This window comes from Roseibium sp. RKSG952, from assembly GCF_009711355.1.
Genome location: NZ_SMMF01000954.1, coordinates 7,638 through 94,275, shown reverse-complemented (window position 1 = coordinate 94,275; position 86,638 = coordinate 7,638). Strand labels below are relative to the sequence as shown.

Genomic DNA, 86,638 nt, shown 5'->3' with positions numbered 1-86,638 from the left:
ATACGGGGTCATGATGTGCCATGCCCGAATCCTCCCGATGAATTTTGCGAAAGGCTCCTGTTTATGGGCATGTAAAAAAGGCGTCAAGCGTGAACACTCGACGCCTTTCAGATGTGTTGTGGATCAGTTTCCGGCGGTCACCGACCCGATGGACCAGAACATCGTCTCGCCCGATGCATCGTCGACGCCGTCATTGTCGGTCATAACGAATGCCTCGCCCGAGGGCAGGATCGCCAGACCTTCGATCTTGTCCAGCACGTAGCCGCCCGTTGAGGTCAGGTCTGGCAGCAGGTCGCGGACCTCTTCCTTGGTGACCACTGGCAGCTCACCACCCAGCGGGGCAGGGGTCATTTCTGACAGCGGGATGCGATAGATCTTTTTGGTCACGGCGCGGTGGTCGTGCTGGTTGTCGCGTTCGATGACATAGACATGGTCACCAAAGGCCACGATCTCCGACAGACCGACCCAGCCCTTCTCCGGATCCGCCTTGGGATAATGCACGGCACCCCATTCCTTGGTGTCCAGATTGTAGGCCACCAGTTTCACATGGTTCTTGGGGTCTTCCTTCCATTCGCGCTGAACGGCCATCCACAGGGTGTTGCCGACCTTGGTGATGCCCTCAAAGCCAAAACGCTTTTCGACGGCCGTCAGTTCCGGCGACAGGCCGATTTCACCCTTGCGGTCTTTGATCAGGCCATCGGCCGAGACATGGTAGATCGCGTGCGGGATGACGCGATCGGTGCGGCCTTCGGAAGCGACGTAGAAGCCCCCCTTGCCATCCAGCGTGATGCCCTCAAGGTCCAGCTTTTGCGCGGGATTGCCGTCCTGACGGTGAATGCGGATCACGTCCACGATGCGGGCCGGTTGCTGGCTGGGGTCGATCTTGAAGATCGACGGCTGGAAGCCGTAGAAGCTGTCATTGACCGCATAGATCATGCCGTCCTCATCCGCGACCAGACCTGACAGAGCACCCCATCCGATCAGCTCATCCGCGCCTTCCGAGGTCAAATGCGGATAGTTGGCGGGGGCGTCCTGATACTCAAAAATCGAGACATGCGCACGCGGGCCTCCATCTTCGATCAGGTCTTTTTCGTTTGCCGAGACCAGCAGGTTGCGCTCGGGGATGGCAACATAACCTTCCGGCCCAACGCCTGAAGGCAGCAGCTGTTTCAGAACCGGGTTGGCCGGATCGGTTGCGTCATACACACCCACGACCGAAGCGCGTTCGGCGCCCACAAAGATCATCGGCGTACCCCCAAAGGTGGCAGCGGTCACGCTTTCAGGCTCTACGCCCTTAGCGTCCGAGCGTTTGTCGGGGTAGTGGCCGATCTGGATTATCGCTTTCTCGAAATCGGTGCCGTTTTCGTAAACAACGGTGCCGTCCTTGTGGAAAATCGTCCAACCGCGCGAGCCGCCTTTGTAGTCGCCTTCGTTGGCGGTGGCGAAGTGGTTGTCGTCGATCCATTTCACTGCGTCCGGCTCGCGCAGACGGCCTGGCTGGCTTTCGGTGAAGATCAGCGCGCCGCGCTCATCCGTGGCGTCGATGCCTTCCAGATCAACCGCGCCGGCCGAGAAATGGCTGACCACGTTGCCATCTTTATCGACAACCGCGATGTGGTTGTTTTCCTGCAAGGTGATGACGGTTTCACCCAGGCCGTTGATGTCAACGAATTCCGGCTCGGGATCGGTGGGTGCAACTTCGGCCAGACCGGTTAGCATGGCCATCTTCATGCCAGCGCAATCCAGCGCACCGTCTTTCAGCGGCACCAGCGCCAGCGATCCGGCGGGCAATTGTGGGATGATGCCGTCATTCAGGTCTTCGTCGCGCTCGTTCTCGATCGCAACAGCAATAAAGCTGCTATCGGGGGCGATGGCGACGCTGTCGGGCTGACCGCCCAGATCACAAGCGCCGGTTTCGGCCTTACCAGCGATATCGACCGAGATCAGCTTTCCCGAAGGGGCTGTATAGCTTTTCGATGTGTTCACGCCGACAAACGCCGTTGCACCAACGATCCCAACCGAGGTTGGTTCGCCGCCCACCTCCATCGCGCCCAGAGGCGCCGGTTTCGCAGGGTCGGTGATGTCGACCATGCCGATTACACCCAACGGGCTGTCGGTGTAGACCAGCGTCATACCGTCCGCGGTTGCCGCGATGATCTCGGGTGAGGTCTCACGTTCGGTATCAGCTCCCTCAGCCATGTTTTTGACGACGGGGAAAGACGCAATTCGGTTGAAGTTCATTTCTGCCGCAGCCTGACCGGCGGTCAGGGCAAGGGCAGATGTCAGGCAGACAAAGCGCAACGACATCGGGTGGTATCCTCTCTCACTTGGATGAGAGGGGGATGAACGCGGGTCATTGCAGGGATGTGACGGTTTGTTTGCAGTTTTGTGACAAACCGAATGGCCCCGGCGCGTTTACGCCGGGGCCTTGTTGGATCAGACCGACAGGCAGACGTATTTCATCTCAAGATAGTCTTCCATGCCGTGATGGCTGCCTTCGCGACCCAGGCCGGACTGTTTGACGCCGCCAAACGGGCCAAGCTCGGTCGAGATGATGCCGGTGTTCACACCGACGATGCCGTATTCCAGCGCCTCGGCCACCTTGTAGACGCGGCTCAGATCTTTGGCATAGAAGTATGAGGCCAGACCGAAGATCGTGTCATTGGCCATGGCGATCACGTCGTCTTCGTCTTCGAACTTGAACAGCGGTGCCAGCGGGCCAAAGGTCTCGTCCTGCGCAACCATCATGTCCTGAGTTACACCGGTCACGATCGTCGGCTGGAAGAAAGTACCGCCCAGATCATGTGGCAGACCGCCGGTCAGAACCGCGCCGCCCTTGTCGGTGACGTCCTTTATGTGTTCCTCGACCTTGGCGACCGCTTCTTCGTTGATCAGCGGACCGGTGGTTGTGCCCTCGGCCAGACCGTCGCCGATTTTCAACGCTTCAACAGCGGCTTTCAGCTTGGCTGCAAATTCATCGTAAACGCCGGCCTGCACGTAGATGCGGTTAGCGCAGACGCAGGTCTGGCCGTTATTGCGGAACTTGCACATCATCGCGCCTTCGACGGCTGCATCCAGATCAGCATCGTCAAACACGATGAACGGCGCGTTGCCGCCCAGCTCCATCGAGCATTTCATGACCTGATCGGCGGCCTGTTTCAGCAGGATGCGGCCCACTTCGGTCGAGCCGGTAAAGGTCAGTTTACGCACGCCGGGGTTTTCGCAGAATTCCTTGCCAATTTCGCTGGCGCTGGAGGATGGCAGTACGTTGAACACGCCCGCTGGGATGCCAGCCTGTTCCGCCAGAACACCCATTACAAGTGCGGACAACGGAGTTTCCTTGGCCGGGCGCGCAACAAAGGCGCAGCCAGCCGCCAGCGCCGGGGCGGCCTTGCGGGTAATCATCGCATTGGGGAAGTTCCACGGCGTGATCGAAGCTGCAACTCCGATCGGCTGTTTCAAAACCATGATCCGCTTGTCGCGCTGATGGCCGGGGATCGTCTCGCCGTAGACCCGCTTGGCCTCTTCGCCGAAAAACTCGATGAACGAGGCACCATAGCCGATCTCTCCAACGGCTTCGGCCAACGGTTTGCCCTGCTCGGCAGTCAGGATTTTGCCCAGATCTTCGGCGTTCTCCATCATCAGGTCATACCAACGGCGCAGGATCACGGCGCGTTCCTTGCCAGTCAACTTGGCCCATTCTTTTTGCGCCGCTTCGGCCTGTGCGATTGCGCCCGCAACCTGCGCGCGGCTCAGATCTGCGACTTCGGCGATGACGTCTCCGCGTGCCGGATTGGTGACGGCAAAGGTGCCATTGTCTCCGTCAACCCATTGACCACCGACATAGGCTTTGGTCACCAGCAAGTCGGGGTTTTTCAGAATAGATTTCAGGTCGGTTGTTGCGTCCAGCATGGGTCAGCCTCCGGCATCTGTTGATTTGTGGGCACACAAACAGGTGGCACAGGTCTTGTCTATGGCCATTCTGGGCGTTGGATCAATCCAGATTTGATCAAATTATCTTTCTATCTATGCGGCGGCAGGCGCTAAGCACGAAATCCAATCTCTCGGTTCTTCTTGCCTATCTTTTTTGATGCGTTTTTGCCAAAGTCCCTTTGATTTGGAGGCCCAAGGGGATGTAAATGATCATAACATTCCCTATCTTATTGGGTACATAAGAAAAATAGGGATAGGACAGATGTCGAACCAGCAATTCGAAGCGTTGATTCAGGAAACTCAGGCCAAAGTGCGGGAGTCGCAATCGCAGATCGAAGGGCTGACCTCACGTATCGAAGCGGCACGCTCCAAGATCGGTACCGCCGAAGCAGATATCGACATCGAAAATGCCACGCTGGAAGACGTGCATGCCCATACTGAGGTGATGAATGCCAATATCGCCGAGCTGATCATGGGTTTGGACGACGTCACCAGCGCCTTTTCCAAGGATTTTGACGAGATGCGTTCGAAATCGGGGTGGGAGACGTTTGTCGGCTTCTTCTCCAAGGGCAAATCCGAGTCGATGCGGCAGGAGCGCATGCGCACGGCCAATATCGACGACAAGCTTCAGGACCTGATCGCCAAATCCGATGTGATCGTGAAGCTACTCGAAGGACAGTTGGCAGTTCTGGAGGAGCAACGCGTCAAGGTTGAGGAAAACCTGACCGTCACGCTGGACGACCGCGAGGCCACAGTGGCCGAGCTGGAAGCCTTGCGGGCCGAGATTCAGGGTATGGATCCGACGATCATCACTTTGGAGAACAAGATCAGCGTGGAACAGGACGCCGCCGCGCGTACTCAACTGGAGACCGAACTGGCTGAGTTGAACAAGCAATACAACGCCAAGGTTCAGGAAGAGCAGGTCAAACTGGCCAAATCCCAAACGCTGGAGCGTTATATCGAAAAGGGCAAGACCTGGGTCGACTCGCTACAGAACCAGGCGGCGACGCAAATGGTGCTAATCAACAAGCTGCAGACAGACACGCAGCAGCGCGTCGTGCTGTATGATGCCCTGACCAAATCGCTGAAAACCGCACAGCAGCAGGACGTGGCCCACCGCATCAACGAGATCGGCGTGAAGACGGACCAAGAGGCGCAAACCGCCATGGCCGCCATCGGCACCGCAACCAACCAGAAAATGGCCGACATGCTTGAGGCACATGAGGACCACATGGTCTTTGCCCGCGACGTGCTGGAGAAAAAGGCCAAGGCAGATGAACGCTTTGCCCGCCGGTTTGCCTCGATTGTCGAGAAGCATGATAAGAATTTGTATGGGGGTTAAGGTTGTTGCGGTACACAACGCGAGAACTACTCAACACGATACCGCTCGTGCTTCTATCCGTTTTCATGGGCACCTTTGTCATCGGGTTGATGTCCGGGAAACCTGATCTGAGTGCGGTGTCAGTTTGGGCTTTTGTGGCTGTTTATTTGTACGTTTCTCTGTTTCTTAAGCCGAAGTGGGGGCCTTACGTCGAGCCGGAACATCAGATGAGCTTGTTGGAAGCCATAGGTTCTAAGCTACTTTGGCGTCAAATAAGGAACAGGTGGATACTTCCGTTTTTGGGGATGCTGTTCGGTAGCTCTTTGTTTTTTTCTATGGGTTTGCCGTGGAGCGGCGTGATTGGGCTCTACTGCCTCGTCTTTATCGGTGCTCTAGAAGACTGTAGAATGAGAATTGAGCACCCAGTAGCACCTAATGACTGACCCCACCCAAGACCATGTTGGCCTGACCGACACTTTCGCCTCGCGCCGTTATTTCCGTAAATTCGAGGTGATCACTGTCCACCTCCTGCGCGTGGCCGCGACGATGGAGGCCGAGGGCGCGATCAGCAAGCAAGAGGTGCGGATCGTGTCGCGCTACCTCTCGGGGCTGCTCTACACCTTTCGCGCGCTCAGCATGAAATACCTGTTGGTCGGGCGCGATACCGGGCGGTTCTTTGGCAGCCTCGCCATGGACAAGCGTGACAGCGGATTTCCGGTGGCGGCTGAGTTGCTGACCATGGCCAATGACGCACAGCAGGCGCAAGTGCATCTGGCGAACATGCCCTCGGAAGACGATCTGAAAACCGACATGGTGCGCACCATCATTAGCGACCGGGAAATCCCCACCAAGCTGCAATTTGCGCTGTCCCAGCGGCTCTATTACGAGGAATTGCTAAAGGGTGAGTTGTTTTGGGCCCGCAACGACCCCGAGTGTCACTGGATCGGGAATGAGGGAGACCGGCGCAAGTTTCTGATCCACTGGGCGGTTTATGACAGCCAGATCAACCTGCCGGTCATTTACCTGATGCAGCTTGAGGACAGCGGTAAAACCGCCCTGCCCAAGGACCAACGTCGCTGGCCCGAGGTGCAGGCGCATCTGATGGCGCAGTCTCTGGGCGGGTTGAAACTGGTGACCATCGCCAAAGGCTTCGATCAGGATTTTGACGACCTGCACCCCAAGCACCTGCGCCGCATCCATGTGGGTCCGATGTATTCCTCGGCCTATACTGAGCAATCCGGCCCCCTGCGGCAGGTGTTGGAAGACGCGCAAGCGCCCGAGGGGCAGGACTGGGCGCTGGCCTGGACCACCGAGGAACTGGAAAGCGAAGAGGTGATCGAAGAGCGCGCCGGGTGGTTCTCGACCGTTGAGCGCGAGGTGTTTGCGTTGGACCCGTTCGGCGGGCAAGGGGCTGAAACCGGCGCCACCCGTACCCAGCGGTCGATCATCCTGCCCCAGCGCCCGTTTCAGGTGCTGGCCGAACGCAACCCGCCGGGTTTTGCCGACGTACGCAAGTTCGTCGTCAGCAAGACCGGACAGGTGTTGAGATATTGAAGACAGCAAAGGCGATTTTGAAATGAGTTTGACGTCAGATCAGATGGAATTGCGCGAAGACGACATTCGCAAGCATTATCCCGCAGCGACCGCCTTGCTGAATGGGTTCGAACATGCACCGCGGATTGCCAAGGCGGTTGAGGTCGCCGTTGAACGGTCTCCGGGGGTTTCGACCGGGCGACGGTTTCGTTCCACCACGCCGGGGTTGGTGACACGCCGTACCGCGCGGGCGGATGGGGTGCATCTGGTTGAGAGGATCGAGGCCTCGGACGATGGCGATGCATTGGTCTCGCCGCCGCAGGCCACGACGCAGCAGGCTATTCGGCGGGCTATTGCCATTGCTCTGGCCGTAGCCGAGGCATATGCGGAGCAAACCCCACTGGCCGATCTGAAACGTGCTAACCTTGCAGGTGATCTACCTGCTGCGCGCAAGACCGAGTTTTCGGAACTGCTAACGGCTGAGGCTCTGATCACCTCTCACACGTTCGGCAACGCACTGGCCTATCTGATGTCCTCGCATCTGGGCGAAACCACCGTCGATATTGGCGAAATCGAAGAGATTCTGACCGACAATGGCCAACTCGCCCTGCATGGCGCTTTGTGGGAGCTGGACCAAACGCTGGCAAAACACGCCCCCGACGATGCCCACCTGATTGCGGCCACCAGCGCCTATGCCGAGCAATTGATGGAGAAAGCCGCCCTGCGCGCCCAATCCGCGGGTCATCTGGCCCCGTTCCAGAACGCCGCCTGGCATATCGAGGCCGACGATCTGACGATCCGAGGGTTCGAGCCGGCATCGAAGGCGAAATCCACCACGCTGACCATGACATTCAAGAAACCGAACGAGGTGGTCGGCAACCACATCGCCAAGTATCAGGCCATGAAGCTGGCCAAGATGCTGATGGCCTATGACTTCGACCGCCGCCTGAACCCGTTTGCGGAACTTGGCGGGTTCATCTTTACGTTCATGGGTGACGGCAAACCGGGCACCGGCAAGACCACCCTGATCCAGATGATGGCCGGGCTGATCAACGACTATTGCCAGAACGCGGGCTATCCGTTTCGCTATCAGAACCTGAGCACCGACAACATCGACAGCTATCAGGGCAAGTCGGGCCAGAACGCCAAGGCTTTTATCAACACGATCATCGACCCCTCAGTCATCGGGTTCGGCACCATCGACGACATCGACCAACTGGCGGGCAAACGCGGCGACCGGCAGTCCTCGGCCGGGCAACTGGAAATCACCGCCGTGTTGATGGAGAGCTTTGCCGGCGCTAACACCGTCGTGCGCGGCAACTGCACCTTTGGCATGTTCTCGAACTACCCCGAGAACGTGGACGACGCCCTGCGCCAGCGCGCGGGCGCGCGATTTCTGGTGGACGGGCCGCAAACGCGCGAGGATTACATTGACATCCTGCACCTGCTGATGGGCCGCAACCACGACATCCCCTTGGGCGAGCACGAAGCCTATGCCGCGCAAGAGATCAAAAAGGCCGTCGCCGCCAGTTTCGAAAGCCACTCCCGCCCGCATGAGGATGCTCTGCTGCAGGTCTATGACCGGGTGTCTGGCGATATCGGTCAGATGGATACGATCGCCAAGCTGGGCACTTATCTCAAGGCGATCCAACAGGCGGATGAGCGCTTCACCGGCCGCGCGATCAAGAACATCACCGACGCGGTCAAGGTCCGCGCGATGGATTTCGAACTGCCCGACGAGTGGATGGAAAACCCCGACCTGTTCCTGTTCCGCGACTACGACACCAAGAAGGCGATGATTGAGGACCTGCGCCAGCCGATCACGGTGGAAATGGTGGTTCAGGAGATCAACCGCTACGCCGACAGCGAGTTCCGCTATGCCGACAAGAGCGACGAGGTCGCCATCGAAAACGCCGTCCGCGAGATGGGCCGGATGGAAGAGGCCAAGCGGCGGTATCTGGAGGGGAAGGGAGAATGATGCTCCTTTTGTTTAGCTTGGCGGCAATAGCCTCCGTTTTGATCGGTTGGCGCCATGGCACGCCAATCGAGGCCACCGAGGAAGCGGGATTTTATCCTGAGAAGAACCACCGACTATTTGATGCTTTGTTGTGTTCTTTTGTGGTTAGCATGTTCGTTGTTCCTGCAATAGTTATTGGGTTACACCACGTTTTCGGTGGTGGAGATTTCTTTGAAGCAGCCGGGAAAACAATTCTCGTACAGTTTTTTTTATTTATCATTAACCCCGGATGGCTGTTGTTGCTCGCACCCTTTTCTTTGCTTCCTTGCGTGCTTTCCTTCGGATTGCGCAGAATCTGGGAGCCTTAGAGATGGCATTTTTAGACCGACAACGTCTGCGATCTAGCAAATGGATCGGTGACGTCTCATGATCCGCCTCATCGAAAAAGGCCTGATGTTTGGCAACCTCGTCCACATCTCCAGCCCGGCTCTGATCGAGCGGTATAACCGCGCGTTGCAGCATCTGGCGGGCAAGACCACGGCGCTGACGGATTTCCATGTGGATATCTCGGGCTATTCGCCGGAGGTTGGGATTGAGCTGGAGGATGAGCTCTACCTCAATCCCAACGGGGTCAACCGGCAGTTCATCCTGCTGACGACCGAGCAAAAACGCGCGCCTTTGCTGAACGTGAAATTCTCGACCTCGCGCGATATCCTGCGCGAATTCATCGAGATGAACGAGGCGCAGCTGTTTGCCCTCACCGCCACCGATGCGGTGGCCGGAGAGCTGGTGAACTCGGTTTTCAAACTCACCACACCGCGCGACCTGCTGAACCTGCGCAAGATCGAGATTGAGGCCGACACTGTCGGCGGCACCCTGCGTAAGGCCGAGCAACTGGCAGGGATGGTCGAACGGTTCAAAACCAAAGAGGATGCCTGGTTCGACGATGTGCTGATCGCGAAAATGATCGAGACAGCCAAGGAAACCGGCGACGTTACTCGCAACCCTGTTCGCCTGCATCACACCGCATTCGAGCAACGCAACTTTTGGACGGCGCATTTCGGTAGCTTGTACCTTTTCCCGGATCTGGATCACCCGGCGGCGATTTGCATGGGCGAAAAGCCCGACGATATGCCGATCAAATATGTCTTTGACCCGTCGCAGCGAAACCAGATAGCCAAATTCCTCAACTACAACGATCTTGTCGAACCCATCGTCAAGGCACGCGGCGTGGATGCCGCCGCGATCCTGCAACAGAAGATGGATTTCCTGACGATCGATGCTGCAGCAAACGCGGACGTGGATCTGACCGGACTTGACCGCAGTGATATGCGCCGTCTGGCCCGCAATCACGCGGATCGCCTGCCAGAAGCCTATCACGGGTTGGCGCAAATGCTGCGCTGGGCAACGGATGGTGGGCCATGGCCGCGCATTACATCCGATCACCCGGCCTATTTTTATACCTTGCGCGCCGCCAATACCCCACACCGCGATCTGGTAAACATGCTGCTGGCCGAGTTGGCCCCGTTGGACCCCCGCCAGTTGTTCATCTGCCACAAGCCCTTGTTCTACAGTACTTACGCCACGTGGCCCGAAACCAAAAAAGCCTTTGTTGCTGACTTCCTTGCACGCGAGTATCAGGTGGACAAAGCCGGTGCGCGCGACGCACTATTTGGTCATGAGCCCGATATGAGCGGCCAAGACCGCGCAAGCGAGGCCGTCATTGCCCGTGTCGGGCCTTGGGGTGCGATAAGGAAGGGTTGAGATGTTCGGAGCAATGCGCCTGTTTCTGATCTTGCTGGTGGTTCAGACGATTGCCTATTTCGCCCTGTCATTCTATTCGCGCGGAGTTCGGCGGCGCAAGCTGGAAACATGGTGGGATGAAAAGGGCAAAACAGGCGACAAGGACGCTTTTGTTGAACGGGGGTTGCATGTGTATGACAACTCGTTCCGGCGCAAACTGATCCTGGGTGTCTATATCGTGCCTTGGGTGGCGATTGGCGCGCTGATCTATATCGTGAATTACATGTGAGGGTTACGGCATGGCCTATGTGAAATGGGCGTTCATCATCATTTTCTGGGGTACGATAGCGGTGATACTGCAGTATTCGCTGCCGCAGCACGATATCGTGCGGATCGTGAATACCTACGAAGAGCGCCAGGACCTCAACGACTGGACCCGGATATTTTGGTCCGAACCTGAGGATCAGTCGACCAGCCTGTCGAACCGGGATGTTCAATTCATCCAGGCGGTCCGTGCTAACGGGAAACCCATCGTTTATCGCAATGAAGACACCGGCTGGGGCTGGCCGCCCTATTTCAAGTTCGATACTGCGAACCTTTACACCGAAGCCAATGATGCGAAATCGACCAAGGACAATCCGGACTGGGTGGTTGTCACGCATTACGGCTGGCGCAATGAGTTCATGTCGATCTTTCCCAACGCTGTGTTCATCAAACATGTCGACGGCCCCGATGTGCGGATAATACCTTGGTTCAACATCATTTTCCTGACCATTTTTGCTGCAGTTGTCTGGGCGATTTGGGTGCGCTGGCGCCGGTTTCGACAAGCGAAAATCGATCCGATGCTGGAGAGTGTCGAGGATGGGTTCTATGCCGCTGGTGACGCGATTGAAGAGAAACGCGGCAGGTTCCGTCGTTGGCTGGATAGTTGGAAGTCGAGGTAAGGTGACCACAAAGGCCTTTTAAGATGACGCAAACAAGGCGCCGCGCGACAGAGCGGCGCCGAGGTCATCTGACAATGAACTCGGCATGAAGTGCGCCTGCGGCCTTGATCGTTTTGAGTATGTCGATCATGTCCCGAGGTGAAACGCCCAGAGCGTTCAGGCCCGCGACAACTTCTGACAAGGTCGTCGCCTCCGGAATTTCCGCAAGGCCGGTCCCTTCATCTTCTTCTATGTCAGCGAATGTTCTGGGGACCACGACGGTTTCGCCTCTGGCAAAGGGGTTAGGCTGGACTGCGATTGGCGCTTCCTCGACTCTCAGAGTCAGGTTGCCCTGAGAGACGGCAACGCGAGAAATACGGACTTCCTGCCCCATAACAATGGTGCCGGATCTCTGATCAACCACAACCCGCGCTTTGGATTCAGGTTGGACGAGAATATTCTCGACGCGCCCGATAGCATGTGCTGTCGATAGCGCCTGGGTGGCGGCGATGTTCAACTCAACTGTGCCCGAATCCCGCATTATGGCCACGGAGCGATTAAACTCGGTATTGATTGCGGTTTCGATGCGCCCGGCCGTTGTGAAATCAGGCTCCCGTAGGGCTAGCCGCAACTGGGTCAGTGCGGACAATTCAAAGTCGATTTCTCGTTCAACCCGTGCACCAGAAGGAATGACCCCGGATGTCGGGACACCGCGCACAACTGTGGCTGCTTCACCCTCGGCCACAGCTCCGCCTGCCAGAACTGTACCCTGGGCCACCGCATAAATTTGCCCGTCCGCCGCGTTGAGTGGGGTCATGATGAGCGTGCCACCCAGCAAACTTTTGGAGTCTCCGATCGCTGAAACCGTCACATCAATCTGGCCGCCGACCCGCGAAAAAGGCGGCAGGCTGGCTGTCACCAAAACGGCGGCGACATTTTTGGGGCGAAAATCCTCACCGTTCACATTGACGCCCAGACGCTCCAGAATGTTGGACATGATCTCTTCGGTAAATGGCGAATTGCGCAAGCCATCACCGGTTCCGTTCAGCCCGACGACAAGGCCATAACCCACCAGATCGTTGCCGCGAACACCATCGAACTCCACAAGATCCTTGAGCCGGATCGCGCCAGCGCTGGCGATGCCCGGGATCATAACCAGAAGAAAAACAAGGATTCTCATCTCAGGAAGTTCACCAGTGACAGGTTCGCATTGCGAACAGTTACGGAATACAGGCTTTCCAGTTGAAACTGCACTGTTTTCAGCTTGGATGCAGTTTCGTAGGGGTCCGCCGCGATCAAAGCGTTTCGCGCGTATTCCATGCTGGATTTTGCGGCTGAATTGCGTGTTGCAGCCTGTTCTATTCGCGCCTCGGATGCTCCGACCTGCGCACGTAGCTTGATGGTCTCATCTTTGGTGTTGGCCAGTTCGACGCCCAGTTCTTTAAATAGCACCGTCCTTTGATCAGGCGTCAGGCCAAGGGCGCTATCCGTTGCCAATGCGGCAACCGCGACATCACGCAGGGCAGATCGGAGCGCAGGGTCATTTGCGGTTATCGGGACCGAGATGTTTTCATTCTCGGCAATTTCCATTGGCGCAAGTGCCTTGTCCGATCCCTGATAGATCACGGCCTCGAACCCGGTTGGGTCATTAAACCAATCTCTGGCTGCGTTGCGGATATCTGTTGGGGTGGTCAGACCGGTCAATTCGGCCTTCAATGCCGTCAGCAAAGTTTCAGCGGATGCCAGAGGTGAAACATCGGTCGCTGTTCCCGAATACAGGCTACGCCCGCCCGCCCGCGTGTTTAGCGCGGAAATCATCGTGTCCAGCTCATTGCGTGCCTGAACCGAAGCCTGATCGTGTGTGACGGCCTGATTTGCTGTTCCAAAGGAAAGCAGTGACGTGGATAAATTGCTGATCGAACTGTTGAAGGTTTCGAGACTCAATTGCATCGCATCCGTAAACAAACGCGCCTCGCTCGTGACAACTGAATAAGCGTTTAGCTGCGACAGCTTGTGATCCAGATCCAGTAGGTGAGAATAATCTCCGTCGAGCCGGCCAGAGACATCCTGCACCTTGCCGGTGGACATCTCATACGACAGCGTTTCAATCTGTGATTTGATTTCGGTGCTCCGCGTCCGCAGGGTCAGGCCGCGTGCGAGGTCACCAATAGAGGTCAGGGTCATGATCAAAGCCTCAGCAAAGTGTCCATCAGTTCGTCAACAACCGAAATGATCCGGGCATTTGCGGCGTAGACTTTTTCGATCTGCATCATCCGCTGTAGTTCCGCATCGCTGTCCACGCCCTGCTCGGCAACGAGCTTCTCCATCTCTAGTTGTGCACTGGCGGCAAATACCCTTCGCTCATATGCGGTATGCGCATTTGTCCCTGCTTTCGACAGCAGTGCCTCGGTGATTTCTGCCGCGCGCATGTCACCGGTCCCGAAAACTGCTCCTGAGACCGGGCGAGCATTGGTGAGAGCCGCGCGAAAGGCTTTGATTTGGGCTGCGTCACCCGGTTCTCCGGGTGCTGCTGCACCCAATCCAGTGCGAAGTTTCCAGCTATCGCCGTCCGCATCCGGATTCACAACAGTGTTCAAACCGATACGAGAGGCCAGGCCGGCTGGAGCGGTTGGATCGAACCGGTTGCCTTCATCCGTGAAAAGACCGGGATCTGTTGCGGTGGCCGTCGGATCCAGGCCCGCGGTTTCATACCGCTCGATAAGGTCACGCGCGACGATGTCGAGGTTCGTCTGAGCTTCAACAGCAAGCTCATCCCGGATTTCAAACTGAGCCATCAAGGCGCCGCCGCGTATCTGCGCAGAACTCCCACTGGTTCTGACAGGTTGCCCATTGGCCTCAAGGCCGGACAGCAGACCGTTCCCGATGGTCATGTGGGGTTTTGTTTCACCGGTGGTCGAAAAGGAAAACTCTACCGCCTGCCCTTCGAGCAGGATCAACCCGCCATCGGCATAAAGTGAGACGCGATCGTTTTCTCGTTCAACAACGTTGACCGGTACAAGATCGTTGACCTGACTGATCAGTTCCTGCCTCTGATCCAGCAGGGCACCTATGTCACCTCCTGAATTGCGTATCGACGGAATACGTGCATTCAGCGCCTCGATGTCTTTTAAGGTGGTGTTCAGTGTTTGAACCTGTTTGCCGATCGTTCTGTCTGCGTCTGACCTCATCTGTCGCAACCCTTCGGAGGCAGAATTCAGCTTGGCAGCCAGATCTCGAGCACTGCGCGCTGCCTGATCAAGCCGCTCAACTGATTCCGGAAGACTGGCGGCTGTGGTCAGGCTGCTTTCGAATTTTGCAAGGCGGGACGCGAGAGACGCGGCATCATCAGCGGTTCCAACAAGTTTCTCAAAGCGATTGTGAAAATCCGAGGTCGCAGAATTGGCAGCCAGTTCTGCATCAGCGGTTCGGAGATTGGCCATCAAAACCGGATTCTGATGTCGGGTCACGCCAACGACCCTTACCCCATTTCCGGAAATCGGGCTGGTTGCCAGTTCCAGCGATCTGCGGGCGTATCCCGGTGTCAGTGCATTGGCGATGTTTCCGGAAACGACTGCCGCGCCCCGGCTGGCCGCAGTCAGACCACCTAACGCGTTGTTCAGGGCCGTTGACATGCTCATGGAACAATTCCTTTCGGTTGATCGCTAAGCTGATCAGCGTTTGATGTTGGTGGTTTCCTGCAGCATTTCATCGACGGTCTGTATGACTTTGGCGCTTGAGGAATAGGCGCGCTGTGTCTGGATCATCGATGTCAGCTCAGTTGCTACGTCGGTCGTCGATTCCTCGCGTGCAAATGAAACAAGATCTCCGGTCGGGCCTTTGCCAGCGTCCCACAGGAAGAATTTGCCGCTGTTACGAGATGGGGAATACGTCTGACTGTCCAGAGCGTTCAGGCCGTTGGGATTGGGCACGTCCGCAAGCGGGATCTGGAACATACGCCGGCTTTCGCCTGTGTCATAAAGCGCATAAACATAGCCGCTTTCGTCGACCTTCACGCTTGTCATCGTTCCCACGGCAGAACCGTCACGGGTGATGGATACCGGGGCAAATGTGTCTGACAGTTGGGTAATGCCGTTGGAATCACCGATCTGACCAATGTTGATTTCCATCGGTCCGCCATCCACATTCACGACGAGACTGCCGGTGGCTGGATCATATGCGCCACCGGACACCGTGGTAACGCTTGCAAGGGTTCCTCCTGCCGTTCGGCTATCGGTGAAGGTCAGCGTGTATTCCCCGATGATCGTTCCGCCCGATGCTGAATCGCGCAGGGTCATGGTCCATTCGTTGCTCGACCCGGTCGCAGGGACTGTTGGGCTCAGCTCAATGTTCACACTTTCCGACTTACCAAGATTGTCAAAATACTCGACTGACAAAGGTTGGTTGTCACCTGGTGCACCCGCATCAGTTGCGGTTGCGGGCAGGTTAAAGCGCAGATCCATCTTGGTGGTGGGAGAGCCTGAGAGTTTGTTGCGGCTGAACTGAACGGGCTCCAACGCCGCCGGAGTGTCACGCGGGACACTTGGGAACGATCCGTCGGGGGCCGCAGGCCAGCCAAGCAGCACCAGCCCGGATTCGGTCACCAGATACCCTTCGGAATTGGCACGGAACGAGCCTGTGGTCGTCAGCAACATCTCTTTGGAACTTGAACCGATCTGAGAGCTGGACATAACCGGGAGCATACCGCGCCCGCGTACAGCCAGATCCGTTGAATTGTTGGTGGTAATCAGCGAGCCACGTTGATCTATCAGACGTTGGCTGGTGGCTCGAACCCCCCCAGCCGAATAGGCGCCGCCCTGACCGGAATTGACCATCGAGTGGAAATCCGTCTCGACCCGCTTGTAGCCAAATGTCGATGAGTTGGCGATGTTGTCGGAAATGGTAGCCAACCTGTTGGCGTTGGCTTTCAGAGCCGCCACACCAGCATTCAGCGAAGAGGAAATTGTCATCGGCACGCCCTTCTGTTGCGTCAATCGTCGTAGCAACAGGTAACGTGCCAGCCCTTAACACCGCGCTAACATGTAAAATGCGTCCTATCCTGATCGACTAAATGTTCCTCAGGAAGATGATTTCGATCCTGTTGTTTCGGGTTGCCATGGGATTCTCAGCCACGAGTTCCCGATCCGCATGGCCCGTGACGCGGTTTAATCGTTCTGTATCAACGCCTTTATCCTGCAGCAGCTGACGCACGACCTGTGCCCGTGATGTGGACAGATCCCATACCGGATTACGCGCCAAAACGATCGGGGATGAACGAACATGCCCATCCACGGCGACCGCGTTGGTCACAAGATCCGAGGACCGGGCAACCAATAGAGCCAGCGCTCGCATCATGTCGGTAGGATCATCCGTTCCCGATTCGAACAGCGGTTGATCGTCGGTATCGAATAACTCCACGACCAGCCCTTCATCAGTGACACGCGTAACTATGTGCTTGAGTACCTTATCTGACACCAAGCTTTCGCCCGTACGACCCAGCAATTGAGCCTCAAGCGAAGAGAAATCTTCGAATGCGCCTTTGCCGCCGCCTTTGGCATCAACGCCAGTAGACCCGCGTGCCTGTTTGGCCTCGGTCGGATTGCGATTGCTCGCGCCCGAGCCATCCATGACCATAGTCTTCTCAGAGAACATGTTGTTGCCGCCAAAGGCCCCGTCACCTCCACCTGAAACCGGATTGACAGGGATCGTCGGCGAGAAATAGTCCGCCAGCCCCTTGCGTTGTTTTTCAGTCGTTGCGTTCAGCAGCCACATCAACATGAAGAACGCCATCATGGCCGTGACAAAGTCGGCATATGCGACTTTCCACGCGCCACCATGGTGGCCATCGCCACCGGACACACGTTTCTTCTTGATGATGATTGGCGCCGCATTGGATTGCGCACCCATCTCCACCACCTTTTTATCACCCGCTTCCGGGGTAGCAGCGCAGGTCTTAAGGTGGACTTAACACTTAAAACTGTCTGGATTTGAGCCGACCCCTATCTGGGGAGACCTGCTGTGGCGCGCCGCAGGATCAGAGCCAGCCGATTAAAGCTGTTATTGATACCATCCGGATCGGTCTTTGCGAAAAAACCATCCAGTTCTTCATGAACCCGAACAGCCTGGTCCAACAGCGGGTCGGCGCCTTCGGCATAAAGACCTGCCTTGATCATAACCTCGGACTGTTCGTAGCTGCCAACAAGCTTCCGCGTTTCCGAGATGAGTTGGTTCTCCTCATCAGTCGCTGCTCTTGGCAGACTGCGCGAGACTGACCGACTGAGATCGATTGCGGGGAATCGGCCACGCTCGGCAATTTCGCGGCTGAGTACGACATGCCCATCCAGCACGCCGCGCAGAATATCGGCGATTGGTTCATCCATGTCCGACCCGGCGACCAGAACACTGAAGACCGCTGTGATATCACCCTGGTCCGACGTTCCAGGTCCGGCGCGCTCACACAGGTTGGCGATCAGAGGGGTTACGGATGGAGGGTATCCGCGCAGAGAAGGGGATTCGCCCATTGCGACTGCGATTTCACGGTGGGCTTCAGCGAATCGGGTAACCGAGTCTGCCAGAAACAGGACATTCAGCCCCTGATCGCGCAGAAACTCCGCGACAGACATCGCCGACCAGGCACAACGCCTGCGCGCCAAAGCCGACTGATCGGATGTGGCCGCGACGACAACTGACCGCTTCATCGCATCAGGCCCCAGAGCAGAACCTACAAATTCGTTGATTTCGCGCCCACGCTCGCCCACCAGCGCGATAACCACCGCATCTGCCTGCATCGAGCGGGCCAGCGTTGCCAGTAACGAAGACTTTCCAACGCCCGATCCCGCAAACAATCCGACTCGCTGACCCTGAACAATTGGAAGAACCGTGTTGAGTATCGCCAGCCCGGTCGCCATCCGTTCTCCAAGTGGTTTACGCGCGACAGCAGGTGGTGGTGATTGCATGATGTCGCGACTGTGCATCCCGGCCAGCAGCGGTTTTCCGTCCAGTGGCTTACCAAACGGGTCGATCACCCGGCCCTGCCAGTGCAGTCCCGGGGCAAAGGCTGGTGATTGCTCCAGACATACCCGGTCACCGAGGCTGACTCCATCGGGTGCGGCGCTCGGCAGCATATGAATATGGTCGGAATCGACGTGGAGAACCTCGCCAGAAAGATCTGGCCCCTCACGCCGCTGCAATGTCAGGCGATCTCCTGTCCGGGCCTGCTTGTTCAGGCCGGCGACCTCAATCACTCCGTTCGCAACGCCGGAGACGAGCCCGACATGTCGGACAGCTGTCATTCTGTCGAGTTCATGTTTCAGAAGTATCGGGTCGAGATCTGTCATCGTGGATTCTCCAACGTTTGTTGAAAACGGTTTCTAAAGGAATCGGAGTTAAGCCTTGGTTGAAATCGATCGAGGGAGAAGCCCCGATGTTCTATGACCTGAACGTCTTTAAGACAGCGTACGCTATGGCAACCCATGCAGGGCAACGGCAGGCTGTCATCTCACGCAACATGGCCAATGCGGATACGCCGGGCTACCAGCCGCGGGATATCGAGGCCTTTCAGACAGCTTTTGAAAACTCCGGTCGCGAAAGCGCAATGGCCGCAACCCGGCCCAGCCACCTGCACGGTGGTGGCATGGTCGGACAAACATGGGCCGAACACACGGCGAAGGCATCGTCTGATCCCAACGGCAACGGCGTTTCGTTGGAGGAAGAGATGCTGAAGGCGGTCGAGGTCAAACGGCAACATGATCGCGCCCTGGCCATATACCGTTCATCCATCGGCGTTCTGCGCACCAGTCTTGGCCGGGCCTGAGGGGTAGATCATGAGTGATTTTTCGCATTCCCTCACTGCTTCGGCCAGTGCCTTGCGTGCACAAGCCGCAAGGTTGCGGCACGTGTCCGAAAACATCTCTAACGCCGATACGCCCGGGTACCGCCGCAAGACGGTCCCCTTCGAAGCGATTGATCAGGATGGCAAGCAGTTGGTGCAGGCTGGGCGCGTCAAACTCGATCGCCGGGACCTGAGCCGCATCTATGACCCCAGCCATCCGATGGCAGATGATACCGGCCATTATCGTGGCTCGAATGTCGATCTGATGATCGAGATCGCGGACGCACGTGAGGCGCAGCGCAGCTACGAAGCCAATCTCAAGATGTTCGACCAGACCCGTCAGATGTCGGCGAGTCTGATGGATCTGTTACGTAAATAAAGGAAAGCCAGAATGGATATCCGATCACTGAATGCCGCGCAAAGCTATACATTTGCGCGCCCCGCTACGCAGGCCGACCCCGATCACGATGGCATGGCGCAGGGACTGCGATCCACGTTTCAAGATTTTGCAGCAACATTGAAGCACAGCGAACAAGTCGCACAGTCTTCGATGGTGGGTCAGGCAGATCCGCATGCGCTGGTGCAGGCCTTGGCGCAGACGGAGCTGGCAGTCGAAACAGCCGTCATTGTCCGCAACAAAGTGGTCGAGGCCTATCAGGAAATCCTGAGGATGCCGGTCTGATCAATGCTGAGCGAGGGTCTGTTCTATGACATCGTGCGCCAGGCGCTGTGGGTTGCGGTTATAACGTCGGTCCCGATCCTGGCGGTCGCACTGGTCTCGGGTTTGGTTGTGGGTCTGTTTCAGGCTCTGACTTCAGTTCAGGAAATGACGCTGACCTTTGTGCCAAAGCTGATCGCCATCGTGATCGTGTTCTGGATTTCGATGGGCTTCATGACCCAGACCCTCGTCACCTTCTTCACATCGACAATCATCCCACTCATCGCAGGAGGGCGCTGATGGACACCGCCTATGTAACCTTGTCCCGACAATCGGGTCTCATGAATGAAATGCGGCTGGTGGCGAACAACATCGCCAACGCAAACACGACCGGTTACCGGCAGCAGGGGCTGGTTTTCTCGGAATTCATCCGGGACATGCCTGGCAACCCTTCATTGTCCATGAGCCGAGCAGAGGCGCGCAATACTTCGTTTCAGCAGGGCGTTTTGACCGAGACGGGCGGACAATTCGATTTCGCGATCGAAGGAGATGGTTTCTTCATGATCGAAACGCCCTCTGGGAACCGCCTGTCGCGGGCCGGCAGCTTTTCCCCGAACGCTGAAGGCGATCTGGTGACAATGGACGGTCACCGTGTGCTGGACAGCAATGGAGCCCCGGTTTTCATTCCACCTGATGCGGCATCAATCGATGTCGGCAACGATGGGACGTTGAGTGTGGACGGCCAGTTGTTGGGCCAGATCGGTGTTTATCAGGTGGTTGATCTCAACGAACTGGTGCGCGAAGGCAGCACCCGGTTTCGGCCGCAGGGTGATGTGGAGCCTGTCGAGCAGCCGGTCGTTCTTCACCGGTTCCTCGAAGGATCGAATGTCAACGCCATCGTGCAAGTGACCCGCCTCGTCGAAATACAACGCGCCTACGAACTGGGGCAGAGCTTTCTGAAATCCGAAGACGACCGGGTTCGGGGTGCGTTCAAGGCCCTGATGCGCTGATCAGAAAACACAGGAGTACACCATATGCGTGCCTTGAAAATTGCCGCGACCGGCATGACCGCGCAGCAGATGCGGGTCGAAACCATCTCGAACAACCTCGCGAATATGAGCACCACAGGCTACAACGCCCGACGCGCTGAATTTGCCGATCTGCATTACCAGCAGATGTCCCGAGCCGGAACTGTCAACGCCAACGACGGGACGGTTTTGCCGACGGGCATTCAATTGGGGCTTGGCGTTCGGCCTGCTGCAGTAACGGTACAGCTGGCTCAGGGTGCTCTGACTGCGACCGGGAGCGATCTGGACATAGCGATCGAAGGCCGTGGATATCTGGAGGTTAGTATGCCCAATGGGCAGCCCGGCTATACCCGCGATGGCAGTCTGAAACGATCAGCCGAAGGGTTGATTGTGACGTCCGATGGATATGCTGTGGCACCGGAAATCACGATTCCGGATGACGCCCGATCCATCTCGATCAATGCCTCGGGTGAAGTCTACGCATATTTCGCCGATGCCGCTGAAGGACAGCTGTTGGGCGAGCTGACACTGGCCAGTTTCTCGAATGCCAAGGGTCTGGAGGCGGTCGGCAGCAATCTGTTCAAAGAGACCGAGGCATCCGGTGCGCCGGTGGTCGGTACTCCGGGTGAGGACGGGCTGGGTACGTTGCGTCAGGGTTACCTGGAAGGCAGTTCCGTTGATGCCGTGCGCGAGTTGACAGAGCTGATCGAAGCGCAGCGCGGTTATGAAATGAACTCAAAGATCATTTCAGCCGTCGACCAGATGATGGGCGCTACAACGCAGGTAAGATGATGCGAATCCTGTTCCTGATAGCCCTGCTTCTTGTGCCGATGATGGCTCACGCTGACATAGTCGTCTCGGTCCGCACCATTCGCGCCAAGGAAGTGATTTTGGCGTCTGATCTGGAAATCAAATCAATAGATGTAGAGGGGGCGGTGGCGGATCCGGGCATCTTGGTAGGGCAGGAGGCCCGGGTTGCTTTGTATCCCGGACGGCCCATTCGGGCAGCAGATGTCGGTCCGCCAGCAATCGTGGATCGCAACGATCTGGTCACTCTAGTCTTTGGCCGGGCTACGCTATCGATTACGGCCGAAGGCCGCGCCCTTGGTCGAGGTGCAGTGGGCGAGCGCATCCGGGTCATGAATCTTTCATCCCGAACCACAATCACAGGTCGCATTCGGCCTGACGGGCAAATTGAGGTTAACTGAAAATGAGATTTACCAAACTTACGATATGCGCCGTGCTTGCTGTCTCTGCTTGTGGTCGCCTGGATCACCTTGGCAAACCCCCCAGCCTGACGCCGAACACGGATTCACCCGAACATGTTGCAATGCTCTGGCCCGGGCTGCCATTGCACACGCAACCTCAGCGTACAGTCGACCGATCATCGCTATGGAGTGGGGGTCAACACTCGCTCCTTGGTGATCAGAGGGCAATCAAAAAAGGGGATATCATGACGGTCGTGATCGAGTTGGACGAAAAGGCTGAGATCACGAATGATACAAACCGGTCTCGTACCGGGTCAGAAAGCCTCGCTGTGCCTGAGCTGTTTGGGTTGCCGCAACGTGCGGCTGATCAGCTACCAAACGGGGCATCACTGGACGAGGCAGTTTCGATCGATTCTGCTTCGGTCAGCAAGGGCAAGGGATCAGTCAAACGCAAAGAAAAGCTGACGCTCAGAGTGGCAGCCACGGTGATCGATGTACTGCCCAATGGGGTCCTGTCGATCGCCGGATCGCAGGAGTTGCGAGTGAATTTCGAGCTTAGGGAGTTGTTGGTCTCGGGTTACGTCCGGCCCGAGGACATCTCGCGTCAAAATGAAATCACCTATGACAAGATCGCGTCTGCCCGGGTGTCCTATGGCGGTCGTGGACAGATCACAGATGTCCAGCAACCGCGATATGGGCAGCAGATACTTGATACAGTGTTGCCGTTCTGAGGTGCCGATGTGATCAAGAAACTAGTTCCCGTAGCTTTCCTTCTGGTTGGTTTGGCCGTTGGTGTTGGGGTCGGAGTGTTTTTAACGCCTGCCCAGAAAGCCGATGCTGAAAAAGGGTCACAAGATTCAGAGTACAAAGAGGCCAAGGGCGAAGATAAGTCCAACGCCAAAAAGCTAGATTCCGACCCCAAAAAATCGATGGAAAAGTCAAAGACTGAGGATTTTGAGTATCTGAAGCTTACCAAGCAGTTTGTTGTCCCGGTGGTGAACAGCGAAGAGATATCGGCTCTTGTGACAATGTCGGTCAGCCTGGAAACTCGTCCGGGTATTTCCGAAGCGTTTTATGCCGTGGAACCAAAATTGCGGGACAGCTTTCTTCAGGTGCTGTTTGATCATGCAAATACAGGCGGGTTTGACGGCAATTTTACCCATTCGGACAATCTGTCTGTTCTGAGAAAATCCCTGCTGGAAGTCGCGCAAAAGGATCTGGGCGATGACGTGTCACGTGTTCTGATCATGAGTGTTAGTCGGCAGGACACATGAAACTTTAGTCGGCGGATTATCATAATGCGCCGACTGGAGATTTCAGAAGTACAGTTGCTCCAATAGAGCCCTCTGTTGCAGGCTCTGGTGTTTCTTTCGAAGCCGCTGGGAAAGGCTGGCAACCGCCTGCTTCTTACCAAACGCCAGTTTCAGCTCCTCCATTGCTGTAATTTTTTGGGAACGGATTCGGGCCAATTCCATATTGAGCTGCCGTCTTGTAGCGGACTCCCAACTGCCCCAAAGAACATCTGTTCCTGTGACCCGGTAACCATCGGTGACAGAGCTGCCTGCGCGCACCTCTGCTACCTGAGCGTCCAGATTTGAGAGCTGTTTCTGTAGGTGGGCTTCGGCTTTCAAAAGCGGTCGAAGCTTCTGATATTCTCTCTGAAACGCAGCGTCTGTCACGGCTGCAAGATTCGTGATGTGCACCTGTGTCATCTGATTTGACCTTTGGCCCGTTTACGCATCGCTTCGGCAAACCGAATGGCGGCGGCGACCGGGCGATAGTGCTCCTCCGCGATCTCTTGCCCGATCTCGACGGTCGCGTGAATCGCCCGCGCGGTAGGGGGATCGGAATGGATCGGAACATCCGCTTCTCCGGCGGCAGCACGTATCGATGCCGCGACTTCGTCTACGCCCTTGGCGACACAAACAGGCGCGGACCCAGTCGCTCGCGACCATTTCAGCGCAACCGCGTAGTGAGTTGGATTGACGATAACCACATCGGCCTTTGGCACATCGGCCATCATCTGGTTCGTCGCGATGTCCTGGGCACGTTGGCGCCGTTGTTGCTTCATATGCGGATCACCTTCGGCATCCTTGGATTCATCCTGAAGCTCTTTTCGGGACATACGGTTCTTCCGCATGTGTTCCGAGTATTGCCAGAGATAATCTACCACACCGATAATCAGAGCGACTGCAATCACAATGAATAAGAACCGGAACAGCAGGTTCATCATCAGCAGGATCGAGGATTTTGCCGGGGCGGCAGAGGCAGACAATATGTCCGTAAGGTTGGATCGAAGAAAAAGCGTCAGGCAAGTGCCGTAGATAAGCAGTTTGACGAAACTCTTGGCGAATTCGAAAAGACCGCCGCGTCCAAATTTGTTTTTGGCATTCGAGGTGATTGATATGCGGGACAGACGTGGTTTGAGTTTGCTCGGCGCGAAGATCAGGGCGCGCTGTGCGATCAGGCTTAGTAAAACTGTGGAGGCCGGTAGGGCGAACAACATCGAAACCGGAAGCAGAGCTGCGGACAACAATCCGCCGACGGGCCCTGCTGCGGGACCAGTCGTGATGAGCGATGATATTTGATGTGATTGATCAAGTAAGACCACAAACACCGCGCCCAATTCCTGGGCTGCATATGATCCGGCGGCCAGCAGGGCAATCAGCAATCCAGCATAGCTGGCAACAACAGACAGGTCATTGGATTTAGCAACCTCACCCTTTTCGCGGGCTTTCTGCAGCTTTTGCGGGGTGGGTTCGAATGACTTGTCGCTGTCGTCGTCTGCATCGCTCATGGAACACCTATTGGGTTGCCAAAAAAGTCGAACAAGGCATCGGACCAGACTGAAAGGATCAGCGGTGTTCCGGCAAACAGCAAAAACAGTCCCGCGAACGTAATTGCTGGAGCACCGACAAAGGCGACCATGAGTTGTGGCATGGCCCGGTTAATCACGCCGAGCGCAAGATTGTAGATAAGCGAAGCGATCACAAATGGTGTTGCCAGAGCAAAGGCCAGTCCGAAGCTGCGCGAAACTTGCATCACTCCCCAACCAGACAGATCGGGTGCAAGTAGCACTGTGCCCATGGGGAACAGCGTATAGCTATGGATCAGGAACTGGGCTGCGCGAATATGTATGCCCAGCAAAGCTGCCAGCGCCAGTCCCGCGATCGTCAACAGATATCCCATGGCTGGTACGGGTTCGACCGCCGCCCCACCGAGAATTTGGGACAGAGATGTTGCCTGTGCTGCAATGGAGCCGGCGGTTTGCAGGGCCAGAACGAACAGCCGCAAACCCGTGCCCAATGCCAGACCGGTCAATATCTCGCTTCCGATCAAAGTGATCATGGACCTAAATGCGGGCGTGATCTCTGGGGTCTGCAGAGCAGGCGCAACGATAATGGTAAAAGCCGCAGCGATGCCGAGTTTGACGCGCACAGGGATGCTTCGTTCGCCAAATGTCGGCAGGAGCGAAACCAGAGCCGAGACGCGCAGAAAAACGGCAAACATCTGCCATAAACCTTCGCCCAAATGCGCAAGCAACTCAGGTGGTATGGCGATCATGCAGGAACGGTTCCAACCAGGGCGGGTCGCGCTTCGAGGCCGATCTCTTCAAATGAGAGAACCGGGTTTGAAACACCCCGTGCGTGCATGATTGTGCGCAGTAATCTGCGGCGTCGGGTTGATGTCACCAGCGCAGGAAACAGCCCGTTGTCAGCCGATTGAGCGACGCTGCTGACAACTCCATCTGCGAGTTTGTTAAACAAGTTCGGCGGCAGGGCTACGTCCAGCCCGGCATTTGGCGCATCGATCTGATAACTGGCAAATGTATCCTCCCATTCCGGGGCCAGCTGGATCAGGGGGATCGATCCATCTTCGCGCTTCATGTCAGACACCAGCTGAAAGCCCAGTCGTTGCCTTACCAATTCACAGATTGCTTCGGGTTGCGTTGCAGTCAGACGGGCTTCGGCGATGCTTTCCAGAATCAGCGCCATGTTTCGTATGGACACCCTCTCCTCGAGCAGCAGTCGCAGAACCGCGTGCAGGGTATCGATTGGAACCTTGTCCGGGATAAGCTCATCCAGCAGTTTGCGATTGGCCTCGGCGCGAATCGGGTCACTGAGACGTGTCATTTCCGACAAAAGCTTGCGCAACGATTTCAGGGTTAGCAGACGCGGGAAATTCTGTTTGATGATTTCAAGCAGGTGGGTCGCCAATATCTCGGGCGGGGTGACAATGGTTGCACCGCTCATTGCCGCCGCCTCTTGGTCTTTGGGCAGAATCCAGCGGGCGGGGGCGCCGTAGACCGGTTCAGTAACATCATTTCCTTCCGGCAACAGATCCAGATCATCCTGAACCAGCGCCAACACAAGATCAGGATTCAGAACTCCTCGCGCCTGTTCAACTCCCTGCACCCGGACCACATAAGTGCCCATTGGCAGATCCGCGCGATCCGTCAGGCGTATCTCAGGCAGGATCAGGCCAAAGCTCGAGGCAACATAGGTGCGCATATTCGCGATGCGTGCGTCCAGACCGGTGCCGGGATTCAGAACCATGCTGACCAGATCCGGTGCGAATTCCAGATGCACATCATCCAGATCCAGAATGTCACCTATCGCCTGAGAGACCGGCGCGTCCGCTTCCGGCGAGGGGGTCTCGGCCACAGCCTGTGCGGTTCTCTGTTTCTGATAGACGTTATAGGCCGCGTATCCCAATACGCTGGCGCCAAGGATGAACGGCAGAAACGGCAAACCGGGTACCAGTGCAAACAGCACCATCAGGACTGCAACAGTCCCCAGCGCAGCGGGATGTTTGCCCAGTTGCGAAAAGATTGCGTTGTCTGTTGCCCCCTGGGTTCCGCCCCGCGCCAGCAACAATGCAGAAGCAATCGAAATAATCACCGCCGGAATTTGAGAAACCAGACCGTCACCCACGGTTAGAATAGCGTAGGTTTCAAAGGCTGAAGTGACCGGCATTCCGTGCACGATCACACCCATCACCAGCCCCATCACCAGATTGAGCAGCGTGATCAACAGTCCCGCGATTGCATCACCTTTGACAAATTTCGATGCGCCATCCAATGAGCCGAAGAACGTGGTTTCCTGCTGCTCGCGTTCCCGACGTTCCTTGGCCTGTTGATGATCAATGGCGCCCGCAGACATATCGCTGTCGATGGCCAGCTGCTTGCCGGGCATACCATCCAGCGCAAAACGGGCACCAACCTCGGCCATACGGGCCGCGCCCTTGGTGATGACCATGAAATTCACGATCAGCAGCACGCCGAATACAACCAGACCCAGAAAGATGCTGCCGCTCATGACAAACTGAGCAAACCCCTCGATGACGTCGCCAGCAGCATTTGGTCCGGTATGCCCCTGACCGATGATCAGTTTGGTAGAAGAAACATTCAGCGACAGACGCAGCATCAGAGACGCCAACAGGATCGTCGGAAAGGAGGAAAAATCCAGTGGCCGTTCAATGAACAAGGTTAGCGTAAAGATCAGGATCGCCAGCGCGAATGAGGCCGCAAGGCCAACGTCCAGAACCCAGGCGGGCATCGGCAGAATCATCATGACGATGATCGTCATCAATGCCAGTGCCAATAAAACAGTGGGCGAGAACAGGGAACGGGCGTCGATGCGAAGCACGTAAAGCTCCTAGTTGAAAGCGATAAAGGCGGAGGCTGATCCGGCGGTCGGAACCAAAGACCCAAGCGGGCGCAGCTGTGATTGAGACTGTGCTGGGTGAAGAGGGATCAGGGGTGCAGCAGCAGCCGTGAACGGATCGCGACTGCTGCCCCTAACGTGCGTTGGCAACGTGCCATCCAATTGCGCCAGAATGGTCTGAAAACGGGCCGAATATGCATCGGCAAGTTCTGGTGTTCGGGAGTGATAGGCTCCTGCAGCGGCAGGCCAAGATCCAAGCTCGATATAAAGCTCCTTGAGGAACCGCGCTGCATAAGTTGCATTCTCATCCGGATCGAACATCGCATCAATCGAACGGAATGCTTTGCCATGCCAGCGGTAGTTGATCTGGAAGCAACCAACATCGAAACTGCGCGCACCGGATTTGAAGACCTCAAAGAGATAGGACTTGGCTTCGATCTCGGTGTTGAACCAGAAGCCCCTGCCGTTCAGATTGACTGTCCAGGGCCAGGGTTTCAGATGATCATCTCGCATACGCCCGGTTTCGACTCGGGTGATCGCCTGCAGGATTTCGAGTGGTACACCTTCTGAGCGTGCAGCGCGCTGGGCGGCCTGATCACAGATCCCGCCAGTTCGGGCATCTGGCATGGCAAAGGCCACATGCGCCACCAATGCTTGCGAGAAAATCAGGAGAAGTGGGAATTTGATATCTGGCATTCTGCCGGTCCGGGATTCTGATCGATCCCGGACAAACTAGCCAGCTATCGGTTTACAGACGGTTATCGCGTCTCAGCTTCGATCGATGCGACGACCGAATACGACGCTGGTATTCGTGCGCAGGACGCCTGGGATTTTGGCTAGGTCGTCAACCAGAATGTCCAGATCTTCGATCCGAGGCGCTTCTGCCGACAGCAGCAGGTCAAACTCGCCATTGATCGAGAGGCACAGCTTGACTTCCGGGTAGGCCTCAAGCCGTTTGATGATGCGAGTGGTTTCCTTCTGCTGAACTTCCAGCAAAACGATGACCTGAACCTTTGGTGTATCCTCGGCCTGACGCAGCTTTACCGAATAGCCCGCGATCACGCCGCGCTCTTCCATACGGCTGATGCGCTCATGAACGGTTGTTCGGGCAACCCCAAGCGTCGCGGCGATGCGGGTGGTCGAGTCGCGCGCGTTATGTTGCAGGGCGGCAATGATGCGACGGTCTAGCTGATCCATGAAAGCTCCGAGTCGGGCAGGGCGTAACCCGGTTTATGGCAGTTTGGCGCCCATGCTCAAGATTTGCGCGGATAGCTGGGGTGCAGATCATCGATAATGATAGGGTGTTCGTGGGTGGCTGAACCGGCCACATGTGGGTGATCCTTTGGAAGATCGGGGTGGTCATGCTGGACCGGACCATGATCAGTGCGCGGCCACGCGATCAGCGCGCCAAGAACCCCAAAGACTGCGGCGGTCGCCATCCAGGCCAAAGCAACAGTTGCGCCATAACTGGTCATGAGCCACCCGGCCAACGGATAGAGCACCAGCCAGCAGGCGTGAGACAAGGTGAACTGCGCGGCAAACACCGCCGGACGATCTTCTGCATGGGCCGAGCGGGTAAGCAAACGCCCGGATGGTGTCAGGGTTGTAGAGTATCCGAAGCCCACAAAGGCCCAGATCAACGTTAGCAGCATCAAAGAAACAGGAATTGCAGCCGCAAGCAGGGCCGCAATTGCCATCGCCGCAGTTCCCAGAGCTGCACCGGTCAGCATAACCTTGCGATCTTCGATTTTTTGCAGCAGTGGGGGCAGTGCAAAGGCCGCCAACATGGAACCTCCACCAAATCCGGCAAGTGCGACGGCGACGGCGCTTTCGGAGAGGCCCAGATCAGTGCGCACGATCACGACCGTGTTGACGATGACCATCGAACTCAGCGCTGCAGCGCTCCAGCTGAGGGCCAGCAAACCGCGCAGCCGCGGCGTTTTCAGATAAATGCGAATGCCGCGCGTCGTGCGGTCGTATATCCCACGACGCTCTTTTGGTTTTGGCGAGGGGAGTGTGACCGATACAACCAGCAGCGCCGAGGCGACAAAACCAATGCTGGTGCCCCAGAACAGGCTGTCAAAGCTGACCAGCAAGAGCAGCGCAGCGGCCAGCATTGGGCTGAGCAGGCTTTCCATATCAACGGCCAGCCGGGACAGGGACAGCGCTTTGGTATAATCCTGCTCATCCGGCAGAACATCGGGAATCGTCGCCTGAAAGGCGGGGGTAAATCCTGCAGAAGCGGATTGCAGTACAAAAATCAGAACATAGACCTGCCAGACCTCAGTGACGAACGGCAGGCAGACAGCAACCGCGGCACGCACAAGATCCAGCGCGACCAACATCTTACGTCGATCCAGTTGTTCTGCGAAAGCCGCCGCTAGTGGGGCGATTGTGACATATGCCACCATTTTGATGGTCAAAGCTGTCCCCAGAACCATACCCGCAGCATTTCCGGCCAGATCATAAGCCAGCAGGCCCAGCGCAATCGTGGCCAGTCCAGTTCCCGTCAGGGCGACAATCTGTGCCGCGAACAGATGGCGATAGGTGCGATTTCTGAGAATGCTCAGCATTGGTTACAGGTACTTTGTGATGGTTTTGAAATCGTCGATGCCGGAGCGGTCACTGTTGGTCTCGGGCGAGAGGCAGTGATCGATATGGTCATGGATCAGAACACGCTTGGCATTGGTTATGGCTTTTTCGACCGCAAACAGCTGCTGCGCAATGTCGGCACAGGGTGCGTGATCTTCGAGCATGGCAATAACCTTGGCCAGATGCCCATGTGCACGTTTCAGACGCGCAGTGATCTGTGGATGAGATTCGTGTGTGTGGTTCGTCATGGATTATCCTTATCCTCCCCATGGGGATATTGTCAATTCAGGTGCGCTCAGTCGGCGGGCTTGTACCGAGAGCGTTGAGTTTACGGGCCAAACCTCCTATCTCGGGGTCGATACCGCACAAAGGAATTTTTCGTGGCCAACCACCTGTACAAGAATGACCTGCCGGATGGGCTGGATCTGGGTCCCGTCGTAGCCATCGATTGTGAAACCATGGGGCTGAACCCGCATCGGGATCGCCTGTGTGTGATCCAGATGTCGGGCGGTGATGGCAACAGCCACATCGTTCAGGTCGAAAAGGGGCAAGCTGCAGCACCAAACCTGTGTGCCATGCTTGAAAACCCCAACGTGTTGAAATTGTTTCACTTCGGCCGTTTCGACATCGCTGCGATGTATCATGCGTTCGGCGCGTTGGCGGCCCCGGTTTATTGCACCAAGATCGCAAGCCGGCTTGTACGCACCTATACCGACCGTCACGGTTTGAAGAACCTGTGTCAGGAATTGCTGGGTATCGACATCTCGAAACAACAGCAGATGAGCGACTGGGGAGCTGAAACTCTGACAGATGCCCAGCTGGAATATGCTGCATCCGACGTTCTTTATCTGCACCGCCTGCGGGACGAGTTGAACAAACGTCTGGATCGCGAAGATCGGGCTGAGATGGCTCAGGCCTGTTTTGATTTTCTGCCGATGCGTGCGAAACTTGATCTCGCTGGCTGGCCCGAAACGGATATTTTTGCGCACTCATGACCGACAACGAGTCTTTTCTGAAAACCGCAAAGCAGGTCGTCACTGACGAGGCCCGCGCCCTTGATGCTCTTGCGGGCAGCCTCGATCAGGATTTTGCCGAAGCGGTGCAGATGATCCTGCAGGCTACGGGCCGTATCATCGTCAGCGGTATCGGCAAGTCTGGCCACATTGGTCACAAGATTGCTGCAACGCTGGCCAGCACCGGCACGCCCGCCTATTTCGTGCATCCAGCCGAGGCCAGTCATGGTGATTTGGGCATGTTGTCCAAGGGCGATGTTGTCCTCGCGATTTCGAATTCGGGAGAAGCGCCTGAACTGGCAAACCTGCTGGCTTTTACACGCCGTTTCGGAATTCCGTTGATCGGATTGTCCAGCAAGCCCGAAAGCACATTGATGAAACAGGCGGACGTGCATCTGCTGATCCCATCGATGGGCGAGGCCTGTGGGTTTGGCATGGTGCCATCCATATCGACAACACTGACGTTGGCTATGGGCGACGCCTTGGCCATCGCGTTGATGAAGTATCGTGACTTCAAGCCTGAGAATTTCCGAGATTTTCATCCGGGTGGCAAACTGGGCGCACAGCTCAGCAAGGTGCGTGATTTGATGCACACCGATATTCCTGTCGTTCCGTCTGGCACGCAGATGAGCGAAGCCCTGTTGGTTATGAGCCAGAAGGGGTTTGGTGTCGTTGGAGTAACCGGCGAGAATGACCGCTTGTTGGGCATTGTCACTGACGGGGACCTTCGCCGCCATATGCAGGGGCTTCTGGATTTGACTGTCGATGAGGTCATGACAATTGATCCCCGCACAATTGGTCCCGACGAGCTGGCCGAAGGTGCGGTGGCGTTGATGACCATGCAAAAACCGAAAATCACATGTCTGTTTGTTGTTGATCCCGCGTCCGGTGGTCGGGCCGAGGGCATCCTGCACATCCATGACTGTCTGCGGGTCGGTTTGGGCTGACGGGAGGCTGAGGTGGACCGTTATTCACGTATGGTGCAACTCCTCAAGGTTTTGCTGCCTCTGGCGGCAATCCTGTTGCTGTCGACTGTTTTTCTGCTGTCCAGAAGTATCGAGACTAATGTCTCTGTGCCCTTTACCCAGCAAGATATCGACGCGCGCCTCGCGGACCAGTTGGTGACACGCCCCCACTATCGGGGAACAACCCGCAAGGGCGAGGACATTCAGGTCGAGGCTATTCAGGCAACACAGGGCACCAACGGTGATGTTCCGACGGCAACCGAATTTACCGGCCGCTTTGGGTTACTGAATGGTGGAGTGATCACCCTGGATTCCAATACCGGCTCGATCCGTCCGGACAAAGGGACCGCCACTTTTGTCGGGGATGTGGTCATTACCACAACCGACGGTATCCGGGTGACGACTGATTTGCTGAACACGTCGCTTGATGAAATTCGCGGCGACACACCGGGTCAGGTCGATGGAACCGGTCCGATCGGCAATTTTACGGCAGGTCGCATGACCTTCGGGACAGAAAAAAAAGACGGTCCGGTCCATATTCTTTTTACAGATGGCGTTAAGTTGGTATATGAGCCGGAAAAAGCAGAAAGATAACCTGTGTTTGATTTACGTGTAGTCCCAGTTTGCATTGCCCTGGCCTTTGGCGCGGTATCAGCGATCGCCCAGGAAACGCAGGTTGCGTTCGGTTCGGCCAAGGCCGACCCTACACTGCCGGTCGAAGTCACCTCTGAGACGCTCAACGTAAACCAGGAAGACGGTTCAGCCGAATTCATCGGCGACGTCATCGTTATTCAGGGTGAAATGCGCCTCACGGCAGAGCGGGTGCTAGTAATCTACAACGAAGGCCGATCTGCGATCGAACGCATGGAGGCCACCGAGAATGTGGTTCTGGTCAGCCCACCAGATGCTGCTGAAGGTGACTGGGCCGAATACACCATCGATTCAGGTGTGATTGTGATGAAAGGCAACGTGTTGCTGACGCAGGGGCCGAGCGTAATCAGTGGCGATGAGATGGTTGCGAATCTGACGTCGGGAACCGCAACCATGTCTGGTCGCGTGAAGACAATTCTTCAACCGGGTGGGAATTGATGAACCAGCCGAAATTGTCTGTCGCCGAAGGATCGTCCGGTCTGCGCATTGAAAAGCTGCGCAAGTCCTATCGCAAAAAGACGGTAATCCGCGACGTGACCATGACTTTGGATCGGTCCGAAGTCGTCGCGCTACTTGGGCCGAATGGCTCCGGCAAGACAACGACCTTTTATTCCGTGGCTGGCCTTGTCTTTCCCGAGGCTGGCACCGTCACGATCGACGGACAGAATGTGACTACCCTGCCGATGTACCGTCGCGCCCGCATGGGAATCGGATATCTGCCGCAGGAAATGTCGATCTTTCGCGGCATGAGCGTCGAAGACAACATTGCAGCGGTTCTTGATATCACGGTCAATCATGCGCACCGGCGCAAAGAGCGTCTGGAAGAACTGCTTTCGGACTTTTCAATCGAACATCTGCGTCGCGCTCCGGCGCTGGCCTTGTCTGGTGGTGAACGCCGTCGCGTTGAAATTGCACGCTGTCTTGCGGCTGATCCTAAATATCTGCTTTTGGATGAACCTTTTGCCGGTGTTGATCCCATCAGTGTTGGCGACATCCGGCATCTGGTGGCTGATCTAAAAAAGCGCGGAATTGGTGTTCTGATTACGGATCATAACGTGCGGGAAACGCTGGAAATTGTGGATCGCGCCTACATTCTGCATGACGGTCAGGTTCTCATGTCCGGCACACCGGATGAGGTGGTCGAAAACGAGAATGTGCGCCGAGTTTATCTGGGTGAAAACTTCAGAATCTCATAGGCTTGCGCGGAATTGCGCCGGTTGCATGGCGGAAATCGCGTATATACACACCTGTTTTGATTGACTCTTCCCTCGCCTCTTGGCTCAATTGGTGCATGGCATTTTTTCGGTTCCAGTCTGGATCTCGATGTCCCTTCTTCGAAGGGCAGGTCCGGAGACTACCACAAAAAATGTCGCTACCCCCCACCCGATAAAAACAAGTTCGTCACGTAACGTGACGTCAGAATGGGTGTGAATTGTGAAGGAGATCACATGCGTTACCAAATCAGCGGAAAACAGATCGACATCGGCGCGGCCCTGCAGACCCACGTGCAGACCGAGCTGGGCGAGGTCGTAGGCAAGTATGCCCAGCGGCCAACAGACGCCAACGTCGTCTTTTCCCGTTCAGCGCATGAATATGTATGCGAAACCACAGTGCATCTTTCCACTGGCCTAACGGCTCAGGCCAAGGCTCACGCAACCGAAATCTACGCAGCTTTCGAAGGGTGCTGCGACAAGATGGAAACACAGCTTCGGCGCTACAAGCGTCGGCTGAAGGACCATCATAAGGATCGTTCTGAGCCTGTTGAACTCTTCGGGGCCTCGTCATATATCCTCGCCTCTGACGAATCGGAGACGGCCGACGAACCCGAATCCCTGCAGCCAATGATCGTGGCTGAGATGGAAACGAAGATTCCATCGCTGAGTGTGGGTGAGGCTGTCATGCAAATGGAACTTGCAGGTGCACCTGTACTTGTGTTCCGGAACGAGAATAAGGACGGATTGAATGTCGTGTACCGTCGGGAAGACGGAAACATCGGCTGGATCGATCCTTAAGAGGCAAGGATAGCGGCGAACCCCCGCATATCAGCGGGGGCGTCGCCATGGAGCGTTATCATGGAGCTTTCGAGCATTCTGAAGCCCGAGGCAGTGCGTGTTCTGTCGGCCGCTTCCAGCAAGAAGCGGTTGTTTCAGGAAATCGGCGATGTCGCAGCAAGCACGCTTGGGCTTGAGGCACAGGAAGTTGTGGACAATCTGCTCGAGCGCGAAAGCCTCGGCCCGACTGGTGTTGGGCATGGAGTGGCGTTGCCGCATGCCCGTTTGCCGGGTTTGGATTCTGTTGCCGGTGTCTTCGTGATGCTGGAAAAGCCAATCGATTTCGGCTCGGTCGATCGCCAGCCTGTTGATTTGGCATTTTCCCTGTTTGCTCCCGAAGATGCGGGTGTGGACCACCTGAAGGCGCTTGCATTGGTATCACGCACACTCAGAGATACTGCAGTTTGTGCAAAACTCAGGGCCAATCCCGATCCGGTGAAGCTCTACGCGATTCTGACGGCCGCGCAGTCTATGCAAGCCGCTTAATCACTGCCAAATAAAAAAGACCCCCTGTTTTATGGGGGTCTTTTTTGTTTCAGGATATGAATTCAGATCAGCCGCCGCTTCCCATTTCAAGCGTCCACCAGATTTTTCCGCCGCTTTCCTGATGCCATGCGAAACCCATCTGCGTGGCTTTGGGATCCATGATGACTGCACGCGGTCCGGGCTCCTGCATCCAGGCGGCCAGTGTTTCGGTTTCGGTCTCATAGGTTTCCGAAATCGCTTCACCCAGGAAGGTGCCATAATATCCGGCGCGGGCGGCGCGATCGATCGGGGATGAACCATCCGATCCAAAGTGCCAGGGCCGGTTTTGTCGTGACATATCTTTGGCATGGGTTGCTGCGGCGGCGTTCAGTTGTGAATTCAGCTGTACGGACTGCAGACCGGAGGCCTGACGTAACGCGTTGACCGAATCGAGCATGCGGAACTGGATTTTGTCCGGGTTGCCGCGAATCTTGTAGACGGTGGGCAGAGGACGACCATCTGCCCCCAATGCGGTGGTTCCGGTGTCCGTACATGCCGCCAGTGCGACAAAGCAAATAAACAGTAAAGAAACGATACGCGTCATGATGGGCCTGATAATTGTTTCGACAAGGGGAATAGCCTGCCTTAACGTTCTGAGCAAACGCGCAGTGCCTGAATCGTGCGTGATTCTGCCGGTTTGATTTGCGACTGAAGCATTCTGGCAATAAAATACATCAGATTTTATAACAAAGGACCGTTTGCCATGGTCAAAAAGAATATTCGTTCGACAACCCGCCGTGGTTTTCTCGCTGGCGCGTCTGCCGCCCTGGCGACGCCTGCCGTAGCCCAGTATATTCCCGGAGATCCTCTGCGACCTGCGCCTGAAGCAGAGCCCGCGGTTCGCCGTAATGTATCGGGGTTCAGGGCGCTGGATTGGCAGCCTTACTTCTCGAACACCAACAATGGTGCAATTCTGGTCGATACCGTGTCGCGGGCTCTGCACTATTGGTCAGCAGACCAATCGACCTACAAACTTTACCCTTCATCGGTGCCATTGACCGAGGAACTGACCCGCAGAGGGCGTACCAGCGTCATCCGCAAGGTCGAAGGTCCAAGCTGGTCACCAACGCCTTCGATGAAGAAGAGAAATCCGGAATGGCCCGACTATATTCCTCCGGGACCGGATAACCCCTTGGGAACACACGCTTTGTACCTGAGTTGGAAGTACTACCGCATCCATGGAACGCATGACACCCGCAAAATCGGGCGTCGGTCGTCCAATGGCTGCATAGGGTTGTTCAACGAAGACATCGCTGAGCTGTTTTCAATGGCGAAGGTCGGCACGCAAGTGTTGCTAATTTGACGACATTTTCGCGCACGAACCCGCTTGTGGCTCAAGTTGCAATTGCATTCCAACCGCATAGCTGATTAGAAAAAACCACGAGGTAAGTCTTGGGTGTGCGGTTCCGATTGTTGGAATCGCGCAAATTCTGGAGGTTAATATGAAGAAACTCGTTCTCGCCGCTGCACTGACCGCTGCTGCTTCGACCGCATCTGCTGGCAACCTGGAAGAGCCGGTTGTTGAGGCACCTGTTGTTGTTGAAGAAACTCAGGGCACATCGCAGGGCATCCTGCTGCCGCTGATCCTGCTGGTCGTAGTTGCCGCAGCTGTTGCAGCAAGCTAATTTGACGAGAGTCATCAAGAGAAAAGGCGGTGGAGTTTCCACCGCCTTTTCTTATTTCTGACATCTGGTTTGTTCAGTCCAGCCAGCCGCGCAGGTTATCTTCGATCACTTTGCCCAGTGCCGATATGTGGGCATCCTGATCGTTCAGGCACGGAATATAGGTGAATGTCTCGCCTCCGGCCTCTTCAAAGCTCTCGCGAATCTCTTCGTTGATCTCTTCCAGCGTTTCGATGCAATCGGCGGAAAAAGCGGGCGCAATCACCGCGATGTTCTTTTTCCCTTGCTTCGCAAGTTCAGCCACATGATCCACAGTGTAGGGTTTGAGCCATTCTTCCGGCCCGAATCGTGACTGGAACGTCGATACCAGCTGATCATCTGACCAACCCAGCCGTTCCTTCAGCAATCTGGAGGTTTTGACGCATTGGCAATGATACGGATCACCCTGTTGCAGGTATCGCTCGGGCATTCCGTGGTATGAACACACCAGAACATCGGGCCTTGTTTCCATCCCGGCATAGGCCGTTTCGACGGATTGCGCCAAAGCATCGATGTAAGCCGGTTCATCGAAATAAGCCGGAACCGTTCGGCTGGCAGGCTGCCAGGCCTCTTTCATCAAGGCGCGAAAGAACTCGTCATTTGCCGTTGCTGTCGTAGCCCCGGCGTACTGGGGGTACAGTGGGAAGAACAGAATGCGATCGCATCCTTCGGCAACCATTTGCCGAACCTTTGATTTAGTCGAAGGATTGCCGTAACGCATGCAGAAATCCACCAGCACCCGGTCCCCATACCGCTCCTGCATCGCTGATTTCAGCTTGGCGGTCTGATCTTTAGTGATGGTCATAAGCGGGCTTTCGCCCTTGTCGTGATTCCAGATCGATTTGTAGGCTTCGCCTGAACTGAATGGCCGCTTGGTCAGAATTATACCCTGCAGAATCGGCTGCCATTTCCAGGCCGGGTAGTCGATGACCCTCCTGTCTGAAAGGAACTCATTCAGGTATCGGCGCATGGGCCAATAGCTGTAGTCGTCGGGCGTTCCCAGATTTGCCAGCAGGACACCAACGCGGCCCATCTTGATTTTGGGGTGATCGGCTTTGGCGTGCGCGGGGCGGGTGGCATCAAGCATAAGAAGCTTCCTGAAAATTAGGTTCGCACCTGAGATAAATGGAATTGGCCGATCGTCAATCGGGCAGTTTGCCCTCATCGGTTCCCAGAGCTTCAGCCAACCGCATCTGAGCCGACCCGGGACGCAAGGGTTTCGGTTGACTTTCATCGGGTAACCAACCTGTCAGGCAGATCAGTTCGAATGTCGCGGATAGCCGACCATCAGGTGCCGGGAAGTGTGATCGGTATATTTCTTGGGCTTTACTGAAAACCGCCCGATGCGTCGGATGCCTGAGGCGCCCAGTCAGAGCGTTGTTTTCCCCCATCGCCCGCAGGTCGCGCATCAGGTGCCAGATATCACGGTATTGCGCAGTGAGTGGGAGTTTGTCTGCTACTGGCAGCGCGAAACCGGCGCGCTGCAGCAGACCTCCCAGATCGCGCAGTTCTGCCATGGGCGCGACACGAGGGCTGAGGCCACCTGTTACTTCGACTTCGGCTTGTCCGAGCGAAGCACGCAGTTCATGCAGGGTTTCGCCGCCCAGACAGATCACAAGCATCAGCCCGTCAGGTTGAAGGGCCCTGTTACATTGGATCAACTGGCCCACCGGATCATTCGCCCAATGCAAGGCCATGGCATGGATCACAAGATCATGAGACCCAGCTTGCAGGTCGAGCACTTCGTCATCTCTGATGATCCGGGCATCAGGAATGATGTCACTCCAGATATCAGCAAACGGGCTCACAATCGCTGGTGCTGTAAAGGTTTTGTTAACCAAGGAAAGACGATCCTTGATCTCATCAATGGCCGCTTCGTGAAGGAACAGCGCATCCTCGCGGACACGGGCGCGGTGCATAGCAAGGCTCTTGCGGTCAAACAGAGAGGGTGCATTGGACGCAGGCAATTTCATAGGCCGCAAGTATCGCATCTGGCAGCAGATTCAAACCGCTGTCGAGCTGATCTATCCTCCTCGATGCATGGGATGCGGGGAATTGACGGAGTCCGATTTCGGACTCTGCGGCTCTTGTTGGCGTGATACGCCTTTTATCGGCGGAGTGGTTTGCGAAAGCTGCGGAACCCCGTTGCCCGGGGATACGGACGATCATCGGATTGAATGCGATGATTGTATGGATGTGCCTCGGCCCTGGCGTGATGGGCGGGCGGCCTTGCTGTATGAGGGAAAGGCGAGGTCCTTGGTCTTGGCATTGAAGCACGGGGATCGGCCGGAGTTGGCTCGACCCGCTGCGCGTTGGATGGCGCATGCAGGGCGCGAAATTATTGTGCCAGATATGCTCATTGCACCTGTACCGCTCCATTGGACACGGCTGATTAAACGTCGCTACAACCAGTCAGCTCTGCTGGCGCAGAACCTCGGGCGCGAAACCGGTCTGCCTGTGTGTCCCGATCTGCTGGTTCGTAAACTGCGTACTCCAGTACTGGATGGCAAGACCGCAGCAGAGCGGGTTGAGGTGCTGATGAATGCCATATCCGTACATCCGAAACGTGGTCACCATCTGGCAGGGCGGGATGTATTGTTAGTGGATGACGTCATGACGTCGGGTGCGACATTGTCGGCCTGTGCGCGCGCCTGCCTTGCATCAGGCGCAAATCATATTTTCGTGTTGGTACTGGCACGCGTTGCCAAGGATGCCTAATTCGCTCAGGATTGCGCGAAACCCAAGGGAACGGAATATGAAACCGGTAGAAATCTATACCTCGCCTTTGTGCGGATACTGTCATGCGGCCAAGCGTCTGTTGAAACAGAAGGGTGTCGAGTTCAAAGAGATCGACGTGCTTTTGCATCCCAAACGCAAACCCGAAATGATCAAGCGTGCCGGTGGAAAGCGCACTGTTCCCCAGATTTTCGTGGGTGAGACACATGTAGGTGGCTGTGACGATCTGTATGATCTGGATCGTCAGGGTAGGCTGGACGGTCTTTTGGCGGCCTGATGAAAACAGCACTGCTGCAGATCACCTCGTCGGACGACCCGGCCGAAAATCTCGAAGCTGTGCGCGCCATGATGGCCGATGCCGCTGCTCAGGGCGCTCGGTTCATCCTGACGCCCGAGGTTACCAATTGCGTCTCGACCAGCACGACGCGGCAGCGTGAGGTTCTGCAACACGAAGAAGACGACATCTCTCTGACTGGCCTGCGTGAGCAGGCCGCCGCGCTGGGCGTCTGGCTGTTGATCGGCTCTTTGGGGATCAAAACTCATGACGCTGACGGCAGATTCGCTAACCGGTCTTTCATGATCAACCCGCAGGGTGAGATCGTGGCGCGGTATGACAAGATTCATATGTTTGATGTGCAGGTCACCGAATCTGAGACATTCCGCGAATCAGCAAACTATCGGCCCGGAACCAGGGCCGTTGTGGCTGATACGGACTTCGGCAAGGTCGGAATGACAATCTGCTACGACCTGCGCTTTCCGCATCTTCATTCGGCGCTGGCACGGGCTGGTGCACGCATTTTGACGGTTCCGGCGGCGTTTTCTCCGGTCACGGGTGCTGCGCATTGGGAATCACTACTGCGTGCCCGGGCCATAGAAAACGGGTGTTGGGTGATTGCGCCTGCGCAAACCGGCGAGCATCCCAATACGCGCGGAAAGACGCGTTATACCTATGGTCACAGCATGGTTGTTGCCCCTTGGGGAGAGGTGCTGATCGACGCAGGGACCGAGACCGGCATTCACTTTTTCGATTTGGATGATAGTTCTGTGACGGAGGCACGCCGACGCGTACCCTCGCAGACACATGTCCGTCCCTTTGACGGGCCCTGATCCAGAACCGGACCATGACTGACGAAACCAATGCCCTTGCGGTCGCGCTGTTCAGCGAGATCCTGACCGCAGATCAATTATTGCGGAATCGGCTGAGCCGAGTACTGCCCAAGGGCATGGAAATTTCGCATTTCTCGGTGCTCAATCATCTGGTTTTTGTTGGTGGTGAACGGAGCCCGGCGCAACTGGCAAACACGTTCCACGTGACACGCGGTGCCATGACCAACACTTTGGCCAAACTGGAATGGGCTGGTTACGTCCATATTCGCCCTGACTGGGACGACGCCCGCCGCAAGATGGTTGCGATCAGCCCGGCCGGGCGGCGTGCGCGCGATCAGGCCATTTCCTCGATCGCGCCTTTGATCAATCGTGTCGTTGGTGAGCTGGGGCTTGAGCGCGTTCGCGCCACCTTGCCAGTGTTGCGTGATCTACGCATCCAACTGGAAGACGAATAGGGTCAGCCGGGCTTCACACTCGCCGTCACATAATTCACGCTCAGATCCCGGTCCGAGATCGACCAACTCCACAGAATCGGGTTGAACACGAACCCCTTGCGGTCGACCGGATCCAATCCTGCCTGACGCAGCAGGTCGAACAGCTCATCCGGGGTGATGAACTTGTTCCATTCATGCGTGCCGCGTGGCAGCCAGCGCATGACGACCTCGGCCCCGAAAATGGCCATCGCATAGGATTTCGGGTTGCGGTTGATGGTGGAACAGATCTCAAGCCCGCCGGGTTTCAGCAATTGCTGCGTGGCGGTCAGGTATGACAGCGGATCGGCCACGTGCTCGACCACTTCCATGTTCAGAACCACGTCGAATTGTTCACCAGCGGCGGCCATGTCCTCGGCAGTGGTGTGGCGATAATCGATCTGCAGCCCCGATTGTTCGGCGTGGATACGGGCAACCGGCAGATTCCCTTCGGCGGCGTCCGCGCCGACAACCTCAGCTCCAAGGCGTGCCATGGGTTCGCTCAGCAGCCCGCCACCGCAACCAATGTCCAGCAGGCGAAGACCCTGAAACGGCCTTGCGTCTTTCAAATCGCGGTCGAATTCGGCTGCTATCTGCTGTGTGATATAATCAAGACGGCACGGGTTGAGCATGTGCAGCGGTTTGAATTTACCATGCGGATCCCACCATTCCGCAGCCATCGCCTCAAATTTTGCGATCTCGGATGGGTCCACAGTGTTCGGATGCGCTTGCATTCCTGTCTCCGTATGCTCTTTTACGCTTAAGGACTATATAGGGCCATAATGGACAAGTACCCGGACCAAAAGCGCGCAGTTCAATATCTCTATCCGCCGACCGATCCTTTTGATCAGCGTGTGGTGGATATGGGCGATGGACACCGCATCTATGTGGAACAATGCGGAAATCCCGATGGGATACCCGTTGTGGTGCTGCATGGGGGGCCCGGTGGCGGCTGCAGCCCTGCGATGCGGCGGTACTTTGATCCCAAGGCGTATCGGGTGATTCTGTTTGATCAGCGCGGGTGTGGACGGTCACGGCCGACGGCGTCGGTTGAAAACAACACGACCTGGCATCTGATCGCTGATATCGAGCGTTTGCGCAAAATCTTCGAAATCGATGAATGGATCGTCTTTGGGGGCAGCTGGGGCGCGACATTGGCGCTGATTTATGCTCAGACCCATCCGGATCGGGTCAGCCGGCTGGTTCTGCGTGGCGTATTCCTGATGACGCAGGCCGAACTGGACTGGTTCTACGGCGGCGGTGCCGGGAAATTCTGGCCCGAGCAATGGGCAAAATTCACCTCTCTTCTGCCAGCGAACGAGTTGTCCGACACAATTGGCGCGTATCACAAACGGTTGTTTTCGGGAGATCGCGCGACCGAGATCCTTTATGCCCGCGCCTGGTCGCATTGGGAAAACGCGCTAGCCTCAATCCATACGAATGGCTCGGTTGGCGAAAGCCCCGGCGAATATGCGCGCACATTTGCGCGGCTGGAGAATCACTATTTCATCAATGGTGGTTTCCTGGAGTTTGATGGGCAAATTCTGGATCAAATGGATCGTATCGCGCATATACCCGGACATATCGTGCAGGGTCGCTACGATATGATCTGCCCGCCTCAGGCCGCGTGGGAGCTTGCCGAGCGTTGGCCAAACGCGGATCTGAAGATGGTGCGTCAGGCCGGTCACGCGTTGTCCGAGCCCGGAATCAGTGCCGAACTGGTTCGCATCATGGATCGTGTGGCGGAGGGTTTGGTATGACGCGCATTGACCGTCGTGCCCTTTTTGCATCCGGTGCCGCTGCAGCGCTGCTGGCGGCTACTGGGGCATCACTTGCTGACACCCCCAAATCCGGTGGCGTTCTTCGGCTGGCGGTGCCGCGTGATGACAGCCTCGAACAGGTTGCGCGCGGTGCGGTCTTCGACAATCTGACGGAAATTGCCCCGGACGGAACCCTGCGCGGAGAATTGGCAACAGGATGGCAGACTGATGCGGATGCGCGTATCTGGACCTTTGATTTGCGCGATGACACGCGTTTTCATGATGGCGATGCGCTGAGGGTCGAGGATGTGCTTGCCGTTTTGGCGCAGGTTGGGCAGGTCGAAGCGCTGGACCCCAATCGCTTACGCCTTGAGCTGACTGAGGCCAATCCCGGATTACCCTTCCTGCTTGCCGACAGTCGTTTCGTTATCACCCGGGATGGGCAGGATGTGACGCCGCTCAAATCGGCGAATGGAACGGGCTGTTATCGGGTTGAGCGCGCGGAAGATGGTCGGCACTTTCTGGGGCGCCGCGTAGCCGGTCACTATAAGGATGGCCAGGCAGGCTGGCTGGACGCAGTAGAGATCGTCGTAATTCCGGATGCCACTGTTCGGGCCGAAGCCCTGCGCGACGGGTTTGTGGATGTTGCGGCAATGCCGGATGCTGATGGGATTCGCTCGGTACGCGGATTGCGGTTCCACCCGACCGAGGCGGAATTGGCACTTGCCGTTTCATCAAATGTGGGGCTGCCGCGCCAGATCGGGCGGCAAGGTCCGTTGGATGACGGGCGGGTCGCTGAACGCTGGTGGATGATCTGAGTTCGGCGGAATTCTGACCCTGTTTTGTCTGGCCGGCGACGTGGGGGTTGCAGATTCGGATTCTCCTGCGTATATGCATTTGCAACAGCGGCGTGTCGGACTTCTGGTCCGGGGCTCCACCGGAAAAGATCGACGGGCCGCGCGCCCGTTTTTTTGTGCCCGTATGACAGGGTAGAGAACCAGATGACAAACGACCTGATAGCCAAAGCAGCCATCGACCGGCGACTGGCCGAAATCATCACCCCCGTGATCGAGGATCTGGGGTATGAGCTGGTCCGCATCCGCCTGATGAGCGGCAAGCAGACCACGCTGCAGATCATGGCAGACAAGCCCGATGGCGGTATCGAAGTGGATGACTGCGCCGAAATCTCGAACGCGGTCAGCGCCACGCTGGATGTCGAGGACCCGATCCTCGACGCCTATACGCTTGAGGTATCGAGCCCCGGTATCGACCGCCCGCTGACCCGTCTCAAGGACTTTGAGATGTTCGAAGGCTATGAGGCCAAGCTGGAAACCTCGGAGCTGATCGATGGCCGCCGCCGCTTTAAGGGTGAGCTGGCCGGGATCGAGGGCGACGAGGTTCTGATAAACCTCCCCGAGGGGGACGAGACCATCACCATCGGTCTGCAATTCGACTGGCTGAGCGACGCCAAGCTGGTTCTGACCGACGACCTGATCAAGGAAATGCTGCGCCAGCGCAAAGATGCGGGTGCTCTGAACGAAAACGCCTTCGACGAGATTGAGACCGAAGGGTCCGAAGAGGAGACGAACTGATGGCAATTACCTCAGCCAACCAGCTGGAGCTTTTGCAAACCGCCGAGGCCGTGGCCCGCGAAAAGATGATCGACCCCGGTCTGGTCGTCGAAGCGATGGAGGAATCGCTCGCCCGCGCCGCCAAGAGCCGCTACGGCGCTGAGATGGACATTCGCGTGTCGATCGACCGCAAGACCGGCAAGGCGACCTTCACCCGCGTCCGCACCGTGGTCGAGGATGACGAGCTGGAGAACTACCAGGCTGAGATGACCGTCGAACAGGCGCGTCAGTACATGGAATCGCCCGAGGTTGGTGACGTTTTCGTCGAAGAAGTTCCGCCGGTCGAAATGGGTCGTATCGCGGCACAGTCGGCCAAGCAGGTTATCCTTCAGAAGGTTCGTGAAGCCGAGCGTGATCGTCAGTACGAAGAATTCAAGGACCGCGCAGGCACCATCATCAACGGTGCCGTCAAACGCGAAGAATTTGGTAATGTCATCATTGATCTCGGTGGTGCCGAGGCTGTTCTGCGCCGCAACGACAAGATCGGCCGCGAAAGCTATCGCCCGAATGATCGCGTGCGTGCGTATATCAAGGAAGTACGTCGCGAGGTTCGCGGCCACCAGATCTTCCTGTCGCGCACCGCACCGGAATTCATGGCCGAGCTGTTCAAGATGGAAGTGCCGGAAATCTACGACGGCATCATCGAAGTTAAGGCCGTGGCCCGTGACCCCGGTTCGCGTGCCAAGATTGCTGTGATCTCGTATGACGGCTCGATCGATCCTGTCGGTGCCTGCGTTGGTATGCGCGGTAGCCGTGTTCAGGCCGTTGTAAACGAGCTGCAGGGAGAAAAGATCGACATCATCCCGTGGAACGAAGATCAGCCGACCTTCCTTGTGAACGCGCTGCAGCCCGCCGAGGTCTCCAAGGTGGTTCTGGATGAAGAAGCAGGCAAGATCGAAGTTGTGGTTCCCGAGGAACAGCTGTCGCTTGCCATCGGTCGCCGCGGTCAGAACGTGCGTCTGGCCAGCCAGCTGACCGGTCTGGACATCGACATCATGACCGAAGCCGAAGAATCGGCGCGTCGTCAGAAAGAATTCGAAGCCCGCACCAAGCTGTTCATGGATAGCCTGGATCTGGACGAGTTCTTCGCTCAGCTGCTGGTTTCCGAAGGGTTCACCAACCTCGAAGAGGTTGCCTATGTCGAGATCGACGAACTGCTGGTCATTGACGGTGTGGACGAAGGCACCGCGCAGGAACTGCAAACACGTGCGCGCGAATTCCTTGAAGCACAGGCAAAGGCCGCTCTGGATGCGGCCCGTGCCTTGGGTGCCGAGGACAGCCTTATTGAATTCGAAGGCCTGACACCCCAGATGGTTGAGGCTCTGGCCAAGGACGACGTCAAAACTCTGGAAGACTTTGCAACCTGCGCAGACTGGGAGCTGGCCGGTGGCTGGACCACAGTCGATGGGGAGCGCACCAAGGACGATGGCGTTCTGGAGCCTTTCGGTGTGTCGCTGGAAGAGGCGCAGGATCTGGTTATGACCGCGCGTATCATGTTGGGCTGGGTTGATCCGGCTGAACTGGAACAGGCCGAAGAAGAGGTCGACGGCGAGACAACTGAAGAGGAGGCCGAGGCCTGATCGCAGGCCTCGGGTGGCGCAAATGGGTCGCGGTGGCGTCCATAAAGATCGGTCCGAAGGACCTGAGCGGAAATGCATCGCCACGGGCGAGATTCAGCCTAAATATGGGTTGATACGCTTTGTGACGGGGCCCGATGGTCAGGTCTTTCCGGATGTTGCAGCTAAACTGCCGGGGCGTGGTGTCTACGTATCGGCGGATCGCGCCGCTCTGGATCAGGCTGTGGGCAAAAAGCTGTTTGCCCGCGGGTTCAAGGCGCAGGTGACCGTGCCTAAAGACCTGACGGACGAAGTCGAAAGGCAGGTCTCGCGTCGTGTAATCGAACTGCTGAGCCTGGCACGCAAGTCGGGCGACGCGGTTGCTGGTTACGAAAAGGTCAAGACGTGGCTGGACCGGGAAGAGGCACAAGTGCTGATTCAGGCCGTCGATGGATCGGGGCGCGGCAAGTCGAAACTGAGCACGCCGCACTTCGGTAAATACATCGGATGGCTGACCGCAGACGAATTAGGACAGGCATTTGGGCGCCAAACCGTGATTCATGCGGCGCTGGCCTCTGGCGGACTCGCCAAACGTGTTGTAGAGGAAGCGCAGCGCCTGCGTGGCTTGCGCGAAACGGATGACGGCGGCAGGGGCCGCGCGGAAGGGTAAGAAGCTTTATGAGCGATAATGACGGCAAAAAGACATTGGGTCTTCGTGGCGGGGCACGCCCCGGAAATGTGAAACAGAGTTTCAGCCACGGACGCACCAAGAATGTCGTGGTGGAAACCAAACGCAAGCGCGTGGTGGTCCCCAAGCCGGGTGCGACCAAACCGGGCGGTGGTGCTGCGCCATCGGGTGATCCTTCGCGTCGTCCTGCAGGTATCTCCGACGCCGAAATGGCGCGCCGGATGAAGGCATTGCAGGCCGCCAAGGCCCGTGAAGCCGAAGAGGCCGCAGCCCGTGAGGCAGCCGAAAAGGCGCGCGAAGAAGAGCGCGCCCGCCGTCGTGCCGAGCAAGAGGCCAAGGAACGTGAGCAGCGTGAAGCTGAAGAACGTGCCCGTGCCAAGGCCGAAGAGGAAGAGCGCAAGCGCAAAGAGGCAGAAGAAGCTGCCAAACGTGCTGCAGCAGCGCCTGCACCGGAAGAGCCCAAAGCGGCGCGCAGCCCGGCAAGTAAACCAGCGCCAGCAGCCGCACCGCGCAAGCAGGAGCGCGAGCGCGAACAGCGTGGCCGTGGCAAAGGACGTGACGACAATCGTCGTTCGGGCAAGCTGACTCTGGGTCAGGCCACCGGTGGCGAAGGCAACCGTCAGCGTTCGATGGCCGCGATGAAGCGTAAGCAAGAGCGCGCGCGTCAGAAAGCCATGGGCGGCACGGTCGAGCGGGAAAAGGTGATCCGCGACGTTCAACTGCCCGAGGCGATCATGGTATCCGAGCTGGCCAACCGTATGGCCGAGCGCGTGGCCGACGTGGTCAAATCGCTGATGCAGATGGGTATGATGGTTACGCAAAACCAGACCATCGACGCCGACACTGCAGAGCTGATCATCGAAGAATTTGGCCACAAGGTGACCCGTGTCTCTGATTCGGATGTTGAAGACGTCATCAAAGAGGTCGAGGACGACGAAGGCGATCTGCAACCGCGTCCGCCCGTCATCACCATCATGGGTCACGTTGACCACGGTAAAACCTCGCTGCTGGACGCGATCCGTGATGCACGGGTTGTTGCGGGCGAGGCTGGTGGCATCACCCAGCATATCGGTGCCTATCAGGTGAAAACCGATGGTGGTACAACGCTGACCTTCCTGGATACGCCGGGCCACGCGGCCTTTACTTCGATGCGCTCACGCGGTGCTCAGGTAACGGATATCGTGGTTCTGGTGGTTGCAGCCGACGATGCGGTGATGCCGCAGACCATTGAGGCGATCAACCACGCCAAAGCGGCCGGAGTGCCGATGATCGTAGCGATCAACAAGGTCGACAAACCGGACGCCAACCCGGACAAGGTGCGCACCGATCTGCTGCAGCACGAAGTGATCGTCGAGAAGATGTCGGGTGAGGTTCAGGACGTCGAAGTGTCTGCCATCACCGGTCAGGGTCTGGACGAACTGCTCGAAGCCATCGCGCTGCAAGCCGAGATTCTGGAGCTGAAGGCCAACCCGGATCGCGCCGCTCAAGGTGCCGTGATCGAGGCGCAGCTGGATGTAGGTCGCGGCCCTGTGGCCACCGTTCTGGTTCAGAACGGCACGCTGCGTCAGGGCGATATCTTCGTTGTGGGTGAGCAGTACGGTAAGGTTCGTGCGCTGATCAACGACAAGGGTGACCGCGTCAAAGAAGCTGGCCCGTCGGTTCCGGTTGAGGTTCTGGGTCTGAACGGTACGCCCGAAGCGGGCGACGTTTTGAATGTGACCGAGACCGAAGCACAGGCCCGCGAGATCGCTGCCTATCGTGAGCAAGCCGCCAAGGACAAACGCGCTGCCGCTGGTGCCGCGACAACCCTTGAGCAGCTGATGCAGAAGGCCAAGGAAGACGAAAACGTCACCGAGCTGCCGATTCTGATGAAAGCGGACGTGCAAGGTTCTGCCGAAGCTATCGTTCAGGCGATGGAGAAGATCGGCAACGAAGAGGTGCGCGTACGCGTGCTGCACTCGGGCGTTGGCGCGATTACCGAAACGGATGTCGGTCTGGCCGAAGCCTCTGGTGCGCCAATCTTCGGGTTCAACGTGCGTGCCAACGCATCGGCGCGGAACACTGCGAACCAGAAGGGTGTCGAGATCCGCTATTACTCGGTGATCTATGACCTTGTGGATGACGTGAAAGCCGCTGCCTCTGGCCTGCTGAGCGCCGAGATCCGCGAGAAGTTCATCGGTTACGCCGAAATCCGCGAAGTCTTCAAGGTCACCGGCGTTGGCAAGGTTGCCGGCTGTCTGGTCACCGAAGGCGTTGCCCGCCGCTCCGCAGGTGTTCGCCTGTTGCGCGACAACGTGGTGATCCACGAAGGTACGCTGAAGACGCTCAAGCGCTTCAAGGACGAAGTGGCCGAGGTTCAGTCGGGTCAGGAATGCGGTATGGCGTTCGAAAACTACGACGATATCCGTGCCGGCGACGTGATCGAAATCTTCGAGCGCGAAGAGGTTACTCGTACACTGGATTAATTTCGGTCAAGTCAAAGTATTTAGAAACAGCGGTCCAATCGGGCCGCTGTTTTTTTTGTTCAAACCTTCAAGGCTCAATCGGTGTGGGTCGTTAAAAACGTTCCTGGATGCAGGATGATATCGAAATGATGCATCCCCATTTGCAGATCAAAGCTGACCGAGTGCCCGGCCCGACGCAGCAGTTCGGCATAATCCCGACTTTGGCGGATGAATTCAGGCGTGTCCCTCTCGGCAACGATCACTCGATAGCGTGGCCCCGGCGTTGGCAGATGCAAATTGGGTGAGAGGTCGTGAACCTCGACCGGGCTCAGCTGCAGCGGGTCGTTTACGGGTGTCAGAGAGATCGGTTCAAGATCGAACACTCCGCTGATCAGGATCACATCGCGGACGCGCAACCCTGATCGGGCCAGAACATCAGAAGAACTGGCCATCACCATTGATGCCAGATGCCCCCCGGCGCTGTGTCCGGACAAGGTGATCCTTGACGGATCAAAACCCAGTTCCTTTGCCCGACCAGCTAGCCATAGCAAAGCCTGGCGGCATTCATCGATCATCTGTCCCAGACGTGCCTTTGGAGCAATCGTATAGTTCAGCGTGGCAAAGGCGTGTCCACTTTCTATCAGGGCAGGGGCCATCATCGCCGATTCGCGCTGACTGAGCGCCTGCCAATACCCGCCGTGAATGAATACGTGCAGGGGTGCCCCGGGCTTTTGCGAGGGGAAGAAGTCCAGAACGTGTTCCGGACTGTCGCCATATCTGAGGTTTTCCTGAACTGTCAGATCGTCGCGTGCCTGCGCACTAAGTGCTTTGTAGCTGGCAAGATACGGTGTGATGTCACCGCCAACCATCGAGCTGGGGGAATACTCCTGATTGAGTTCGGTTTGACTAAATCCGCGATACAACATCAGCTTTGCTCGCTATACATCAGTTCTGTCCGCATGTCGTAGAGATCGTGAAAGAACCGCAACTCCAACGCTTTGCGCAAGAACGCAACACCGCTGGAACCCCCTGTGCCGGGTTGCATGCCGATCACACGCTCTACCGCAGTGGCATGATCAAAGCGCCAACGCTGGAACAGCGACTCGACGTCCATCAGCTTTTCGGCCAGCGCATAAAGGTCCCAATACTCGTCCGTATTGCGGAACACCTCGACCCAGATTTTAACAATACGCGGGTCACCTGAATAGGGTTGCGCGTAATCACGTTCGATCAAATCCTGTGGCACATCAAAACCCTGCCGGGCCAGCATATGCAAGACCTCATCATAGAGCGAAGGTTTGGTCAGCGCGGCGTTCAGCATTTCCATGACCTCAGTGTCATGTTCATGCACTTTCAGCGTAGATGGATCTTTATTGCCCAGAATGAACTCGATCTGACGGTAGCCATAGCTTTGAAACCCGGATGAGCTGCCCAGGGCCTGCCGGAACGTCATGTAGTCGGCTGGCGTCATGGTCAGCAGAGTTTCCCAAGCTGTAATCAATTGCCGCTGAATGGCTTTGATCCGGTCCAGATTCTTCATGGCCGGGCCAAATTCGTCCTGCTGCAGGAAACGGCGCACCTCGACCAATTGGTGGTGCATCAGTTTCAGCCACAGCTCGCTGACCTGATGGATGATGATGAACAACATCTCATCCGGCTGCGCTGGTTCCTGAAAGGTCTTCTGCAGATTCAGCAGGGTCTTGAGTTGCAGGAAATCGCCATAGCTTTTGCGATGAGTGTCCGCAAAATCGGTGACCAGAGAGTCTTCGATCCCCCGTTCCAACAGGCGGTCGTCTTTGTTTTTGTCACCCATATTGCCCCTCCCTTCGGTGATTTTTGCACCTGTTTAGGGGCTAGTTTTGCAACTTTCCAGTGTGTTAGCCCCAGTCCAGAACCACCTTGCCGGATTGACCTGATTTCATGGCAGCAAAACCCTTGGCGAAATCATCGACAGGAAACTCGTGCGTTATGACGCGGCTGACATCCAGGCCATTCTGCAACATCGCAATCATCTTATACCAGGTTTCAAACATTTCACGGCCATAAACGCCTTTGATGGTGATTGCCTTAAAGACGATGCGGCTCCAATCAACCGGCGATTTGCCGGGTGGAATGCCCAAAAGCGCAATTTTTCCACCCATCACCAGAGCTTCGACCATCTGATCAAGCGCGGCCTGAGAGCCTGACATTTCCAGCCCGACATCAAACCCTTCTTTCATCTCAAGCTCGTGAATGACGTCCTGCAGATCCTCTTTACTGACATCGACCGCGCGCAGTGTTGGTACAACATGTTCAGCCAGTTTTAGACGATCCGGGTTGATATCGGTGATCACCACGTGCCGTGCCCCGGCATGGCGGGCAACGGCCGCCGCCATGATGCCGATCGGCCCTGCGCCAGTGATCAGCACATCTTCCCCCAGCAGATCAAAACTCAGCGCCGTATGCACTGCATTCCCCAATGGGTCGAGAATGGCGCCGATTTCATCAGGGATATCATCGGGCAAAGGTACGACATTGAACGCGGGCAGCTTCAGGTACTCAGCGAACGCGCCCTGTTCGTTCACACCGATCCCTCGCGTGCCGGGGTCGAGGTGGAACTTGCCCGCCCGGCTTTGACGACTGTCGGTACCAATCAGGTGTCCTTCGCCCGAGCAGCGCTGACCAATCTCAAGCCCGGTCACATTGCGCCCGATCTCGACGATTTCGCCTGCGAACTCATGACCTGTGATCAGCGGTACCGGTACAGTGTGCGAGGCCCAGTCATCCCAGTTCCAGATGTGGATATCGGTCCCGCAAATCCCTGTTTTCCTGATGCGGATCAGCACCTCCTCCGGGCCGATCTCAGGGACCGGAGCCTGTACCTTCCACAGTCCTTCTTCCGGTTTGGATTTTTCCAATGCTTTCATCGTGTTTGCACGCATCAGATCACTCCCATAAGTCCGTTGAAAGATATTTCAGGCCGCTGTCGCACATGACAATTGCAACGCAGCCACCACGTTCGGGGCCTCGCAGTAATTGGATTGCAGCGGCGAGATTTGCCCCGGCGGAATACCCGGCAAATATCCCTTCGCGGCTTGCCAGCAGTCTGGCATTCTCGCGGGCTTCTTCACCCGTCACGGAAAGATAGTCTGCTATGGGCGCATCTCGCATATGAACAAGATCATTCATCGCATAACCACCACCCTGGATCGGATGATCTGGGGTAGATACCGCTTCCCCTGCCAGCGCACGTGCGCCTTGAGGCTCAACCGCGTAGCATCGGACACCAAGTGGTGACAGAAATCTTGCAGCACCCGCCAATGTGCCACCTGATCCGGCAAAATCGCAGAACGCTGTAATTTCGCCACCTGACTGATCCCAGATTTCAGGGCCGGTTCCGGTTTCGTGGGCAGCAGGATTACCCGCATGCCCAAACTGGTCTGCCCGGAATGCATCACGTTCAAGGGTGATGCGCGTCGCTTCCTGATCGACCAACGCCAGATCAGCGCCTGAAACTTCACCCGGTTTGCTGCCTGACGCCTGTGGAACAATGACAATTTCGGCCGCTAGCGCACGCATCATTCGGGCGCGTTCGACCGAGTTTCCTGCGCTCATGACTGCGACAAACGGATGCCCGAGAATTCCGCAAACAATCGCGAGGCCAGTGCCCATATTGCCCGAGGTCAGCTCAACAACGGTTTGCTCGGGCAGGAGTGAACCATTAGCCCGGGCGATTTCGATGATAGATCGCGCAGCCCGGTCTTTCTTGGAAAAACCTGGCATCAGATAATCCAGCTTGGCCAGAATGCGCCCCTCAAGCCCAAGCGAGCGTGTCACTCGCGAAAGCTCCACCAGCGGTGTGTTTCCGATAACGTCTATGACCGATGGCAGGATCAAGAGATAATCCCCAACTCTTTGCCGACTTTACCAAAGGCTGTAAGTGCCCGGTCCAGTTCATCCTTTGTCAGAGCCGCATTCATCTGCGTCCTGATACGGGCCTGCCCGCGCGGCACGACGGGGAAGAAGAAGCCCGAAACATAGACACCCTCATCGAACAGTCGCGACGCCATTTCTTGTGCCAAAGTGGCCTCACCCAGCATGACTGGAATGATTGGATGTTCTCCGGGCAGCAGATCAAACCCCAGTTTCTCCAGACCTGCACGCCAGTATTTCGCATTTCCGAACAGCTGAGCGCGCAACATGTCGCCCTCTTCGACCAGACGGATCGCCTCAAGCCCGGCGGCGACGATGGACGGCGGCAGCGAGTTTGAGAACAGATAGGGCCGCGCCCGCTGCCGTAGCAGATCGATCACTGGCTGCGGCCCGGCGATATAACCGCCGATTGCCCCCCCAAGTGCTTTGCCCAGAGTTCCCGTCAGAATGTCCACGTCGACGCCGAAATGATCCGGCGTCCCGGCGCCGTTCGGCCCCATAAAGCCAGTAGCGTGGCAATCATCGACCATGACGATAGCATCGTATTTGTCTGCCAGCTCCCGGATTTTCGGCAGGTTGGCCAGATAGCCGTCCATCGAAAATACGCCGTCGGTGGCGATCATGATGTGCCGTGCACCATCCTCGCGGGCCTGTTTGAGCCAGGCTTCGAGGTCGTTCATGTCGTTGTTCAGGTAGCGATAGCGCTTGGCTTTGCACAGCCGCACGCCGTCGATGATCGAGGCGTGGTTCAGACTGTCCGAGATGATAGCGTCTTCGGGCCCCAGCAGGGGCTCGAACAACCCGCCATTGGCGTCGAAACATGCAGCGAACAGGATCGAATCGTCCTTGTTCAGGAACTTTGCCAGTTTCTGCTCAAGCTCACGGTGTATGTCCTGCGTGCCGCAGATGAACCGGACCGAGGCCATGCCGAACCCCTTGGGCTCCATCGCGCCCTTGGCAGCGTCGATCAGCGCAGGGTGATCGGCCAGACCCAGATAATTGTTGGCGCACAGGTTGATCACCTGTTTGTCGCCCACCGTAATCTCACCGCCCTGAGGCGAGGTGATCATTCGCTCGCGTTTGTACAGACCTTCGGATTCGATCTGCGCGAGGGTGTCCGTGATATGGGACAGGAATGCGTCTGCCATGGCGATCTCCTTGTTCTGAGTCGCGTATCTAACATAACGGATGCATTTCCCAAATAGGGGAATGTCAAAATTGCGGAAAAGTTTCCGTGAAGGCGGATATTCGCCGGTGTCAGGCGTTTTTTACGATCAGGAAAACCCGGGCGGGACCATCAAGTGACGAAATCGAATGCAGTACATCAGCCGCATAACGCGCAGTGTCACCCTGCCTCAGATCCATCGTGGCTGTTCCGGAGGTGACCCGGACGGACCCTTCCAGAACGGTCAGTTGTTCCTGTGCTCCCCGAGTATGGGGCTGGCTGTTCAATGCACCGTCCCGATCAAAGGAGATATCATAGACTTCATGCCCGCCGGCTTCTTCGGGTGGAGATAGGATGCGGATACGGCAGGCCTGTCCCATATTGTCGATGCTGGGGACTTCGGAGTTTCTTAGAACTTCGATCTGATCCGTACCGTCGGCCTCTTCCAGCAATCCGGCAAAATCCACCTGCAGTGCACGGGTGAGGTTCCACAGCGTCGAAATTGTCGGGCTGCTTTCGCCCCGTTCGATCTGGCTGACCATGGATCGTGATACGCCGCTGAGATTGGCTACAGCTTCCAGTGACAATCCTTTTGCCCGACGTGCCTCTTTCAGGCGGGCGGGCAGACGTGTCAGGATATCGTTTGAGTCTTCCGTCATGACGGAATTTCATGCGCGCTTGACGATCCGTTGTCAATTCCGACAGTGACGGAACGTCCTGTGGGACAGCTCAATGCTGCAGATGCATACTGCGCCCAAATCCAAGAGGAGAGAGACATGACCGACATTGTGATACTGGACGGAGCCCGCACGGCTATCGGCACATTCGGCGGGGCGCTTGCCTCGACTGCACCCATCGATCTGGCAACGGTCGTCACCGAAGCGGCGATGGAACGTTCGGGCGTCGAAGGTGGTCAAATCGGTCATGTGGTGTTTGGCAATGTGATCAGTACCGAACCACGCGACATGTATCTTTCGCGTGTCGCTGCGATGCAGGCGGGCATTCCGAATGAAACGCCGGCAATGAACGTAAACCGTCTATGTGGGTCCGGCGCGCAGGCTGTTGTATCTGCGGTCCAGTCCCTGATGCTGGGGGATGCAGAGTTCGCGGTTGCAGGCGGGGCCGAAAGCATGTCGCGCAGTCCGTATATCGTGCCGCAGGCCCGCTGGGGTGCAAAAATGGGCGATGTAACCTCGATGGACATGATGCTGGGTGCGCTGAACTGCCCGTTTGGAACCGGGCACATGGGGGTGACAGCTGAAAACGTTGCCGACGAACATCAGATCACGCGTGAACAGATGGATGAGTTTGCTCTGTCCAGTCAGACCCGCGCTGCCTCGGCCATTGATGCGGGATACTTCGACGACCAGATCACTCCGGTCCAGGTGAAGGTCAAGCGTGACATGGTGGATTTCAAGGTTGACGAACATCCCAAAGCCACAACCGCCGAGGCGCTCGCCGGATTGCGGCCAGTGTTCAAAAAAGATGGCCGTGTTACTGCAGGCAACGCATCGGGCATCAATGATGGTGCGGCAGCGATGGTTCTGGCCACGGCAGATGCTGCCGACAAAGCAGGCCTTAAGCCAAAGGCCCGCATTCTGGGATATGGACATGCAGGTGTTCGTCCCGAGGTTATGGGGATCGGGCCTGTACCGGCAGTGCAGAACCTGATGGCAAAGACCGGCCTGTCGGTTGAAGATTTCGATGTGATCGAAAGCAACGAAGCGTTTGCGTCTCAGGCACTCGCCGTCAATCAGGAACTGGGGCTGGACGCCGCCAAGGTGAATCCGAATGGTGGAGCGATCGCTCTGGGTCATCCGGTTGGGGCAACCGGTGCGATCATCACCCTGAAGACGCTGTATGAACTGGAGCGTACCGGGGGATCGAAAGGTCTGATCACCATGTGCATTGGCGGTGGTCAGGGGATCGCAATCGCAATCGAGCGTCTCTGATACGAAACGGGGGCAGATTGCCCCCAAAACCATCTTGAAAACTCTGGGCTCTTTGGGTGTGTTTAGCCCAGAGAGCTCATCAGCATTACGGCCGCCGCACCTGCAATGGCACCAATGGCCGCCGGCAGGAGCATAGGCAAAACACCTGAGCTCTTTGGCTCATCTTTGTGAGTCTGCGCAATCAAAGCGTTTTCGACCAGATCAGGCAGGCGCGGTCCAAAACGTGCGAGAACCAGTGCGGTCTTGCCAAAATCGCGCAGAGCCGCACGCGGACCGATCGACTTTTTGATGTAGTCTTCGACAACGGGGCGCGCGACTTCCCAGATATTGATGTGCGGATCCAGTGAACGTGCGACGCCTTCAACCACTACCATCGTGCGCTGCAAAAGGATCAGTTCAGTCCGTGTTTCCATGCCGAAACGTTCGGTGACTTCGAATAGATAGTTGAGTAGCCGACCCATCGAGATATGGGTGGCGTCCATGCCAAAGATGGGCTCACCCACCGCGCGCAGTGCGCGGGCGAACTCGTCTACATCCTGATTGGCAGGGACATATCCGGCTTCGAAATGAACCTCGGCCACGCGTTTGTAATCGCGACGGATGAAGCCGAACAGTATCTCGGCATACACCCGGCGCGTGTATTCATCGATATGGCCCATGATGCCAAAATCATAGGCAATGATGTCACCATTGGCGGCAACCTTCAGGTTGCCCTGATGCATGTCGGCATGAAAATATCCATCCCGCAACGCGTGCATCAGGAACAGGCGCAGGACGCGTTCCGCCAGCGAATGGCGATCATGATTGGCGGCATCCAGCGCGTCATTGTCGCCCAGCGGAATACCGTCTGCCCAGCTAAGTGTCATGACGCGGCGCGCGGACAATGACCACACAACAGGTGGCAACCAGAAGCCTTCATCATCTTTGGTGTTGGCTTGGTATTCCGATGCTGCAGCGCTTTCGAGCCTCAGGTCCAGCTCTCCACGGACCACACCATCAAAATGTTCGATGACATCCATCGGACGCAGGCGTCGCGCACCCGGGGCAAACAGCTGCACGATGCGAGCTGCGAAATAGAAGGCGTCCACGTCCTTGCGGAAGGCGCGTTCGATCCCTGGGCGCAGAACTTTGACAGCGACCTCTTCGCCAGTGCTGGCCCGTTTGGCCTTGTGAACCTGAGCGATCGAAGCCGCCGCAATGGGCTCGCTGAATTCGTTGAATAACTCGTCGACTGGTTGGCCCAGTTCTTTCTCCACTTCGGCCATCGCCTCGGCGCGAGAGAAGGGGGGCAGTTTATCCTGCAGAACACGCAGCTGCTCGGCCAGTTCATCACCGACCACGTCCGGGCGGGTCGACAGCACCTGACCAAATTTGATGTATGCCGGACCCAGCGCCGTCAGCGCGCGTGTGGCGGGCGGCATGTCCGGATCGCCCTTGTAGCCCAACCACTGGAATGGTTTGCCCAGAGTGTGCGCCACGATACGCAAAGCACGTGGTGCTTCGAAAGCGTCCAGCACCACGTTCATGGCACCGGTCCGCTCCAAAGTGGCGCCTGTCCGGATCAGGCGGATAATGTTATGAGGTCCGCGCATGTATCAGATCTTCCAGCCGGAATGCAGCGCGGCGATGCCCATGCTGAGATTGCGATACTTGGCATTCTCAAATCCTGCTGTTCGGACCATGCTCAGGAATGTCTCCTGATCGGGGAACTTGCGGATCGATTCCACGAGATACTGATAGCTGTCGTAATCATTGGCGATCAGTTTTCCCATCCGGGGGATGACGTTGAAACTGTAGAGGTCATAGAGCTTTTGCAGCCCGTCATTCGGCAACTGGCTGAACTCCAACACCATCAGCCGTCCACCGGGTTTGAGGACACGAAACGCCTCGTTTAGCGCCTCTTGCGGGCGGGTCACGTTTCGGATGCCGAATGAGATGGTGTAAACGTCGAAAGTGTTGTCGTCGAAAGGCAGGGCCATGGCATCGCCGACCACCCAACTCAGGCTGTCCGACATCTGGTCAGCCTCGGCGCGCTGGCGACCTTCGACCAACATCGGCTCCGTCAGGTCCAGCACTGTCGCTTGGCCGTGACCTGCACGTTTCAGGAACCTGAATGAGATATCGCCTGTCCCACCGGCCACATCCAGAAGATGCTGACCGGGCCGGGGGGCAAGCCAGTCCATCATCGCGTCTTTCCAAACCCGGTGAATGCCCATCGACATGACATCGTTCATCACGTCGTATTTCGAGGCAACCGAGTTGAAAACGCCCTGCACGCGGCCGGCCTTGTCGGCCTCGGGGACGGTTTCAAACCCGAAATGGGTGGTCTTGTCGTTGGTGTCGGACATGAATGGACGCCTCTGCCTGTGTTGCTCATCCTTATAGGCCTCAGCGCGGGGAAGACAATCGCGCGAAATGGTAGCAGGGGGGCGATCGGACAGGCGCGCCACAGATTTTCCTTAGTCGCTGCATAAGACGACAGGCAGGTATTTTGAACAAACGGAGTTTTCCCCGTTGGCAAACGTTCTGGCAGTCTTGTTGTCCATTCTTCTGGTGCTGATATTTTTGGGATGGCGGATCAGAGCGGTGTTTCGCACGATCCGGCGCGTGCATCGTGCCGAAGGGGTGGGTGACAAACTGGACGCCGTCGCCAGACATTTTCCCAATGACCCTGTGGACGAGGCAATCTCCCGCGCGGGCAGCGAACGGCCTGCTCAGCAATCGCTGACGCGGCTGACCTTTCGAACGACACCGGGTTTGCTGGTCCTGATCGCGATTGCGTTTTTCAATGTGCTCAACATCAGTTTTTTCCAACCCGAGCTGATGCCCGATGACAAGGTTTTCCCGGGTTTGGAGGCAGAAACAATACTGTGGATCAAGCTGTCGCTGGTCGGGTTGGTCATCTACACCCTAGTCTTTCATCTGGTGAATACGGTGACGATTGATGGGACCGAATTGGTCACAACGGGTTGGCTGTTTCAACGGCGCTACTTTGATTTGACCAAGCTGACCAAAATCAGCCTCAGGCATCACGGGACCTATGTGCTGCGTTTTTCTGATGGGAAGACGGCACGGATTCTGAAATATGTAACCGGACATGATGAAATGGTGCAGGCGCTGGAAAATGCTCTTGCGGCAAATCAGGAGAGCGCATGCCGGAACTTCCCGAAGTCGAAACGGTCCGCCGCGGGCTAAGCCCCGCGATGGAAGGCGTTGTCATTGAACGCGCCGACGTGAACCGTCCGGACCTGCGTTGGCCGTTCCCTGATCAGATGGCAGAGCGGCTGTCCGGTCAACGGGTGGATCGTTTACGTCGACGGTCGAAGTATATTCTGGCCGATTTAGACAGCGGTGAAACCTTGCTGATTCATTTGGGCATGTCAGGGCGGATGACGGTATCCGGCGATCCGCTGGGCCAGTTTGTTCACAATCACCCTGCACCGGAAAAGCATGACCACGTCGTGTTTCACATGGCCAATGGTGCACGGATCACCTTCAACGATCCCCGCCGGTTTGGGGCGATGGATTTGCTGCCGACAGATACTGCCCACGAACACAAGCTGTTGTCTGTTCTGGGGCCTGAACCTCTTGGGAATGATTTTCACGAGCAGCATTTGATCGACGCGTTTCGAAGTAAGAACACTCCGGTGAAGTCAGCGCTGCTGGATCAGAGAATCGTTGCCGGATTGGGTAATATCTATGTGTGTGAAGCGCTTTATCGCGGCGGAGTGTCGCCACGTCGCAAAGCAGGGCAGATTTCCGAGCAACGTGTAGCGGCATTGGTTCCGATCATCCGCCAGGTTCTGGAAGAGGCGATCAGGGCGGGGGGATCATCCTTGCGGGATTTCCGTCAAGCCGATGGAGAACTTGGATATTTTCAGCACAGTTTTGATGTGTATGGCCGTGAAGATGAGCCGTGCAGAACAGAAGGTTGTGACGCGAAAGTAAAGAGAATCACTCAGTCCGGTCGCTCATCATTCTATTGTGCGCAATGCCAAAGATAGCTTGATCCAAGTTTTTCGCGTGATAAGGAATCGTATCTGAACGGAACAACCGAAAGCTTAGACCTCATGGCTTTTGAGACGATCATCGTCGAAATTGAAGACCACGTCGCCCTAATCAAGCTCAACAGACCGGATGCGCTGAATGCTCTGAACACTCAACTTTTGAGTGAACTGTGCGATGCGCTGGAAGATGCGGACCAGAATGACAAGGTGCGTTGCATCGTCATCACCGGTTCTGACAAGGCCTTTGCCGCTGGCGCGGACATCAAGGAAATGTCCGAGAAGAGCTATGTTGAAGTTTACACTGAAAACCTGTTTGCCGATGTAAATGATCGGATTGCCGCGATCCGCAAACCGATCATCGCAGCTGTTGCCGGCTATGCGTTGGGCGGTGGCTGTGAGGTCGCGATGATGTGTGACTTCATCATTGCCGCGGACACTGCCAAGTTTGGCCAGCCCGAGATCAACCTTGGTGTTATTGCCGGAATGGGTGGCAGCCAGCGCCTGACTCGCTTTGTTGGCAAATCCAAGTCGATGGACATGAACCTGACAGGCCGTTTCATGGACGCGGAAGAGGCCGAACGCTCGGGTCTTGTCAGTCGGGTTGTCCCATCCAAGAAGCTGATCGAAGAGGCTGTGGGTGCAGCACAGAAGATCGCTGAGAAATCGCTGCTTAGCGCAATGGCGGCCAAAGAGGCGGTGAATCGCAGCTATGAATTGCCGCTGAGCGAGGGCATGCTGTTCGAACGCCGGGTCTTCCACTCGATGTTCGCGACCGAAGACCAGAAGGAAGGCATGGCAGCGTTTCTCGAAAAACGGGCAGCGCAGTTTCGGGACAAGTAAACGCCGAAATAGCTGATCGGATGAGGCGGGCAGGGCCCGCCTTTTTCATACCTGCTATGCACCGTTGAAGATTCGGCTTGGCAAATACAGCAAACTTGGATATGCAGCGCCGCTATACATGCGCGTGCGGCCCGCTTGGCCAGAATCACACTCGTGATCCCTGATCCGGTACGGAAATGTCCGTGGCGCGCAACCCTGAGACAATCGAACCGAACAAAGGTCAGAGATACACATGGCAAATTCGCCCCAGGCTAAGAAGCGCGCTCGTCAGAACGACAAGCGCTTCGCAATCAACAAAGCACGTCGTTCGCGCATCCGTACCTTCCTGCGTAAGGTAGAAGAAGCAATCGCATCCGGTGACAAGGAAGCAGCAACCGCAGCTCTGCGCGTCGCTCAGCCTGAACTGATGCGCGGCGTCACAAAAGGTGTTTTCCACAAGAACACAGCGGCACGTAAAATGTCGCGCCTGTCGGCTCGCGTGAAGGCGCTGGGTTGACCTTACGTCAACTATTGTTGACTTAGATCGTTCAAAGGGGCGTCGCGGATTGCGGCGCCTTTTTCATTGTTGCCTGAATGCCGCGTCTTCACAAATCTGAGAGATTCTTTCGGCCAAAGACCCGAGTCAATATCAGAGTTTCGTTGCCGCGACCCGCTGCCTCTTGTTACCACTGATTCAGCGATTCACTCGCTTGGGGGGACAGGCTGTCATTGCGATCATACTGACGGGCATCAGGACGATCCATTGACGAATGTCGGCAACCGGCTCGAACTGGTTTGACGATCTGCTACGGATCTCGGGATCACCGACGATCTTAGCCCTGTCTAAAAATTGAAAGGTAACGCGCAACCCTGTTTCTGGGGACGTGCCTGCTGTGGGACGTGGCCAAACTGCTGTTGTGCGGGCGAAGAAGAAATTATCCGCCGAATCCCTTGGTTCGGCGCAAGGATACCTTTGTGCGAGTGAACGCCAGAAGCCGGGAGACCGGACACATTAATAAGGCCGACAGGCCAATAAAGAATGGGATGCGTGAGGCGCTTAATGACACAAGAGAAATGGGGACAACTGCGTAGCAAGTTGCTGAAGGCCATCGGCCGGAACAATTTCACCACCTGGATCGAACCTCTGGAATTCCAGGAGTTGCAGGATGGTGTGGCTGTATTTTCGGTGCCGACCAACTTTATGGGCAACTATGTCAGTCAGAATTTTGCGGACCTCATTCTGTATGAGCTGAACACCTCGGGTGAATCGGTTCAGCGCCTTGCCTTTCGTGTAGCGGCCAATTCACCTGCGCGCCCCGTTGCTGCGCCAGTGGCAGAGCCAGCCCTCGCAGCGGTCTCCGAAACCGTCGCGCCGGTGCAACCCGAAGCATCTTATCCGTCAGATACTGCGAGTGATGCGCTGGAATCCCTGCAGGCCGCGCCACTTGACGCCCGTTTTACATTTGAGAGCTTTGTGGTCGGCAAGCCCAATGAATTGGCCCATGCCGCTGCGCGCCGCGTCTCCGAGGGTGGTCCCGTCACATTCAATCCGCTGGTCCTGTATGGGGGTGTCGGTCTGGGTAAAACCCACCTGATGCATGCCATCGCGTGGGAGCTGAAAACCAAACGCCCCGAACTCAATGTGCTCTACCTGTCGGCAGAACAGTTCATGTATCGCTTTGTGCAGGCCCTGCGCGAGCGTCGGATGATGGATTTCAAACATCTGTTCCGCTCGGTCGACGTGCTGATGGTTGATGACGTGCAATTTATCGCAGGCAAAGATTCGACTCAGGAAGAGTTCTTCCACACGTTTAACGCGTTGGTGGATCAGAACAAACAGATCATCATCTCTGCCGACCGCGCCCCGGGTGAAATCAAGGATCTTGAGGATCGTGTAAAGTCACGCCTGCAATGTGGTCTGGTTGTTGATCTGCACCCGACCGATTACGAACTGCGTCTGGGCATCCTGCAGAACAAAGTACAGCAATACAGCAGCACCTATCCGGATCTGACCATCGCCGATGGTGTGCTCGAGTTTCTCGCGCATCGCATTTCAACCAACGTACGCGTTTTGGAAGGCGCGTTGACCCGTCTGTTTGCATTCGCTTCGCTGGTGGGTCGCGAAATCGACATGGAACTGACGCAGGACTGCCTGGCAGATGTGCTGCGCGCATCAGAGCGCAAGATCACAGTCGAAGAGATCCAGCGCAAAGTTTCAGACTACTACAACATCCGCCTGTCCGACATCATCGGCCCTAAACGCCTGCGCTCCTATGCCCGTCCGCGTCAGGTGGCGATGTATCTTTGCAAGCAATTGACCAGCCGCTCGCTGCCGGAGATTGGACGCCGCTTTGGTGGCCGAGATCACACCACCGTAATGCACGGCGTAAAGCGCATCGAAGAGCTGAAGCTGACCGACGGTCAGATCGCCGAAGATGTCGAGATGCTGCGCCGGTCACTCGAAGCCTGAGTTCGTCCGGTAACTCGGAACACAACGCCTCGGATAAACGGGTTCGGGGCGTTTTCTTGTGCGGTATTGTCCACGGTCGCCGAGGAACTGTGCCAAATGCAACACGCGCCTCTTGACCGTTTGGTCATTCCGACCCAGAAATCCGTAAAAAATCCTTGTGCCTCAGGGCTGAACCGCTAACTTGCCAGTCCCGCCCATAACGGCACTCAAGTCAGAGGAATTGAGGGTATGAAGATCAGCATCGAACGCGGCACCCTTCTCAAGGCCGTCTCGCAGGCCCAATCCGTTGTGGAACGCCGAAACACAATTCCGATCCTGGCGAACGTATTGATCGAAGCCGAAGGTGATCAGGCTTTGTTCCGTGCCACCGATCTGGATATCGAGGTTGTCGACAAGGCGCCGGCGCAGGTCGAAAAGGCGGGCGCTACAACCGTCGCAGCGACGACCCTGCATGAGATCGTGCGGAAACTGCCCGACGGCGCATTGGTGACATTGACTGCTGATAGTGCGGCAGGCCGTCTGACCGTTGAAGCGGGGCGCTCGAACTTTTCGCTGGCAACGCTGCCAAAAGAAGATTTCCCGGTCATGGCGTCCTCGGAGTACCAGTCGAACTTTACCGCTTCGGCTGCCTTGCTGCGCCGGTTGTTCGACAAATCGAAATTTGCCATCTCAACCGAAGAGACGCGCTACTATCTGAACGGTGTCTATATGCATGTCGCTGATGGCTCCGAAGGTGGCAAAGTTCTGCGTTGTGTGGCAACCGATGGGCACCGTCTGGCCCGCATCGATGCAGACCTGCCTGATGGGGCTGCTGACATGCCCGGTGTAATCGTGCCGCGCAAAACCGTAGGTGAGTTGCGCAAGCTGCTGGACGACGATGAGATGGATATCGCGGTCTCGGTCAGCGAAACCAAAGTACGGTTCGCGACACCCGACATCACTCTGACTTCGAAAGTTATCGACGGAACCTTCCCCGACTACACACGCGTTATCCCTCAGGGCAACACGCGCAAGCTTGAGGTGGACGCCGCCGAATTCGCGCAAGCCGTGGATCGGGTCGCGACAGTTTCGTCAGAGCGTTCGCGCGCGGTAAAGTTGCAGCTGGATGGCGACAAGCTGGTCTTGTCCGTCAACGCCCCCGATAGCGGTGCGGCTGAGGAAGAGCTGGCCGTAGCCTACGGGGATGAGCGCCTCGAGATCGGCTTTAACGCCAAATATCTGCTCGAGATCGCATCTCAGGTCGACCGCGAGAACGCGGTATTCATGTTCAACTCGGCAGGTGATCCGACCCTGATGCGTGAAGGCAATGACCAGAGCGCAGTGTATGTTGTCATGCCGATGCGCGTCTGATCGCGTTGCTCCTGACAGACGTGAACTAACAGAAGGGAGGGGTCATGGCTTTGGCCCTGACCAAGCTTACGGTCTCGCATTTTCGGTCGCACAAGTTGGCGCGAATGTCGCTGGATGGGCGGCCGGTGGCCATACACGGGCCAAACGGGGCGGGTAAGACCAACATCCTTGAAGCGGTGTCCTTGTTTTCGCCCGGTCGCGGTATGCGACGGGCGAGTGCGGCCGAGATGACAAGACGACCCGAGGCTTTGGGCTGGAAGCTGTCGGGGCTATTGCAGGCGCAAGGACAACAATTTGAGATCGAAACCTGGTCCGAGGGCGGTGCCGCGCGCCAGGTTCGCATTGATGACAAGGCGTCCAGTCAGATCGAACTGGGTAAACTGGCACGAGTCGTCTGGTTGGTTCCTTCCATGGACAGGTTGTGGATCGAAGGCGCAGAAGGACGGCGACGATTTCTGGATCGGATCGCGTTGAGCTTCGATCCGGCACATGCCGAGGCTTCGCTGACCTATGAAAAATCCATGCGGGAGCGTAATCGCCTGTTGAAAGAGCAGGTGCGCGATGCCCACTGGTACGCAGCGTTGGAAGGTCAGATGGCCGAGACGGGGCACCGGATACAAACCGCACGCCTGTCAGCGTTGGATCATCTGCGAAGCGCACAGGATCAGGCTGAAACAGCCTTTCCATCTGCTGATCTGGAACTGGTTCAAACCGAAGGTGCGATGCCGGAAACAGCTGACGATCTGCGGGAAGCGCTGAATGAAAGCCGCTTTCGCGATCTGGCTGCGGGCAGGACTTTGGTGGGTCCGCATCGGTCGGATTTGTACGGTGTGTTTGCGGCCAAGGGTGTTCCGGCAAAGGATTGTTCGACCGGTGAGCAGAAGGCGCTGCTGGTTTCGCTGATCCTCTCCAACGCGCGGGCGCTGGCAGGGATGGTGGGTGCTCCACCGATTGTGTTGCTGGATGAGGTGGCCGCGCATCTGGACGCGGATCGCCGTGCGGCGCTGTATGACGAGATCTGTGCTTTGGGTGCTCAGGCCTGGATGACGGGCACCGGGCCTGAACTGTTTGCGGAATTGGGTGACCGAGCCCAGACGCTGATCGTTTCCGAAGGCGACGACGGCTCGGTCGTAAGCTCTTAGGCGGGTTCGCTGACCTTACGCTCCCACAGGAAACCACGCATAACTTCGTCGACAGGTGTCTTTGCCATGTGGTTGACGTAGTTCGACATGGTTTTCTGCGCGAGGCCCAGAACCACATCCAGAACCGCACGGTGCGAATAACCTGCGTCGAAGAACGCCTGCAGCTGCTCTTCGGTTGGGTTGCCGCGAGAGTCCATGACTTGCAGCGTAAATGTGCGCAGCGCTTCCAGTTTTGCGTTGGGCAGCGGGGTTTCATTGCGCAGGGCTTCGGTGATGTCGTCCGAAACCTTCATCATCTTGGCGATACCGGTGTGAGCAGGGACGCAGTAGTGGCATTCGTTTTCCACGTTGATGGTCTGCCAAACGACGGTTTTCTCATCGTTGTCGAAATCGGTCTGCAAGAACAGGCCGTGCAGCACCTGATAGCCTTCCAGGTGCTGGGGGCTTTCCGCCATCACCTTGTGCAGGCCAGGCAGGCGGCCAAATGCGGCCTGCGATTTTTCCAGCAGTGGTTTGGATCCCTCAGGGGCGGATTCGAGATCGTGGGACGGGAAGTTGGCCATTTGAAAACTCCTTTTCTGGCGCGTTGAGGCAGAAATAGTCTTTCTTGAGCGATCACTCAAGTATATATTTGAGCAACCGTTCAAGAATTGGTGAAGACAATGCCACGCAAACCCGAATATGACCGTGATGCTCTGATCGCCCAGGCCAGGGATATCTTTTGGCGTCAGGGTTGGGCCGGGACGTCGCTGAAGGATCTGGAGCGCGAACTGAAACTGAAACCCGGCAGTTTTTATGCGGCATTTGGGTCCAAGGATGCGCTGTATGGCTTGGCTTTGGAACGCTACGCGCAGGAAGGGATTGCGAGGCTAAAGGCGCTTGCTGACAAGCTGGGTCCGCTTGAGGCTTTGAAGGCGCAGCCACGGCTTGTTATTGAGGCCAGCGATGCCCCCGCAAAAGCTTGCATGCTGGCCAAAACATACGCGGAACTGCAGGCCAAAGATCACGCACTCGCCGAAGCAGCGGGCATTCATATGGCAGAGATGAAGGCGTGTTTTGCCGATCTGTTTCGCCGTGCGCAGGAGGCAGGGGATATCGCTTCGGATCATGATCCGAACCGGCTTGCAACGCGCTACCAATCTGATCTTCTGGGTCTTCGGTTGTCTGCTGAGCGAAAGGATGTAAACGCGCAGGAAATTGCTGCGGACATAGCGACCGATATCGATCAATTGTGAGGTTTCGGCGCACATCTGCTGTATCGAACGTAATCAACCTCGGCTGACACAAAATATTGGGGGAGCGCGTGACATTCCCCCCCAGAAAACGTATAAGTTACCAAAATAATATAGGTACTAACGGCATGTCCGAAGACGCACAGGCACCACAAGAATATGGCGCGGATTCCATCAAGGTTCTCAAGGGCTTGGAAGCCGTACGCAAGCGCCCCGGTATGTATATCGGCGACACCGACGATGGCTCGGGTCTGCACCACATGGTGTACGAGGTTGTCGACAACGGAATTGACGAAGCTTTGGCTGGTCACGCCGACCATGTGACGGTCAAGATTCATGCCGATTCCAGTGTCTCGGTCAGCGACAACGGGCGCGGGATTCCGGTCGATATTCACCCGGAAGAGGGCGTCTCGGCTGCCGAGGTTATCATGACCCAGCTGCACGCTGGCGGTAAGTTCGACAGCAACTCGTACAAAGTGTCTGGTGGTCTGCACGGCGTGGGCGTTTCGGTGGTGAATGCCCTGTCGAACTGGCTGGAGTTGCGTGTCTGGCGCAACGGAAAGGAACACGTTGCAAGGTTTGAAGGTGGCGAGACCACCGAGCATCTGAAAGTTGTCGCTGAATGCGGTGACCGGACGGGAACCGAGGTGCGTTTCCTTGCCTCGACGGATACGTTTTCGAACCTGGAGTACTCGTTCGAGACACTGGAAAAGCGCCTTCGCGAGCTTGCCTTCCTGAACTCGGGCGTACGGATCATACTGATCGACGAGCGCCCGGCTGAACGGCTTGAGACGGAACTGTTCTACGAAGGCGGTGTGAAAGAGTTCGTAAAGTATCTCGACCGTTCCAAGACGGCCGCGATGCCCGAACCGATTTACATCAAAGGCGAACGCGACGACATCGGCGTTGAAATCGCGATGTGGTGGAATGACAGCTATCACGAGACTGTTTTGCCATTCACCAACAACATCCCGCAGCGCGATGGCGGCACCCATGTGGCCGGTTTCCGGGGGGCGCTGACCCGGACGATCAACAACTATGCGCAGTCCAGCGGGATCGCGAAGAAGGAAAAGGTCAGCTTTACCGGCGATGACGCCCGCGAAGGTCTGACCTGCGTGTTGTCGGTCAAAGTGCCTGATCCGAAATTCTCGTCCCAGACCAAGGATAAGCTGGTATCGTCCGAAGTCCGCCCTGCGGTCGAAGGTCTGATGAACGAAAAACTGGCCGAGTGGTTCGAAGAGAACCCGAACGAGGCCAAGACCATTGTCGGCAAGATCATCGAAGCGGCTTTGGCCCGCGAAGCCGCCCGTAAGGCGCGCGAACTGACCCGCCGCAAAACGGCGATGGATGTGAACTATCTGGCCGGAAAGCTGAAAGATTGTTCCGAGAAGGATCCGTCCAAGACCGAGGTTTTCCTTGTCGAGGGTGACTCGGCTGGTGGTTCTGCTCAGACGGGCAGGGATCGCTTGACACAGGCCGTACTGCCCCTGCGCGGGAAAATCTTGAACGTTGAGCGCGCGCGATTTGATCGGATGCTGTCGTCTCAGGAAATCGGCAATCTTGTTATGGCGTTGGGCACCGGTATTGGCCGCGATGAGTTCAACATCGAAAAGCTTCGCTACCACAAGATCGTTATCATGACCGATGCCGACGTGGATGGCGCGCACATCCGGACACTGTTGTTGACCTTCTTCTACCGGCAAATGCCGGAGCTGATCGAGGGCGGTTACCTCTATATCGCGCAGCCGCCGCTCTACAAGGTTTCGCGCGGTAAATCAGAGGTTTACCTGAAGGATCAGGCGGCACTGGACGACTACCTGATCAACCAGGGCGTCGAAGGGGCGGTACTGAAACTGGGCTCGGGCGAAGAGATCGTCGGTCAGGACCTGACCCGTGTTGTGGACGAAGCGCGCCAACTGAAACGCGTTCTGGATGCCTTCCCGACGCATTATCCGCGGCATATCCTGGAACAGGCCGCTGTCGCCGGAGCTTTCGTGCCCGGCGCGGTCGATGCCGACCTGCAAGGTGTGGCCGACAAAGTTGCCGCGCGTCTCGACCTGATCGCACTGGAATACGAGCGCGGTTGGCAAGGTCGGATCACTCAGGACCACGGCATCCGTCTGGCACGTATCCTGCGTGGCGTCGAAGAAGTTCGCACCTTGGACGGACCCATGCTGCGTTCGGGCGAGGCACGCAAAACCGGCAGCTTCACCCAGAGCTTGCAAGAGATCTACAACACTCCGGCGACACTGATCCGCCGCGACCGGTCTCAGGTTATCCACGGGCCGCTGGACCTGTTGCGCGCCATTCTGGAAGAGGGCGAAAAAGGCCTGTCGCTGCAACGCTATAAAGGTCTGGGTGAGATGAACCCAGATCAGCTTTGGGAGACCACACTGGACCCGGATGCGCGGACGCTTCTGCAGGTACGAGTGGACGATATGGTCGAGGCTGATGACCTGTTCACCAAGCTGATGGGTGATGTGGTCGAACCACGCCGTGAGTTTATTCAGAAAAATGCGCTGAGCGTCGAAAATCTGGATTTCTGACAATATGCAGGTGTGCGGATAACACTTCGCACACACCATATTTTAGCGTGGTACGCGCATAGTTTTGCGTTGCACGACTGTCTGCCGCACCGATAAGTTCAATCAGTTTTTGGCGTAGTCGTTGCGGTTATAGACCTTTGCGGCGCTCAACCCGCATAGGGCCTCCCTAAGGAGCCTTGGATTCCATGCGGCCTTTTCGCTTGGAATCTCGCGAAGATCTGCGATGCGCAGAAAACAGGCTTTGCAAACGTTGGAGGACGTTCCTTTGCCGCCGCGTTAGTCCAGCCTCAAACGGTAATTTCTGCAAGCAGTGAGAAACAAGGGAACCAACCGGCGTCTTGAGGTGCGACTAAGTGCGCCTCGGGTATTTCTATCGACCTAGAAAATTCCTTTCGTCAGCTGGAATTCGGACTGACTAATCCAAAATCCTCGAATGGCCACTTGAAATTCTGGACTGATCATTCCACATCCAAGACATGAGCGAAAGTACTCTTATAGTTGGCGGCAACAAGTCGCCCGCAGGTCCGGGTCGGCCTCGTAGCTTTGACGAAGCCGAGGCTTTGGAAAAAGCCTTGTGCGTTTTTTGGCACAAGGGCTACGAGACAGCATCTGTGGATGATCTGACCGAGGCCATGGGTTTGAGCCGGTCCAGCTTCTATGGAACGTTCGGTAACAAACAGGCTTTGTTTCACAAAGCCCTCAGCCACTATTCCAGGCGTGGTTTGAAGACTTTGCGTGACGTCGCGAACGCGGGCGGGGATGACCCCGTTGGTGCGATAATGGAAGCTTTGGCGAACCCGCAAGGTGGTCGTGACGGCTGCATGCTGATCAACTGCCTTACGGAGCTTGCTCCTCATGATGAGGAAGTGGCGGCTCTCGGACGGCATCATTTGGAGAGCATTGACGAGATTATTGCGAGAGCGCTTAAACCTTCGGATCCGGGACAGGCACTCGTCAAGGCGCGCGCCTTTGCCTCCCTTGCAATCGGCACACTGGCCTTGCGGAAGGCAGGTGTTCCCCCCGATCAGATATCGCAAACTCTGAAACAAGCTCGGTCGGTGATTACACCTTAAGTCTCCCTAACAATAAGAACGTGAAACGTAACAAAACCCCAACAATAACCGCGACTTTAATTTTGGACCAGATAGTCCATAAACATCTGAACGAAGTAACCCAAAGAAGGAAGTAGCAATGGCTGATGAAAAACTTTTCTCCGGTATCAAGGCTGGTGCAATCGAGCTGAAAAACCGCGTTGTTATGGCGCCATTGACCCGCAACCGGGCAAGAGCCGAGGATGACAGCGTCCATGAATTGCAGGCCAAATACTATGCGCAGCGCGCGGGTGCTGGACTGATCATTACGGAAGCTTCGCAAATCTCGCCCCAAGGCAAAGGCTATGCCTGGACGCCCGGCATCTATTCCGATGCGCAGATCGACGGCTGGAGAAAAGTGACTGAGGCTGTCCATGCCGAGGGTGGTAAGATTGTGATCCAACTTTGGCATGTGGGCCGGATTTCACACTATAGCTTGCAACAGGATGGCGGCGCCCCTGTCGCGCCATCCGCAATTGGCGCTAAAGCCATGACTTTTGATGGCGAGCAGTTTGTCGAAACATCCGAACCTCGTGCTCTGAGTATCGAAGAAATTGCAAGCGTTGTCGCCGACTACCGCCAGGCCGCAGAAAACGCCAAGAAGGCTGGATTTGACGGTGTCGAAGTCCATGCAGCCAACGGATATCTTATTGATCAGTTTCTGCGGAACGAGTCCAACAAGCGTGAAGACGAATACGGCGGTCCTGTCGAGAACAGAGCACGGTTCCTGAAAGAGGTCATGGACGCAGTAGTCGACGTGTGGGGTGCCGACCGTGTTGGTGTCCGCCTCAGCCCCTTCTCCGACGCCAACAACATTTCCGACAGTGATCCACAGGCGACGTTCTCGCATGCGATCAAGTTGTTGAATAGCTTTGGGTTGGCCTATCTCCATCTCGTAGAAGGACAGACCGGCGGCCCGCGCGATATTCCTGAAGGTGGTGATCTAAAGGCGCTATATGATTTGTTTGACGGTGCGAAAATGGGCAACAACGCCTATGATCGCGAAATGGCGATTGAATCGGTTGATACCGGCACCGTCGATCTGGTGGCCTTTGGCAGACCGTTCATTTCAAACCCGGATCTTGTCAGTCGGTTGGAGAAAGACGCCCCTCTGAATGAGCTGGATGCAACTACCCTCTACGGCGGTAATGAAAAGGGATACACTGACTACCCGACACTGGAGCAGGAAGCTGTTGCCGCAGAGTGATGCATCACTCTTAGCTCCTTAGTGACAAGCAATAAAAAGTATAGTGAGCGCGCCGGTTTGGACGCGCTCATTTTGCAGGTACGGCAATATCTATTCTGGAAGCGGGATTTATCACAACTCTGCGAATGGACTGCTTCCCTCCGATTGCAGTGATTAAGAGAGGCTTTTGAGTTTATCATCAGCGTCTCTTTTGAGTTGGCGAAACCCAGGTTTCAGCAGATACCACGTTCGAGAAAACGAGCCGCGTGAGACGGTTTGAAGGATTTTGGCCTTATCTGCGGCGCAGAGTTGGTCCTTCGTATTTGCTGCTGGTTAGGTAACGTTAGGTTGGGAGTACGATATGGAATTACCAACACTGACGTACGAAATGATAACCGTACTGAGTCTATTGTCTTTTACCGTCTTACTTTTTGTTACCGAGATCATACGGATTGATGTTGCAGCAATTCTTGTAATGGTTCTGCTTGGTGCACTCAGCTATCTCCCGGGGCTAGGTAATCTTGCAGATGTATCCAAGCTCTTTGAAGGTTTTTCCTCGAACGCTGTGATGTCCATCATCGCAGTTATGGTAATTGGGGCGGGGCTTGATAAGACGGGGCTCATGTCAAAGGTTGCGGCCCTGATCCTCAAGAATGGAGGCACGACAGAGGCCCGGATAATCCCGATTATTTCAACTACGGTTGGTGTGATCAGCTCTTTCATGCAGAACGTGGGAGCTGCTGCGCTTTTTCTACCTGTTGTGAGCCGCATCTCAGCACGTACGGAAATCCCAATGAGTAGGTTGCTGATGCCCATGGGGTTTTGCGCAATACTGGGTGGTACCATCACATTGGTTGGGTCGTCGCCCCTCATCCTGTTGAATGACCTGATTGTTTCGGCAAATTCATCCCTACCGGCTAACCAACAAATGGAGACATTTGGGTTGTTTTCAGTCACGCCTATCGGAGTGATGCTGGTGCTGACAGGGGTGCTTTACTTTGTACTCTTTGGTCGTTGGGTTCTCCCTGCGCAGCGGGAGCGTGGCGAGGACGCAAGCTCAGCCCGATCCATGCAGACCTATGTCGAAAACACCTATGGGCTTAGGGCCGATATGTTCGAGATACGAGTTCCAGAGGGCTCGATCTTGATTGGACAAACGCTCGCAGATGTCATGGTCGCCCACAACTTATACATTCTTGGCACATCCTATCGCGGACACAAGGTCATCGCGCCGATGGCTGATACAAAGATCGAAGCGCCAGCGCGGCTTGCAGTGCTTGGCCTGCGCCGTGTTGTCGAGCATCAGTTTGCTGAACCTTACGGATTAGAGATCCTGCCCCAACTAGATGTCTTTGCAGATGATTTCGCCGCGACCCAATCGGGGGTTGCAGAGGTTGTTATTCCGCCCGGCTCTTCAGTGATCGGCCAGACTCCGATTGATTTGCGCCTCCGTCAGACACATGGTTTGTCTCTGTTGGCCATTCAGCGCGGCGAAGAAACGCTGAGCCATGTAGAAACCGAAGATCATTCAGCCACGCATATCGGGCAAGTCCCTTTGCAGGCCGGTGATACGTGTGTGGTGCACGTGCAGTGGGACCGTCTGACACGACTGAAGTCAGACAGGGATTTTGTCGTCGTAACTTCGGACTTTCCCCAGGAGGAGTTGCGGCCGCACAAGGTCGGATGGGCGCTCGCCTTCTTCCTAATAGCGCTGATCTTAATTCTGTTTTCTGATCTGCGCTTGTCGTTGTGCCTATTAATTGGCGCTGTTGGCATGGTTTTGAGCCGGGTGTTGTCGATTGATGAGGCCTACGAGTCGATAAGTTGGAGCACAGTTTTTCTACTCGCTTCACTGATCCCGTTGGGTCAGGCAGTTCAAAACACCGGCACTGCGGATTGGATTGCAGCACATGTATTGGCTCTACTGAAGGGTTGGCCGATATGGTCGTTGCAAGCAGGAATAGCCGTTTTGGCTACGGTATTCACGTTGGTCATGTCCAACGTAGGTGCAACTGTTCTGCTGGTACCGTTAGCCGTTTCTATTGCGGTATCTTCGGGTGGAAACCCGGCTGTATTTGCTCTTACCGTCGCAATTTCGACGTCTAACTCATTTTTGATCCCAACCCACCAGGTGAACGCGTTGATCATGGGGCCCGCAGGTTATCGGGTGGTCGATTTTGTTCGCTCAGGCGGGATCATGACGCTACTTTTCTTAGTTGTCTCAATGACCGGGCTTGCGCTTTTCTTCTGAGCCGCTTCTCGGCGAGCCGTACAAATGTACTCCGCTTCAGCTCAGAAGAACTCATAAGGTGAGGTTCTTGTGACCAAACTTTAGTGTCTTCCCCTGCTGCCTCAACTCACACCAAATTTGCGACGCAAATGCTCTGCTAAGGCCGTTATGCGACGTGGTTGGGCGCGGCTAGGCGGAAACATCATTTGCAGAGGTTTCGGCGGTGGCAGGAAGTCGCGCAAGACAGAAACAAGTCTGCCAGATCGAACATCGTCGCCAACATCCAGCTCCGACTTTAATACGATCCCATGGCCTGCAATCGCCCAATCGCGGATGAGTGAACCATCATTGACTATTCGATTTCCCTTTACCGACACGCGCTGGGCATTTGGTCCCGATCCAAACTCCCAAACGTTGTCGATCATGTCGCCAAACCTCATGACCAAGCAGTTGTGGTTTAATAGATCTTCTGGTTTTTCAGGCGTTCCGAATGAGGTTAGGTAACTTGGGGACGCACATACGAACCGTTGGTAGCTTCCCAGATTTCGCAATCTGAGCGAGCTGTCTGTGATGTTGCCAAAGCGAACGGCGAGGTCAAAACCCTGGCCTACAAGGTCGACATAGCCGTCCGAGAGGGACAGTTCGATTGAGACGGCGGGGTTCTCTTCGGTGAATTCGGCAATAACTTCGGAGACAAAGCTCCGTCCCAAATCGATAGGCGCGCTTATGCGAATTGGACCAGATAGAGTTTCGGCACCATGCCGAACAAGTGTATCCAAGTCTGCAACCTCACTGAGTACGCTTTTTGCACCGTCGGCTAGTAACCGGCCTTCTTCAGTCAGGCTGATGGAACGGGTGGTTCGGTTGAATAAAACCACTCCGTAGTGTGCTTCTAGGGCCGCGAGGCGCTCGGATACTGTTGTGCTCGACATCCCTGTCTCCCGCGCCGCGGCCACAAGACTGCCTTTCTCGGCTATAGTCAGAAACAAGCGAAGATTGTCTAATAGCATTAAACGGAATTTCCGGATTATATGTTCGATCTTGCCCTGTTTATCCCGAAAGGACTGCGGCGTAAATCTGGCACATCTCTCAAGGACACAAGGGACCTATTCCAATGGCCAAGCTGACAATCGTCGCCAACATCAAAGCCAACCCCGACAAGATTGACCTCGTAAAAGCCGAGCTCATCAAGCTCATCGACATAACTCGTGCCGAAGAGGGTTGCATTAATTACGACCTGCATCAAGACAACGATAATCCGGCTCATTTCGTGTTCTACGAAAATTGGGAAAGCCGAGAGCTTTGGCAAACCCACATGAGTGCTCAGCACCTTGCGGCTTATCTGGAAGCAACAGAGGGCGCCGTTGCAGAATTCACGCTGAATGAGATGACAGTCATCGGCTGACAAAGAACCGGACAAAGGAGCACGTTATGAAAGCCGTGGGATACCGTGAGACAGGGTCGATTGATCGCGTGGACGCCTTAATCGACTTCGAGGCCGACAAACCGACGCCAAAGGGGCACGACTTGTTGGTCAAGGTGCAGGCCGTGTCAGTAAATCCAGTCGATACGAAAATTCGTCAAAAACGTGCCCCTGTAGGTCCGGCACCAGATATTCTGGGGTGGGACGCAGTAGGGATCGTCGAAGCCGTTGGCGAAGCGGTTGAGACTTTCAATCCGGGAGATACAGTTTGGTACGCCGGGGCGATCAACCGGCCGGGAACCAATGCCGAGTTTCATCTGGTAGATGAACGTATTGTCGGAGCCGTGCCAAAATCCATACCAGCGACAGCGGCTGCGGCGATGCCGCTTACGACGCTAACTGCTTATGAGATGCTGTTCGACCGCTTGCGAGTCCAGGATGTCGTTCCCGGCGGAACCAATACATTGCTGATTATAGGCGGCGCAGGCGGTGTCGGGTCAATTACCATTCAATTGGCCCGAGCTCTCACTGACTTGACGGTGATTGCCACCGCTTCTCGACCCGAGACACAAGACTGGGTTCGAGAGTTGGGCGCGCACCATGTCATCAACCATGCTGAACCTCTGGGACCGCAGCTCGATGCGCTCGGTATGGAATGCGTGGATTTCATCTATTCAACGAACCATTCCCAGCTTTATGCGTCTCAAGCTGGAGAGGTGATGACACCCCAAGGTCGCTTTGGGTTGATAGACGATCCTGAAACCTTCGACATCGCGCCGTTCAAACCCAAGTCGATCTCAATACATTGGGAGTTCATGTACACCCGTTCGCTTTTTGGGACTGGCGATATGAACCGTCAAAGCGAAATCCTGAATCAGGTCGCCGGCTTGATAGACGATGGAAAGGTCAGATCCACAGCAACCGAAACACTTGGTACAATCAATGCCAGCAACTTAATGAAAGCGCATGCTATCCTTGAAAGCGGCAAGGCCAAAGGAAAGCTGGTGCTTGAGGGCTTCTAGATGAGAATTGAACGGCTGGATCACGTGAACATAGTAACGACAAGGTTGCCTGACATGGTCGCCTGGTATGCAGAGGTCCTGGGTTTAAAGCCCGGGGCCCGTCCTGATTTCCCGTTTCCCGGAGCGTGGTTGTATGCCGGTGACCATGCCGTGGTCCACCTTGTGGGTAATGAAGGAACGCCCAATGTCGGCTCCGAAGTGAAGCTCAAGCTCGAGCATTTTGCGCTCTCAGCCACGGGGTTGAGTGCATTCGAAGAAAAACTGATCTCGAGTCAGATCCAGTATCGCAAAACTGAAGTCCCGGGGGCTCGAATGGTCCAAGTCCATGTGGCCGATCCTGATGGAAATCATATTCATATTGACTTCGAAGAAACCGAATAGGTGGCTAACCCGCGAAATAGTCGGAATGCAAAATCAAGCTCGCAACTTTTTGCCAATCAGTGATCGAGATCCTTGCCAGATTGCCTCCAAGTACTTCACGGGCCAACAGTTTTAGTAAACGTCGATCTGGAGATCAGCATGCCGGACCTCGGAACAAACAAGAAAAACGTCATCGCTTTCTACGAAATGATGTTCAATGATTGTCTACCTGCCGAGGCCATAGCGACCTTTGTTGGTGAAACCTATACGCAGCACAACCCGCATGTTGGCGACGGCAAGCAAGCTTTTGTCGAGTATTTCGAACGCATGGCTGCTGAATACCCGGGAAAGCGTGTGGACATAAAACGTGCCTTTGCTGAAGACGACCACGTTGTTCTGCATTGCCACCAAATCTGGCCCGATGGTCTCGAGTACGCAGGGATCGATATTTTTCGCCTGGATGCCGAAGGTAAGGTTGTTGAACATTGGGATGTTCTTCAGGAAGTTCCAGCAAACAGCGCGAATGACAATGGCATGTTTTGACTTAATCGATCTGAATGCGGTGCATGGAACCCGCGAAAGTACCTGTCGGCTGAACCACGATAATTAAAAGTCATAAGTCTGATCCAAGAAACCCGCCGAAACGTATCTATCGAGAACCCTTTAGCAAGGAGATAGATATGCTCCCGACCAGCATTCTTGCGGCGACCTTTGGATTACTCGTAGCGTCTTCGCTTCAAGCCGGAGTACAAATTCGCTTCATAGAAGGCGCACCCAAGGACCGTTTCGTTCTGACAAATGTAGGAACGTGCCAAGTTGAAGCCTCGAACGTCAAAATTGATCTGTCGCAATCTGCCGGACGATTGATTTTTGACGTGACCGAAATAGGTGCGGGCGTAGAGGTCTTCCAGCCTCTCGAATTCGTTGAGGGTGCAGATTCACTGCGTCAACTTCCTTCGGTTGTGGACGGGCAAAATACAATTGAACTTGAGATCGCCTCCCTCGCAGCCGGAGACACCCTAGCCTTTACCATCGATGTAGATGACACCATCGGGCAACGCGAAATCACCGTAACAGGGTCGGAGATCGAAGGTGCTACGGTGTCTTATTCCGACGCGGATGAGACCAGTACTGCGACCTTCTCTTCGGACGCGCTTGTCCACGTCACGACCAAGGACTGTTGAAAGCTATCCTACAATGGCGAATTGGTTGATCCGCATAACATTTCTTGCGCTCGTGTTGGGAGGTGGCATCCTGATCGGTACACTGACTGCACCTGGCGATTGGTATGCGCAGCTTTCTAAACCTGCTTTCAATCCACCGAATTGGATATTTGGCCCGGTCTGGACGGTGCTTTATGTGTTGATCGCCATGGCGGGGTGGCGTCAGTTCGAAGCAGACCGAAGCTCCACCAAAATGAAGTTGTGGTGGGCGCAGATGGGTCTGAACTTCTTTTGGTCCCCAACCTTTTTCGTATTGCAAATGCCGTGGGTGGCCCTTGTGGTCATTGTCGCGTTGCTGGCTGTCATCGTCGTGTTCATCGCTGAAGTCAGGCACACTGATCGAGTCTCTGCATTGGCCTTCCTGCCGTATTTAGCATGGGTCGCATTTGCCACGGCGCTTAACCTTTCCATTGCGATATTGAACTGAGGAAGGACAATATGCGTGGCAACTTCGTTGGGCTTGTTTCAGGTCTATTTATCATCGGATCTACAATGGCGCAGGCTGATGGAAATCTTACTGAGGACTTCTCCGAGTCTCCGGAGACGCGTTGGGACTACGTTGCCGACACTGTCATGGGAGGGGTCTCATCAGGGCAGGTGCAGTTTCGTTCGGAAAGTGAAGTTGCATTCGCGCGGTTGACCGGAACCGTCAGTACAGAAAACAACGGTGGCTTCATCCAGTTTCGACGCAAGTTGCCTGATCGGCCAGATGCGAGTGTTTCGGGCGTCAGGCTCTTGGTCCGGGGTAACGGCGAGCAATACTTCGTCCACCTCAGGACACGTGGCACGGTGCTTCCGTGGCTATACTATCAGGCCGGGTTTGCAACTTCTGAAGAATGGACCGAAGTCACTTTGCCTCTGTCAGACTTCAAGGCTTCAGGTTCCATGTTACGCGCTATTCCCGTCGCTGACGAAATCACCTCAGTTGGAGTTGTAGCCTTCGGGCGCGACCACGAGGTCCTCGTAGATGTCAGCGGGATTGGTTTCTATTGATGGTCGCCCGAGCGAAGGGCTGCAATCTTCAGTTAGGCCGGTTTGGAACCGCGCGAAATCGAAATGTACCAAACTATCTTTCCGATGGATTACAATCCAAAGATCACCCTAGCATCAACTTGGATCAGTCAGATCAGTTTGCTCAGTAAAAGCAAGCGACATTGCAAGTCCAATAGTCTTTGCTCATCGTTTCCGAGCGACTAAATTGGGCCCATGGAACAAGTCGCTCGACTAACCGAATGGATGATCACAGAAGGTCGGCGCTCCGGCGATCCCGTAAAGGTGGTGTCACAGTTTTGTTCCTCCTTGACCGAAGCCGGAGTTCCGCTTTGGCGAGCAAACATCGGCCAGCGCTTTGCCAACCCATTGCTTATTGCCTGGGGGGTAGTTTGGACGCCTGAAGGTACCGACAGCTACGACGTCACCCATGAGACGATGTTGACAGATGGTTATGTTGGGAGCTCATTCGAGTATATTCTTGCGAACAGAAAGCCACTTCACAAAAGTCTCCGGCAACTGGACTTAGAGACAGAGCATTCATCCTATCTGGAATTTGCAGAGCAAGGCGGTACCGACTACTATGCTACCTTGCTCTATTACGGTGATGGATCGTTGCATGGTTGCACCTTTGTTACGCAGTCGCCGGACGGATTTTCGCAGGATCATCTAAGACTGATTGAAGCGGCATTACCGGCCCTTTCTTCCGCTCTTGAGCCTGTTACGATGCGCAAATCGTCTAAAGGTTTACTTCGAACTTATTTAGGAGATGGACCTTCCGAGGCAGTCTGGAGCGGCAATATAAAGCGCGGTGAGCGAACAACTCTGGATGCCGTGGTGATGTTCTCTGATCTGCGAGGCTTTACGGCACTTTCCGAGACCTCTCCGGAAGAAGAAATCTTTGACACGCTTAGCGACTATTTTGATCTGGTGGTCAAAGCCGTAGAAGACAACGGTGGAGACGTCCTCAAGTTTATGGGCGACGGCATCCTGTCAATCTTTACTATTGAAACTCAAAATGACCACGCCGACCGATGCCGCATGGCAGCGCTCGCAGCCCAAAGCATATTGAGTGGTTTGAATTCTCTCAATTCACGACGAGAAGGTATTCAAAAACCGCCATTGGACATTGGTGTTGGAATCAACGTGGGGCAGGTCAGTTATGGTAATATCGGCAGCCCCGGCAGGCTTGATTTTACAGTTCTGGGCGGTGCGGTAAACGTCGCAAGCCGAATTGAAGGTTTAACAAAATCAATCGGTCGGAGAGTTTTGGCGACGTCAGTTGTTGCAAGTGCTGCACCGAACATGTTCGTCAGCTGTGGGGATCACGAAATACGTGGCCTTGCCCAACCCATTGAGCTGTTCTTTCTCTCTGAGCGCGCGCAATAACAAGGTGTGTGCCTCTGATGGTTGTGACATTTGCCTACACGTCCACATTGCCAAAAGGATCACTGCCGCTTCCCCGGGCGGAGATTGCATGATGTTCTGAGAATTTTACTGCTTTCTTGAGCTGACGCAGGTTGCGTCTAGTCCCGCTCACGGTCCAATGTTTCGCGAATGAGGGTCAGATTAGGTAAAGACCTGTGAAACGGTTCAGGCCCCAGTTCGAACAAAACTGGACCAAGAGCTTCCGACATCCGCTCCATACAAGCTTTCAAAAACTCCGCGCCTTCCGGTGTGGACCGAGCAATTTTTGAACGCCTATCATTGGGGTTGGCTTCAAGGGTAATCAGGGCATGGTTTTCAAGGCTGGCGAGCATGTGTGTCATCGAAGTCTTGGGCACTTGAAACGCGTTCGAAAGTTGCAGCGGAGTTTCCCCCTCAGGACGACGAACTAGATGCCCTAGTATCCCAAATTGAGTGGCAGTCATTCGGCCGGGTAAAAACGTTTCCAGCTTGGTCGAGATCAACTGATTGATGATCCCGACCTCGGTGAAGAACCGGTAGACTTCGTTGGTCTCATATTCAGGCTTCATTCAGAATTCGTGTCTCCAGAGGCCAACGGGGCGTGGCAATTGGTTCAGGCCCATACCCCAAACGCAACAACATTTGCACCGTGTGGCCTGGTGACGCAAGAAGCTCATGCGCGAGAGCGTATTCATCGGCCATCTCAGGATATTCCTGAAGGGCCTGACTGACCGGATGAACGCCCAGACCCATTTCGGTTGTCTTCAGGTAGAAACGCATCAACCGACGCCCGGCATCGAGTTGATCGCTTCGCGTATTTGTGGCTGTCGTAAGGACTGCGTATTGCGGCGTCGCGTCTAGCATGGCGAAGTAGCCTCGCATGTGTGACTGAGTGCCTGGGTGGTCAACGTTCATCAGGGTCTCATTGTCCAATAGGCCGGTAAGTCGCAGTGTTTCCAGCATGGGATCGCGCAATTCAATCCCGTCTGGGTTGGCGTTGATTTCTGCTTTCCCGATCCGCATCAGGTTGACGGATTCTTTCAGGGTCTGCGGCGTTCGCATTTCGATTTCAAAGGCGCGCTTCGTGAGGTCTCGAATACGGGTCACTAGATCCTCATCGGAAATCAGAGTGGCATAGTTTTCAAGGACCGACATTTCCGCCTCGGACAGCCGCTGTTCAGTGTACGGTTCTTTGTTGGAATGTCGGTTTAGGATTTGATCTGATAGTGGATCGGATGCCCCGCCCGGCACAAACACTGCTTCTGCGACGGGTCCGTCATCCCCATCAGGCAGTAATTTGACCTTGGCATCAAATCCTTGTGCATCTGCTGCCAAGACCATCGTCTCAACAAAGGCGCCGAGGCCAATATAGAGCTGGCGGTGGTAAGGATCGGTTTCCGGAAGCTCGCGATCAGGATCACGGTGGATGCGCACCTTGTCTTGTCCAACCAACTCGACCAGCCAAGGTTGCAAGTTGTGCGGATTGGGGGCGAGAATTGCGTAGGACAAAGCGGCTTTGCGTGGGTCATCATACGATTTTGGCGTCCACGGAGCCAGCGCGTCATGCGGCGTGCGTGTAGCGAGGAACCCAACCGCACCCGTTGCCGCCAGTATTGTGCCTCCGCCTAGAATTTTGAGTAAACGTCTTCGATTTGGCATCTTGACTCTCCGGTAGTACGATATCGAACTAATATAATACGAATTCGTACTACATCAATCCCAATCGATGCAGTGATTGGTTGAGTGATTTGAAAAAAGAAAATCCGAACAGCCGGACGCTACTGTGGACTGCTGTGGCAGACAATTATTCGGAGCGCCTTTAGTGCCGAAAATAGGCAGCTATTTTAGCCGATTAACGATCGAATACGCGCAGATCAGAGGCTGTTGAGCCGATGTTTTTCGAGTATCCTGCAAAGCATAGCCTTGGCCTGTAGCCTGTGCTCACGATGACGTTCACGGGCAACATCCGGTCGACCTTCACTAATCGCTTGGAAAACGACTCGGTGATCTTCATTGGATTTGACGGGCAGGGGCCTGATGAACAACGTCGTTGCACGCGCGCGACGTACCTGGTCGCTCATCATGGCGACAATCGCTTCGACCCGTTTGTTGCCGCCCAACCGAACGAGTTCCTGATGAAACAACTCGTCGGCCTCGGCCCAGGCTTCAAGGTCTTCAGCTTCGATGGCTTGGTCCATCTTTGCAATTGAGCCAGCAAGTACCGCCAGTTCATCTTCTGAATAACCCGCTTCGGCAGCGCGCTGTGCCGCGAGACTCTCAAGTTCCGTCAGTATGTCGTAAATCTCACGCATATCATCTGATGAAACAGGCAGTATCCGAACGCCCTTTCGGGGCCGCATTTCCAGCAACCCCTTACTTTCCAACATCAGCGCAGCTTCCCGTATCGGGGTGCGGGACATGCCAAGGGTCTCGGCGAGTTCCGATTCCAGATGGTCAGTCCCGGCTGCAAGTTCGCCGGACAGGATCATCTGTCGCAAATCCCTGACAGCGCGTTGCGTATTGGAAAGAGTTTTTGCGTCCTGATCCTTCACGGCGTCTCCAGGTTGATTTTTCGTCCTTCCGCAGCTGAGAGATAGATATTCTCTTCAATGCGGATCACATCCAAATAGTCTCGGGCCGTGTTTTCTAACGGCGTGCCCAGTAGAAGGCCCGAAATGACGTGACTTTGCAAGGCGTGGACGCAGTCTCCTCCAAATCCATCATGATCGCTTGGAGGCAGAATCTGCTGTCGCTCCTGTTTTCCAAAACCGCGGAGTTCTACTGAACCGTCGCCGTTAAGAACCAGTGATCCTTCGGTTCCTTCGATGAGCGCTTCGCCCATGGTCTGACGCAGGTTTTCGGCACTGTGGTCAAGGCATCTGTTGCCATCGAACAGAGCTTTCAAACCGTTGGGGTGGTCAAATAGGATGTAACCTGCGTCCTCGCCCGCGATAACCGGGTTAACTTGGCGCAAGTCTGCGTAAACTGCGCTGGGCGTATCGAATAAAAACCGGAATGTGTCTACCCAGTGAACCGCTGTTTCATGAACCAGGAAACGTGGCATGTCCTGAAAGTACGGCTGCCGGTCTAGGTAGGCGCGTGGTCCCTGTCCGTCACCGGACCGAAGCCGGAAAGTCGCTTGGAGAGGTGTACCAATTCGACCTTCGGTCATCGCCTCTTTGATTGCGCGATACCAAGGCTGGAAGCGAAAGTTCTCGTGCACAACAATAGTTGCCCTAACTGCTTCAGCCTCGGAGACGATCTTCTCCGCTTCATCCAAAGACATGCAAAATGGCTTTTGGCAGATCAACCACTTTATTCCAGAGCGCAGTGCCGTTCGGATGGCGTCGGCCTGCGCCACAGGTGGAAGGATGATGTCCACGAGATCTGGTTTTTCCACCTCCAGCATTTTTGACAGATCATCGTAAGCGGCCAGTCCTGTTTCTTTCGCCTTGTTGATATCACGGTTGCAGGATGCAATCGGAACCGCTCCGGGCATTCGAGACCAGCTTTCGTAGTGGAACCTGCTGAAATACCCCGCGCCCACACAAGCGACCCTGATAGCTTGTTTAGTATTCATAACCGCAATGCTTCCAATACCGATGTACCTGCGTCCTGCGTTCCGGCGGTGCCACCAAGGTCACGCGTCAGGTTCTGTCCGTTTGCAGTCACCTTTTCCACGGCTTCACGCAATCGTTCGCCGTCGCTGGACAGGTTTGGATGATTATGGTTCAACCCTAACCATTCAAGCATCATTGCTGCGGACAGGATCATCGCAAAAGGGTTGGCAATACCCTGTCCCGCAATGTCCGGAGCGGAACCATGGCAGGGTTGGAATACAGCGTGATTCAACCCGATATCCGCTGATGGCGCCAGTCCTAGACCACCCATGAGACCCGCGCCAAGGTCGGAGAGGATGTCTCCGAACATGTTCTCAGTCACCAATACATCGAATTCCCAAGGCTTTTGAACCATCCACAGAGCGGTCGCATCGACATAGGCATGATCAGCCTGCAAATCCGGATGGTTGGCGGCTTCGGCGTCAAACATTGATCTGAAGAACGCAAAGGCGCGGAACACATTGGCTTTGTCGACACATGTAACTCGACCCCGACCGCGCCCGGTTCTTTTGCGGTTCTGGGCGAGTTCAAACGCGAAACGGAACAGTTTTTCGGAAACCTCACGAGTGATCAGCAGAGTTTCACGTGCTTCGTGTTCGGTAACTTCGCCAGCGCCTTGGGTGAAGAACAATCCTTCTGTGCTTTCGCGTATCAAGACAAAGTCGATCTCTTTTCCAGAGGGCAGCGCCAAGGGGGTCATTTGTCCGCTGCATACCTTCACCGGTCGCACACCAGCGAAAAGTCCCAGTTGCTTTCGCAGATCGATCTGCGGTGAAATCTCGGTTCCGTCAGGGTAGCGAACATCCGGCAAACCCATTGCAGATAGCAGAATCGCGTCGGCGTTGCGTGCAGTTTCGAGTGACCCGGCCGGAAACGAATCTCCAGTTTTGGCGTAATGGCCTGCGCCCGCCGGAGCGTCTGTAAACACCAGTTCGTAGGAAGGACTGCTGCGCGAGAGCTGACGCAGGATTTCAAGCGTAGGGGCCATAATTTCAGGGCCGATTCCGTCCCCGTGGAACACTGCCACATCATAACTCTTCTTCATCTTAGCCCGCTTCCTTCCCGTTTCGCATTCATAGCGCGATAGCAGCTTCCACTACAGTCCGTTGACAACGCATTCTTTAATGTATACGCAAATAAATGCAATAATAAACGCAAAGATGTTTGGGAGGACTTGGAAATGAAACTAAAGCTAGGGCGGTTGGCGGCCGCAGCCGTGATGGCGACCGGCATTGCAGGGGCAGCTGTTGCGCAGGATTATCCCTATCGTGATATCACTACAGCTGTGGTCTGGGGGGCCGGAGGTGGCACGGATACGATCAACCGAATGATCATGGCCGAGATGGAAAAACACCTTCCGGTCTCGATCAATGTGATCAATCAAACAGGTGGGGTCGCAGGTTCTAACGGTATGGTCTACGTCATGAACCAACCAGACGATGGCTACACATTGGTTGGTCTTTCTGAATCGAACGTCACCGCTGCTGTGCAGGGTGGTTGGGATAAGAAATTTGACTTTTGGTATCCGTTTATTGTTGGCGGATCACCTGATCTGATCTCGGTGCCGGCGGACAGCCCTTACAATACTCTGGAAGAACTGGTTGATGCTGCAAAAGCTGCTCCTGGCACTATTCCAGCCGCGGCTTCCGGCGCGGGTTCGATCCACCATTTGAATCTTCTGGCCATCGAAAAAGGGTCAGGGACTGAGTTCAAGTTTGTTCCCTACAAAGGCTCAGCGCCCGGGCAGGAGGCAGCGATAGCGGGCGAAGTTGCGTTGGTTGTGACCTCACTGGCTGAACAAGCTCCGCTAATCGAAGGCGGTCAGTTGAAACCGCTCGCGATG

92 protein-coding genes and 1 pseudogene are annotated in these 86,638 nt (G+C 55.9%); 58 read left to right on the top strand and 35 right to left on the bottom strand.

The genetic code is table 11. The features are described 5' to 3' along the window. Positions 1-123 precede the first annotated feature (123 nt). Both E1297_RS36100 and E1297_RS36095 read right to left on the bottom strand, forming a co-directional pair. Positions 124-2,307 (bottom strand): esterase-like activity of phytase family protein, encoded by a 2,184-nt coding sequence (locus tag E1297_RS36100; RefSeq protein WP_155146744.1) that lies wholly within the window; start codon positions 2,305-2,307, stop codon positions 124-126. A gap of 129 nt (positions 2,308-2,436) precedes the next feature. Beyond that, positions 2,437-3,912, bottom strand: a complete 1,476-nt coding sequence (locus E1297_RS36095; protein WP_155146742.1) for an NAD-dependent succinate-semialdehyde dehydrogenase — start codon at positions 3,910-3,912, stop codon at positions 2,437-2,439. A gap of 283 nt (positions 3,913-4,195) precedes the next feature. Here E1297_RS36095 and E1297_RS36090 point away from each other — a divergent pair, with 283 nt between their 5' ends. The 7 genes from E1297_RS36090 (at position 4,196) to E1297_RS36060 (ending at position 11,431) form a co-directional block, all read left to right on the top strand. Next, positions 4,196-5,275, top strand: coding sequence for a hypothetical protein (locus E1297_RS36090; protein WP_155146740.1), 1,080 nt, complete (start codon positions 4,196-4,198; stop codon positions 5,273-5,275). A gap of 414 nt (positions 5,276-5,689) precedes the next feature. Further along, positions 5,690-6,808 carry a hypothetical protein gene (locus tag E1297_RS36085; RefSeq protein ID WP_155146738.1) on the top strand — a complete coding sequence of 373 codons (1,119 nt, stop codon included), beginning with the start codon at positions 5,690-5,692 and terminating at the stop codon, positions 6,806-6,808. A gap of 22 nt (positions 6,809-6,830) precedes the next feature. Beyond that, positions 6,831-8,765, top strand: a complete 1,935-nt coding sequence (locus E1297_RS36080) for an ATP-binding protein (protein ID WP_155146737.1) — start codon at positions 6,831-6,833, stop codon at positions 8,763-8,765. Next, positions 8,762-9,112 (top strand): hypothetical protein, encoded by a 351-nt coding sequence (locus E1297_RS36075; RefSeq protein WP_155146735.1) that lies wholly within the window; start codon positions 8,762-8,764, stop codon positions 9,110-9,112. Before E1297_RS36080 ends, E1297_RS36075 begins: the two co-directional genes overlap by 4 nt. 58 nt (positions 9,113-9,170) lie before the next feature. After that, entirely contained in the window at positions 9,171-10,508 is a 1,338-nt protein-coding gene (locus E1297_RS36070; RefSeq protein ID WP_155146733.1) for a DUF6638 family protein, read from the top strand. Between the two features lies 1 nt (position 10,509). Continuing rightward, positions 10,510-10,776 carry a hypothetical protein gene (locus E1297_RS36065; RefSeq protein WP_155146731.1) on the top strand — a complete coding sequence of 89 codons (267 nt, stop codon included), beginning with the start codon at positions 10,510-10,512 and terminating at the stop codon, positions 10,774-10,776. Between the two features lie 10 nt (positions 10,777-10,786). Then, a complete protein-coding gene (locus tag E1297_RS36060; RefSeq protein WP_155146729.1) occupies positions 10,787-11,431 on the top strand; it encodes a DUF1523 family protein in 645 nt (214 codons plus the stop codon). Positions 11,432-11,495: 64 nt separating this feature from the next. On the opposite strand, the gene E1297_RS36055 is transcribed toward E1297_RS36060, so the two are convergent. The 6 genes from E1297_RS36055 to E1297_RS36030 form a co-directional block, all read right to left on the bottom strand. After that, positions 11,496-12,590: a flagellar basal body P-ring protein FlgI gene (locus E1297_RS36055; RefSeq protein ID WP_155146727.1), complete on the bottom strand. Its 1,095-nt coding sequence runs from the start codon at positions 12,588-12,590 to the stop codon at positions 11,496-11,498. Beyond that, positions 12,587-13,594, bottom strand: a complete 1,008-nt coding sequence (locus tag E1297_RS36050; RefSeq protein WP_155146725.1) for a flagellin — start codon at positions 13,592-13,594, stop codon at positions 12,587-12,589. Before E1297_RS36050 ends, E1297_RS36055 begins: the two co-directional genes overlap by 4 nt. 2 nt (positions 13,595-13,596) lie before the next feature. Further along, complete coding sequence (gene flgK, locus E1297_RS36045) at positions 13,597-15,048, bottom strand: flagellar hook-associated protein FlgK (RefSeq protein WP_155146723.1); 1,452 nt, start codon at positions 15,046-15,048, stop codon at positions 13,597-13,599. 33 nt (positions 15,049-15,081) lie between these two features. After that, positions 15,082-16,377, bottom strand: coding sequence for a flagellar hook protein FlgE (locus E1297_RS36040; RefSeq protein WP_196223477.1), 1,296 nt, complete (start codon positions 16,375-16,377; stop codon positions 15,082-15,084). Between the two features lie 97 nt (positions 16,378-16,474). Continuing rightward, positions 16,475-17,314 (bottom strand): flagellar motor protein MotB, encoded by an 840-nt coding sequence (locus E1297_RS36035; RefSeq protein WP_155146719.1) that lies wholly within the window; start codon positions 17,312-17,314, stop codon positions 16,475-16,477. 92 nt (positions 17,315-17,406) lie between these two features. Continuing rightward, a complete protein-coding gene (locus E1297_RS36030; RefSeq protein WP_155146718.1) occupies positions 17,407-18,744 on the bottom strand; it encodes a FliI/YscN family ATPase in 1,338 nt (445 codons plus the stop codon). 86 nt (positions 18,745-18,830) lie between these two features. On the opposite strand from E1297_RS36030, the gene E1297_RS36025 reads away from it, so the two are divergent. Genes E1297_RS36025 through E1297_RS35985 form a run of 9 tightly spaced genes read left to right on the top strand, consistent with a single transcriptional unit; the run spans position 18,831 to position 23,406 of the window. Continuing rightward, positions 18,831-19,220 (top strand): FlgB family protein, encoded by a 390-nt coding sequence (locus E1297_RS36025; RefSeq protein ID WP_155146923.1) that lies wholly within the window; start codon positions 18,831-18,833, stop codon positions 19,218-19,220. A 10-nt stretch (positions 19,221-19,230) separates the two neighbouring features. Next, positions 19,231-19,617 carry a flagellar basal body rod protein FlgC gene (gene flgC / locus E1297_RS36020; protein WP_155146716.1) on the top strand — a complete coding sequence of 129 codons (387 nt, stop codon included), beginning with the start codon at positions 19,231-19,233 and terminating at the stop codon, positions 19,615-19,617. Between the two features lie 12 nt (positions 19,618-19,629). Continuing rightward, complete coding sequence (gene fliE / locus E1297_RS36015) at positions 19,630-19,920, top strand: flagellar hook-basal body complex protein FliE (protein WP_155146714.1); 291 nt, start codon at positions 19,630-19,632, stop codon at positions 19,918-19,920. A gap of 3 nt (positions 19,921-19,923) precedes the next feature. Further along, positions 19,924-20,196 (top strand): flagellar biosynthetic protein FliQ, encoded by a 273-nt coding sequence (locus tag E1297_RS36010; protein WP_155146712.1) that lies wholly within the window; start codon positions 19,924-19,926, stop codon positions 20,194-20,196. Further along, positions 20,196-20,906 carry a flagellar hook-basal body complex protein gene (locus E1297_RS36005; protein ID WP_196223476.1) on the top strand — a complete coding sequence of 237 codons (711 nt, stop codon included), beginning with the start codon at positions 20,196-20,198 and terminating at the stop codon, positions 20,904-20,906. The genes E1297_RS36010 and E1297_RS36005 overlap by 1 nt, the downstream gene beginning before the upstream one ends. 24 nt (positions 20,907-20,930) lie before the next feature. Further along, positions 20,931-21,716 (top strand): flagellar basal-body rod protein FlgG, encoded by a 786-nt coding sequence (gene flgG, locus E1297_RS36000; protein ID WP_155146710.1) that lies wholly within the window; start codon positions 20,931-20,933, stop codon positions 21,714-21,716. Then, a complete protein-coding gene (flgA, locus tag E1297_RS35995; RefSeq protein WP_209016211.1) occupies positions 21,713-22,132 on the top strand; it encodes a flagellar basal body P-ring formation chaperone FlgA in 420 nt (139 codons plus the stop codon). The genes flgG and flgA overlap by 4 nt, the downstream gene beginning before the upstream one ends. A gap of 2 nt (positions 22,133-22,134) precedes the next feature. Beyond that, complete coding sequence (gene flgH / locus E1297_RS35990) at positions 22,135-22,863, top strand: flagellar basal body L-ring protein FlgH (protein ID WP_155146708.1); 729 nt, start codon at positions 22,135-22,137, stop codon at positions 22,861-22,863. 9 nt (positions 22,864-22,872) lie between these two features. Further along, complete coding sequence (locus E1297_RS35985; RefSeq protein WP_170336650.1) at positions 22,873-23,406, top strand: flagellar basal body-associated protein FliL; 534 nt, start codon at positions 22,873-22,875, stop codon at positions 23,404-23,406. Positions 23,407-23,448: 42 nt separating this feature from the next. On the opposite strand, the gene E1297_RS35980 is transcribed toward E1297_RS35985, so the two are convergent. From E1297_RS35980 to E1297_RS35945, 8 genes are all read right to left on the bottom strand, one after another. Next, entirely contained in the window at positions 23,449-23,811 is a 363-nt protein-coding gene (locus E1297_RS35980; RefSeq protein WP_209016210.1) for a hypothetical protein, read from the bottom strand. Between the two features lie 29 nt (positions 23,812-23,840). Beyond that, positions 23,841-24,929, bottom strand: a complete 1,089-nt coding sequence (flhB, locus tag E1297_RS35975) for a flagellar type III secretion system protein FlhB (RefSeq protein ID WP_155146704.1) — start codon at positions 24,927-24,929, stop codon at positions 23,841-23,843. Continuing rightward, on the bottom strand, positions 24,926-25,696 hold the full coding sequence (locus E1297_RS35970) for a flagellar biosynthetic protein FliR (protein WP_155146702.1): 771 nt from the start codon (positions 25,694-25,696) through the stop codon (positions 24,926-24,928). The genes flhB and E1297_RS35970 overlap by 4 nt, the downstream gene beginning before the upstream one ends. Further along, the gene (gene flhA, locus E1297_RS35965) at positions 25,693-27,780 is read right to left on the bottom strand and encodes a flagellar biosynthesis protein FlhA (protein WP_209016209.1); all 2,088 of its coding nucleotides are present in this window, start codon (positions 27,778-27,780) and stop codon (positions 25,693-25,695) included. The genes E1297_RS35970 and flhA overlap by 4 nt, the downstream gene beginning before the upstream one ends. Positions 27,781-27,789: 9 nt before the next feature. Further along, the gene (locus E1297_RS35960) at positions 27,790-28,494 is read right to left on the bottom strand and encodes a lytic transglycosylase domain-containing protein (protein ID WP_209016208.1); all 705 of its coding nucleotides are present in this window, start codon (positions 28,492-28,494) and stop codon (positions 27,790-27,792) included. 72 nt (positions 28,495-28,566) lie between these two features. Next, positions 28,567-28,995 (bottom strand): Lrp/AsnC family transcriptional regulator, encoded by a 429-nt coding sequence (locus E1297_RS35955; RefSeq protein ID WP_155146700.1) that lies wholly within the window; start codon positions 28,993-28,995, stop codon positions 28,567-28,569. 56 nt (positions 28,996-29,051) lie between these two features. Further along, the gene (locus E1297_RS35950) at positions 29,052-30,371 is read right to left on the bottom strand and encodes an MFS transporter (RefSeq protein ID WP_155146699.1); all 1,320 of its coding nucleotides are present in this window, start codon (positions 30,369-30,371) and stop codon (positions 29,052-29,054) included. 3 nt (positions 30,372-30,374) lie between these two features. Beyond that, positions 30,375-30,638 carry a metal-sensing transcriptional repressor gene (locus tag E1297_RS35945; protein ID WP_155146697.1) on the bottom strand — a complete coding sequence of 88 codons (264 nt, stop codon included), beginning with the start codon at positions 30,636-30,638 and terminating at the stop codon, positions 30,375-30,377. 132 nt (positions 30,639-30,770) lie between these two features. Here E1297_RS35945 and E1297_RS35940 point away from each other — a divergent pair, with 132 nt between their 5' ends. From E1297_RS35940 to E1297_RS35910, 7 genes are all read left to right on the top strand, one after another. Further along, entirely contained in the window at positions 30,771-31,385 is a 615-nt protein-coding gene (locus E1297_RS35940; RefSeq protein WP_368669799.1) for a ribonuclease D, read from the top strand. Then, positions 31,382-32,350 carry an SIS domain-containing protein gene (locus E1297_RS35935; RefSeq protein ID WP_155146695.1) on the top strand — a complete coding sequence of 323 codons (969 nt, stop codon included), beginning with the start codon at positions 31,382-31,384 and terminating at the stop codon, positions 32,348-32,350. The genes E1297_RS35940 and E1297_RS35935 overlap by 4 nt, the downstream gene beginning before the upstream one ends. Before the next feature lie 12 nt (positions 32,351-32,362). Next, the gene (lptC, locus tag E1297_RS35930) at positions 32,363-32,962 is read left to right on the top strand and encodes an LPS export ABC transporter periplasmic protein LptC (RefSeq protein WP_170336666.1); all 600 of its coding nucleotides are present in this window, start codon (positions 32,363-32,365) and stop codon (positions 32,960-32,962) included. A gap of 3 nt (positions 32,963-32,965) precedes the next feature. After that, positions 32,966-33,457 (top strand): LptA/OstA family protein, encoded by a 492-nt coding sequence (locus E1297_RS35925; RefSeq protein WP_209016207.1) that lies wholly within the window; start codon positions 32,966-32,968, stop codon positions 33,455-33,457. Beyond that, a complete protein-coding gene (gene lptB / locus E1297_RS35920) occupies positions 33,457-34,215 on the top strand; it encodes an LPS export ABC transporter ATP-binding protein (protein ID WP_155146694.1) in 759 nt (252 codons plus the stop codon). The genes E1297_RS35925 and lptB overlap by 1 nt, the downstream gene beginning before the upstream one ends. 252 nt (positions 34,216-34,467) lie before the next feature. Continuing rightward, complete coding sequence (raiA, locus tag E1297_RS35915; RefSeq protein ID WP_039541074.1) at positions 34,468-35,031, top strand: ribosome-associated translation inhibitor RaiA; 564 nt, start codon at positions 34,468-34,470, stop codon at positions 35,029-35,031. Between the two features lie 60 nt (positions 35,032-35,091). Then, positions 35,092-35,556, top strand: coding sequence for a PTS sugar transporter subunit IIA (locus tag E1297_RS35910; protein WP_155146692.1), 465 nt, complete (start codon positions 35,092-35,094; stop codon positions 35,554-35,556). A 67-nt stretch (positions 35,557-35,623) separates the two neighbouring features. On the opposite strand, the gene E1297_RS35905 is transcribed toward E1297_RS35910, so the two are convergent. After that, positions 35,624-36,139: a CAP domain-containing protein gene (locus tag E1297_RS35905; RefSeq protein ID WP_155146690.1), complete on the bottom strand. Its 516-nt coding sequence runs from the start codon at positions 36,137-36,139 to the stop codon at positions 35,624-35,626. Between the two features lie 159 nt (positions 36,140-36,298). Here E1297_RS35905 and E1297_RS35900 point away from each other — a divergent pair, with 159 nt between their 5' ends. Both E1297_RS35900 and E1297_RS35895 read left to right on the top strand, forming a co-directional pair. Beyond that, a complete protein-coding gene (locus E1297_RS35900; RefSeq protein ID WP_155146689.1) occupies positions 36,299-36,898 on the top strand; it encodes a L,D-transpeptidase in 600 nt (199 codons plus the stop codon). A 139-nt stretch (positions 36,899-37,037) separates the two neighbouring features. Further along, positions 37,038-37,220 (top strand): hypothetical protein, encoded by a 183-nt coding sequence (locus E1297_RS35895; protein ID WP_155146687.1) that lies wholly within the window; start codon positions 37,038-37,040, stop codon positions 37,218-37,220. A gap of 73 nt (positions 37,221-37,293) precedes the next feature. Here E1297_RS35895 and hemH read toward each other — a convergent pair whose 3' ends face one another. Together hemH and E1297_RS35885 are read right to left on the bottom strand one after the other, a co-directional pair. Then, positions 37,294-38,343 carry a ferrochelatase gene (gene hemH / locus E1297_RS35890; protein ID WP_155146685.1) on the bottom strand — a complete coding sequence of 350 codons (1,050 nt, stop codon included), beginning with the start codon at positions 38,341-38,343 and terminating at the stop codon, positions 37,294-37,296. Positions 38,344-38,398: 55 nt separating this feature from the next. Next, positions 38,399-39,175: a methyltransferase domain-containing protein gene (locus tag E1297_RS35885; RefSeq protein ID WP_244328005.1), complete on the bottom strand. Its 777-nt coding sequence runs from the start codon at positions 39,173-39,175 to the stop codon at positions 38,399-38,401. A 10-nt stretch (positions 39,176-39,185) separates the two neighbouring features. Between E1297_RS35885 and E1297_RS51385 the strand changes: the two are divergent. The 5 genes and pseudogenes from E1297_RS51385 to E1297_RS35865 form a co-directional block, all read left to right on the top strand. After that, positions 39,186-39,437 (top strand): annotated as a pseudogene (locus tag E1297_RS51385) (double zinc ribbon domain-containing protein); the annotation flags it as partial. A 162-nt stretch (positions 39,438-39,599) separates the two neighbouring features. After that, on the top strand, positions 39,600-39,974 hold the full coding sequence (locus E1297_RS49965) for a phosphoribosyltransferase family protein (RefSeq protein ID WP_209016206.1): 375 nt from the start codon (positions 39,600-39,602) through the stop codon (positions 39,972-39,974). Between the two features lie 37 nt (positions 39,975-40,011). Further along, entirely contained in the window at positions 40,012-40,269 is a 258-nt protein-coding gene (gene grxC, locus E1297_RS35875; protein WP_155146681.1) for a glutaredoxin 3, read from the top strand. Continuing rightward, the gene (locus E1297_RS35870) at positions 40,269-41,099 is read left to right on the top strand and encodes a carbon-nitrogen hydrolase family protein (protein ID WP_155146679.1); all 831 of its coding nucleotides are present in this window, start codon (positions 40,269-40,271) and stop codon (positions 41,097-41,099) included. The genes grxC and E1297_RS35870 overlap by 1 nt, the downstream gene beginning before the upstream one ends. Before the next feature lie 14 nt (positions 41,100-41,113). Then, positions 41,114-41,554: a MarR family winged helix-turn-helix transcriptional regulator gene (locus E1297_RS35865; protein ID WP_155146677.1), complete on the top strand. Its 441-nt coding sequence runs from the start codon at positions 41,114-41,116 to the stop codon at positions 41,552-41,554. Between the two features lie 2 nt (positions 41,555-41,556). Here the strand turns inward: E1297_RS35865 and ubiG are convergent, their stop codons facing one another. Then, positions 41,557-42,303, bottom strand: coding sequence for a bifunctional 2-polyprenyl-6-hydroxyphenol methylase/3-demethylubiquinol 3-O-methyltransferase UbiG (gene ubiG, locus E1297_RS35860; RefSeq protein ID WP_155146675.1), 747 nt, complete (start codon positions 42,301-42,303; stop codon positions 41,557-41,559). Between the two features lie 48 nt (positions 42,304-42,351). Here ubiG and pip point away from each other — a divergent pair, with 48 nt between their 5' ends. The 6 genes from pip (at position 42,352) to infB (ending at position 49,669) form a co-directional block, all read left to right on the top strand. Further along, positions 42,352-43,329, top strand: coding sequence for a prolyl aminopeptidase (gene pip / locus E1297_RS35855; RefSeq protein WP_155146672.1), 978 nt, complete (start codon positions 42,352-42,354; stop codon positions 43,327-43,329). Continuing rightward, a complete protein-coding gene (locus tag E1297_RS35850) occupies positions 43,326-44,147 on the top strand; it encodes an ABC transporter substrate-binding protein (protein WP_155146670.1) in 822 nt (273 codons plus the stop codon). Before pip ends, E1297_RS35850 begins: the two co-directional genes overlap by 4 nt. 183 nt (positions 44,148-44,330) lie before the next feature. Beyond that, positions 44,331-44,921 (top strand): ribosome maturation factor RimP, encoded by a 591-nt coding sequence (gene rimP, locus E1297_RS35845; RefSeq protein WP_155146668.1) that lies wholly within the window; start codon positions 44,331-44,333, stop codon positions 44,919-44,921. Then, positions 44,921-46,540: a transcription termination factor NusA gene (gene nusA / locus E1297_RS35840; protein ID WP_155146666.1), complete on the top strand. Its 1,620-nt coding sequence runs from the start codon at positions 44,921-44,923 to the stop codon at positions 46,538-46,540. Before rimP ends, nusA begins: the two co-directional genes overlap by 1 nt. A gap of 22 nt (positions 46,541-46,562) precedes the next feature. Continuing rightward, a complete protein-coding gene (locus E1297_RS35835; RefSeq protein WP_155146664.1) occupies positions 46,563-47,186 on the top strand; it encodes an RNA-binding protein in 624 nt (207 codons plus the stop codon). A gap of 8 nt (positions 47,187-47,194) precedes the next feature. Then, a complete protein-coding gene (gene infB, locus E1297_RS35830; protein WP_155146662.1) occupies positions 47,195-49,669 on the top strand; it encodes a translation initiation factor IF-2 in 2,475 nt (824 codons plus the stop codon). Positions 49,670-49,743: 74 nt separating this feature from the next. On the opposite strand, the gene E1297_RS35825 is transcribed toward infB, so the two are convergent. The 6 genes from E1297_RS35825 to E1297_RS35800 all read right to left on the bottom strand — a co-directional run bounded on the left by E1297_RS35825 (position 49,744) and on the right by E1297_RS35800 (position 55,384). Continuing rightward, positions 49,744-50,574, bottom strand: coding sequence for an alpha/beta hydrolase (locus tag E1297_RS35825; protein WP_155146660.1), 831 nt, complete (start codon positions 50,572-50,574; stop codon positions 49,744-49,746). Next, positions 50,574-51,461 carry a tryptophan 2,3-dioxygenase gene (locus tag E1297_RS35820; protein WP_155146658.1) on the bottom strand — a complete coding sequence of 296 codons (888 nt, stop codon included), beginning with the start codon at positions 51,459-51,461 and terminating at the stop codon, positions 50,574-50,576. The genes E1297_RS35825 and E1297_RS35820 overlap by 1 nt, the downstream gene beginning before the upstream one ends. Before the next feature lie 64 nt (positions 51,462-51,525). Beyond that, entirely contained in the window at positions 51,526-52,554 is a 1,029-nt protein-coding gene (tdh, locus tag E1297_RS35815; RefSeq protein ID WP_155146903.1) for an L-threonine 3-dehydrogenase, read from the bottom strand. 19 nt (positions 52,555-52,573) lie between these two features. Beyond that, complete coding sequence (locus E1297_RS35810; protein ID WP_155146656.1) at positions 52,574-53,524, bottom strand: PLP-dependent cysteine synthase family protein; 951 nt, start codon at positions 53,522-53,524, stop codon at positions 52,574-52,576. Further along, entirely contained in the window at positions 53,521-54,708 is a 1,188-nt protein-coding gene (locus tag E1297_RS35805; protein ID WP_155146654.1) for a glycine C-acetyltransferase, read from the bottom strand. Before E1297_RS35805 ends, E1297_RS35810 begins: the two co-directional genes overlap by 4 nt. Positions 54,709-54,817: 109 nt before the next feature. Next, positions 54,818-55,384 carry a helix-turn-helix domain-containing protein gene (locus E1297_RS35800; RefSeq protein ID WP_155146652.1) on the bottom strand — a complete coding sequence of 189 codons (567 nt, stop codon included), beginning with the start codon at positions 55,382-55,384 and terminating at the stop codon, positions 54,818-54,820. A gap of 117 nt (positions 55,385-55,501) precedes the next feature. Here E1297_RS35800 and E1297_RS35795 point away from each other — a divergent pair, with 117 nt between their 5' ends. Further along, on the top strand, positions 55,502-56,677 hold the full coding sequence (locus E1297_RS35795; protein WP_155146650.1) for an acetyl-CoA C-acyltransferase family protein: 1,176 nt from the start codon (positions 55,502-55,504) through the stop codon (positions 56,675-56,677). Positions 56,678-56,739: 62 nt separating this feature from the next. Here E1297_RS35795 and ubiB read toward each other — a convergent pair whose 3' ends face one another. Together ubiB and ubiE are read right to left on the bottom strand one after the other, a co-directional pair. After that, a complete protein-coding gene (ubiB, locus tag E1297_RS35790) occupies positions 56,740-58,269 on the bottom strand; it encodes a 2-polyprenylphenol 6-hydroxylase (RefSeq protein WP_155146648.1) in 1,530 nt (509 codons plus the stop codon). Positions 58,270-58,272: 3 nt separating this feature from the next. After that, entirely contained in the window at positions 58,273-59,025 is a 753-nt protein-coding gene (gene ubiE, locus E1297_RS35785; protein ID WP_155146646.1) for a bifunctional demethylmenaquinone methyltransferase/2-methoxy-6-polyprenyl-1,4-benzoquinol methylase UbiE, read from the bottom strand. A 166-nt stretch (positions 59,026-59,191) separates the two neighbouring features. Between ubiE and E1297_RS35780 the strand changes: the two genes are divergently transcribed. The 7 genes from E1297_RS35780 (at position 59,192) to recF (ending at position 66,465) form a co-directional block, all read left to right on the top strand. Further along, positions 59,192-59,872, top strand: coding sequence for a hypothetical protein (locus E1297_RS35780; RefSeq protein WP_155146644.1), 681 nt, complete (start codon positions 59,192-59,194; stop codon positions 59,870-59,872). Beyond that, positions 59,830-60,681, top strand: coding sequence for a bifunctional DNA-formamidopyrimidine glycosylase/DNA-(apurinic or apyrimidinic site) lyase (mutM, locus tag E1297_RS35775; RefSeq protein ID WP_155146643.1), 852 nt, complete (start codon positions 59,830-59,832; stop codon positions 60,679-60,681). The genes E1297_RS35780 and mutM overlap by 43 nt, the downstream gene beginning before the upstream one ends. 66 nt (positions 60,682-60,747) lie before the next feature. Next, positions 60,748-61,524, top strand: a complete 777-nt coding sequence (locus E1297_RS35770) for an enoyl-CoA hydratase (RefSeq protein ID WP_155146641.1) — start codon at positions 60,748-60,750, stop codon at positions 61,522-61,524. Between the two features lie 232 nt (positions 61,525-61,756). Then, a complete protein-coding gene (gene rpsT, locus E1297_RS35765; protein WP_155146639.1) occupies positions 61,757-62,020 on the top strand; it encodes a 30S ribosomal protein S20 in 264 nt (87 codons plus the stop codon). A 543-nt stretch (positions 62,021-62,563) separates the two neighbouring features. Continuing rightward, positions 62,564-63,973 carry a chromosomal replication initiator protein DnaA gene (gene dnaA / locus E1297_RS35760; protein WP_155146637.1) on the top strand — a complete coding sequence of 470 codons (1,410 nt, stop codon included), beginning with the start codon at positions 62,564-62,566 and terminating at the stop codon, positions 63,971-63,973. Positions 63,974-64,201: 228 nt separating this feature from the next. Continuing rightward, entirely contained in the window at positions 64,202-65,323 is a 1,122-nt protein-coding gene (gene dnaN / locus E1297_RS35755) for a DNA polymerase III subunit beta (RefSeq protein ID WP_155146635.1), read from the top strand. A gap of 44 nt (positions 65,324-65,367) precedes the next feature. Then, positions 65,368-66,465 (top strand): DNA replication/repair protein RecF, encoded by a 1,098-nt coding sequence (gene recF, locus E1297_RS35750; RefSeq protein WP_155146633.1) that lies wholly within the window; start codon positions 65,368-65,370, stop codon positions 66,463-66,465. On the opposite strand, the gene E1297_RS35745 is transcribed toward recF, so the two are convergent. Then, complete coding sequence (locus tag E1297_RS35745) at positions 66,462-67,028, bottom strand: carboxymuconolactone decarboxylase family protein (RefSeq protein WP_155146631.1); 567 nt, start codon at positions 67,026-67,028, stop codon at positions 66,462-66,464. The two genes, recF and E1297_RS35745, sit on opposite strands and share 4 nt — an antisense overlap. A gap of 99 nt (positions 67,029-67,127) precedes the next feature. Between E1297_RS35745 and E1297_RS35740 the strand changes: the two genes are divergently transcribed. The 5 genes from E1297_RS35740 to E1297_RS35720 all read left to right on the top strand — a co-directional run bounded on the left by E1297_RS35740 (position 67,128) and on the right by E1297_RS35720 (position 74,771). Next, positions 67,128-67,700, top strand: a complete 573-nt coding sequence (locus E1297_RS35740) for a TetR/AcrR family transcriptional regulator (protein WP_155146629.1) — start codon at positions 67,128-67,130, stop codon at positions 67,698-67,700. A 125-nt stretch (positions 67,701-67,825) separates the two neighbouring features. Then, positions 67,826-70,243, top strand: coding sequence for a DNA topoisomerase (ATP-hydrolyzing) subunit B (gene gyrB, locus E1297_RS35735; protein ID WP_155146627.1), 2,418 nt, complete (start codon positions 67,826-67,828; stop codon positions 70,241-70,243). A gap of 476 nt (positions 70,244-70,719) precedes the next feature. Then, complete coding sequence (locus tag E1297_RS35730) at positions 70,720-71,316, top strand: TetR/AcrR family transcriptional regulator (RefSeq protein WP_155146625.1); 597 nt, start codon at positions 70,720-70,722, stop codon at positions 71,314-71,316. Between the two features lie 118 nt (positions 71,317-71,434). After that, entirely contained in the window at positions 71,435-72,541 is a 1,107-nt protein-coding gene (locus E1297_RS35725; protein WP_155146623.1) for an alkene reductase, read from the top strand. 340 nt (positions 72,542-72,881) lie between these two features. Beyond that, positions 72,882-74,771 carry an SLC13 family permease gene (locus E1297_RS35720; RefSeq protein WP_155146621.1) on the top strand — a complete coding sequence of 630 codons (1,890 nt, stop codon included), beginning with the start codon at positions 72,882-72,884 and terminating at the stop codon, positions 74,769-74,771. A 101-nt stretch (positions 74,772-74,872) separates the two neighbouring features. On the opposite strand, the gene E1297_RS35715 is transcribed toward E1297_RS35720, so the two are convergent. Further along, complete coding sequence (locus E1297_RS35715) at positions 74,873-75,760, bottom strand: LysR family transcriptional regulator (RefSeq protein WP_155146619.1); 888 nt, start codon at positions 75,758-75,760, stop codon at positions 74,873-74,875. A 104-nt stretch (positions 75,761-75,864) separates the two neighbouring features. Here E1297_RS35715 and E1297_RS35710 point away from each other — a divergent pair, with 104 nt between their 5' ends. The 8 genes from E1297_RS35710 to E1297_RS35675 all read left to right on the top strand — a co-directional run bounded on the left by E1297_RS35710 (position 75,865) and on the right by E1297_RS35675 (position 81,157). Further along, entirely contained in the window at positions 75,865-76,155 is a 291-nt protein-coding gene (locus E1297_RS35710; protein WP_155146617.1) for a putative quinol monooxygenase, read from the top strand. Positions 76,156-76,181: 26 nt separating this feature from the next. Beyond that, positions 76,182-77,195, top strand: coding sequence for a zinc-binding alcohol dehydrogenase family protein (locus E1297_RS35705; RefSeq protein WP_155146615.1), 1,014 nt, complete (start codon positions 76,182-76,184; stop codon positions 77,193-77,195). Further along, positions 77,196-77,576, top strand: a complete 381-nt coding sequence (locus E1297_RS35700) for a VOC family protein (protein WP_155146614.1) — start codon at positions 77,196-77,198, stop codon at positions 77,574-77,576. It abuts the gene before it with no gap. A gap of 138 nt (positions 77,577-77,714) precedes the next feature. Then, positions 77,715-78,098 carry a nuclear transport factor 2 family protein gene (locus E1297_RS35695; RefSeq protein ID WP_155146612.1) on the top strand — a complete coding sequence of 128 codons (384 nt, stop codon included), beginning with the start codon at positions 77,715-77,717 and terminating at the stop codon, positions 78,096-78,098. 137 nt (positions 78,099-78,235) lie between these two features. Beyond that, entirely contained in the window at positions 78,236-78,739 is a 504-nt protein-coding gene (locus tag E1297_RS35690) for an aggregation factor core (protein WP_155146609.1), read from the top strand. A 13-nt stretch (positions 78,740-78,752) separates the two neighbouring features. Continuing rightward, entirely contained in the window at positions 78,753-79,205 is a 453-nt protein-coding gene (locus tag E1297_RS35685; protein ID WP_155146607.1) for a TspO/MBR family protein, read from the top strand. 11 nt (positions 79,206-79,216) lie between these two features. Beyond that, positions 79,217-79,771 carry a CIA30 family protein gene (locus tag E1297_RS35680; protein ID WP_196223475.1) on the top strand — a complete coding sequence of 185 codons (555 nt, stop codon included), beginning with the start codon at positions 79,217-79,219 and terminating at the stop codon, positions 79,769-79,771. A 213-nt stretch (positions 79,772-79,984) separates the two neighbouring features. Further along, on the top strand, positions 79,985-81,157 hold the full coding sequence (locus E1297_RS35675; RefSeq protein ID WP_155146605.1) for an adenylate/guanylate cyclase domain-containing protein: 1,173 nt from the start codon (positions 79,985-79,987) through the stop codon (positions 81,155-81,157). 137 nt (positions 81,158-81,294) lie between these two features. On the opposite strand, the gene E1297_RS35670 is transcribed toward E1297_RS35675, so the two are convergent. The 5 genes from E1297_RS35670 to E1297_RS35650 form a co-directional block, all read right to left on the bottom strand. Further along, complete coding sequence (locus E1297_RS35670; RefSeq protein WP_155146603.1) at positions 81,295-81,744, bottom strand: MarR family winged helix-turn-helix transcriptional regulator; 450 nt, start codon at positions 81,742-81,744, stop codon at positions 81,295-81,297. After that, the gene (locus E1297_RS35665; protein ID WP_155146601.1) at positions 81,734-82,834 is read right to left on the bottom strand and encodes a nitroreductase family protein; all 1,101 of its coding nucleotides are present in this window, start codon (positions 82,832-82,834) and stop codon (positions 81,734-81,736) included. Before E1297_RS35665 ends, E1297_RS35670 begins: the two co-directional genes overlap by 11 nt. A gap of 215 nt (positions 82,835-83,049) precedes the next feature. Continuing rightward, positions 83,050-83,727: a GntR family transcriptional regulator gene (locus E1297_RS51380; RefSeq protein WP_368669797.1), complete on the bottom strand. Its 678-nt coding sequence runs from the start codon at positions 83,725-83,727 to the stop codon at positions 83,050-83,052. Further along, positions 83,724-84,755 carry a Gfo/Idh/MocA family protein gene (locus E1297_RS35655; RefSeq protein ID WP_155146599.1) on the bottom strand — a complete coding sequence of 344 codons (1,032 nt, stop codon included), beginning with the start codon at positions 84,753-84,755 and terminating at the stop codon, positions 83,724-83,726. Before E1297_RS35655 ends, E1297_RS51380 begins: the two co-directional genes overlap by 4 nt. Beyond that, positions 84,752-85,840: an isocitrate/isopropylmalate dehydrogenase family protein gene (locus E1297_RS35650; protein WP_155146597.1), complete on the bottom strand. Its 1,089-nt coding sequence runs from the start codon at positions 85,838-85,840 to the stop codon at positions 84,752-84,754. Before E1297_RS35650 ends, E1297_RS35655 begins: the two co-directional genes overlap by 4 nt. A 135-nt stretch (positions 85,841-85,975) precedes the next feature. On the opposite strand from E1297_RS35650, the gene E1297_RS50505 reads away from it, so the two are divergent. Further along, a partial coding sequence (locus E1297_RS50505) for a tripartite tricarboxylate transporter substrate binding protein (protein WP_244328002.1) occupies positions 85,976-86,638 on the top strand: 663 nt, incomplete at its 3' end.

Coding starts and splice junctions, on each gene's coding strand:
- E1297_RS36100 (WP_155146744.1), bottom strand. CDS start 2,307: ATGTCGTTGCGCTTTGTCTGCCTGACATCTGCCCTTGCCCTGACCGCC.
- E1297_RS36095 (WP_155146742.1), bottom strand. CDS start 3,912: ATGCTGGACGCAACAACCGACCTGAAATCTATTCTGAAAAACCCCGAC.
- E1297_RS36090 (WP_155146740.1), top strand. CDS start 4,196: ATGTCGAACCAGCAATTCGAAGCGTTGATTCAGGAAACTCAGGCCAAA.
- E1297_RS36085 (WP_155146738.1), top strand. CDS start 5,690: ATGACTGACCCCACCCAAGACCATGTTGGCCTGACCGACACTTTCGCC.
- E1297_RS36080 (WP_155146737.1), top strand. CDS start 6,831: ATGAGTTTGACGTCAGATCAGATGGAATTGCGCGAAGACGACATTCGC.
- E1297_RS36075 (WP_155146735.1), top strand. CDS start 8,762: ATGATGCTCCTTTTGTTTAGCTTGGCGGCAATAGCCTCCGTTTTGATC.
- E1297_RS36070 (WP_155146733.1), top strand. CDS start 9,171: ATGATCCGCCTCATCGAAAAAGGCCTGATGTTTGGCAACCTCGTCCAC.
- E1297_RS36065 (WP_155146731.1), top strand. CDS start 10,510: ATGTTCGGAGCAATGCGCCTGTTTCTGATCTTGCTGGTGGTTCAGACG.
- E1297_RS36060 (WP_155146729.1), top strand. CDS start 10,787: ATGGCCTATGTGAAATGGGCGTTCATCATCATTTTCTGGGGTACGATA.
- E1297_RS36055 (WP_155146727.1), bottom strand. CDS start 12,590: ATGAGAATCCTTGTTTTTCTTCTGGTTATGATCCCGGGCATCGCCAGC.
- E1297_RS36050 (WP_155146725.1), bottom strand. CDS start 13,594: ATGACCCTGACCTCTATTGGTGACCTCGCACGCGGCCTGACCCTGCGG.
- flgK (WP_155146723.1), bottom strand. CDS start 15,048: ATGAGCATGTCAACGGCCCTGAACAACGCGTTAGGTGGTCTGACTGCG.
- E1297_RS36040 (WP_196223477.1), bottom strand. CDS start 16,377: ATGACAATTTCCTCTTCGCTGAATGCTGGTGTGGCGGCTCTGAAAGCC.
- E1297_RS36035 (WP_155146719.1), bottom strand. CDS start 17,314: ATGGGTGCGCAATCCAATGCGGCGCCAATCATCATCAAGAAGAAACGT.
- E1297_RS36030 (WP_155146718.1), bottom strand. CDS start 18,744: ATGACAGATCTCGACCCGATACTTCTGAAACATGAACTCGACAGAATG.
- E1297_RS36025 (WP_155146923.1), top strand. CDS start 18,831: ATGTTCTATGACCTGAACGTCTTTAAGACAGCGTACGCTATGGCAACC.
- flgC (WP_155146716.1), top strand. CDS start 19,231: ATGAGTGATTTTTCGCATTCCCTCACTGCTTCGGCCAGTGCCTTGCGT.
- fliE (WP_155146714.1), top strand. CDS start 19,630: ATGGATATCCGATCACTGAATGCCGCGCAAAGCTATACATTTGCGCGC.
- E1297_RS36010 (WP_155146712.1), top strand. CDS start 19,924: ATGCTGAGCGAGGGTCTGTTCTATGACATCGTGCGCCAGGCGCTGTGG.
- E1297_RS36005 (WP_196223476.1), top strand. CDS start 20,196: ATGGACACCGCCTATGTAACCTTGTCCCGACAATCGGGTCTCATGAAT.
- flgG (WP_155146710.1), top strand. CDS start 20,931: ATGCGTGCCTTGAAAATTGCCGCGACCGGCATGACCGCGCAGCAGATG.
- flgA (WP_209016211.1), top strand. CDS start 21,713: ATGATGCGAATCCTGTTCCTGATAGCCCTGCTTCTTGTGCCGATGATG.
- flgH (WP_155146708.1), top strand. CDS start 22,135: ATGAGATTTACCAAACTTACGATATGCGCCGTGCTTGCTGTCTCTGCT.
- flhB (WP_155146704.1), bottom strand. CDS start 24,929: ATGAGCGATGCAGACGACGACAGCGACAAGTCATTCGAACCCACCCCG.
- E1297_RS35970 (WP_155146702.1), bottom strand. CDS start 25,696: ATGATCGCCATACCACCTGAGTTGCTTGCGCATTTGGGCGAAGGTTTA.
- E1297_RS35960 (WP_209016208.1), bottom strand. CDS start 28,494: ATGCCAGATATCAAATTCCCACTTCTCCTGATTTTCTCGCAAGCATTG.
- E1297_RS35955 (WP_155146700.1), bottom strand. CDS start 28,995: ATGGATCAGCTAGACCGTCGCATCATTGCCGCCCTGCAACATAACGCG.
- E1297_RS35950 (WP_155146699.1), bottom strand. CDS start 30,371: ATGCTGAGCATTCTCAGAAATCGCACCTATCGCCATCTGTTCGCGGCA.
- E1297_RS35945 (WP_155146697.1), bottom strand. CDS start 30,638: ATGACGAACCACACACACGAATCTCATCCACAGATCACTGCGCGTCTG.
- E1297_RS35935 (WP_155146695.1), top strand. CDS start 31,382: ATGACCGACAACGAGTCTTTTCTGAAAACCGCAAAGCAGGTCGTCACT.
- lptB (WP_155146694.1), top strand. CDS start 33,457: ATGAACCAGCCGAAATTGTCTGTCGCCGAAGGATCGTCCGGTCTGCGC.
- raiA (WP_039541074.1), top strand. CDS start 34,468: ATGCGTTACCAAATCAGCGGAAAACAGATCGACATCGGCGCGGCCCTG.
- E1297_RS35910 (WP_155146692.1), top strand. CDS start 35,092: ATGGAGCTTTCGAGCATTCTGAAGCCCGAGGCAGTGCGTGTTCTGTCG.
- E1297_RS35905 (WP_155146690.1), bottom strand. CDS start 36,139: ATGACGCGTATCGTTTCTTTACTGTTTATTTGCTTTGTCGCACTGGCG.
- E1297_RS35900 (WP_155146689.1), top strand. CDS start 36,299: ATGGTCAAAAAGAATATTCGTTCGACAACCCGCCGTGGTTTTCTCGCT.
- E1297_RS35895 (WP_155146687.1), top strand. CDS start 37,038: ATGAAGAAACTCGTTCTCGCCGCTGCACTGACCGCTGCTGCTTCGACC.
- hemH (WP_155146685.1), bottom strand. CDS start 38,343: ATGCTTGATGCCACCCGCCCCGCGCACGCCAAAGCCGATCACCCCAAA.
- E1297_RS35885 (WP_244328005.1), bottom strand. CDS start 39,175: ATGCACCGCGCCCGTGTCCGCGAGGATGCGCTGTTCCTTCACGAAGCG.
- grxC (WP_155146681.1), top strand. CDS start 40,012: ATGAAACCGGTAGAAATCTATACCTCGCCTTTGTGCGGATACTGTCAT.
- E1297_RS35870 (WP_155146679.1), top strand. CDS start 40,269: ATGAAAACAGCACTGCTGCAGATCACCTCGTCGGACGACCCGGCCGAA.
- E1297_RS35865 (WP_155146677.1), top strand. CDS start 41,114: ATGACTGACGAAACCAATGCCCTTGCGGTCGCGCTGTTCAGCGAGATC.
- ubiG (WP_155146675.1), bottom strand. CDS start 42,303: ATGCAAGCGCATCCGAACACTGTGGACCCATCCGAGATCGCAAAATTT.
- pip (WP_155146672.1), top strand. CDS start 42,352: ATGGACAAGTACCCGGACCAAAAGCGCGCAGTTCAATATCTCTATCCG.
- E1297_RS35850 (WP_155146670.1), top strand. CDS start 43,326: ATGACGCGCATTGACCGTCGTGCCCTTTTTGCATCCGGTGCCGCTGCA.
- rimP (WP_155146668.1), top strand. CDS start 44,331: ATGACAAACGACCTGATAGCCAAAGCAGCCATCGACCGGCGACTGGCC.
- nusA (WP_155146666.1), top strand. CDS start 44,921: ATGGCAATTACCTCAGCCAACCAGCTGGAGCTTTTGCAAACCGCCGAG.
- E1297_RS35835 (WP_155146664.1), top strand. CDS start 46,563: ATGGGTCGCGGTGGCGTCCATAAAGATCGGTCCGAAGGACCTGAGCGG.
- infB (WP_155146662.1), top strand. CDS start 47,195: ATGAGCGATAATGACGGCAAAAAGACATTGGGTCTTCGTGGCGGGGCA.
- E1297_RS35825 (WP_155146660.1), bottom strand. CDS start 50,574: ATGTTGTATCGCGGATTTAGTCAAACCGAACTCAATCAGGAGTATTCC.
- E1297_RS35820 (WP_155146658.1), bottom strand. CDS start 51,461: ATGGGTGACAAAAACAAAGACGACCGCCTGTTGGAACGGGGGATCGAA.
- tdh (WP_155146903.1), bottom strand. CDS start 52,554: ATGAAAGCATTGGAAAAATCCAAACCGGAAGAAGGACTGTGGAAGGTA.
- E1297_RS35805 (WP_155146654.1), bottom strand. CDS start 54,708: ATGGCAGACGCATTCCTGTCCCATATCACGGACACCCTCGCGCAGATC.
- E1297_RS35800 (WP_155146652.1), bottom strand. CDS start 55,384: ATGACGGAAGACTCAAACGATATCCTGACACGTCTGCCCGCCCGCCTG.
- E1297_RS35795 (WP_155146650.1), top strand. CDS start 55,502: ATGACCGACATTGTGATACTGGACGGAGCCCGCACGGCTATCGGCACA.
- ubiB (WP_155146648.1), bottom strand. CDS start 58,269: ATGCGCGGACCTCATAACATTATCCGCCTGATCCGGACAGGCGCCACT.
- ubiE (WP_155146646.1), bottom strand. CDS start 59,025: ATGTCCGACACCAACGACAAGACCACCCATTTCGGGTTTGAAACCGTC.
- mutM (WP_155146643.1), top strand. CDS start 59,830: ATGCCGGAACTTCCCGAAGTCGAAACGGTCCGCCGCGGGCTAAGCCCC.
- E1297_RS35770 (WP_155146641.1), top strand. CDS start 60,748: ATGGCTTTTGAGACGATCATCGTCGAAATTGAAGACCACGTCGCCCTA.
- rpsT (WP_155146639.1), top strand. CDS start 61,757: ATGGCAAATTCGCCCCAGGCTAAGAAGCGCGCTCGTCAGAACGACAAG.
- dnaA (WP_155146637.1), top strand. CDS start 62,564: ATGACACAAGAGAAATGGGGACAACTGCGTAGCAAGTTGCTGAAGGCC.
- dnaN (WP_155146635.1), top strand. CDS start 64,202: ATGAAGATCAGCATCGAACGCGGCACCCTTCTCAAGGCCGTCTCGCAG.
- recF (WP_155146633.1), top strand. CDS start 65,368: ATGGCTTTGGCCCTGACCAAGCTTACGGTCTCGCATTTTCGGTCGCAC.
- E1297_RS35745 (WP_155146631.1), bottom strand. CDS start 67,028: ATGGCCAACTTCCCGTCCCACGATCTCGAATCCGCCCCTGAGGGATCC.
- E1297_RS35740 (WP_155146629.1), top strand. CDS start 67,128: ATGCCACGCAAACCCGAATATGACCGTGATGCTCTGATCGCCCAGGCC.
- gyrB (WP_155146627.1), top strand. CDS start 67,826: ATGTCCGAAGACGCACAGGCACCACAAGAATATGGCGCGGATTCCATC.
- E1297_RS35730 (WP_155146625.1), top strand. CDS start 70,720: ATGAGCGAAAGTACTCTTATAGTTGGCGGCAACAAGTCGCCCGCAGGT.
- E1297_RS35725 (WP_155146623.1), top strand. CDS start 71,435: ATGGCTGATGAAAAACTTTTCTCCGGTATCAAGGCTGGTGCAATCGAG.
- E1297_RS35720 (WP_155146621.1), top strand. CDS start 72,882: ATGGAATTACCAACACTGACGTACGAAATGATAACCGTACTGAGTCTA.
- E1297_RS35715 (WP_155146619.1), bottom strand. CDS start 75,760: ATGCTATTAGACAATCTTCGCTTGTTTCTGACTATAGCCGAGAAAGGC.
- E1297_RS35710 (WP_155146617.1), top strand. CDS start 75,865: ATGGCCAAGCTGACAATCGTCGCCAACATCAAAGCCAACCCCGACAAG.
- E1297_RS35705 (WP_155146615.1), top strand. CDS start 76,182: ATGAAAGCCGTGGGATACCGTGAGACAGGGTCGATTGATCGCGTGGAC.
- E1297_RS35700 (WP_155146614.1), top strand. CDS start 77,196: ATGAGAATTGAACGGCTGGATCACGTGAACATAGTAACGACAAGGTTG.
- E1297_RS35695 (WP_155146612.1), top strand. CDS start 77,715: ATGCCGGACCTCGGAACAAACAAGAAAAACGTCATCGCTTTCTACGAA.
- E1297_RS35690 (WP_155146609.1), top strand. CDS start 78,236: ATGCTCCCGACCAGCATTCTTGCGGCGACCTTTGGATTACTCGTAGCG.
- E1297_RS35685 (WP_155146607.1), top strand. CDS start 78,753: ATGGCGAATTGGTTGATCCGCATAACATTTCTTGCGCTCGTGTTGGGA.
- E1297_RS35680 (WP_196223475.1), top strand. CDS start 79,217: ATGCGTGGCAACTTCGTTGGGCTTGTTTCAGGTCTATTTATCATCGGA.
- E1297_RS35675 (WP_155146605.1), top strand. CDS start 79,985: ATGGAACAAGTCGCTCGACTAACCGAATGGATGATCACAGAAGGTCGG.
- E1297_RS35670 (WP_155146603.1), bottom strand. CDS start 81,744: ATGAAGCCTGAATATGAGACCAACGAAGTCTACCGGTTCTTCACCGAG.
- E1297_RS35665 (WP_155146601.1), bottom strand. CDS start 82,834: ATGCCAAATCGAAGACGTTTACTCAAAATTCTAGGCGGAGGCACAATA.
- E1297_RS35655 (WP_155146599.1), bottom strand. CDS start 84,755: ATGAATACTAAACAAGCTATCAGGGTCGCTTGTGTGGGCGCGGGGTAT.
- E1297_RS35650 (WP_155146597.1), bottom strand. CDS start 85,840: ATGAAGAAGAGTTATGATGTGGCAGTGTTCCACGGGGACGGAATCGGC.